At 38.5% G+C, this 115,343-nt stretch carries 109 protein-coding genes, 3 pseudogenes and 4 other annotated features (1 of these 116 running past the window's edge); of the genes and pseudogenes, 91 read left to right on the top strand and 21 right to left on the bottom strand.

Annotation, left to right across the window (positions count from 1 at the left end; translation table 11 throughout):
- Window positions 1–190: the 3' end of a dihydrolipoyl dehydrogenase family protein gene (locus tag FC89_RS11050; protein ID WP_057872600.1), read on the top strand. It extends 1,169 nt beyond the left edge of the window; the window shows 190 of its 1,359 coding nt (coding positions 1,170–1,359); its start codon lies beyond the left edge, outside the window; its stop codon occupies window positions 188–190.
- A 245-nt stretch (window positions 191–435) separates the two neighbouring features.
- Here the strand turns inward: FC89_RS11050 and FC89_RS11045 are convergent, their stop codons facing one another.
- Window positions 436–1,359 (bottom strand): DUF4767 domain-containing protein, encoded by a 924-nt coding sequence (locus FC89_RS11045; protein ID WP_057872599.1) that lies wholly within the window; start codon window positions 1,357–1,359, stop codon window positions 436–438.
- 435 nt (window positions 1,360–1,794) lie between these two features.
- On the opposite strand from FC89_RS11045, the gene FC89_RS11040 reads away from it, so the two are divergent.
- The 6 genes from FC89_RS11040 to FC89_RS11015 all read left to right on the top strand — a co-directional run bounded on the left by FC89_RS11040 (window position 1,795) and on the right by FC89_RS11015 (window position 10,086).
- A complete protein-coding gene (locus FC89_RS11040; RefSeq protein WP_057872598.1) occupies window positions 1,795–2,400 on the top strand; it encodes a hypothetical protein in 606 nt (201 codons plus the stop codon).
- Between the two features lie 155 nt (window positions 2,401–2,555).
- Window positions 2,556–5,642, top strand: coding sequence for a type I restriction endonuclease subunit R (locus FC89_RS11035; RefSeq protein ID WP_057872597.1), 3,087 nt, complete (start codon window positions 2,556–2,558; stop codon window positions 5,640–5,642).
- Between the two features lie 17 nt (window positions 5,643–5,659).
- Window positions 5,660–7,291 carry a type I restriction-modification system subunit M gene (locus tag FC89_RS11030; protein ID WP_057872596.1) on the top strand — a complete coding sequence of 544 codons (1,632 nt, stop codon included), beginning with the start codon at window positions 5,660–5,662 and terminating at the stop codon, window positions 7,289–7,291.
- A complete protein-coding gene (locus FC89_RS12810) occupies window positions 7,288–8,493 on the top strand; it encodes a restriction endonuclease subunit S (protein ID WP_083485484.1) in 1,206 nt (401 codons plus the stop codon). The genes FC89_RS11030 and FC89_RS12810 overlap by 4 nt, the downstream gene beginning before the upstream one ends.
- Before the next feature lie 83 nt (window positions 8,494–8,576).
- On the top strand, window positions 8,577–9,062 hold the full coding sequence (locus FC89_RS11020; protein WP_057872595.1) for a PASTA domain-containing protein: 486 nt from the start codon (window positions 8,577–8,579) through the stop codon (window positions 9,060–9,062).
- A 97-nt stretch (window positions 9,063–9,159) separates the two neighbouring features.
- Entirely contained in the window at window positions 9,160–10,086 is a 927-nt protein-coding gene (locus FC89_RS11015; RefSeq protein ID WP_057872594.1) for a site-specific integrase, read from the top strand.
- A gap of 45 nt (window positions 10,087–10,131) precedes the next feature.
- Here the strand turns inward: FC89_RS11015 and FC89_RS11010 are convergent.
- A pseudogene (locus tag FC89_RS11010) lies at window positions 10,132–10,659 on the bottom strand (restriction endonuclease subunit S); the annotation flags it as partial.
- Between the two features lie 637 nt (window positions 10,660–11,296).
- Between FC89_RS11010 and aroD the strand changes: the two are divergent.
- From aroD to FC89_RS10980, 6 genes are all read left to right on the top strand, one after another.
- Window positions 11,297–12,061 (top strand): type I 3-dehydroquinate dehydratase, encoded by a 765-nt coding sequence (gene aroD, locus FC89_RS11005; RefSeq protein WP_057872593.1) that lies wholly within the window; start codon window positions 11,297–11,299, stop codon window positions 12,059–12,061.
- Between the two features lie 407 nt (window positions 12,062–12,468).
- Window positions 12,469–14,484: a transketolase gene (tkt, locus tag FC89_RS11000; protein ID WP_157060719.1), complete on the top strand. Its 2,016-nt coding sequence runs from the start codon at window positions 12,469–12,471 to the stop codon at window positions 14,482–14,484.
- 16 nt (window positions 14,485–14,500) lie between these two features.
- On the top strand, window positions 14,501–15,376 hold the full coding sequence (gene aroE, locus FC89_RS10995; RefSeq protein ID WP_057872591.1) for a shikimate dehydrogenase: 876 nt from the start codon (window positions 14,501–14,503) through the stop codon (window positions 15,374–15,376).
- Window positions 15,373–16,356: a 3-deoxy-7-phosphoheptulonate synthase gene (aroF, locus tag FC89_RS10990; protein WP_057872590.1), complete on the top strand. Its 984-nt coding sequence runs from the start codon at window positions 15,373–15,375 to the stop codon at window positions 16,354–16,356. The genes aroE and aroF overlap by 4 nt, the downstream gene beginning before the upstream one ends.
- 16 nt (window positions 16,357–16,372) lie before the next feature.
- Window positions 16,373–17,461: a 3-dehydroquinate synthase gene (gene aroB / locus FC89_RS10985; RefSeq protein WP_057872589.1), complete on the top strand. Its 1,089-nt coding sequence runs from the start codon at window positions 16,373–16,375 to the stop codon at window positions 17,459–17,461.
- Between the two features lie 169 nt (window positions 17,462–17,630).
- Complete coding sequence (locus FC89_RS10980) at window positions 17,631–18,278, top strand: HAD family hydrolase (protein ID WP_201780769.1); 648 nt, start codon at window positions 17,631–17,633, stop codon at window positions 18,276–18,278.
- A 16-nt stretch (window positions 18,279–18,294) separates the two neighbouring features.
- On the opposite strand, the gene FC89_RS10975 is transcribed toward FC89_RS10980, so the two are convergent.
- Complete coding sequence (locus FC89_RS10975; protein ID WP_057872587.1) at window positions 18,295–19,143, bottom strand: DUF72 domain-containing protein; 849 nt, start codon at window positions 19,141–19,143, stop codon at window positions 18,295–18,297.
- A 241-nt stretch (window positions 19,144–19,384) separates the two neighbouring features.
- Here FC89_RS10975 and FC89_RS10970 point away from each other — a divergent pair, with 241 nt between their 5' ends.
- The 21 genes from FC89_RS10970 (at window position 19,385) to FC89_RS10875 (ending at window position 41,397) form a co-directional block, all read left to right on the top strand.
- Window positions 19,385–20,566 (top strand): MFS transporter, encoded by a 1,182-nt coding sequence (locus FC89_RS10970; RefSeq protein WP_057872586.1) that lies wholly within the window; start codon window positions 19,385–19,387, stop codon window positions 20,564–20,566.
- An 84-nt stretch (window positions 20,567–20,650) separates the two neighbouring features.
- Window positions 20,651–21,853 (top strand): NAD(P)/FAD-dependent oxidoreductase, encoded by a 1,203-nt coding sequence (locus FC89_RS10965; protein ID WP_057872585.1) that lies wholly within the window; start codon window positions 20,651–20,653, stop codon window positions 21,851–21,853.
- Between the two features lie 58 nt (window positions 21,854–21,911).
- Window positions 21,912–22,143: a binding site (T-box leader), on the top strand.
- Window positions 22,144–22,199: 56 nt separating this feature from the next.
- Window positions 22,200–23,330 carry a vitamin B12 independent methionine synthase gene (locus FC89_RS10960; RefSeq protein WP_057872584.1) on the top strand — a complete coding sequence of 377 codons (1,131 nt, stop codon included), beginning with the start codon at window positions 22,200–22,202 and terminating at the stop codon, window positions 23,328–23,330.
- Between the two features lie 208 nt (window positions 23,331–23,538).
- Entirely contained in the window at window positions 23,539–24,282 is a 744-nt protein-coding gene (gene pxpB / locus FC89_RS10955; RefSeq protein WP_057872583.1) for a 5-oxoprolinase subunit PxpB, read from the top strand.
- A gap of 1 nt (window position 24,283) precedes the next feature.
- A complete protein-coding gene (locus FC89_RS10950) occupies window positions 24,284–25,300 on the top strand; it encodes a 5-oxoprolinase subunit C family protein (RefSeq protein ID WP_235804418.1) in 1,017 nt (338 codons plus the stop codon).
- Window positions 25,301–25,315: 15 nt separating this feature from the next.
- Window positions 25,316–25,723, top strand: a complete 408-nt coding sequence (locus tag FC89_RS10945) for an acetyl-CoA carboxylase biotin carboxyl carrier protein (RefSeq protein WP_057872582.1) — start codon at window positions 25,316–25,318, stop codon at window positions 25,721–25,723.
- Window positions 25,724–25,733: 10 nt separating this feature from the next.
- On the top strand, window positions 25,734–27,074 hold the full coding sequence (locus FC89_RS10940) for an acetyl-CoA carboxylase biotin carboxylase subunit (RefSeq protein WP_057872655.1): 1,341 nt from the start codon (window positions 25,734–25,736) through the stop codon (window positions 27,072–27,074).
- Entirely contained in the window at window positions 27,074–27,865 is a 792-nt protein-coding gene (locus FC89_RS10935; protein WP_057872581.1) for a putative hydro-lyase, read from the top strand. The genes FC89_RS10940 and FC89_RS10935 overlap by 1 nt, the downstream gene beginning before the upstream one ends.
- Before the next feature lie 18 nt (window positions 27,866–27,883).
- The gene (locus FC89_RS10930; RefSeq protein ID WP_057872580.1) at window positions 27,884–28,630 is read left to right on the top strand and encodes a LamB/YcsF family protein; all 747 of its coding nucleotides are present in this window, start codon (window positions 27,884–27,886) and stop codon (window positions 28,628–28,630) included.
- A gap of 51 nt (window positions 28,631–28,681) precedes the next feature.
- Complete coding sequence (locus FC89_RS10925) at window positions 28,682–29,911, top strand: NRAMP family divalent metal transporter (protein ID WP_057872579.1); 1,230 nt, start codon at window positions 28,682–28,684, stop codon at window positions 29,909–29,911.
- Between the two features lie 165 nt (window positions 29,912–30,076).
- Window positions 30,077–30,223, top strand: coding sequence for a hypothetical protein (locus FC89_RS12625; protein ID WP_157060718.1), 147 nt, complete (start codon window positions 30,077–30,079; stop codon window positions 30,221–30,223).
- 460 nt (window positions 30,224–30,683) lie between these two features.
- The gene (locus FC89_RS10920) at window positions 30,684–31,694 is read left to right on the top strand and encodes an ABC transporter ATP-binding protein (RefSeq protein ID WP_057872578.1); all 1,011 of its coding nucleotides are present in this window, start codon (window positions 30,684–30,686) and stop codon (window positions 31,692–31,694) included.
- Window positions 31,691–32,662: an ABC transporter ATP-binding protein gene (locus tag FC89_RS10915; protein ID WP_057872577.1), complete on the top strand. Its 972-nt coding sequence runs from the start codon at window positions 31,691–31,693 to the stop codon at window positions 32,660–32,662. The genes FC89_RS10920 and FC89_RS10915 overlap by 4 nt, the downstream gene beginning before the upstream one ends.
- The gene (locus FC89_RS10910) at window positions 32,663–33,622 is read left to right on the top strand and encodes an ABC transporter permease (protein WP_057872576.1); all 960 of its coding nucleotides are present in this window, start codon (window positions 32,663–32,665) and stop codon (window positions 33,620–33,622) included.
- A 12-nt stretch (window positions 33,623–33,634) separates the two neighbouring features.
- The gene (locus tag FC89_RS10905; protein WP_083485480.1) at window positions 33,635–34,579 is read left to right on the top strand and encodes an ABC transporter permease; all 945 of its coding nucleotides are present in this window, start codon (window positions 33,635–33,637) and stop codon (window positions 34,577–34,579) included.
- Between the two features lie 93 nt (window positions 34,580–34,672).
- On the top strand, window positions 34,673–36,499 hold the full coding sequence (locus tag FC89_RS10900; RefSeq protein ID WP_057872574.1) for an oligopeptide ABC transporter substrate-binding protein: 1,827 nt from the start codon (window positions 34,673–34,675) through the stop codon (window positions 36,497–36,499).
- A gap of 263 nt (window positions 36,500–36,762) precedes the next feature.
- Window positions 36,763–37,698, top strand: coding sequence for a hypothetical protein (locus FC89_RS10895; protein WP_057872573.1), 936 nt, complete (start codon window positions 36,763–36,765; stop codon window positions 37,696–37,698).
- Between the two features lie 261 nt (window positions 37,699–37,959).
- Window positions 37,960–39,144 (top strand): betaine/proline/choline family ABC transporter ATP-binding protein, encoded by a 1,185-nt coding sequence (locus FC89_RS10890; RefSeq protein ID WP_057872572.1) that lies wholly within the window; start codon window positions 37,960–37,962, stop codon window positions 39,142–39,144.
- Window positions 39,141–39,794 carry an ABC transporter permease gene (locus FC89_RS10885; protein WP_057872571.1) on the top strand — a complete coding sequence of 218 codons (654 nt, stop codon included), beginning with the start codon at window positions 39,141–39,143 and terminating at the stop codon, window positions 39,792–39,794. Before FC89_RS10890 ends, FC89_RS10885 begins: the two co-directional genes overlap by 4 nt.
- Window positions 39,791–40,732, top strand: a complete 942-nt coding sequence (locus tag FC89_RS10880; RefSeq protein WP_057872570.1) for an osmoprotectant ABC transporter substrate-binding protein — start codon at window positions 39,791–39,793, stop codon at window positions 40,730–40,732. The genes FC89_RS10885 and FC89_RS10880 overlap by 4 nt, the downstream gene beginning before the upstream one ends.
- Window positions 40,732–41,397: an ABC transporter permease gene (locus tag FC89_RS10875; protein WP_057872569.1), complete on the top strand. Its 666-nt coding sequence runs from the start codon at window positions 40,732–40,734 to the stop codon at window positions 41,395–41,397. Before FC89_RS10880 ends, FC89_RS10875 begins: the two co-directional genes overlap by 1 nt.
- A 68-nt stretch (window positions 41,398–41,465) precedes the next feature.
- Here the strand turns inward: FC89_RS10875 and asnB are convergent, their stop codons facing one another.
- Window positions 41,466–43,352, bottom strand: a complete 1,887-nt coding sequence (gene asnB / locus FC89_RS10870) for an asparagine synthase (glutamine-hydrolyzing) (protein WP_057872568.1) — start codon at window positions 43,350–43,352, stop codon at window positions 41,466–41,468.
- A gap of 197 nt (window positions 43,353–43,549) precedes the next feature.
- Between asnB and FC89_RS10865 the strand changes: the two genes are divergently transcribed.
- The 5 genes from FC89_RS10865 (at window position 43,550) to FC89_RS10845 (ending at window position 50,624) form a co-directional block, all read left to right on the top strand.
- The gene (locus FC89_RS10865; protein WP_057872567.1) at window positions 43,550–46,291 is read left to right on the top strand and encodes an HAD-IC family P-type ATPase; all 2,742 of its coding nucleotides are present in this window, start codon (window positions 43,550–43,552) and stop codon (window positions 46,289–46,291) included.
- Window positions 46,292–46,398: 107 nt separating this feature from the next.
- Window positions 46,399–46,644: a binding site (T-box leader), on the top strand.
- 140 nt (window positions 46,645–46,784) lie between these two features.
- Complete coding sequence (locus tag FC89_RS10860; protein WP_057872566.1) at window positions 46,785–47,624, top strand: MetQ/NlpA family ABC transporter substrate-binding protein; 840 nt, start codon at window positions 46,785–46,787, stop codon at window positions 47,622–47,624.
- 30 nt (window positions 47,625–47,654) lie between these two features.
- Entirely contained in the window at window positions 47,655–48,743 is a 1,089-nt protein-coding gene (locus FC89_RS10855; RefSeq protein ID WP_057872565.1) for a methionine ABC transporter ATP-binding protein, read from the top strand.
- A complete protein-coding gene (locus FC89_RS10850; protein ID WP_057872564.1) occupies window positions 48,740–49,441 on the top strand; it encodes a methionine ABC transporter permease in 702 nt (233 codons plus the stop codon). The genes FC89_RS10855 and FC89_RS10850 overlap by 4 nt, the downstream gene beginning before the upstream one ends.
- Window positions 49,442–49,472: 31 nt before the next feature.
- Window positions 49,473–50,624 carry an ArgE/DapE family deacylase gene (locus tag FC89_RS10845; RefSeq protein WP_057872563.1) on the top strand — a complete coding sequence of 384 codons (1,152 nt, stop codon included), beginning with the start codon at window positions 49,473–49,475 and terminating at the stop codon, window positions 50,622–50,624.
- 54 nt (window positions 50,625–50,678) lie between these two features.
- Here the strand turns inward: FC89_RS10845 and msrB are convergent, their stop codons facing one another.
- Entirely contained in the window at window positions 50,679–51,107 is a 429-nt protein-coding gene (gene msrB, locus FC89_RS10840; RefSeq protein ID WP_057872562.1) for a peptide-methionine (R)-S-oxide reductase MsrB, read from the bottom strand.
- A gap of 107 nt (window positions 51,108–51,214) precedes the next feature.
- Here msrB and FC89_RS10835 point away from each other — a divergent pair, with 107 nt between their 5' ends.
- The 10 genes from FC89_RS10835 to trpA all read left to right on the top strand — a co-directional run bounded on the left by FC89_RS10835 (window position 51,215) and on the right by trpA (window position 62,265).
- On the top strand, window positions 51,215–52,093 hold the full coding sequence (locus FC89_RS10835) for a polyphosphate kinase 2 family protein (protein ID WP_057872561.1): 879 nt from the start codon (window positions 51,215–51,217) through the stop codon (window positions 52,091–52,093).
- Between the two features lie 69 nt (window positions 52,094–52,162).
- Window positions 52,163–52,425: a binding site (T-box leader), on the top strand.
- A gap of 55 nt (window positions 52,426–52,480) precedes the next feature.
- The gene (locus FC89_RS10825) at window positions 52,481–53,677 is read left to right on the top strand and encodes a trans-sulfuration enzyme family protein (protein ID WP_057872559.1); all 1,197 of its coding nucleotides are present in this window, start codon (window positions 52,481–52,483) and stop codon (window positions 53,675–53,677) included.
- 22 nt (window positions 53,678–53,699) lie between these two features.
- Window positions 53,700–54,998 carry an O-acetylhomoserine aminocarboxypropyltransferase/cysteine synthase family protein gene (locus FC89_RS10820; protein ID WP_057872558.1) on the top strand — a complete coding sequence of 433 codons (1,299 nt, stop codon included), beginning with the start codon at window positions 53,700–53,702 and terminating at the stop codon, window positions 54,996–54,998.
- 390 nt (window positions 54,999–55,388) lie between these two features.
- Window positions 55,389–56,867 (top strand): anthranilate synthase component I family protein, encoded by a 1,479-nt coding sequence (locus FC89_RS10815; protein WP_057872557.1) that lies wholly within the window; start codon window positions 55,389–55,391, stop codon window positions 56,865–56,867.
- Window positions 56,851–57,426 carry an anthranilate synthase component II gene (locus FC89_RS10810; RefSeq protein WP_057872556.1) on the top strand — a complete coding sequence of 192 codons (576 nt, stop codon included), beginning with the start codon at window positions 56,851–56,853 and terminating at the stop codon, window positions 57,424–57,426. Before FC89_RS10815 ends, FC89_RS10810 begins: the two co-directional genes overlap by 17 nt.
- A gap of 460 nt (window positions 57,427–57,886) precedes the next feature.
- Window positions 57,887–58,912: an anthranilate phosphoribosyltransferase gene (gene trpD / locus FC89_RS10805; protein WP_057872555.1), complete on the top strand. Its 1,026-nt coding sequence runs from the start codon at window positions 57,887–57,889 to the stop codon at window positions 58,910–58,912.
- On the top strand, window positions 58,909–59,724 hold the full coding sequence (gene trpC / locus FC89_RS10800) for an indole-3-glycerol phosphate synthase TrpC (RefSeq protein ID WP_057872554.1): 816 nt from the start codon (window positions 58,909–58,911) through the stop codon (window positions 59,722–59,724). The genes trpD and trpC overlap by 4 nt, the downstream gene beginning before the upstream one ends.
- Window positions 59,696–60,295, top strand: coding sequence for a phosphoribosylanthranilate isomerase (locus FC89_RS10795; RefSeq protein ID WP_057872553.1), 600 nt, complete (start codon window positions 59,696–59,698; stop codon window positions 60,293–60,295). Before trpC ends, FC89_RS10795 begins: the two co-directional genes overlap by 29 nt.
- On the top strand, window positions 60,267–61,481 hold the full coding sequence (gene trpB / locus FC89_RS10790; RefSeq protein WP_057872552.1) for a tryptophan synthase subunit beta: 1,215 nt from the start codon (window positions 60,267–60,269) through the stop codon (window positions 61,479–61,481). The genes FC89_RS10795 and trpB overlap by 29 nt, the downstream gene beginning before the upstream one ends.
- On the top strand, window positions 61,474–62,265 hold the full coding sequence (gene trpA, locus FC89_RS10785) for a tryptophan synthase subunit alpha (RefSeq protein WP_057872551.1): 792 nt from the start codon (window positions 61,474–61,476) through the stop codon (window positions 62,263–62,265). Before trpB ends, trpA begins: the two co-directional genes overlap by 8 nt.
- A 230-nt stretch (window positions 62,266–62,495) precedes the next feature.
- On the opposite strand, the gene FC89_RS10780 is transcribed toward trpA, so the two are convergent.
- On the bottom strand, window positions 62,496–62,879 hold the full coding sequence (locus FC89_RS10780) for a PaaI family thioesterase (protein WP_057872550.1): 384 nt from the start codon (window positions 62,877–62,879) through the stop codon (window positions 62,496–62,498).
- A 56-nt stretch (window positions 62,880–62,935) separates the two neighbouring features.
- Between FC89_RS10780 and menB the strand changes: the two genes are divergently transcribed.
- The 4 genes from menB (at window position 62,936) to FC89_RS10760 (ending at window position 65,857) form a co-directional block, all read left to right on the top strand.
- Entirely contained in the window at window positions 62,936–63,754 is an 819-nt protein-coding gene (gene menB / locus FC89_RS10775; RefSeq protein WP_057872549.1) for a 1,4-dihydroxy-2-naphthoyl-CoA synthase, read from the top strand.
- A gap of 34 nt (window positions 63,755–63,788) precedes the next feature.
- The gene (locus FC89_RS10770; protein WP_057872548.1) at window positions 63,789–65,246 is read left to right on the top strand and encodes an o-succinylbenzoate--CoA ligase; all 1,458 of its coding nucleotides are present in this window, start codon (window positions 63,789–63,791) and stop codon (window positions 65,244–65,246) included.
- Between the two features lie 166 nt (window positions 65,247–65,412).
- On the top strand, window positions 65,413–65,610 hold the full coding sequence (locus tag FC89_RS10765; protein ID WP_057872547.1) for a hypothetical protein: 198 nt from the start codon (window positions 65,413–65,415) through the stop codon (window positions 65,608–65,610).
- Between the two features lie 64 nt (window positions 65,611–65,674).
- A complete protein-coding gene (locus FC89_RS10760) occupies window positions 65,675–65,857 on the top strand; it encodes a hypothetical protein (RefSeq protein WP_057872546.1) in 183 nt (60 codons plus the stop codon).
- Window positions 65,858–65,938: 81 nt separating this feature from the next.
- Here FC89_RS10760 and FC89_RS10755 read toward each other — a convergent pair whose 3' ends face one another.
- A complete protein-coding gene (locus FC89_RS10755) occupies window positions 65,939–66,652 on the bottom strand; it encodes a beta/alpha barrel domain-containing protein (protein ID WP_057872545.1) in 714 nt (237 codons plus the stop codon).
- Window positions 66,653–67,252: 600 nt separating this feature from the next.
- Here FC89_RS10755 and FC89_RS10750 point away from each other — a divergent pair.
- The 4 genes from FC89_RS10750 (at window position 67,253) to FC89_RS10735 (ending at window position 71,139) form a co-directional block, all read left to right on the top strand.
- Window positions 67,253–68,707, top strand: a complete 1,455-nt coding sequence (locus FC89_RS10750; protein WP_057872544.1) for an amino acid ABC transporter substrate-binding protein/permease — start codon at window positions 67,253–67,255, stop codon at window positions 68,705–68,707.
- On the top strand, window positions 68,707–69,447 hold the full coding sequence (locus FC89_RS10745) for an amino acid ABC transporter ATP-binding protein (protein ID WP_057872543.1): 741 nt from the start codon (window positions 68,707–68,709) through the stop codon (window positions 69,445–69,447). The genes FC89_RS10750 and FC89_RS10745 overlap by 1 nt, the downstream gene beginning before the upstream one ends.
- A 71-nt stretch (window positions 69,448–69,518) precedes the next feature.
- Window positions 69,519–69,782, top strand: coding sequence for a hypothetical protein (locus FC89_RS10740; protein WP_057872654.1), 264 nt, complete (start codon window positions 69,519–69,521; stop codon window positions 69,780–69,782).
- 151 nt (window positions 69,783–69,933) lie between these two features.
- Window positions 69,934–71,139: an MFS transporter gene (locus tag FC89_RS10735; protein ID WP_057872542.1), complete on the top strand. Its 1,206-nt coding sequence runs from the start codon at window positions 69,934–69,936 to the stop codon at window positions 71,137–71,139.
- A gap of 1 nt (window position 71,140) precedes the next feature.
- Here the strand turns inward: FC89_RS10735 and FC89_RS10730 are convergent, their stop codons facing one another.
- Window positions 71,141–71,470, bottom strand: coding sequence for a hypothetical protein (locus FC89_RS10730; protein WP_057872541.1), 330 nt, complete (start codon window positions 71,468–71,470; stop codon window positions 71,141–71,143).
- Between the two features lie 107 nt (window positions 71,471–71,577).
- Here FC89_RS10730 and FC89_RS10725 point away from each other — a divergent pair, with 107 nt between their 5' ends.
- Window positions 71,578–72,255, top strand: a complete 678-nt coding sequence (locus FC89_RS10725; RefSeq protein ID WP_057872540.1) for a histidine phosphatase family protein — start codon at window positions 71,578–71,580, stop codon at window positions 72,253–72,255.
- Entirely contained in the window at window positions 72,252–73,256 is a 1,005-nt protein-coding gene (locus FC89_RS10720; protein ID WP_057872539.1) for a serine hydrolase domain-containing protein, read from the top strand. Before FC89_RS10725 ends, FC89_RS10720 begins: the two co-directional genes overlap by 4 nt.
- Before the next feature lie 49 nt (window positions 73,257–73,305).
- Here the strand turns inward: FC89_RS10720 and FC89_RS10715 are convergent, their stop codons facing one another.
- On the bottom strand, window positions 73,306–74,010 hold the full coding sequence (locus FC89_RS10715) for a type 1 glutamine amidotransferase (protein ID WP_057872538.1): 705 nt from the start codon (window positions 74,008–74,010) through the stop codon (window positions 73,306–73,308).
- A 1-nt stretch (window position 74,011) separates the two neighbouring features.
- Window positions 74,012–75,361 (bottom strand): Mur ligase family protein, encoded by a 1,350-nt coding sequence (locus tag FC89_RS10710; RefSeq protein WP_057872537.1) that lies wholly within the window; start codon window positions 75,359–75,361, stop codon window positions 74,012–74,014.
- Between the two features lie 191 nt (window positions 75,362–75,552).
- On the opposite strand from FC89_RS10710, the gene FC89_RS10705 reads away from it, so the two are divergent.
- The 25 genes from FC89_RS10705 (at window position 75,553) to sufB (ending at window position 97,044) form a co-directional block, all read left to right on the top strand.
- Window positions 75,553–76,137 (top strand): thymidine kinase, encoded by a 585-nt coding sequence (locus tag FC89_RS10705; protein WP_057872653.1) that lies wholly within the window; start codon window positions 75,553–75,555, stop codon window positions 76,135–76,137.
- Between the two features lie 33 nt (window positions 76,138–76,170).
- Complete coding sequence (prfA, locus tag FC89_RS10700; RefSeq protein ID WP_057872536.1) at window positions 76,171–77,253, top strand: peptide chain release factor 1; 1,083 nt, start codon at window positions 76,171–76,173, stop codon at window positions 77,251–77,253.
- The gene (gene prmC, locus FC89_RS10695; protein WP_057872535.1) at window positions 77,246–78,100 is read left to right on the top strand and encodes a peptide chain release factor N(5)-glutamine methyltransferase; all 855 of its coding nucleotides are present in this window, start codon (window positions 77,246–77,248) and stop codon (window positions 78,098–78,100) included. Before prfA ends, prmC begins: the two co-directional genes overlap by 8 nt.
- A gap of 5 nt (window positions 78,101–78,105) precedes the next feature.
- On the top strand, window positions 78,106–79,119 hold the full coding sequence (locus tag FC89_RS10690) for an L-threonylcarbamoyladenylate synthase (protein WP_057872534.1): 1,014 nt from the start codon (window positions 78,106–78,108) through the stop codon (window positions 79,117–79,119).
- A gap of 79 nt (window positions 79,120–79,198) precedes the next feature.
- Window positions 79,199–79,828: a uracil phosphoribosyltransferase gene (gene upp, locus FC89_RS10685; protein ID WP_057872533.1), complete on the top strand. Its 630-nt coding sequence runs from the start codon at window positions 79,199–79,201 to the stop codon at window positions 79,826–79,828.
- 369 nt (window positions 79,829–80,197) lie between these two features.
- The gene (gene atpB / locus FC89_RS10680; protein ID WP_057872532.1) at window positions 80,198–80,911 is read left to right on the top strand and encodes a F0F1 ATP synthase subunit A; all 714 of its coding nucleotides are present in this window, start codon (window positions 80,198–80,200) and stop codon (window positions 80,909–80,911) included.
- A gap of 18 nt (window positions 80,912–80,929) precedes the next feature.
- A complete protein-coding gene (gene atpE, locus FC89_RS10675) occupies window positions 80,930–81,151 on the top strand; it encodes a F0F1 ATP synthase subunit C (protein WP_057872531.1) in 222 nt (73 codons plus the stop codon).
- A gap of 48 nt (window positions 81,152–81,199) precedes the next feature.
- Entirely contained in the window at window positions 81,200–81,724 is a 525-nt protein-coding gene (gene atpF, locus FC89_RS10670; protein WP_057872530.1) for a F0F1 ATP synthase subunit B, read from the top strand.
- On the top strand, window positions 81,711–82,253 hold the full coding sequence (atpH, locus tag FC89_RS10665) for an ATP synthase F1 subunit delta (protein ID WP_057872529.1): 543 nt from the start codon (window positions 81,711–81,713) through the stop codon (window positions 82,251–82,253). Before atpF ends, atpH begins: the two co-directional genes overlap by 14 nt.
- Window positions 82,254–82,276: 23 nt before the next feature.
- Entirely contained in the window at window positions 82,277–83,788 is a 1,512-nt protein-coding gene (gene atpA, locus FC89_RS10660; protein ID WP_057872528.1) for a F0F1 ATP synthase subunit alpha, read from the top strand.
- A gap of 19 nt (window positions 83,789–83,807) precedes the next feature.
- A complete protein-coding gene (locus FC89_RS10655; RefSeq protein ID WP_057872527.1) occupies window positions 83,808–84,752 on the top strand; it encodes a F0F1 ATP synthase subunit gamma in 945 nt (314 codons plus the stop codon).
- A 22-nt stretch (window positions 84,753–84,774) separates the two neighbouring features.
- A complete protein-coding gene (atpD, locus tag FC89_RS10650) occupies window positions 84,775–86,187 on the top strand; it encodes a F0F1 ATP synthase subunit beta (RefSeq protein WP_057872526.1) in 1,413 nt (470 codons plus the stop codon).
- A 14-nt stretch (window positions 86,188–86,201) separates the two neighbouring features.
- Window positions 86,202–86,627 (top strand): F0F1 ATP synthase subunit epsilon, encoded by a 426-nt coding sequence (locus FC89_RS10645; RefSeq protein ID WP_057872525.1) that lies wholly within the window; start codon window positions 86,202–86,204, stop codon window positions 86,625–86,627.
- A gap of 157 nt (window positions 86,628–86,784) precedes the next feature.
- On the top strand, window positions 86,785–87,015 hold the full coding sequence (locus tag FC89_RS10640; RefSeq protein WP_057872524.1) for a DUF1146 family protein: 231 nt from the start codon (window positions 86,785–86,787) through the stop codon (window positions 87,013–87,015).
- 29 nt (window positions 87,016–87,044) lie between these two features.
- Window positions 87,045–88,349 carry a UDP-N-acetylglucosamine 1-carboxyvinyltransferase gene (gene murA / locus FC89_RS10635; RefSeq protein WP_057872523.1) on the top strand — a complete coding sequence of 435 codons (1,305 nt, stop codon included), beginning with the start codon at window positions 87,045–87,047 and terminating at the stop codon, window positions 88,347–88,349.
- Window positions 88,350–88,498: 149 nt separating this feature from the next.
- Window positions 88,499–89,500: a rod shape-determining protein gene (gene mreB / locus FC89_RS10630; protein ID WP_057872522.1), complete on the top strand. Its 1,002-nt coding sequence runs from the start codon at window positions 88,499–88,501 to the stop codon at window positions 89,498–89,500.
- Window positions 89,501–89,520: 20 nt separating this feature from the next.
- A complete protein-coding gene (gene yidD / locus FC89_RS10625; RefSeq protein WP_057872521.1) occupies window positions 89,521–89,775 on the top strand; it encodes a membrane protein insertion efficiency factor YidD in 255 nt (84 codons plus the stop codon).
- A 28-nt stretch (window positions 89,776–89,803) separates the two neighbouring features.
- On the top strand, window positions 89,804–90,028 hold the full coding sequence (locus FC89_RS10620) for a DUF2969 domain-containing protein (RefSeq protein ID WP_057872520.1): 225 nt from the start codon (window positions 89,804–89,806) through the stop codon (window positions 90,026–90,028).
- A gap of 36 nt (window positions 90,029–90,064) precedes the next feature.
- Window positions 90,065–91,264, top strand: a complete 1,200-nt coding sequence (locus FC89_RS10615; RefSeq protein ID WP_057872519.1) for an FtsW/RodA/SpoVE family cell cycle protein — start codon at window positions 90,065–90,067, stop codon at window positions 91,262–91,264.
- A 70-nt stretch (window positions 91,265–91,334) separates the two neighbouring features.
- Window positions 91,335–91,691, top strand: coding sequence for an arsenate reductase family protein (locus FC89_RS10610; protein WP_057872518.1), 357 nt, complete (start codon window positions 91,335–91,337; stop codon window positions 91,689–91,691).
- 152 nt (window positions 91,692–91,843) lie between these two features.
- Window positions 91,844–92,623: a Fe-S cluster assembly ATPase SufC gene (gene sufC, locus FC89_RS10605; protein ID WP_057872517.1), complete on the top strand. Its 780-nt coding sequence runs from the start codon at window positions 91,844–91,846 to the stop codon at window positions 92,621–92,623.
- 15 nt (window positions 92,624–92,638) lie between these two features.
- The gene (sufD, locus tag FC89_RS10600; protein ID WP_057872516.1) at window positions 92,639–93,931 is read left to right on the top strand and encodes a Fe-S cluster assembly protein SufD; all 1,293 of its coding nucleotides are present in this window, start codon (window positions 92,639–92,641) and stop codon (window positions 93,929–93,931) included.
- Complete coding sequence (locus tag FC89_RS10595; RefSeq protein WP_057872515.1) at window positions 93,912–95,150, top strand: cysteine desulfurase; 1,239 nt, start codon at window positions 93,912–93,914, stop codon at window positions 95,148–95,150. Before sufD ends, FC89_RS10595 begins: the two co-directional genes overlap by 20 nt.
- Window positions 95,137–95,613 carry a Fe-S cluster assembly sulfur transfer protein SufU gene (gene sufU / locus FC89_RS10590; protein ID WP_057872514.1) on the top strand — a complete coding sequence of 159 codons (477 nt, stop codon included), beginning with the start codon at window positions 95,137–95,139 and terminating at the stop codon, window positions 95,611–95,613. Before FC89_RS10595 ends, sufU begins: the two co-directional genes overlap by 14 nt.
- Window positions 95,614–95,631: 18 nt before the next feature.
- Entirely contained in the window at window positions 95,632–97,044 is a 1,413-nt protein-coding gene (gene sufB / locus FC89_RS10585) for a Fe-S cluster assembly protein SufB (RefSeq protein ID WP_057872513.1), read from the top strand.
- 106 nt (window positions 97,045–97,150) lie between these two features.
- On the opposite strand, the gene FC89_RS10580 is transcribed toward sufB, so the two are convergent.
- The 6 genes and pseudogenes from FC89_RS10580 to FC89_RS10565 form a co-directional block, all read right to left on the bottom strand.
- Window positions 97,151–98,047 carry a tyrosine-type recombinase/integrase gene (locus tag FC89_RS10580; protein ID WP_057872512.1) on the bottom strand — a complete coding sequence of 299 codons (897 nt, stop codon included), beginning with the start codon at window positions 98,045–98,047 and terminating at the stop codon, window positions 97,151–97,153.
- Window positions 98,048–98,298: 251 nt separating this feature from the next.
- The gene (locus tag FC89_RS10575; RefSeq protein ID WP_057872511.1) at window positions 98,299–98,670 is read right to left on the bottom strand and encodes a hypothetical protein; all 372 of its coding nucleotides are present in this window, start codon (window positions 98,668–98,670) and stop codon (window positions 98,299–98,301) included.
- Window positions 98,671–99,087: 417 nt separating this feature from the next.
- Entirely contained in the window at window positions 99,088–99,258 is a 171-nt protein-coding gene (locus FC89_RS12620; RefSeq protein WP_157060717.1) for a hypothetical protein, read from the bottom strand.
- 20 nt (window positions 99,259–99,278) lie between these two features.
- Window positions 99,279–100,175, bottom strand: coding sequence for a hypothetical protein (locus FC89_RS10570; protein WP_057872510.1), 897 nt, complete (start codon window positions 100,173–100,175; stop codon window positions 99,279–99,281).
- 139 nt (window positions 100,176–100,314) lie between these two features.
- Window positions 100,315–100,485 (bottom strand): annotated as a pseudogene (locus FC89_RS12445) (S24 family peptidase); the annotation flags it as partial.
- A gap of 63 nt (window positions 100,486–100,548) precedes the next feature.
- Entirely contained in the window at window positions 100,549–100,755 is a 207-nt protein-coding gene (locus FC89_RS10565; RefSeq protein ID WP_057872509.1) for a hypothetical protein, read from the bottom strand.
- Window positions 100,756–101,300: 545 nt separating this feature from the next.
- On the opposite strand from FC89_RS10565, the gene FC89_RS10560 reads away from it, so the two are divergent.
- Window positions 101,301–102,986: an aryl-sulfate sulfotransferase gene (locus FC89_RS10560; protein WP_057872508.1), complete on the top strand. Its 1,686-nt coding sequence runs from the start codon at window positions 101,301–101,303 to the stop codon at window positions 102,984–102,986.
- Between the two features lie 72 nt (window positions 102,987–103,058).
- Here FC89_RS10560 and FC89_RS10555 read toward each other — a convergent pair whose 3' ends face one another.
- Complete coding sequence (locus tag FC89_RS10555; RefSeq protein WP_057872507.1) at window positions 103,059–103,385, bottom strand: heavy metal-binding domain-containing protein; 327 nt, start codon at window positions 103,383–103,385, stop codon at window positions 103,059–103,061.
- Window positions 103,386–103,964: 579 nt separating this feature from the next.
- Between FC89_RS10555 and FC89_RS13045 the strand changes: the two are divergent.
- From FC89_RS13045 to FC89_RS10540, 3 genes and pseudogenes are all read left to right on the top strand, one after another.
- Window positions 103,965–104,117: pseudogene (locus tag FC89_RS13045) on the top strand (sunset domain-containing protein); the annotation flags it as partial.
- Complete coding sequence (locus tag FC89_RS10545; protein ID WP_057872505.1) at window positions 104,117–104,941, top strand: DNA/RNA non-specific endonuclease; 825 nt, start codon at window positions 104,117–104,119, stop codon at window positions 104,939–104,941. The pseudogene FC89_RS13045 and the gene FC89_RS10545, both read left to right, overlap by 1 nt.
- A 16-nt stretch (window positions 104,942–104,957) precedes the next feature.
- Window positions 104,958–105,488: an O-acetyl-ADP-ribose deacetylase gene (locus tag FC89_RS10540; RefSeq protein ID WP_057872504.1), complete on the top strand. Its 531-nt coding sequence runs from the start codon at window positions 104,958–104,960 to the stop codon at window positions 105,486–105,488.
- Window position 105,489: 1 nt separating this feature from the next.
- On the opposite strand, the gene FC89_RS10535 is transcribed toward FC89_RS10540, so the two are convergent.
- Complete coding sequence (locus tag FC89_RS10535; protein WP_057872503.1) at window positions 105,490–105,810, bottom strand: magnetosome magnetite crystal formation protein family; 321 nt, start codon at window positions 105,808–105,810, stop codon at window positions 105,490–105,492.
- A 145-nt stretch (window positions 105,811–105,955) separates the two neighbouring features.
- Here FC89_RS10535 and FC89_RS10530 point away from each other — a divergent pair, with 145 nt between their 5' ends.
- The gene (locus FC89_RS10530) at window positions 105,956–106,795 is read left to right on the top strand and encodes a phosphotransferase (RefSeq protein WP_057872502.1); all 840 of its coding nucleotides are present in this window, start codon (window positions 105,956–105,958) and stop codon (window positions 106,793–106,795) included.
- A gap of 311 nt (window positions 106,796–107,106) precedes the next feature.
- Here FC89_RS10530 and FC89_RS10525 read toward each other — a convergent pair whose 3' ends face one another.
- Genes FC89_RS10525 through FC89_RS10515 form a run of 3 tightly spaced genes read right to left on the bottom strand, consistent with a single transcriptional unit; the run spans window position 107,107 to window position 111,736 of the window.
- Window positions 107,107–108,060: a Ppx/GppA family phosphatase gene (locus FC89_RS10525; protein WP_057872501.1), complete on the bottom strand. Its 954-nt coding sequence runs from the start codon at window positions 108,058–108,060 to the stop codon at window positions 107,107–107,109.
- 5 nt (window positions 108,061–108,065) lie between these two features.
- On the bottom strand, window positions 108,066–110,228 hold the full coding sequence (locus tag FC89_RS10520) for an RNA degradosome polyphosphate kinase (protein ID WP_057872500.1): 2,163 nt from the start codon (window positions 110,226–110,228) through the stop codon (window positions 108,066–108,068).
- Complete coding sequence (locus tag FC89_RS10515) at window positions 110,225–111,736, bottom strand: hypothetical protein (protein WP_057872499.1); 1,512 nt, start codon at window positions 111,734–111,736, stop codon at window positions 110,225–110,227. The genes FC89_RS10520 and FC89_RS10515 overlap by 4 nt, the downstream gene beginning before the upstream one ends.
- Before the next feature lie 231 nt (window positions 111,737–111,967).
- Between FC89_RS10515 and FC89_RS10510 the strand changes: the two genes are divergently transcribed.
- Complete coding sequence (locus FC89_RS10510) at window positions 111,968–113,104, top strand: D-alanine--D-alanine ligase family protein (RefSeq protein ID WP_057872498.1); 1,137 nt, start codon at window positions 111,968–111,970, stop codon at window positions 113,102–113,104.
- Between the two features lie 250 nt (window positions 113,105–113,354).
- Window positions 113,355–113,560, top strand: a binding site (T-box leader).
- A 51-nt stretch (window positions 113,561–113,611) separates the two neighbouring features.
- The gene (gene serS / locus FC89_RS10505; RefSeq protein WP_057872497.1) at window positions 113,612–114,928 is read left to right on the top strand and encodes a serine--tRNA ligase; all 1,317 of its coding nucleotides are present in this window, start codon (window positions 113,612–113,614) and stop codon (window positions 114,926–114,928) included.
- The last annotated feature ends 415 nt before the right edge of the window (window positions 114,929–115,343 follow it).

Genomic DNA, 115,343 nt, shown 5'->3' with positions numbered 1-115,343 from the left:
TTTTGATCAGGATCATTACTTGGTTGGTGCAAGTGTTTATGGCGATGAAGCTCCAGAGTTGATTAACTTCTTAACGATGGTTATCAGCCAAAAGTTGACACAAGCCAAATTGAATCAGGCAGTTTTTGCTTTTCCTAGCCAAACAATCGGTTTATTGAGTATGTTGAGTCCATATTTGAAACAATTTTAAAAATTGAGAATTAATTGCTTTGCTGATACCTGCTTACGAGTGGGTATTTTTTTTGACTTAATAGGGAAGGTATATTTGAGTTAGAAATTTAAACACGCTTGGGCGAATTTTTAACTTCAATTTTATCGTATAAAAAAGGAGCAGATTTCTCTACTCCATAAAAATCTAATTTTTTTGGGAACATTATAATGTTACTGAGTATTCCTAAAAAACTTAAATTTTTAATGCATTCATAAACAGAATTTTTAATCTTCTTTTTGAGTTTTAGTCATCAAAGATAACTGATGATCGACAGTTTCCTTATGCTCCTCATAGTATTTTTCTACTTCTGAGAACGGTATCTGTTGAGAAGGCTTTCCAGCATAGGTTGTTATTTTAACCATATTACCCACTATATAGTATTTACTTGTTGAAGGGAGTACACCATCACCAAATTCACCGCCTGTAGAATCGGCGTAGTATTCCGCCGACACATCAGAACCATCTCCATTATTGTGCCATTCAACGAGTAATGTTGCTGCAACATGATCTGGGTCGAGTTTATTTGAAGAGGTTGTTGTTGAGTTCTTTTTAAAAGAAGTACCCTGATTATTAAAAATACTACTAAAGTTTTTGCTTACATCTGAATTTTTAGTTTCAGAAAAATGATACTTACCGTCTTCAGCTCCTTGATTTTGCATAGTAACTAATGCGACTGGTTGATTATTATGAATTGCGAAAAGATATAAATGAGCATTCATCGTTTCTTGATTTTCTGCATCTGAATACACGGCCACAACTTCATAATCCTTGTTACCTTTGCCGTTTTTTGAATACTCAATGGATACTGGAGTTCCATCTACAACTGTAGTATTTTTAGCTAACTCATTTGGATACCTAACCCCATAATAATTAACATTATTATCTGGTGTGTATTCTTTATAGATTTGGTTCATGCTTGGTCCCCATGCAGCAATGAACTGAGCTAATTGTCTATTTTTTTTGGTATTCCATAAAGTGTTTGCTGAAGGAGTAGTTTTACTTACAGAGCTTTTTGCTTTTTTGGAACTTTTCAATTGTTTTTTTATGCTAGTTGAACTCGATGAATTAGTATGATTATTTGAAGTAGTACATGCTGCAAGTACAAGTGAACTTAATAATATCCCCTCTAATACAAGTACCTTTTTCATAATATGTCTCCCCATTTTTGTAACGATGTTATCTGCTAAATTAGTAGATTTTTATATTCAAAAAAGTAAAACAAATATTTAGCCTCCATTATTATACAAAATAATATATAACTAATCAATAACAATAGAAGTACATTTTATGATAATTTTTGATGATGATTGTGAGACAATCATCTCTTTAGAGGGCATTAAATAGCATTGTACATGTGAATTTGAAATTTATTACATTTTTATATTTTATTTATATCTGAAAAAATATATAATGTAATGGAACTTAATATAGTGAAAAATTAATTTAATTAATCTCTTTTTATTAAAACGAGGTTCGTAAATTCAATGAAGGGAGCGTGATAGGCTAATAATGTTAGCTTAAATAGATATAATAGTTCATCAATACTGCCAAGAGTTACCTAATAGAAGTGTAGGAGAATAGAAATGTATAGAAGAATAGAAACACCATATAAAGTTAACCCTATAGGAGTATTAACCAAAAAAGATAATGTTTATGAGGATAAACAGGGCAATGTTTATACTTACAATGGGATTGAATATATTAAAATTGGATACAAACTAATGATACCAGATATTATGTTTAAAAATTTTGCCACGCTGGCTATAGCTTTAAGTTTATTGAATATTTTTGTTCCAAAAAGTAGTCACAATTCAGAGCAAGAAGATGAATTAAATTATCTACGTATTATGTTGCTGATTCTTTTTGCTATACTTACTTTTTATAGCATAGCTATAGGATGGATAGTTAATAAAGTAATATATCAATACAAAGAAAAAGTGGTAGATGCATTAATTAATAAAAAGTACCTTCGACTAATTGCTCCAAATGGTTGGTTTGTAATCGAAAATAAGGGTGCATTAAATTACTTAGTTTTGAGCACTCCATTTGCAATTATAATTTCATTAGCAAGTGCAGTTTTAGGCTTTGATGGGTTTGCAGAGTGGAATGCTTGTGCAGCAGTTGTTGATGCTGTTTGCTTTATATTTAACATAGTACTAAATTTATTATCCAAAGTTTGGAAATATTAAGTAGTAGTTCTTGGTTAGGTGTTCATAATTTTATTATTTTTGTAAACATTATTAGGTAGCAGGAAACAAACAACTTCTTTGATTAGGCTGGTTAACAAACGACCAGTCTTTTATAATGGACTTAGATAATTATTTTTTTGAATGGGGGATCGAAAATGGTAGTTGAAAAACGAGAATTGCCTTTTGAGAATAAGATGATTCAGTATTTAACCAGTATTGGCGGTTCAAAACAATGGCGCTATGTACCAGAAATTAAAACAACTGAGCAGTTATGGCATAACTTTAAACAAATATTAGAAGTTAATAATCAGGATCAACTACAACAAAAACAGTTATCATCAACCGAGTTTAATCAAGTAAAACAAGTAATTACTAATTTAGCAACACCTTATCAAGCTGGACAGTTTTTGTATGGTATGAATGGAAAATCACAGGTTGAGGTTGATCTTGACGATGGCCGGCATGTTTATTTAACGGTTTTTGATCAGGACAATATAGGGGCGGGAAATACTGTTTATCAGGTAGTTAATCAAATTGAACGTCCAGCAGTAGTTGCGGGCTTTCCCAATTGCCGGTTTGATACAACTTTACTGATTAATGGGTTGCCGATTATTCAAATTGAAGAAAAAGCAGATGGTCATGATGCTAAAGAAGCACTGAATCAAATGCACAAATACATAGTTCAACAACAATATAGCGGTATTTTTGCTACCTTGCAAATTTTAGTAGCTATTTTACCACATGATATTCGTTATATGGCTAACACCACTGCAGAATTATTTAATTTAGATTTTGCCTTCCATTGGCAACGAGAAAAAGATAATTTGCCGGTTTTTGATTGGCATGAATTTTGTGATCAAATGTTATCAATTCCCATGGCACACATGATGGCTACTAACTTTATGATTTTGGATGGTACAAAAAATCGCCAAATGTTAAAGGTAATGCGTTCTTATCAAGTTTATGCAACGCGGAAGGTATTAAATAAAATTCGTCAGCATACCTTTGGGATTGATTCGCAAGAATTAGGATACATTTGGCATACGACTGGTTCTGGAAAGACAATTAGTTCTTTTAAAACAGCTTGGTTAGCATCACGCCTACCCAATGTTGATAAAGTTGTTTTTTTGGTTGATCGGGTAGCTTTGACGGATCAGACGTTTTCTGAGTATCAGGCTTATGATCCAGATAGTGATGATAATAATCAAAATGGTGTAGTAACGGATACAGCTAATAAAGCTCGTTTATGGCAGCAATTGAAAATAAAATCGACTGGGATTATTGTGACTTCAACACAAAAAATGGATGGTTTAGCTCGTCAAGGACGCAAGTTGGATCGCCGGATTGTTTTTGTAGTTGACGAGGCACATCGTTCAACAGCGGGTGAAATGCTCCAGCGGATTAAAAAGGCTTTTCCAAATTCAGCTTGGGTCGGCTATACCGGCACACCGAGATTTGACCAAAAACAGGGACTGACAACACAACAGATTTTTGGTGATTTACTACATTCTTATACGATCAAAGCCGCAATTGCTGACAAAAATGTTTTAGGTTTTAAAGTTGATTTTGAAACAACCCTAGCCTCAAAAACATTAAAAGAAGCATATTTGCCGGAATATTTCAAACAACTTCATCCCCAATGGACAAATGAACAAATCCAAGTTCGAATCGAACATTTAAATCCAGACGACATGGATGATATGATTGAACCTAGTGTTTATGATTTTAATGAGGATCATATTCGCCTAGTGGTTAAAGATGTTTTGGCTAAATGGATCAGCCGTTCAAATAATTATCAATTCAATGCTTTATTTACCACGCATGTTGGCGGAGGTAAAGCATCAACTCCAATGGCAATTAAATATTATGATGAATTTTGCCGCCAAAATCGGAAATTAAAACGACCATTGAAAATTGCGGTAACATTTAGTCAGGCAACTAATAATGGTGACCAGCAATTAACAAATAATTTAGGACTGCATCGAGCGATTCAAGATTATAATCAACAATTTGGAACAAACTTTGATGATACTCAGGCTAAAGAGTATACAGCTGATGTAGTCGCTCGCTTAAATAAGACAATTGACGATGGAAATTATTTGGATTTAGTAATTGTTGTTGATCAATTATTGACTGGTTTTGATGCACCACAGCTTAATACTTTGTACGTTGATCGACTTTTGCAAGGCGCTAACTTGATTCAAGCCTATTCACGAACGAATCGAATCTTTGATTTACAGTCAAAACCATTTGGTCATATTGTGAATTATCGTTGGCCACAGCACAGTGAACAATTAATGAAGAAGGCTTTGGCAATTTATGCAAATCCGGATTCAGCGGATGTCCAACAAGAATTAAAGGGACTGGAGAGCACTGGGGTCTTAGCCAAGACTTATAAGGAATTAAAAGGAGAGTTAAAGCAAAAAGTAACGGAAATTAGTGATTTAACAACTGATTTTCAGGCAATTCCGCCAAGTGAGCATCAACAAGAACAGCTATACCAAGATCTTCAAAAGTACAATCACTTAATGGCACAATTGAAACAAGATGATCATTATGATGTTAAACATCCAGAAAAATTATTGCAAACGGTTGGATTAACGTCGGATCAAGAAGTTTTGCTGACAACAACATTTGCCAATCAATTGCGGAGGCAAGTGGCTGAGAGACATCATATTGAATTAAAAGATTTGACGCTCAAAATGGAACATGTTAAGGATATTCAAGTTGATTATGATTATTTGAATGAGTTATTGGCGCAGTTAGCTAATCAAGTTCATGAAAATGAAACAGCGGCTGCCAAGAAGACTCAAAAAGCTATTACATCGATTGCAGAACAGATTACTGATGACAGCTATCGGACAACCGTTCATAATTTCAGCCAAGCATTGCTGGATAACCAAGTTGAAATACCTGATTATCCGGTTAAGGGCAAGGATATTAATGAACTGATTACTAATCACCAGCAAAATGAATTACGAAGTCGAATTTTGGCTTTTAAGCGTCAGTGGGGGTTAATTGATATTCCTGATACGCAAAAAGTTAATCAACTAATTGAACAACATTCAGCAGGCGCCGATGATTTAAATCAAACTGGAGAATTAAATGATATAATTCGAGAAGCGCAAGAACTCTACGCGACCGACGCTGAGGACTTGAAAATCAAGCAATTGCCGAAATTAAAATATCGAACGCACTTACGGCGAGCGTTTAAAGAACTAGCTGATCACTTAAAAGAATAATGAAGGAGTTTTTAAACATGACAGAACAAAATAGCCAGGCTAAGGACATTTCCAGCAAACTTTGGGATATGGCAAATCAATTGCGCGGAAATATGGATGCTGGCGAATATCGAAATTACATCCTTGGATTTATGTTTTATCGTTATTTATCAGAACATCAAGAAACTTACTTAAAAAGCCAAGATTTGGTTGAATTGACAGCTAAGCAAACGATTAATGAAGCTTATCGACAAGAAGCTCAAGGTGATGAACTGCAAGATTATTTATTGGATATTTCCCAAAGCTTAGGTTATGCAATGTCGCCAGAGTATACTTGGGCGACAATTGTCAGCAAAGTTCAGGATAGTACCTTGGCTCCAAGTGATTTTCAAGCAATGTTTGATGACTTCGAAACAAATGCTAAATTAAACCCAAATGCGCGGCATGACTTTCAAGGAATTTTTACCGATGTTAATTTGAGTAATACTCGTTTAGGAACAACTACTGCTGCAAAGGCAAAAGCTTTAAGCAAGATTGTGGAGTTAGTTAACAGCTTTGACTATAACGATGAGCAAGGGCATGACATTTTAGGTGATGTTTATGAATATTTAATTGCTAAATTTGCTGGCAATTCAGGGAAAAAAGCTGGTGAATTTTATACGCCACATGAGGTTTCAATGGTTTTAGCTAAGTTGGTAACTTATCAAAATCAGTCAGATAAACACGCTTTCACTGTTTATGATCCGGCAATGGGTTCGGGTTCACTGCTTTTAACGGTCGGAAATGAGGTTCATGGTGGATACCAGCACGGGAAAGTTCAATTTTTTGGACAGGAACTAAACACTACTACCTATAACTTGGCGCGAATGAATTTGATGATGCATGGTGTTGATTATCAGAATATGACTTTAAGTAATGCTGATTCTTTGGAGCAAGATTGGCCAGATGGCTTGGATCAGCAAGGAATTGATCATCCGCGGCAGTTTGACGCAATTGTTGAAAATCCGCCTTATTCAGCTCATTGGGATAATCAAGACAGTAAATTAAAAGACCCGCGTTTTAAAGATTACAGCGGCTTAGCACCTAAAAGCAAAGCAGATTACTCGTTCTTGTTGCATGGCTTCTATCATTTAAATGAAACTGGTACAATGGCTATTATTTTACCGCATGGAGTATTGTTCCGAGGAGCAAAAGAAGCGAAAATTCGCCAAGCATTGTTAGAGAAAAACCAAATTGATGCAATTATCGGTATGCCAGCTGGGCTATTTTATTCAACTGGCATACCAACTGTTATTTTAGTGTTAAAGAAACAACGAGTAGCTAAGGATGTGCTGTTTATTGATGCCAGTAAAGAATTTGAAAAGGGGAAAAACCAAAATAAACTTCTACCAAGTAATATTGATAAGATTATTCGGACTTATCAGGAAAGAAAAGATGTTGACAAGTTTGCGCATGTTGCTAGCTTAGCTGAGATTCAAGAAAATGATTATAATCTGAATATTCCGCGATATGTTGATACTTTTGAACCGGAACCAGAGATTGATTTAAACCAAGTTAAAGCTGAATTAGCACAATTGGATCAAGAAATTGCACAAGCTAATGAAAAGTTCAAAGAAATGGCTAGTCAGTTGGTTGAAACGCATCCTGATAAACAGGGGGATAACAAATGAAGCAGCAAAAAATACGTTATCCGAAGTTAAGGTTCAAAGGATTTAGTGGCGAGTGGGGACAGCGGAAGTTTAAGAACTTGTATAAAAAGGTCGTTGAGAAAAATGATTTGTCTTTTGGAACAGAGCGAATAATTTCAGTAGCAAACATGTATTACAAGCCTAATGATTCGAAGTCAGATGAAAAATATATGGAAACGTATAACGTTTTTCGTGTAGGTGATATTGCCTTTGAAGGTCATAAAAGCAAGAATTTCTCTTATGGACGCTTCGTTGAAAATACAATTGGAGACGGAATTATTTCCCATGTTTTTGATGTTTTCAGGCCTATATCTGAGTATGATTTGAGTTACTGGAAATATTTTATTCACTATGAGGGTATTATGGGTCAAAAGCTGAGGATGTCTACCACAAAAGCAACTATGATGAATAATTTGGTCTCTAAGGATTTTTTAAAGCAATCTGTTTTAGTTCCTAACCTAGATGAACAAAAAAAAATCGGTATCTTCTTAAAACAACTCGACACCCTCATCACTCTTCATCAGCGTAAGTTGGATAATCTCAAAAAACTCAAGAAAAGCTATTTGCAAAAATTATTTCCGAAAAATGGTGAAAAGGTACCTAAATTAAGATTTCCAGGGTTTACTGATGCTTGGGAACAGCGTAAGTTAGGGGAAGAATTTAAGAAAGTTAATGAACGAAATGATGGCTCATTAGGAAGAGAAGATTGGATATCTGTTTCAAAAATGTATTTTCAAGATCCAGAGAAAGTACAGTCTAATAATATTGATACTCGTACTTATGTAATGAGGAAAGGGGATATTGCATTTGAGGGACACCATAATAAAAATTTTAAATTCGGTCGTTTTGTAGCCAATGATATTGGAACAGGGGTCGTTTCAGAATTGTTTCCGATTTATCGACATAAAAATGTTTATGATAATAGTTATTGGAAAAATGCAATACAAATTGAACGAATTATGGCACCTATTTTTGCGAAATCAATTACAACATCAGGAAATTCATCAAATAAGTTGAACTCAAAGCATTTTTTAAGACAAAAAATTTATATACCAAATGTAAAAGAACAACAGCAAATCGGTACCTTTTTTCAACAACTCGATAATCTCATCACTTTCCAGCAGCATAAGCTGGATAAACTAAAAGAACTAAAAAAAGCTTATTTACAAAAAATGTTTTGTTAATCCAGTACATTGACAAATAAATAGACATTACTTTAAAAATTTAGTATTATTTGGAAAGAAAAGTTTTTCAGGGGGTGTGTATTATGTCAAAAAAGAAAATATTGGGGAAATTAACTAAAACAGCTTTAGATGCTGTAGCACCTGATTTTGTAGATTCAACGGCAAATATTGTAAATCAACAACTCGAAAAACGAAAAGACTATATTAAAATACCTGATGTGATTTCATTACCGGTTGATGAGGCATCATCAATTTTGGAAAGTTACGGATTTAAATTCAGTAAAGCTTTATTGGATCCAGATATAAAATATGCTGACAAAAGATCTTTAACCGTATTAAAAATTTCGCCTAAAGTTGGCCGGTCTGTTGATCCAAAAACATTTGTCAAATTTTTTTATGCTGATGAAAATGTTATTACGCGAAGTAAAGAACTAAAAAATGCAGCCATTTCTCAGAAAAAGCTACAAAAAAAGGAACAGCAAGAGATTTTACACAATTTGGCTAATGGTACAATCAAACAAGCCAAGAAAATGATTAACAAATTCGATTTTCACAAACATAAAGAATAATAATTTTTTTAATCATCATATTTAAATTTATCTCATCTTCCTAAATAATTAATTTTATCAGCTAATAAGCTGAAAAATGTTAGGAGGATGTTTTTTTATGATTTCAAAAAAGTCAACACAACTTTTTTATCGTTATTATGCAGAATGGATTGGATTATATAAAATTAATGCAGTTCGCGAAGTCACATTAGACAAATATTACTTAACGCTTCACTGGTTAAGAGCACTCGCACCGACTCTAAAATTAAATCAACTAAATCGTCGTACTTATCAAAAATTAATTAATGACTACGCAATTGATCACGAGCGGCAGACAACGATTGATTTTCATCATCAAGTTAAAAGTGCAATTTTAGATGCTTTAGATGATGGTTTGATTGATACAAATCCTGCTCGTAAAGTAATTATTAAAGGGAGAAAACCTCGACCTAAAAAATTAAAGTATTTAAGTCAAGCACAACTGCAGCTTGTAATTAAAAATCTTAATTTAAAAACAAATTTGAACTGGGATTGGTTTATTTTATTGGTTGCTAAAACAGGAATCCGTTTTGCTGAAGGATTAGGTGTTACCCCAGAAGATTTCGATTTTGAAAAGGGTCAGTTGACGATTAATAAAACTTGGAATTATCGCCAAGCTAGTGGTGGCTTTCAACCAACTAAAAATACTTCTTCAGTCAGAAAAGTTAAACTTGATTTGAAATTAGCAAGTCAGTTCTCAAAACTAATTCAAAATCTTCCTTCAGGGAAACCAATATTTGTTAACGGTCGAGTTTTTAATTCAACTATCAATCATCGGCTGACCATACTATGTAAACAAGCGAAAGTTCCAGTAATAACGATTCATGGTTTACGTCACACTCATGCCTCGCTTTTGCTATTTGCGGGTGTTTCAATTGCAACTGTTGCTAAAAGATTAGGTCACTCAAGTATTACCACTACTCAAAAAACGTATTTGCACATTATCAACGAACTTGAATCACAAGATAACGATAAAATTATGCATGAAATGTCAGTTTTGATGTAAAAGAAAAGCACTCAAGTGAAATTTTCATTTGAGTGCTTTTACTGATTAAATAAACATTTGTTGCAAGTAAGCTTTTTTTAGTTCTTTGAGTTTGTCTAGCTTGCATTGCTGAAGGGTGATGAGATTGTCAAACTGTTGGAAGAAGATGCTGATTTTTTGTTGTTCATTAAAAGAAGGAAACCTAACTTTAACTGATTTGAGCGTTGAAAATTTTAAATTCCAAGTATCAGATGTTAATCCTTGCGAATTTCTTTTGAATGTTTGAATCATATCATAACGCTTAAAATCATAAGAAAAAAATTTAGAGTATACACCTTTTTTGGGAGTAATCACAGTATAAGCAGGACTAAGAATCCCATTATAAGGAGAGTAGCCACTTGCTCCTTGCCACATTCTCATTGAGTTATACGCAATATCTCCGACTTTAACTTCTTTATAATTTGATTTATCATTGCTTGAATTATCTTTCCTATTCAACTTGTTTGCTTTTACAACTCCAAAATTAATTGTAACAGAAATTAATTCACCTTCCTTATTTCTTTCTGAACGTTCGATAAAAGTATCGCCAACCTTACGCTGTTCCCAAGCAGCGTTCTTAGTTTTTTTCTTGTTAAATAGGGACTGAACTGAGTTATTTAAATACTCCTGACAAAATTAGTTAGTGATTCTAAATAAGCATGGCATACAAGTGATAAATGGTAAGATTCACCACTTTACCTTAAAAAAATCAAGAAGCTTTAATTTTTCTAAACAGATCAGCTGTTAAAAAAGTGAATAAAATTGTAAAATAAATTGGTTATATTTACAGGCTGTTTGTTCTTAATCAGAATGGATAGCCTGTTTGTAATCTAGTAAAAGACCGAAAAATAAGAATCTGCTATTGTATGAACTAAATTAGCTGGATACTGCTGATTAGAAGTTTTACTTTTGAATTAAAATAAGTCATAATCTAGATTAAATATATTTTATGATTCCGTAAATTTGTCAGGTGATTTTTACAAGCTGGTTCGATGTGTTGTAGGACAGCAACTGCTAAAACAATACTATCTGCACAAAATCAAAAAGACGAGGTTAACAGGTATGTTGATGATCTCAAATAACAGAATTTGAATGCCGAGTGAGAATTCAAAAGAACTTAAATCATTACTAGTATATTTTAAGTTCTTGGACTATCATATGAATAACCAAAAAATATTTTAAGGCGGTTTTTATGAAATCAGTAAAGATTGGCAATTTAACTTTAGGCAGCGGCAAACCCAAGATTGCGGTGTCATTGACTGGAAAAAATCAAAATGAAGTGTTGCAGCAAGCACAGCAAATTGCCGCAGTTCGACCGGATTTGGTTGAATGGCGACTGGATTATTTTCAAGATGTTTTAGAAATTACGACGGTCAGTCAATTGGCGGCTAAATTGCGCCAAATATTACCAACACCGCTGCTGCTGACATTTCGCACACAAGCTGAAGGCGGCGTGCGGCCTTTAAGTACAGCACAGTATTTTATTTTGTTGCGACAATTAATTGATCAGCAGCTTAGCGATGCAATTGATATTGAGGTTGCTCGTTCACGTCAAAATGTCATTGAAACTATTCAAGCAGCTCACCAGCAAAATTTGCCAGTTATTTTGAGTAATCATGATTTTCAAGCAACACCACCCGAAGCAAAATTAGTAGCTCGCTTGACGCTGATGAATGACTTGCAGGCTGATATTGCTAAAGTTGCTGTTATGCCGCACTCAGCGGCTGATGTGCTGACATTGTTAACAGCAACTCATATGGCAACTGAATGCTTGCCGCTGCCGTTGATTACCATGGCGATGGGAGATCTTGGCAAAATAACTCGTTTAAGTGGTGAGCTTTTTGGTTCAGTACTAACTTTTGGCAGTGTCGGGTCAGCATCAGCTCCTGGACAAATTCCGGCACAGACATTGCGCAGCTTATTAAACGAATTGCAATTGGATGCTCAGAATAAATAATTGCTTTAAAAAAATATTTTTTGAAAATGATTGACATTTAATAACTGACAAGTTAGAATCAACTTATTCAACATTAACGTTATCTTATATTTTGTTATCAATTTAAGGAGAATGCCATAATGAATTTGCAAAAATTAACTAATGATCGCCAACGATTTTATTATTACTGGTTTATCAAGTAGTGTCCGGATCACATTTGATGCGGGCATTACGTTCCCGCATCGGGTGTGACCAGTAATTTTTGTATGAAATTATGGAGTCGCATAGATGCAATCAGCACTGTGCGGCTTTTCTTATTTGATATTCGGCCATTAGGGGACGAGACAAAAAAGAAAAAGGCTTTTGCAGTGTTGGCTGCAAAAGTCTTTTTTTGTTGTTTGCAGTATTAGGAAATGGAGGAATCACTGATGAAGGTATTAAAAGCAGACCAATTAGCCATCAATAATTTACGCATGCTGAGTGCTGAAATGATTGAACGAGCCGGATCAGGTCATCCCGGCTTGCCGCTGGGAGCGGCTCCAATGATGTGGTGTCTTTGGAGTCGGCATTTGCGGGTCAATAGTCGTGATCCGCAATGGTTTAATCGCGATCGATTTGTTTTATCAGCGGGTCATGGATCAGCCTTGCTTTACAGTATGTTGCATTTAGCCGGATTTGATTTAACGATCGATGATTTAAAACACTTTCGTCAGTTTGGCAGTCGAACGCCCGGTCATCCAGAATATGGTGCTGTTCCGGGAGTTGAAGCTACGACTGGACCTTTAGGACAAGGATTGGGAATGGCGGTTGGGATGGCAGTTGCTGAACGTTTTTTAGCTGCCGAATATAACCAAGCCGGGAAACTAGTTGATCATTACACTTACGCATTAGTTGGTGATGGTGATTTGATGGAAGGCGTTTCGCATGAAGTAGCCAGCTTTGCTGGTAGGCAGCGTTTGAATAAGTTGATTGTTTTGTACGATTCTAACGATGTTTCACTTGATGGACCAACAGCGCGCTCCTTTACAACTAATGTGCGGCAGCGTTTTGCCAGTTATGGCTGGGATACGCATTTGGTTGCTGATGGTAATGATATAGCGGCGATCGATCAAGCTTTGTCGGCTGCTAAACAAACGGCAACGCCAACATTGATTGAAGTACGGACAACTATCGGATATGGCGCCCCAGCAGCCGGGACTAATCAAGTCCATGGACAACCATTAGGAGCGGACGGGCTAGCTGCTTTAAGGAAAAATTTGGCTTGGAGTGCTCCGCCATTTACCGTGTTACCAGAAGTTGCCCAAGCAGCTCAAAAAATGGTTAATATTCGTGGACAGCAGGCGGCTCAAAAATGGCAGCAGCAAGTCGCTGCATTAGCGAAAACTGATCCAACAGCCTTAGCTAAATTCAAGCAGTTGTTAGTGGGACGTTCTGAGTTACAGGTCACATTGCCACGCTACGACAACGGAGCTGAATCAGGCCGCGATACCAGTCATCAGGTCATTCAAAATTTGGCACAGCAAGATAATAATTTTGTGGGCGGCTCTGCTGATTTGGCAACCTCTAATCGAACAACGATTGAAGATAGCCCGTTGATGACACCAGAAGATCCAACTGGACGTAATATTGTTTTTGGAGTTCGCGAATTCGGTGAAGGAACTATTTTAAACGGGATGGCATTGCACGGTGGTTTACACGTTTTTGGTGCAACCTTCTTAGTTTTTTCAGATTACTTGCGTCCGGCGATTCGGTTGGCAGCACTGCAGAAGTTACCGGTAACCTTTGTTTTTACTCATGATTCCTTAGCAGTCGGAGAAGATGGTCCAACTCACCAACCAGTCGAACAGTTAATGAGCTTGCGGCAGATCCCGGGAGTTGAAGTTTTTCGACCAGCTGATCCGAATGAAGTTATGGCGGCTTGGAACCAAGCAATTAGTTCGATAGATCATCCGACGATTCTGATTTTAAGTCGGCAGCAACTGGAAGTTTTGCCGAATACAAAAGTTACCGCTGAACAAGGCGTTGATCATGGCGGCTATGTTATTTCACCACAGCAGGGACTGAAACCAGCCGGAATTCTTTTGGCGACCGGATCGGAGGTCAGCTTAGCTTTGCAAGTTCAGATGCGGTTGCAGCAGTTGGGACAAGATGTCAGTGTTGTTTCGTTGCCGTCTATGGAACGTTTTGCTCGTCAGTCTGCCAAGTACCAAGCTCAGGTGCTGCCGCCGCAAGTTCGTTGCCGGGTAGCGATTGAATTAGGCAGTCCGCAAGGCTGGGAAAAATATGTCGGCTTGGATGGAGAAGTTGTTGGGGTCGAAAGTTTTGGGATCAGTGGTTCGCTGCCAGAGCTGATGCAGGCGGCCGGCTTTACGGTCGATCGGATCGTTCAGGTTTATCAGCAAGCACGTGCTGCCAACAAACAATCATTGTCGGTAATTGGATAAAATGAGGTGATTCAAAATGAATGGTGAGACGCGGCTTTATGGCTTTTTAGCCCATCCTGCTCAGCATAGTTTGTCGCCATTGATGCATAATTTAAGTTTTCAGTTTAATCATTTAAATGCCTGTTACTTGGCATTTGATGTGCTGCCGGCTGATTTTGCGAACGCAGTCAACGGTTTAAGAGCCTTGAATTTTGGTGGTGCAAATTTATCATTGCCCTATAAACAGCAAGCGATTAAATATTTAGACGAACTAACACCGCGCGCTCAAAAAATTGCAGCAGTTAATACCATTAGAAATGATAATGGTCGTTTAATCGGTGACAGTACGGATGGTGCTGGATTATTTACTGATTTGCAGGAACAAAAAATATTATTGACAGCGCAGACGATTATGATTTTAGGCGCCGGTGGAGCTGGTCGGGCAATTATTGCCGCTGCCGCTGATTATCATATCAAACGAGTGTATGTCTGCAAACGGCCTAATCAAACATATACTAAAATTGCTGCTTGGCTGCATCAACTGGCTGCCCAAACGTCTACGGAATATTGCTTAGTAAATTATGCTGACACAGCTGCGTTACTGGCTGCTTTGCAAAAAAGTGCAATTGTGATCAATGCAACTGATCAGGGGATGGATGCTCAGCAGCTGCCATTGCCATTGGAAGTTTTACAACATTTAAAGCCGCAGCAATTTGTTTATGATCTGATCTATCATCCCTTAGTGACGCCTTTTCTAAAATATGCTCAGCAACGCGGCTGCAATTCTTGTAATGGCATTGGCATGTTATTGTGGCAGGGCGCATTAGCTTTTGAATTTTGGACAGGCAAAAAAATGCCAATCGAGATAGTTCGAAAAAATTTAGTAACCGAAATCAGGAGGAGAACAAAATGATTATTATTTTAAAAAACGATATTTCCCAAAATATTACTAAACTGCAAAAATTATTTGCTGGCAAAAAGCAGGTATTGGTTCAGCAAAATCGGGTAGCAGTGGTCGGAGCCGCCAAACAGGATTTACCAGCTGAAATTCAAGCAGCAGCTCAGATCATTGAAAATACACCGGCAGCCATTCAATCAAGTCGATTATTTCATCCCGAAGATATTGTTATCCGAACGCCACACACGGTAATTGACAATAATCATTTAATTATTATGGCCGGCCCGTGTTCGGTTGAAAGTCGGGAGCATATTTTAAAAATGGCAGCTGTTGCCAAACAAGGCGGGGCAACCGTTTTACGTGGTGGTGCTTTTAAACCGCGAACTTCACCGTATTCATTTCAAGGTTTGGGTGAAACAGGATTAAAATATTTGCGTGAAGCGGCTGATCTTAACGGGATGGATGTGGTTACGGAAGTCATGGATGATGAGCATGTGCCGTTGGTAGCCAAGTATACTGATATTTTCCAAATAGGGGCGCGTAATATGCAGAACTTTTCATTATTAAAAGCTGTCGGCAAAACTAAAATTCCGGTGGCATTAAAGCGTGGAATGTCAGCAACCATCGATGATTTGTTGAATGCGGCCGAATATATTGCTGCCGGTGGGAATCAACAGATTATGCTGATTGAACGCGGTATCCGGACATTTGATAATAAATATACGCGGAATACATTTGATGTTGCAGCTATTCCCGTTTTGCAGCAGCTGACTCCTTATCCGGTAATTGCTGATCCTAGTCACGCGGTGGGGCGTTGGGATTTGGTAACACCGATGGCAGCGGCGGGGGTCGCTGCTGGAGCTGCCGGTTTGATGGTTGAAATTCATGATGATCCAAAACGAGCTTTATCTGATGGACCGCAAGCACTCAAACCGGATACTTACTTGAAAATGACCCAACAGGCACAAGCAATTCGAACTTTAATGGCTGACTGAAAGTAGGCGTTTAAAAATGGAAAAAACAATTCCAGTTGTGACCAAGTCGCACAGTTATGAAATCAGAATTGTTACGCAGGGATTAGCTAATTTATTAGGTGAAATTCAACGAGTTTGGTCACCACGAAAAATTGCACTTATTACTGACGAAAATGTTGGCCCATTATATGCAGCTAAGGTACAGCAGCAGTTGTCAAAAGGCGGCTTTGCGGTTCAGTTGATAACGATTCCTGCCGGTGAAGCCAGTAAGTCATGGGAGTTTTTAGAAAAAATTATTCAACAGTTAGCGGCCGGGCATTTTAGTCGCCATGATGGGGTACTGGCATTAGGCGGTGGTGTCGTCGGTGATTTAGCCGGTTTGGCAGCTTCAATTTATTTACGCGGGATTGCTTTTATTCAGGTCCCGACATCTTTGCTGGCGCAAGTTGACAGTTCCGTTGGTGGGAAAACTGCAATTGATTTGCCAACTGGCAAAAACCTAGTGGGAACTTTTTATCAACCGGACCTAGTTTTAATTGATCCAGCTGTGTTAACCACTTTGAAAAGAAGATCTTTAGTAGAAGGTTATGGTGAAGTGGTCAAGTGTGCCGCCTTAGTTGGTGGTAATTTTTGGCAATTAACTGGTAACATTGAAAATTATCAAGCTATTAGGCAAGCGGCGGCTGAGTTGATCGAAGCCAGTGTTCGGTTTAAAGCCCAAGTGGTAGCAGCCGATGAAACCGAATCGCATCAGCGCCAGTTATTGAATTTCGGTCATACATTGGGTCATGCGGTTGAACAAGCGGCTGCCGGAAGGTTATTTCATGGAGAAGCGGTAGCGATTGGACTTTATCAATTGAGTCGATTGTTTGAACGCCGGCATTTAACCGCTGCTAAAACGACAGCTCAAATAGCAGTGCGCTTGAAAGCAGTCGGCTTGCCGCTTAGTGATCCGCAATTAGGAACACCAGCGTTTTATCAAGCCCTTCAACATGACAAGAAAATCAGTAACCAGCAGTTGACGCTGATTTATTTAAAACAAATTGGTCAACCAGATTTTTATCGTCGGCCATTAAATCAGATTATTACTTGGCTCCAGCAAGAATTACTAACGACAGGAAAATAATCAGCAATTAGTTATTTTAAAGCGAGATGGAAAAGTCTCTATATAATAGAAGAAACCGGCTAGAAATACGATTAAATTTTCTAGTCGGTTTCTTTGAGTTGGCATTGTTGCTTAAAATGTATAGAATGTATTTTAGATAAAGCTGAAAAACATTATGGAGAAAACGATGATTTATCAATATATTCTATTTGATTTAGATGGTACTTTGACCGATTCAAGTGAAGGAATTACCAAATCGGTTGCTTATGCACTGCAGCATTTTGCCATTCCAACTACTGATTTACAAACGCTGAATAAGTTTATTGGACCGCCATTAATTGATTCTTTTCAGCAATTTTATGGAATGGATCCAGCACAAGCCCAAGCAGCGGTAAATAAATATCGCGAACGATTCAGTCAGACAGGGATTTTTGAGAATCGTGTTTACCAAGGAGTTCCTGAATTGTTGTCTGCTTTAAAATCGCAGGGCAAGCAGCTGCTGGTAGCAACTTCTAAGCCGACTGTTTTTGCAGAACGGATTTTAGATCACTTTAATTTGCGGCAATATTTTGATTTTGTAGCCGGCAGCGGTCTTGATGGTACCCGACCCAACAAAACGGCGGTTATTCGCTATGCATTGGAACAGCAAAATATTGATTTATTACGCAAGACGATCATGGTCGGTGACCGCCAGTATGACATGGCAGCTGCCAATCAAGTGGGGATCGACTCGCTGGGTGTCTTATATGGTTTTGGTACGAAAACTGAACTGCAGGCAGCTGGTGCTAATTATCTTGCTGCCGATCCAGCAGCAGCTAAAAATTTTTTACAGCTGTGAAAGCAATTGAGCTATTTTAAAACAAGTCCAATTGTTCGGGTGATTGCGGATTCAAGCCGGTAAAATGCAATCCCAGCATTTTTTGTAACTGTTTAGCATTAGGGGCCGCATCACGAGCAGAATTATTATTAAAAATAACGCAAATTTCGTGGACTTGATCAGTGAAACTTTGCAACTGATTTTTAAAAGCAGCTAATTCTTGCGAGCTGTAACGATATAAAGTTCGTTGCTTGCGCCAATTTTTGCCCTTAGCCTGCCAGCCTAACTGGTTACGGCCATGCAGTCGCCAAAACATTAATTCAGGGGTGGTTATAGCTGGATAAAGTGGGATAGAAGTCGGCAGGCCGGTCGGTTCGTCAACAACCGCCAGGGTATAATGCTGCTGTCGACAAAAAGTGACTAGCGAAACAGCATTCTTGCCTTGGTACCAGCTGCGATGACGTAATTCTAAAGTCAGCGGTAAAGCTGGCAGCATTGATCGGAAAAATTTTAAATAGGCAACATTGCGGCTGGTAGCTTCAAAGAATGGCGGAAACTGACATAAAACGGTTTTTAGTTGCCCAGCTTGCTGCAAGGGAGCCAAGGCAGTCGCAAAAGCTTTGAAGCGGGCTGTTAATTTGTGGCCGCTCAAGGTTTCTCCCGGATGTCCGGTTAAAGCTTGATTAGCTTTGACGACGAATTGAAAATTGGTGGGAACTTGCTGCTGCCAGTTGGCAATTGTTTGTGGGCGCGGAATTCCATAGAAAAAAGTATCAATTTCAACTGTTGGAAAATGGGCGGCATATTCAGCTAACGTAACTGGTCGTGTTTGCTGGTTGATCAAAGCGGGATGCTCGCTCCAAGTCGTTAATCCCAAGGTAATCATTGACTAAGCTCCTTTCAATTAATGATTTTACCATCATTCGTTAGTTATCGACTAAAAAAGATTGTTAACGCAAGTAAAATATGTTAACTTTAGATTAATTTTAATTTAAAAAGAGCGGAGTGAGAAAGATGCAGGCTTGGATCACACTGCAGCATACGATCATAGAGATCGCTGCACTTCAGTAAAATACCAAAAAATTTGCCCAGCCATTACAATGACTGGCTTTACTGGAGTGTAATAAATGAAAATTGAATATCAAAAAAATGTTGCTTGCAGTTACTGGTACAGTTTCTTTGCTTTCTTTGGGATTAACAGTTTATGGGTGATTTATTTACAGCAGCAAGGTTTATCTTTAGTTGAGATCGGTCTTTGTGAAAGTATCTTTCATGTAGCCAGCTTTTTGTTTGAATTACCCAGCGGTGTTTTAGCGGATCGTTTTTCTTATAAATCAGTTTTAATAGCTGGTCGAATTATGGCGATTGCCGCGGCTGTTACTATGCTGATTGGAGGAAGTTTTTGGGTGTATGCTGGTGGATTTGTTTTGAATGCTTTTTCTTATAATCTGCAATCAGGTACGCTGGAAGCTTTGATTTACGACTCACTTTTGGAACAGCGCCAAGAGAAGCATTATCCCAAAGCTGCTGCTCACTTGAACATGATCTTTGAATTCGCTGATACGGGCGGAGTAGTATTAGCAGGTTTATTTGTCCATTGGCACTTTGAATTGACCTATGTAATTGAAATTTTGATTAGTTGTTTAGCGCTGTTTTCAATTTTGCTGGTTAAAGAACCCCGACTGGTTTCTGGTGCACAGACTGAGGAAACTTCTGCTGCTTCAACTAAGGAAATTTTGTTGGCTGCTTGGAAATTGCTGCAGCACCAACCGCAATTGCGTAATCTGATGATCTTTCAAGCCGGCTTTGATGCAGTCTGTACCAGTTATTATTTTTATTTTCAGTCTTTAATGGAGAATAAAAATTTTACTAGTTGGTTGATTTCAGCTTTATTGATCCTGGCAGCGGCGATCAATATCTTTGCCATGCATTTTGCGCCGCACCTAAAAGCGAAGCTGCCAGTTTCGACTTTTACTGGTTGGCTGGCGGTTAGTTTGCTGATCCTGCTGACTTGTTGGTTTAACCAATTAGTTATTTTATTGGGAATTTTTCTGCTGGTCCAGGCTTTGGGTTCAATTAGCGAACCAATCTTTAGCAGTTATTACAATGAAGCCGTCCCATCTGAACAGCGGGCAACTTTGCTGAGTGTTGCCAGCGTCTTTTTTTCAATTGGTATGATCGTAATTTTTCCTTTCTTAGGTTGGTTGATTGAAAAATCAAATTTTGCTATCGCTTTTGGCAGTTTAGGCTTAGTGTTATTGGTATTGCTTGGCAGTATTTCAATTCATAGTCGCTTTTTCGCTAACTAAAATCAAGCAAATTTTTTTAAATTTATTATCAGTTAACTTATAATAAGAAGCGTACTTTTAATTTTAAGAAGGCAGGTAATCTAAATGACAGCAATTCAGCATTTTAAATATTTGTTGGTCGGCGGCGGAATGGCAGCTGATCAGGCAGCAGCTGGAATTCGAGCTGTTGATGCACAAGGCTCAATTGGGATTTTGTCAGCTGACGTTGACGGACCTTATGCGCGGCCAGCGTTGAGCAAGAAACTTTGGGTTGATGAAAACTTCCATGATGAGGATATTGATTTTAAAACTGCAGAAAAACAGCAAGCACAACTTTTTTTACGAACCGTTGTGACCCAGATCGATCCCGCAGCTCATCAAGTTAAAACGTCTACTGGTCAAGCTTTCAGCTATGATAAACTCTTGTTGGCGACGGGCGCAAAAGCGCGTACTTTAGCTGGAACAGCCAGTCAGCGAGTGGTAGCATTGCGTTCCAAAGCTGATTATTTGAAGATTCGGGCATTCAGCGGCCAGCAGCAAACAGTAATTGTTGTTGGGGATGGTTTTATTGGCAGTGAAATCGCAGCCGGATTAGCACAATCGAACACGCAGGTTATTTATGTGATTGCCGGCTCACAATTATTTGAACGTAAACTTCCAACAGCCTTATGTCAGGAACTGGAACAAAAATATACGGCTGCCGGAGTAAAATTTTATTATCAAGAAAAAGCAGCTACTTATCAGCTTAAAGGCGAACAGGTCGAATTAACCTTAGAAGATGGAACTAGACTATTAGGCGATGGGCTGGTCTTAGGATTAGGTGCTGAAATTGATTATCAGTTGGCCAAACAGGCTGGATTGCATTTAGATAAAAATGGTGTAGTAGTCGATCAATATTTGCAGACTTCTGCGGCGGATGTTTGGGCAGCTGGAGATATTATTTCTTATCCAGATGTTATTTTAGGGCAAACCAAATCCGAACATGTTAAACACGCAATTCAATCAGGCTATATAGCAGGGAAAAACATGGCTGGACAAGCAGCAGCTTATACGTATACGCCGTATTTTTATAGTTGGGTCTTTGATATTTCTTGGGAAGCACTTGGAACCGTGGATACCAGCTTGCAGCTGTATCAAGAAAAATTAACGTCTGGTCAGCTGGTTTATTATTTTGACGATCAGGGTCAGCTGCAGGGAATCTTATCATGGAATGCAGCGGTTGACTTGGATCATTTACGCAATCTTTTCCGTCAGCATCCTGATTTGAAAACTTTGCAGCAGGTTTTACCATTAAAACCAATTAAATAAACGTATTTTCAGGTTGACTTTCGCTTGATCATGCCATATAAATATAATAACGATAATATTTCAAGCAATGCTGAAATGAGTAGATTTTTACTGTTGTTCAGAGAGCCGTTATTTGCTGAAAGACGGTCAGCAGTTATTTTTGAAGATGGTTTCAGCGCTGATAAATGCTGAATAATCAAGTATTTATGGTGACGTCCATTATCACGTCAAGTATCGATGATACTTATTGAGTGCAGCAATGTGAGTTGCTGTAAAATTATAGGTGGTAACGCGAAAATTTCGCCCTTGTTCTTGGATAGCAGGAACAAGGGCTTTTTATTTTGGCAAATTGAAGGGAGAAATAATAATGACAGCACAGAATCAAACTAAGGTCGGTCCATTCCGATATGATATCGTTGGCAGTTTTTTACGGACGCCAGCTTTGAAAGCAGCTTTGGCTAAGCAGCGCTCGGGAGAGCTTTCAGCAAGCGAATTTTTGCAGGTACGCCAGGCGGAGATAAAAAAATTAGTTGCTGCTGAAGTCGAACATGGCTTAGCTGATGTAACTGATGGTGAATTCAGCCGCAGCTGGTGGCACCTAGATTTCTTGTGGGGCTTAAACGGAGTAGAGCATTATGATTATCAAAAGAGCTATAAATTCAAGGGTGCTAAAACACGAACTGATAATGCTGAATTAAATGGTCGCGTGGCTTACAATCCTGACCATCCATTTTTTGCAGCTTTCAAATATCTTAAATCAGTTACTCCGGCAGGAATTGTTCCCAAGCAGACAATTCCTTCACCAACAATGCTGTTTCGCGATAATCGGTCTGACAATTGGCCGAAGTTTTATCAGCAGCGGACGGATTATTTGCATGATTTAGCGCAGGCATATCATTTAACGATTCAGCATTTCTATGATTTGGGAGCACGTTATGTCCAGATCGATGATACAACTTGGGCTTTTTTGATCAGCAAGTTAAATGAGACCAAAGATTCACCTGCAGAACAGAAAAAGTATGTAACACTTGCTCAAGAAGCAGTTTCAGTAATTAATGAAATGCTGACTGGACTGCCAGCTGACTTGACGGTGACAACTCATATTTGTCGCGGCAACTTTCGCTCGACCTTTTTATTTGCCGGTGGCTATCAGGCAGTTGCCAAGTATTTAGCCCAACTAAATTATGACGGCTTTTTCTTAGAGTATGATAATGAACGTTCTGGCGATTTTGCACCTTTAAAAACAATTTTTAATAATCGCCTAGAAAAACGGATCATCTTAGGATTGATTACTTCTAAAGCTGGGAAATTGGAAGATCCGGCTGAAATCAGCGAACGATTGCATGAAGCCAGCAAGTTTGTTCCATTGGCAAACTTGGGGCTTTCAACGCAATGCGGCTTTGCTTCAACTGAAGAAGGCAACTTGTTGACCGAAGAACAGGAATGGGCAAAAATCGAATTAGTAAAGAAAATAGCGCAACAAGTTTGGCACAATTAATTTAACTATGATGTCAGATTGCTTTCTAAAATTAAGTAAATTCTAAAAAAAAGATGCTTTTGTAAGAAAAAGCATCTTTTTTTCGTCAAAATAATGTTTTGAAATTGAATTAGTATACAAACTTAAGAAAAAGTTTATCATTTAAATAAGCGTTTGATTAGAAAAAGAAGAAAAACTTTATAATAAAAGGGAAAGCGGAGGTTTAAAAATGAAATTTAAAATTGTTCCGATCGGTGAACAAGCCTTGAATATTGTTTTTCCTGAAAAAATTGACGTCCGAGAAAATCAATTGATTCATAATTTAGCGGCCAGTTTAAAACAGCAATCACATTTGGGAATTGTTGATTTAATTCCGGCTTATCATACGTTGACTGTTAATTTTGATGTTGGTCTGACTGATTTTGAACAACTGAGCCGGCAGCTGGAAACCTTCATTCAAGCCGAAAAAACTACCGAAATAACTGCGGCATCACAGCGGGTTGTTGAAATTCCTGTTTGTTACGGCGGCCAATATGGACCTGATTTAACAGCTGTAGCAAAATTTGCTGAATTAACTCCGCAACAAGTGATTGCGTTGCACTGTCAGCAACCCTATTATGTTTATTTCCTAGGTTTCTTGCCAGGATTTGCCTATGCCGGTTTTGTGCCCGACAAAATTGCCATGCCCCGACTGCAGCAGCCGCGTTTAAAATTGGCAGCTGGTAGTGTCGGTATTGCTGGTAAGCAAACAGGGATGTATCCGGTAGCATCTCCTGGAGGTTGGCAGATCATTGGGCAGACGCCACTTAAGTTGTATGATCCAACAAATCCACTGCCGCCTTACCATGCTGGTGATTGGTTGCAATTCAAGGCAATTACAGCGGCCGATTTTGATCAGATTCAGCAAGCGTCGATTGCTGGAAAATATCAAGTGAAAACCTACCGTTTATCTGAAACAAAGGGGGCAAATTGATTTGCAAACAGCAATCGAAATTTTAAAACCAGGCTTGGCATCTACTATTCAAGATGCTGGTCGCTGGGGTTATCAGGCTTTTGGGGTTCCGGTTTCGGGGGCTGTTGACGATTTTTCACTGCAATTGGCCAACTTATTAGTGGGTAATTCTCCTGAGAAAGCCGGAATTGAGTTTATGCTGCTGGGACCAGCAATTAAGTTTCACTGTCCGACTTTTATTGCAGTCACTGGTGGCAGCTGTCAACCAGCTTTAAATCAAAAACAAATTGAACTGAATCGAGCTTATCAAGTCACTGCCGGCGATGTTTTGACTTTTAAGCCAATGAAACAAGGTCGGTTTGGTTATTTGGCAGTTGCCGGTGGAGTCAAGACTCCAGCAATCCTAGCTAGTCGTTCAACTACTAGCCGGTTGCAGCTCGGCGGGTTAAAGGGAAAATTATTGGCAGACGGTGATTTTTTACCATTGCAACCGACCTATCAGTTAGCTAGTTTACAGTGGCGGCACTGCGATTTGCCAGTTCAAACTCCAACCAAAGAATTACAGTTGCGTTTTATTAAGGGACCACAGTGGGCCAGCTTTTCAACAGCAGCCCAAGAAATGTTTTGTCAGCAGCAATTCCAAATTTCAACGCAAGCTGACCGGATGGGGTATCGGCTTTCCGGTTCCAAGCTGCCAATTCCTGCTAATAGTATGTTGTCAGAAGGAACGGTAACCGGTAATGTTCAAATTACTCGCAGTGGGCAACCGATCGTTTTATTAGCCGATCGTCAAACTGCTGGTGGTTATCCAGTGATTGGAACGATTTGTGCCGTTGATCTGCCATTGTTAGTTCAGGCTGGCATGAAACAACGACTGCGTTTTCAAGAAATTTCAGTTGCGGATGCTACCAAATTATTGCGTCAACGAATTCAGTTCTTACAACAATTGGCAGCAACTTTTCAGCGGCAGCGATATCAATTGCCGATTGGACCGCAACAAATCGCTGGGCAGCGGATTGCCCAGTTATTTGAAGCTTAAGGGGGTGGCAGTTTAATGGAAATTGATAAATTAAAAACACTGGTTCAGTTATTTAATGAAGCCGGTTTGAGTAAGTTGGAAATTAAAAGCAAGAATGAACAGATTACTTTAGAAAAAAAGGTCAAAACATCAGTTGCATCATCACCGTTAAAAACAGCAACGGTGCCGGCTGCGGTGGTTGAAGATCAAACAGTGGTCAAAGCTCCGTTTATCGGAACTTTTTATACCGCACCTGATCCCAAAGCTGCTCCATTTGTTAAAGTTGGTGATCAAGTCACTGTCGGTCAGCAATTGGGGATTATTGAAGCAATGAAAATGATGAATGAAATTAAGTCACCAATAACAGGAAAGGTAATTAAAGTACAAGCTGTTAATGGAGTGGCGGTTGAATATGATCAGCCGTTATTTACGATTCAAAAGTGAGGCGGATTTGATGAAAAAAGTATTGATTGCCAATCGGGGTGAAATTGCTGTTCGGATTATCCGTGCTTGCCGGGAACTTGGAATTGCAACAGTTGCAGTTTATTCAACTGCTGACCGTCGCGCGTTACATGTGCAATTAGCCGATCAGGCAGTGTGTATTGGTCCGGCGGCGGCCGCTGCCAGTTATTTAAATCAAACAGCTTTATTAACCGCGGCAAAGCTGACAGGAGCGGATGCAATTCATCCAGGCTATGGTTTCTTATCCGAAAATGCTGACTTTGCACGCAAATGTCAGCAAGCGGGTTTGACTTTTGTGGGACCAAGCGCTGACGTGATCGATTTAATGGGTGAAAAAGCTGCCGCTCGGGAAACGATGATCAAAGCTGAAGTACCGGTTATTCCCGGCAGTCAAGCCGAGTTTACAACGGCGGCAGCTGGTCTGCAGGCAGCTCAAAAAATTGGTTTTCCAGTTATGCTGAAAGCTAGTGCTGGTGGCGGTGGCAAAGGCATGCGGGTAATTGACCAAGCTGCTCAATTTAAGCATGAATTTGCTTTAGCCCAAAATGAAGCACTTAATGCATTTGGCAGCAAACAAATGTACTTGGAAAAATATTTAGCTCATCCGCGGCATATCGAAGTGCAAATTTTGGCCGATCAAGCTGGAAATGTTTGGGCAGTTGGTGAACGTGATTGTACGATTCAGCAGCATCATCAGAAAGTTATCGAAGAAGCTCCAGCAGTTTGCTTGTCTACGACTACACGAGAAAAATTATTGGCAACAGCTGTCACAGCAGCTAAGAGTCTGCATTATACGAGTGCCGGTACAATGGAATTCTTAGTGGCGGATGCCGAACATTTTTATTTTATGGAAATGAATACACGGATCCAGGTCGAACATCCCATTACCGAATTGACTAGCGGCATTGATTTAGTTAAGTGGCAATTAAAAATTGCTGCCGGAGAAAAATTGCCGGCAAAAGAATCGCTGCCAACGGCTAAATTTGCTTTAGAATGTCGAATCAATGCGCAAACGGCAGGGGTTATCAAGGGATTGCATTTGCCCGGCGGTTTGGGAATTCGGGTTGATACGGCAATTTATCAAGGATATCTAGTACCACCGAACTATGATTCAATGATTGCTAAAATAATTGCTTACGGAATAGATCGAAACACAGTAATTCAGCGAATGATAATGGCTCTGGATGAAACAGTTATCAGCGGCGTTAGAACCAATATTGATTTTTTGCTGCAACTATTGGCAGAACCAGATTACCGACAATTACGAACCGATATTAATTGGCTTGATAATTTGGCAACGCCACCGGCAACTGAAAAGGAGGGGAAGATCTAATGGAAAATCTGAACAAACTATCACCGGTAGAATTGCGTCATTTAATCAGAACCGGAAAGTTTAGTGGACAAACGAGTGGCTTGGCGGCTGGATTTACTCAGGCAAATTTGGTGATTTTGCCGCGAAGTCTGGCCTATGATTTTTTGTTATTTGCGCAGCGCAATCCGAAACCATGTCCAATTTTGGAAGTTAGTGATGCCGGCAGCCGAAACCTGCGGCAATTTGCTCAAGATGTGGATTTAGCTAATGATTTTCCTAAATATCGAATCTATCGTGATGGGAAATTGACAGAAGAAGTTACAAGTGTTGAAAAATATTGGCGAGATGATTTGGTCAGTTTTATTATCGGCTGCAGTTTCTCATTTGAGGCGGAATTGATAGCTGCCGGAATTGAAGTTCGTCAGATAACGTTGGGATTAAATGTTCCCATGTACAATACCAATATTGAATTGACTCCGGCCGGTAAATTTCGTGGAACAATGGTTGTCAGCATGCGACCGATTCCTACAGAACAGGTGGTTAAAGCAGTTAAGGTAACAGCTGCTATGCCTAAAGTCCATGGAGCACCAATTCAAATTGGCCAGCCGGCAAAAATCGGAATTAAAGATTTAGCGCATCCAGATTATGGGGACGCGGTACCGATAAAACCCGGTGAGGTACCGGTCTTTTGGCCTTGCGGAGTTACTCCGCAAAATGTCATTATGCAAGTTAAGCCACCATTTGTAATTACGCATTCTCCGGGGCATATGCTGATTACTGATATTAAAAATACCAGCCTAAAATATGATTAAGAAATGGGAGGTTCTAGTGTGAAAATTGATTTAAATAGTGATTTAGGTGAAAGTTTTGGCCGCTATCATTTAGGTAACGACACACAGGTCATTCAATTAGTAACATCGGTTAACGTGGCTTGTGGTTTTCATGCCGGTGATCCGGATGTGATGGCCCAAACAGTTGCAGTTGCTGAAAAAGCTGGGGTCAAAATTGGAGCACATCCCGGATTTCCAGATTTGCAAGGCTTTGGTCGGCGGCAAATGAAGCTGACCCCTGCTGAAGTTAAGCACTTGGTAACTTATCAAATTGGAGCCTTACAAGCATTTACGAGCGATCATCGCTTGCATCATGTTAAACCACACGGTGCTCTTTATAATTTAGCCGCCAATGATTATCAGTTAGCGGTAGCTATTTGTCAGGGAATTCAGCAGGTTGACCCGGAATTGCCGCTCTATGGATTGGCTGGCAGTGAATTGATCAAAGCTGCCAAAGCGGTTGGCTTGCCGGCTGCGCAAGAGGTTTTCGGTGATCGAAATTATTTACCCGACGGTCGTTTGGTTCCCCGCAGTCAGCCTAATGCTGTTATTACCGATCCAGCGGTAATTGCTGCACGCGTTTTGCAAATGCTGCAGACGCATACGGTAACTGCTATTGATGGTTCTCAGGTGGAGTTGCAGCCGGATACGGTCTGTGTACATGGTGATAATCAACAGGCGCTGGCAATTGTCGCACGTTTGCGGGAAACCTTGGTGCAAGCAGAAGTAAAATTGCAGTCGTTTTAAAACTGCGAAGGAGAATGACTTAATTTTTTTAAATAAGAGAGGAATTTGTATATGACCAATAAACCAAGTAAAAATGATTTGCCTAAAATTGATCAAGCGAGCCGTTCTCCATGGAGCATCGCAATGGGGGCAGCCTTTTTAATGGCAATGGCTGCTGTTGGGCCGGGATTTTTAACGCAAACAGCAACTTTTACGGGTCAAATGGGTGCCAACTTTGGTTTTGCTATTTTAATTTGTATTATTTTTGATGTTATTGTTCAAATGAATATTTGGCGGATAATTGTTGTTAGTGGTCAAAAAGCCCAAACTTTGGCTAATGAGATTTTCCCCGGATTAGGGTATGTACTATCATTTTTAGTCGCAGTCGGGGGGTTGTTTTTCAATATCGGCAATGTTGGCGGAGCTGGATTAGGTTTGAATGTACTGTTTGGCATTTCACCAGAAAATGGGGCAGTGATTGCCGGATTACTGGCAATTATCGTTTTTGTGGTTAAGAATGCTTTGACGGTTATGGACCGAACAGTTCAGGTATTGGCAGTCGTTAAAGTTGCCATTTTAATTTACATTATTGTTGTAATGGCAGTTCCATATCAGCAAGCCGTTCAACATACTTTTTTGCCGACTAAAGTTGACTTTTATTCAATTGTAACGATTGTCGGAGGAACAGTCGGCGGTTATATTTCATTTTCTGGTGGGCATCGTTTGCTGGAAGGCGGATTGACCGGCAAGAAAAATATCAAGTATGTTAATGCCGGAGCTTTAACTGGGATTGGAGTTGCTTCCGTTATTAGAGTTATGCTGTTCTTAGCCGGCTTGGCAGTAGTTGTGACGGGGACTAAATTGGATCCAACTAATCCGGCGGCTTCGATTTTTAAATATGCGGCCGGAAATTTCGGTTATAAGTTTTTCGGTATATTGTTATTTGCCGCCGGAATGACTTCAGTTTTAGGATCAACATTTACTTCTACTTCATTTTTGGATTATGCAGTTGGGAAAAACAAGAATTTTTATCAGAATTATCACAAAATTTTGGTGATTGGTTTTATTGTAATTTCGACAGTAGTCTTTTATTTAATCGGTTCACCAGCTAAAGTTTTGGTTTTTGTCGGTGCTGCCAATGGATTTATATTGCCAATTTCTTTAGCAATATTATTGTTAGCCAGTCGCAATCATAAATTGATGGGGGATTACCATCATCCAAAATGGTTGACATATACTGGTTGGCTGGTAGTTATTTTTATGGCATATGCCAGCATTGAAACTCTCTTAGGTTTATTTTAAAAACACTCAAACTTTGTAAAACAATTTGGCAGCTGGCTGCTGAATTGTTTTTTTTAGTTTTCAACTGAAAATTCATATTAAAACAAACTGTTTTTATGTATACCTAAAATTAATTTTAAACACAGCTAAAATGAATTATAATATGTAACGGAAGGATGTGAGCTGATGAAGATTGATCCAGAAAAATTTGCTTTAGCGGTTGTTATGTCTGATACGAATGAAAAGTCTTTAGATGTGAAACTCAATTTGTACCGTTATGCCTATGATAAAGCAGTTGAGTTGGAAAAAGAGTGTGCAAGCAAAGCTAAATAATCAGACAGCTACATAAACTGTGTATGATAATTTGGTTAAGGATAGTTAGTCGTTGGAAATTAATTTGATAAAGTGCTCAATAATTAACAGACTATCAACTGGTAATTATCGAACGCTTTATTTTTTTGTTATGATTTTTGAATGAAATTGCATAATGAGTACTAAAAATTGAATTAATTAATTAATGAAATTATGCTTAAGATAAGCATTAAAAAATGATAATTTTCAGCTGGCAATTCTTAGCATAAAATTAAGAATTTAGAATGTTTTATTTTAGAAGATTTTATGCATTTATTTCTTCAAAAATAAACTTTTGTCTAGTAAAGTATGCCAAATAGCCTGTCCAAGTTAATAAATGAAATTAATCCATAAAATATGTGGTTTGCAATTTGTTTTTTAAGAGGTATAATAAATCTCAATAAATTTTAATCTTTGTAGTCAGTTGGGGATGAATAAACTAATGTCTGATCAAACATTACTAAATATAAAAAATCTAAGTACATCTTTTAAAATCGAGGGAGAATTTTATGAAGCAATTTCACAAATTAATTTGCAAGTTAAACGTGATCAAATTTTAGCGATTGTTGGAGAATCGGGTTGTGGCAAAAGTACGTTAGCGACAACTGTCATGGGACTGCATGATCCAGCGATTACTAAAAGCACTGGACAGGTTGTTTTTGAAGGGCAGGACCTTTTAAAAATGAATGAAGTTCAGTACAACAAAATTCGCGGAGCCAAGATCGGCATGATCTTTCAGGATCCATTGTCGGCACTTAATCCTTTGAAGAAAATTAAAGATCAAATTACCGAAGTGATGGATTACCATACACAGTTAACAGAAAAGCAAAAAAGTGAACGGGCTTTAGAATTGCTGCAAGATGTGGGAATTGATAATCCCCAACGGACAGCGCGCCAGTTTCCGCATGAGTTATCAGGTGGAATGCGGCAACGGGTAATTATCGCGATTGCAATTGCTTGCAAACCGGATTTGTTAATTGCCGATGAACCAACAACTGCTCTGGACGTAACAATTCAAGCGCAAATTCTTGATTTGATTAGAAAAATTCAACAAGAAAATCATAGCGGAGTAATTTTAATTACCCATGATTTAGGGGTAGTTGCACAAACGGCTGATGAAGTTGCTGTAATGTACGCTGGCCAGATTGTAGAGCAGGGAACAGTTCAGCAGATTTTTGAAAACCCCCTTCACCCTTACACCCGTTCTTTATTGCGTTCAGTGCCACAAGCAGATAGTGAAAACGATGAGCTTTATGTAATTGCCGGCAACGTTCCTTCGCTGCAGCAGATGCCAAAAGATGGTGATCGGTTTGCTCCAAGAATTCCTTGGGTCCCAAGTAGCGCACATGAAAAACACCCAACAATGCATCAATTGTCTGCTGGGCATCAGGTTCGCTGTACCTGTTATCAAAACTTTAATTTTCCAGTTGCACCAAAGGGGGTTAGGCAATGAGTTTAATTGAGGTTAAGGATTTGCAGGTTCACTTTCCGATTCGAAGCGGCTTCTGGAATCGAATTACTGATCAAGTTAAAGCTGTTGATGGAGTTTCCTTTAAAATTAATGCTGGCGAAACGTTTGGCTTAGTTGGTGAATCGGGCTCAGGGAAAACGACAACTGGGCGAGCGGTTGTTGGTTTAGAAAAAGCAACCGGTGGACAAATTTTATATCAAGGTGAAAATATTGCACTAAATAAACCTAAAGAACGACTTAATTATAATCAAAACGTCCAAATGATTTTCCAGGACTCTTTATCAAGTTTAAATCCACGGAAACGAATTGAAACAATTATCGCTGAGCCACTACGTAATTTTCAAAAGCTCGATAGTGAAACTGAGAAAATTCGTGTTTTGCAGCTGCTGGATATTGTTGGATTAGGTCCTGATGCTTTATATAAATATCCACATCAGTTTTCCGGCGGTCAACGGCAGCGAATTGGAATCGCTCGGGCGGTGGCCACTAATCCCAAATTGATAATTGCTGATGAACCGGTTTCTGCTTTAGATCTTTCGGTTCAAGCTCAGGTGCTAAATTTCTTAAAGAAGATTCAGCGTGAGTTTGGGGTTTCTTATCTTTTTATATCACACGATTTAGGAGTTGTCCGGCATATGTGCGATCGCTTAGCAATTATGAATCATGGACGTTTAGTTGAAGTTGGTTCACGTGATGATATCTATAATCATCCGTTACATATTTATACTCAGCGTTTGTTAGAAGCAATTCCACAAGTTGATGTTCGCCACCGGCAGGAACGTCAACAAGAACGATTGCGAATTGAAAAAATTTATCAAGAACAAAAGAACGATTATTATGATCAAGCCGGTATGGCCTATCCACTAGTGCAAGTTTCCCAGACGCATTTCGTTGCTTTGCCACCGCAAGCGGCAAGTAAACGGAAATTAACAGCACAGGGGGTGGACTAAATGTGGAAAGTTATCTTACGCCGAGTTTTAATTATGATTCCTGAAATTATTCTTTTAAGTATTTTAGTGTTTTTATTAGCTAAAATGATGCCGGGAGATCCATTTACCGGTTCAATTAACCCACGAGCCGGTACCGCTGAGATTCATCATTTAATGAGAATTAATGGGTTGTATGATCCATGGTATCAACAATATTGGAATTGGATAGTGCATTTATTTCATGGAAATTTAGGTCAAAGCTATCAGTATCATGAATCAGTTGCAAACCTGATCGGTCAACGAGCAGAAAATACTTTGTGGCTGTCGTTGTTTACGATGGTTCTTACCTATTTAATAGCTTTACCAATGGGGATGTATGCTGGTCGGCATGAAGGCAAACTGCCAGATACGATCATTCGAATTTATACTTATGTAACTTATTGCATTCCCTTTTTTGTAATTTTGGTAGTAGGGTTATGGATCTTTGGCTATGTTCTGAATTGGTTTCCGACAACTGGGTCCATTTCAGCGACGGCCAGTGGCTTTAGCGGAACGATTTTGTCGCGCTTTTATCATATGTTGTTACCAGGTTTGTTAGGAGCCCTCTTTAGCACCGTGAATATTGTACAGTATCTGCGTTCAGAAGTAATTGATGCTAAAAGATCAGACTATGTTAAAACAGCGCGGGCCAAAGGTGTGCCGGAAAAAGCAATTTATCGTCATCATATTTTTCGCAATTCATTGTTGCCAATCGCAGCTTTTGGTGGATATTCGATCACGGGTTTGCTGAATGGTTCAATCTTTACGGAGAGTATTTTCTCCTATCCAGGGATGGGGCTATTATTTGTGAATTCGATTAGTTATCGTGATTACACAGTTATTACCGCTTTAGTTTTGCTGTTTGGGATTTTGAATTTATTAGGAACTTTATTATCTGATATTATTCTTGGAATTGTTGATCCAAGAATCCGGATTAAATAGGGGAGTGGTATGATGAAGAGTTTATCTGAGCAGACAATTGATCCGCAAGAATTAAAACGTTTAACGCAAGAAGCTGAGCGTCAAGCTACTCCTTCAGCCGGTAAAATTGTATGGAGTGAATTTAAAGCTGATCGTCCAGCATTGATCGCCTTGATTATCGTGGTTTGTTTTATTGTATTTGTAACAATTGCATCTTTTTTTATTAATGTTTCCCAAATGATGAATACTAATATTACCGCCTATTTAAATCGGCCATTGCAAGATGGTTACCTTTTAGGTGCTGATACTGGTGGTCGCTCAATTATGAAACAATTAATTGTTGGTTCACGCAATTCGATTGGAATTGCAATTGGCCTAACGTTAATTTCTTCAACTTGGGGTGTTGCATGGGGATTGATTTCAGGTTATTATGGCGGCTTTGTTGATTGGTGGATGCAGCGGATTTATGATTTTATGATGATGCTGCCAATGACAATGATGATTATTGTTTTAGTTACAATTATTCACAACTATAATGCGATCACATTAACCTTGATCTTTTCTTGTTTTTACTGGTTAGGGACTTCCCGCTTAATTCGTTCTCGAACTCTGGCAGAATCTAAAAAGGATTATGTGGCAGCATCAATTACTTCAGGTACAAATTCATGGAAAATTATTTTTCGTGAAATTATGCCCAACATTTCATCACTGATCGTAGTTGATACGACTTTATCCTTTGCTGAAAATATTGGAGTTGAAACAGGCTTATCATACTTGGGATTTGGCTTGCCACCTAAGACCCCGTCTTTGGGGACCTTGATTGCTAATGCTAATGATCCAAATAATATTACACAGTATTGGTGGACTTGGTTGCCAGCGGCTTTAGAAATTATTATTTTGTGCTTGGCAATTAGTTATATTGGTCAAGTTATTCGACGTTCAGCTGATGCTTCTCAACGGCAAGCAGTTGGTAAATAAAACAGTTAAATCATTAAGGAGATGGTGCCTGTTTTTACTAAACGAATGATAGCAATAATAATTAAATTATTTTAACTCAAGGGGGATCTTTATATGCAGGGTAGTAAAGCAAAGAAAATCGCGGTGACGGCTGCAGCAATGCTGGCTGCTGTGACCTTAGCCGCTTGTTCATCAAGCAGTTCTTCGTCCAGTTCAAGTACCAAGACAACACAGGTCAAATTAAAAACGGCCTATAACAATACCGGTAAAACTAATCAAACCGCAACTAAAAATGGTACTTTAAAAGTTGCTGAGCCAAATGATTCGCCGTTTGAAGGTATTTCTGATCCGGTGTTACAAGATAATCAAGAGGATTTAGATGTCTTTTCACCAAGTGGCGGCCAACCGGGGGCGTCTGATGCGTTATTTAACACTGATAAAAATTATAAAATTCTTAAAGGTGGTTTAGCTAATTTAAAACTTGATCGAAAAGCAAAAACGGCAACTATTACATTACGTAAAAATGCTAAGTGGTCAAATGGGATGCCAGTTACGGCTAAAGACATTGAATATCCTTATGAAGTAATTGCTAATCCACAAACCACTTCGCAACAGTATTCATCGGATTTTAACGCAATTGAAGGAATGGCTGCTTATCATAGTGGTAAAGCAAAGACGATTTCTGGTTTCTCATATCCAGATGGTCAATCGGGCCGTGTAGCGGTTATTCATTTCAGTCGGATGGCTCCAAGCATGCAATATGCCGGCAATACATTCCTTTGGAGCACTGTTGAACCATATGAATACATTAAGAATGTACCGATTTCCAAACTTGCTTCATCGGAGCAAGTTCGTAAGAAGCCAATCTTTACTGGTCCTTATAAGTTAGACAAAGTTGTTGAAGGTGAATCCACTTCCTGGTCACCGAATAAGTATTATTGGGGTAAAAAGCCGCAAATCAAACATATTGTTATTAATGTTGTTTCTTCCAGCAATATTGACAAAGCTATTCAGTCTAAGAAATATGATTTTATCATTCCCGGTGGGGTTATGCATGGAACCGATTATAAAGAGTTAAAGAACACTAAGGGATATCAAATTGTTGGTCAGCCAGCCTTATCGTATGGTTATTTTGGATTTAATGTTGGCCACTATGATACTAAAGCGCAAAAGAACGTTATGGATAAGAATAGTAAGATGGCTAACGTAAAATTACGTCAGGCCATGATGTATGCTTTGAACTTGGATCAATTAAACAAGAAATTTGGTAATGGGGTTACATGGCGAGCAAATACACTGATTCCGCCAATTTTTAGTAAGTATTACGATAAATCGGCCAAAGGTTATCCACTGAATATCAAGAAAGCTAACCGGTTGTTAGATGAAGCTGGTTATAAGAAGAAAGGCAAGTGGCGTGTTCAACCGAACGGCAAAAAGTTAACAATTTACTTTGGTGCAATGCAGGGAACGTCAACTCAAGAAGCTGAGTACCAAGACTACCTGCAGCAATGGCATAAAATTGGCTTGCATGTTGTCTTTGCAACTGGTAAGCCAATGGAAATGAATAGTTTCTATGACACTGTGCAAAAACCAAAACAGAGCAAAATTGATGTTTATGATGCTGCTTGGGGGTTATCATCTGAGCCAACGCCAACAGGTCTTTATGGGACAACAGCAACTTACAATATGGGGCATTTTGTTTCCAAAGAAAATACTAAATTAATGAACGAGATGAATGGCAGCAAGTCTTGGAATACTGCCTACCGGGTTAAGATTTTCAAACAATGGCAACAGTATATGAATAAACAGGCTGCTTATGCACCGGATAATTTCAGTTACAACTGGGAACCGGTTAATAAACGGGTTAAAGGTTTTGATGTTAGTCCGGCAAATAATGAGTTTTGGAGCAACTTATCACTTACTTCAAGTAATATGAAGTAATTAATGGTTATTCATCAACTTACAATTACTGTGATTAATTATCACTTACCAATGACCAAATCGAACCTGATTTAGTTATCGTTATAAAGAGTCGTAATTTTACCGATTACGGCTCTTTTTTTGTTTTATCTAATTGACTAGTTTATAATTAAGAAAATTTTTTATTAACTACTTGTATAACATAAGAAAATCTTTCCTTTTTTATGAGTAGTTGGCCGTGTTATGATTGAAACATGCTAAAAATTAAGAAATGAGGTCAAATTTTGAAACAGAAAAAATTATTTGAAATTAAAGAATTAACTGTTTTATTGAAAAAACATAAAAAACAGTTATTGACTGCCGGTGGTTTTGTGACGGGACTGGTAATTATTTTTGCCGGTCTATCTTTATTAACCGGGATGTTATTTAGAAGCGGCTTGACAACTCTTGCTTCAGCCATGACATTGTTGGTTTATGGGAATGCTGGAACAACTTTGTGGGGTGGTTTACTAAAAATTATTGCTGGCTTGGGACTGACTTTTTTGCTGGAAGTTTTAGCGTATTATTTCTTGGTAGTGATTCAGTTTCAGTTGCAAGATGTTATAGCTGAAAAAGCAACAACAATTAGTTTCAATGGTATTTGGCAGCAATTTCGCTTCTTAAATAAAAATCAATTGTTACGATTATTCTTATATAATGGGTTGTTTTTATTTTTCTGGCAATTACCACTGTTAGTTTTAGAATATTTTTTGGGCAGTAATCAAATTATTTTGGATGCAATTTTACTGATTTGGTTGTTGGTAATGATTTGGAAGAACTTGCAATACTCGCAGTCCTTGTTCTTATACCGTGAACGGCAACCAGCTTTTCTGGGACAGTCACAGCGCCATGCACTAACTGCTAGTCGACGTTTCTTTGCTCAAAAAAAGGCTGGATTATGGGAATTGTTTATTGTTTTAGCAATTCCAGCCATTGTCTGGGCTATTATCTGGATAATCGTTACGTATTATGGTTTTTATTTCTGGGAACCGATTATGATTTATGGCGGACCAATAGTTGGAATCGTTGGCGGTTGTTTTTACTTGCCGGTTGTGCTGGCGATGCTGGCGGACTTTTATGAACGAAATCGGACAGCGGCGTTATTGCAGCAGGTTTTTAAAGATCTTTTTGTACCGGTAGCCAGACTGACAGGACAATTACCATTAAAAGTTAAAAAATAAGCGATCAGTGCGGCAGCATAAAGTACTAATTCAAAAATAATTAAAAATTGAGACTTACAATAAAAATAGAATTTATTGTAAGCTTTTTTTATGCTCAAAATAGGGTAATTAAGCTAATTTAAAGGGTGATTTTGAGTAAAATTAAGTTCAAAAAAAACGTTTAAAGCAGATTGTTGGAAAAAAATTAAATTTTATGTTAAATTTAATCATACGTTTTTTATTATTAAATTGATATATAAAACCTATGGAGGAGGATATTTAATGGAAAAAACGACGCCGATGGTCGAGTTTAAAGATATTGCCAAAATTTATCATAACAATACCGCCGTCGAAAAAGTTAATTTAAAAGTTAATCACGGTGACTTTGTTTGTCTGATTGGAACTTCAGGCTCAGGTAAAACAACTACCATGCGAATGATCAACCGGATGTTGGAACCGACATCCGGTGAAGTTTTTTTAAACGGGAAAAATATTAAGGAATTTGATCCGGTTAAGTTACGGCGAAAAATCGGTTATGTAATTCAAAATATCGGATTGATTCCACATATGACAATTTATGAAAATATTACCCTAGTACCTAAATTGTTGAAGTGGCCGGAAGAAAAAAAGCGCGAACAGGCCAAAAAATTAATTCGGTTAGTTGAATTGCCAACAGATTTTCTTGACCGGTATCCGGGAGAGTTATCTGGTGGTCAGCAGCAAAGAATTGGTGTTATTCGAGCCTTGGCTGCCGAGCAAGATATTATTTTAATGGATGAACCGTTTGGCGCACTTGATCCGATCACGCGTGAAAGTCTGCAGGATCTGGTGAAAGATTTGCAGGAAAAGCTTGGCAAAACGGTTGTTTTTGTGACTCATGATATGGATGAAGCTCTTAAACTGGCTACTAAGGTAGTTGTTATGGATCATGGAAATATCATTCAACAAGCATCACCGACTGAGCTTTTAAATCATCCAGCTAATGATTTTGTTAAAAAGCTGATTGGAGAAGAACGTTTGATTCAAGCGCGGGCCGATATTACAACTGCCCAGCAGATCATGCTTAAAGACCCGGTTTCAATTACTTTAGGTCAACCGCTAAAAAGTGCGGTCAGTTTAATGCGTAAACGGCGGGTTGATACGCTGCTGGTAACAGATGATGATGGTTATTTAAAAGGGTACCTTGATCTAGCTGACTTGAATAAATACAATCGAGTAACCAGTGTGTCAGACATTATGATTACTAGATTATTTAAGATTTACACTGATACCTTAATTCGAAATAGTGCTGAGCGTATTTTAAAACAAGGCTTGCGTTACGTTCCGGTAATTGATCATCAAGGAAAACTGTGCGGAATTGTTACGCGTTCGTCACTTGTGGATATGGTCTATGACATTATATGGGGAGGCAGTGAAGCCGAAAAAGATGAATCAGCTGACAGCACTCAAGGTGGTGAAGTACAGTGATCGCTTTTTTAAATCAATATGGTTGGCAACTGCTGCAAAAAACTTGGGAGCAGTTGTACATTTCAGCTATTTCATTGTTTTTAGGGATGGTGGTTGCTGTTCCTTTAGGAATTTTTCTAACCCGAACGCCGCGAACAGCTAAAATCGTGATTGGAATAGCTGGCATGCTACAGACGATTCCATCGCTGGCGTTGCTGGCTTTAATGATTCCTATTTTGGGAATTGGAAAAGTTCCTTCCATTGTTGCATTGTTTATCTACTCATTGTTACCGATCTTACGAAATACGTACCTAGGAATGGAAAGCGTTGATCCGGTATTGAAAGACAGTGCTAAAGGAATGGGAATGACTAGTTTTCAATCAATTACTCAAGTGGAGGTACCGCTGGCGATCCCAGTAATTATGGCGGGAATCCGTTTATCCGCCGTTTATGTTATTTCATGGGCTACGCTGGCTGCTTTTATCGGTGGCGGTGGATTAGGTGACTTTATTTTTGATGGTTTGAACCTATTTCAACCCGACCTGATTATTGGGGGTACCATTCCAGTAACGATTATGGCGGTTTTAGCAGATTATCTTTTAGGTTTATTAGAGAAGAAACTAACACCGTTGCAACAAGATTCCCGAGATTCCGAGGAGGCGGACAAATGAGATTGAGGTCTTTATTAAAACGCCAAGTCACTTATTTCGTATTGTTATTAGGGATTTTATTTCTTGGTGGTTGTGGTTTGCCAGGTGTAGGTGGTACATCTAATTCGCAAACGATCCGAATTGCATCTCAAAGTTCAACTGAATCACAAATTGTAGCTAATATTATTGCTGAATTAATTCAACATGAATTGGGATACCATACAACTTTGGTAAACAATCTTGGTTCATCAACTGTTGCTCATCAGGCAATGCTGCGCGGTGATGCTGATATCTCAGCAACCCGCTACACCGGAACCGATTTGACTGGAATTTTGCAAATGGATAATGTTAAGAATGCCAAAAAAGCATCAGCGATTGTTAAAAAGCAATTTAAACAACGCTTTAACCAAACTTGGTTTCCGTCTTACGGCTTTGCGGATACCTATGCTTTTATGACTACGAAACAGTTTGCTGCTAAATATAATTTGCGGAAGGTTTCGGATTTGCGGCAAGTTGCGGGCCAATTAAATGCCGGTGTCGATTCTTCTTGGATGCAGCGCAAAGGTGACGGCTACCCAGATTTTGCTAAAGATTATGGTTTTGAATTTAAACGAGTTTCACCAATGCAAATCGGTTTGGTTTATGATGCAGTCGAAGCTAATCGAATGCAGGTAGTTTTGGGATATTCAACAGATGGTCGAATTAGAAGTTACGGCCTGCAGTTGCTGCGGGATGATAAGCACTTTTTCCCACCATATAACTGTTCAATGGTCGTTAATGACTCATTGTTGAAAAAATATCCTAAACTTGCACCGGTATTGCATCGCTTAGATGGAAAAATCAATTTGCGAACGATGCAAGATTTGAATTATCAAGCTGACAATGACTTGATGGAACCTTCTGTGGTAGCTCATCAATTTTTGGTCAAGCATAATTATTTTCGAGGGGGTAAAAACTAATGGCTAAATTAAATTTGTGGCAGCAGTTTTGGTTTTACTTGGGAGAAAATGGTAATTATGTGTTGGCACAATTTATCCGACATTTTTTAATTTCGATTTACGGCGTTTTATTTGCGGCGATTATTGGGATCCCCTTAGGAATTTTAATTGCTCGTCATCGAAAACTGAGTGGTTTTATCATCAGTTTGGCTAACGTTATCCAAACAGTTCCTTCTTTAGCGTTATTGTCGATGATTATGCTGGTTCTAGGTTTAGGGGTCAATACTGTTATTGCAACGGTCTTTTTGTATTCATTGTTGCCGATCATCAAAAACACCTATGCTGGGATGCAAGGAATTGACCGAACGATTCTTGATTCTGGAAAAGGAATGGGAATGACTCGTTTTCAAGTTTTGTATTTGATTGAACTTCCGATGTCGTTGTCGGTTATTATGGGTGGAATTCGCAATGCATTGGTAATTGCTATTGGAATCACAGCAATTGGTTCTTTTGTTGGAGCAGGTGGATTAGGTGATATCATTGTACGTGGAACCAATGCCACTAATGGTGGAGCCATTATTTTAGCTGGAGCTTTACCAACTGCATTGATGGCGATTATTTCTGATTTTATTTTAGGGATACTACAGAAAGTCTTAACACCACGAGAAGCTTCAATTAACAAATAAAATTGTTAAACAGAATAAAAATAATGGACCAAACAATCAATTGTGAATGATTGTCTGGTCCATTTATTTTAATTAATTAATTGCCAACTTGCAGCTGAATCAGGTAATTCGGTTTGTTCTACATAAATTTTGTGCCACATCATAAAGTTCAAAATAGTCCAAAGCTTGCGAGAATTGTTGAATTTCTTTAGACGATGATCTTCTAAAAGTTTAAGGCAGTAGTTCTTGTCTAAATATTGGTCAGTTGCCGACTCGATAATGATTTTTTTAGCCCAATCGTACATTTCATCACGCAACCAGAATTTAATTGGTACTGGGAAGCCCAGTTTTTGCCGATACAAGACGTGATCCGGTACGATACCTTTGGCCGCTTCACGTAAAATGTATTTAGTAGTCTTATGGCAAATACACAAATCTGCTGGGATTTCACGCGCAACTGCGAAAACTTCTTTATCCAAGAAAGGCGTCCGTAACTCAAGACTGTGAGCCATGGTTGTTCGATCAGCATTATGCAGCAAGTCACCGCAAAGCCAAGTATGAATATCGATAAACTGCATCAGACTGATTGGATTATAATTGTGACCTACTTGGTAAAGATCGTGAGTCAAGGCTGACAACGGATGATCGGTATTGTAATTTTTGATCAGCTGCTGTTTTTCAGCTTCATTAAAAATAAAAGCATTGCCGACATAACGTTTCTCTAGCGGCGTTGTTCCGCGTAATAGATAACTGCGACCTTTGAGACCTTCCGGCAAAATTAATGCCAATTTATGCAACAGCGGATTAATTAATGTTGTATGCTTAAACGGTCGTAATGAAATCGGTTCGTGATATTTACGATAACCGCCGAATAATTCATCGGCACCTTCACCAGTCAAGGCTACTTTAACGTGTTTTCGCGCTTCTTTAGCCAAGAAATATTGCGGGACAGCTGCCGGATCAGCTAAAGGATCATCCATTGCCCAAACAAAATGTGGGAAAGCTGCCATAAATTCTTCTGGTGTAATTACAGAACTATAATTTTCAACATTTAGCTTTTCAGCAGTTTCTTGGGCAACATCTAGTTCACTGTAACCTTTACGCTGAAAGCCAACGGAAATTGTTTTGATATGCGGATTAAATTTTTTGGCTAAAGCCACAATGATCGATGAATCAATTCCGCCGGATAAAAATGAGCCGACAGGAACATCTGCTCGCATATGCTTAGCAACGGAATCTTCCAAAACATTCTGAATTTTTTTGACGTATTCAGTAGTTGAGCGTTGTACAGGTGCAAAAGTCCGTTGATAATATTGTTTGATCACCGGCTTTTGATCAATTTTTTTAATCAGATAATGACCAGCTTCCAAGACATGAATTTCTTTGGTCAAAGTCTCCGGTTCCGGAACATATTGGAAAGTAAAGTAATCTTGCAAAGCGTTATGATCAAAATCATGTTCCTTGATAATTTTGTAAATTGCTTTGCTCTCAGATGCATAATAAAAACTGCGTTCAAAAGCAGCGTAGTAAAAAGGTTTAATGCCGAAAGGATCACGCGCGGCAAACAGCGTTTTTTCTTGACTGTCCCAAATCACAAAACTGAACATTCCTCGTAAATAGTTAACGCATTTTTCTCCATATTTAGCATAAGCAGCTAAAATTACTTCAGAATCAGATTGGGTCTTAAAAGTAAAACCTTCTTTTTTTAAATCTTCTCTTAATTCAAGATAGTTATAAATTTCTCCATTGAAAGTCAGCCAGTAGCGTTCATCTGCATATGATAATGGTTGGTGACCACTGTCCAAATCAATAATACTTAATCGTCTAAATCCCATAGCGATATGGTCATCCTTGAAATAACCTTCATCATCCGGCCCCCGATGGACGATCATTCGATTCATTTGACTGGCAACCCAATCTTTATTCCGCAGGTCTCTTTGGCTGGCATCAGTCAAGTACCCTACAAAACCACACATAATATTCTCCCCTTTTTTTATTCCCCTATCAGATACTATATTACTATAGAAAAAAATTCAATATATATGAAAAAAATTAAGGAACTTTTAGCGGTTTCAGCTAAAAAAATAATTTTAATTGAGCCTAAAAAATTTTTCATTGCGAGTAAAGTAGTGTAAAATAGAAATAAACAAACTTACTTATTGGAGGAATTTACATGAGAGAATTTGAAGAATCTAACCAGACAACTGTTGAAAATGACGATAATGCTGACGATAGTAGCGCCCCCAGTCGGCCGCTGTGGCAACTGAATGCTTTTCAATTGGCACAGCATTTTCAAACAGATTTAACTGCGGGACTAACATCAAAAGCAGCTCATAAGCGGTTGCTGCAAAATGGACCGAATGAATTGACAACTGTTAAGGAAAAGTGGATTCATCGCTTTTTCAAGCAATTCAACAATACTATCAGTTACGTTTTGACAGCAACTGCTTTGATTTCATTACTGTTGCGTCATTATCCGGATGCAATTGTTATCGGTACGGTAATTATTGCAAATGCCTTGATCGGCTTTTTCCAAGAATTATCCGCTGATGGAGCACTTGATAAATTAAAAGCTTTGTTGGTTTCACACACTTCAGTAATCAGGGACGGAAAGAAAATAACAATTGCTGCTCGTGAACTGGTTGTCGGAGATTTGGTTCAATTAGAAGCAGGGGATCGAATTCCGGCTGATCTACGTTTGCTGGCAGCTGATAACTTAACGACCCAAGAGTCGATTTTGACGGGTGAAGCTGCGGCGGTTGTTAAAACCGAGGAGCCATTGCCGGCTGATTTACCATTGGCTGAGCGAACGAATATGGCTTTTGCCGGAACAGCTGTTACAACAGGTTCTGGAACAGGTTTGGTTATAGCTGCTGGTCAGCAAACGGAACTTGGAAAAATTCAGCAGGCAGTGTCGCAAACGAAAACTAAGCCGACGCCATTGATGCAGAATTTGAATCGCTTAGGTTGGCAGTTATCGTTGGCAATTGTTATTTTAGCCGTTTTAATGTTTATTATCGGTGCAGTACTGAAGATTTACAGTTTGCCCGTGTTACTGATTGCGGTTGTGACGATGGTGGTTGGTTCTATGCCGGAAGGAATGCCGGCAAGTGTTTCAGTTGTTTTGGCAATGGGAACACGACAATTGGCTCATAAAAAAGCAATCGTCAAAAGTTTACCAGCAGTGGAAACTTTAGGGGCGGTTGATATTGTTAATACAGATAAAACTGGTACATTAACTAAAAATGAAATGGCTGTAACGGATATTATAACAACAGCTGGAGCTTTTGCTGTAAGTGAAAGTAATTATGGACAGCAGGCTCACTTATTTAAAAAGCACCAAGAAATTGATTGGCAAGATGAACCCACGATTGCACCGATTTTAAAGGTTGCCGGTTTGACCAGTGATGCGGCTTTTAACTTAAAAAATGATCAATGGCAGTTAACTGGTGAACCGACGGATGGTGCTTTAACGGCGTTATATCATAGCTTTACTGGAAAACAGCCCGAACTCAATGAAGTTGATTCCCTGCCATTTGATTCAAGTATTCGTTATTCAGCTCGACTGGTCGATCTTGATCAGCATCGATATCTGTTGGTTAAAGGAGCTCCGCAAACGCTGTTTAAATTGATTCAGCAATTTAAACCAGCATTTGTAAGTGATCATTGGGCCAAAGAAGTTTTGCATTTAGCCAAACAAGGAAAACGAGTTGTGGCCTTGGCTGCTCAGCCGGTTGCAGCAACGGTTAAGGAAATTGATCAAGCAGTAATTGGGCAGCAGCTGCAGTTGTTAGGGCTGGTGGGAATTATCGATCCACCACGTACCGAAGCAGCCGCAGCCGTTAAACAGCTGCATTATGCTGGAGTCAAGGTTAAAATGATCACCGGCGATGACCCTAATACTGCGGCTACAATTGCTCGAAAACTAGGATTAGCTGATGATATTCAAGTGATAACCGGTCCGGAAATGGCACAAATGACCGATGAACAGTTTGCTAAACAAGTTGATCGATATACAGTTTTTGCACGGACAACCCCGCAAGATAAACACCGAATTGTTGCTGCTCAACAAAAACAGGGGCATATCGTGGCAATGACCGGTGATGGTGTTAATGATGCACCAGCACTAAAGCAGGCTGACATTGGAGTAGCCATGGGAATTAAAGGAACGGATGTTGCTAAAGAAGCAGCTGACATGGTGCTGGCTGATGATAATTTTGCAACAATTCAAACAGCAGTCCGAGAAGGAAGACACGTTTTTGATAATATTCGCAAGTCGATCCGCTTTTTATTACCGACAAGTTTCGCAGAAGGTTTGATTGTGGTTTTGAGTATTTTACTTGATCAGCAGCTGCCATTGTATCCGACTCAATTGCTTTGGATCAATATGGTTTCAGCATTGACGATTCAATTTGCGTTTATTTTTGAACCGATCGAGAAAGGGATTATGGCTCGCGGTCCGCGGCAAATTGGCCAAGGAATACTGAACAAATCTGATATTGCAGAAATTGCATATGTATCGCTGCTGATTGCTGGCTTGGGTATTGGAGCGTATGATTTACTGGTTGGATTTGGTGTACCGGCATTAGTCGGCAGTACCATGACACTGAATATTATTATTTTCGGCAAAATCTTTTACTTGTTTAATTTGCGAACAAGGCAATTGGTTTTCTCAAGATCTTTCTTTAAAAATAAAATGGCCTTTGTAATCATTGGCGTTTTGCTGTTGCTGCAGCTCGTGATTATTTATCTGCCATTTATGCAGGATGTCTTTTACACGACCGATCCTGGCTTATTATGGGGTTGGGGTGTTCCATTGATTGCCGGGATAATTGTTTTGATAGTTACTGAAATCAATAAAATGTTTAAGTTGTATTTTACCAGGCAAAAATTGCAAAAACAGCACTTTGAATAACCATTAAAAAGCAATTCAAATGGATTTTAAAATTTAAGAAAGAAAATTTTTTGCTTGACAAAAATAAAAAAACAATTAGAATAAATCACATAGAACTTTTGATCGAAGAAAACATGTTGAAGAGTAGAGTACAGAATTTAATTTTCTTAGAGAGCTTTCGGTTGGTGCAAGAAAGTGAAAATTAGTTTTGGAAGATGGACTCGGAGTGGCAACGGTGAATTTTTAGCTGTTGACGTGGTTGCGGACGTTATGATCGCAGAATTATTCCTGATTTATATGAATTTGGAGTAGTTCACCGAGGCAGTTTTGCAGCTGCAAATTAAGGTGGTACCACGGTTAGACCCGTCCTTTTATTAGGACGGGTCTTTTTTATACATTTATGATCAAAAGAAAATTCTGATTTGGGGGTTGATTTAATGAGAGAAAAGCGAATGTACGGTTATAAATGGTTTAAGCAAATTAAAATTAACAACTAAAATGGGAGTGGATAAAAATGAAAAAGAAAAATATTATTATTTGGGCGATCGTAGTTGTAGTTGTGATAATAGCAGGTTATTTTAGCTTTGGTGGTCACAAAGCGGCACAGAACAAGACGGTTACTATCGGTATTATGTCAGGTGAAAAACAAGAAGATGCAATTTGGAAGAGCGTTGCCGCAACTGCCAAAGATAAATATAACATTACTTTGAAATTCAAGAAGTTTACCGATTATTCGCAGCCTAACAAAGCATTGGCTGAAGGTGATGTTGATTTAAATTCATTTCAGCATTATGCTTTCTTAAATGCTTGGAATAAGGCTAATCATTCTAAATTAGTTCCAATTGGCAAAACTTTCATTACACCAATTCGCTTGTACTCAAACAAAGTTAAAAATGTTAAAGATATTGCTGACGGTTCAACAATTGCGGTTCCTAACGATGCAACTAATGAATCACGGGCACTCTTCTTATTGAAAAACGCCGGTTTAATTACTTTGAAAAAAGATACTGATTTGGCAACCGTTAAATCAATCGATAAGAACCCTAAACATTTGCAGATCAAAGAATTAGATGCCAGCCAAACAGCACGTTCGTTATCTGATGTTGCCGCTGCTGTAATCAATACCAACTATGCACAAGCAGCAAAGCTCAACTACAAGTCAGCTATTTATGTTGAACCGGTTAACAAGGATTCTCAACAGTGGATCAATATTATTGTAGCCAAGAACAAAGATAAGAACAAAAAAGAGTATAAAGAAGTTGTGAAAGCTTACCAAACGGCTAAAACAAAGAAAGAAATCCAGAAAGAATATGGAACAGCTGAAATTCCAGCTTGGAATATTAAATTAAAATAGACGATAATTAGCAGAAATATGAGGTGCGCTATGACAAAAGAGATTATTAAGCTTGATAATATCAGTGTTACTTTTGAACAAAAGAAAAAAAAGATCAAGGCTGTTCAAGATATAACATTGCATGTTAATCAAGGTGATATTTATGGAGTTGTCGGATATTCGGGAGCTGGTAAATCAACATTGGTCCGGGTAATCAATTTATTGCAATTACCAAGTGCCGGTCGCGTTGAAGTCAGCGGTGATGTTTTGTATGAGAAAAGTGCTCAATCCCAACAGATAGTCAGTACCAAGAAATTACGGGAAAAGCGCCGTAAAATCGGGATGATTTTTCAGCATTTTAATCTGCTTAATGAACAAACGGTTATCCGAAACGTTGCTTTTGCACTGAAACATAGCGGACTTAAAGAAAAAGAAATTGAAGCTAAAGCACAGCGACTGTTGGATCTAGTTGGCTTGGGCAGTCGTAAGAACGCTTATCCAACCCAGCTTTCCGGTGGCCAGCAGCAGCGGGTGGCAATCGCACGGGCATTAGCTAATGATCCAGAGATTTTGATTTCTGATGAAGGAACCTCTGCTCTTGATCCCAAAAATACTGCCCAAATCTTAGATTTACTGAAAGATTTAAATGAAAAGTTCGGCTTAACAGTGGTTTTGATTACACATGAAATGGATGCTGTTAAACGAATTGCCAATAAAGTGGCAGTAATGGATAATGGACGAATCATCGAACAAGGTGATCTACTGCAGATTTTTACTAATGCCAAAAAGCAATTGACACGCGAGTTTATCGGTGGTGGATCGGCTAAAGCAATTGCAACTTTGCGCGATTTCCAATTAGCCAAGCTAAAAAGTGATGAGCGAATGGTGCAGCTGACCTACATTGGTAATTCGGTTAGTGAACCGTTATTGGTTAAGTTATACAGAGACTTTGATGTTGAAGCGAATATTATCTATAGTAATATCGAAGTTTTACGCGGTACCCCGGTCGGAACACTATTTGTGATTATTAAAGGAACTCCAGCCGGTCAGCAGCAGGCGATTGATTATTTGAAAGCACAAAAAGTTATTATTACACAAATAGCAGGACAGAAACCGACAGAAGGGAGCAGGGAAAAATGAGTGAATTATTTGCAAAATATTTTCCGAATGTCGTTTATCAGGGTTGGACAGGTGATGGCGGCTGGCTGCCGGCTATTGGGCAAACGCTGTATATGACTTTTTGGTCCGCAATATTTGGCGGTATTTTGGGGCTGATTTTTGGGATCGGACTAGTACTGACTGATGAAGATGGAATTTCACCTAATCGAAATCTATTCAGTTTTTTTGATAAAGTCGTCTCCTTGTTTCGGGCAATTCCATTTATTATTTTACTGGCATTTATTGCACCGCTCACTAATTTAATTGTTGGTACGCAAATTGGAACCACTGCCGCTTTAGTTCCGTTGTCACTTGGAGTATTTCCATTTTATGCTCGGCAGGTTCAAGTTGCGCTTAAAAGTGTTGATCACGGAATTATTGAAGCAGCCCAGTCAGTTGGAGCAACTTTTAGTGATTTAGTTTTTGATGTTTATTTGAAAGAAGCCCGTGCAGAATTGATTCGGGTAACTACGGTAACTTTGATCAGTTTGATTGGTTTAACAGCGATGGCAGGAGCAATTGGTGCGGGTGGTCTAGGAAATATGGCAATTGCTTATGGCTATAATCGTTTTGCCAACGATACCACGCTGGTAGCTACGTTGTTAGTGCTGATTTTAGTTTTGTTGGTACAATTAATTGGTGATCTGTTAGCAAAAGTTTTCAATCATAAAAATGCTTAATTGAAGCTGATGGCTCAAGGAAGATGATAATTTGGAAAAACAAGAAAAAATTAAGGTATTAACTGATTTGATTGCAATTAATTCGGTAAATGGCAATGAGGTTGAGGTTGCAGAATATTTGGCAGCTTTTTTGGCAAAATACGGAATTACTGCAAAAATCGACCGCTTTGGCGACAAACGAGCAGATTTAATAGCTGAATTCGGCGAAAAAAAGACGAAACAGGTTTTTTGTTTGACTGGTCATCAAGATACAGTAGCAGTTGGTGATCAAGCAAAATGGCATTCCTCACCATTTCAAGCAAAAATTGACGGTGATCGACTTTATGGACGCGGCAGTGCGGATATGAAAAGCGGTTTGGCAGCAGAAGTGATTGCTTTGGCTGAATTGGCAGAACAGGGTGTCAAAATTCCAGGAACATTGAAATTTGTAGCGACCGCTGGCGAAGAATTTGGAACGCCGGGAGCCTATCGTTTGGCTGATCAGGGAGTGTTTGATGATGTTCAAGCGATGATTGTCGGTGAACCGACTGATGGGCAAATTGTTTATGCTCACGCGGGGACAATTAATTATCAAATCAAGAGTTATGGTCAAGCAGTTCATAGCTCAACTCCTGAAGCTGGCATCAATGCAATTAATGGTTTGGCAGCTTATATTGCTGCTGAACCGCATCTTTTTGAGCAAGATCCGGGCGATTTAGCTTTAGGAAAGGTCAAACATAGTATTACTATGATTAAGGGCGGCTCGCAAATCAATATTATTCCTGACCAAGCAGAACTATCTGGAAATATTCGACCTACTCCAGCTTTTACAAATGAAAAAATAATTGCTGCTATTAAAAATCAGCTGGCAATTATTAATCAGCAAACTAAATTTAAACTGGAATTTTCATTATTACACAATTTTTATCCCGTAAAAACTGATCCACAAGATGAGTTTGTACAGCAAGTTGCGGCAATTTCTGCCAGTCATTTTCCTCGGCAGGCAATTGAATTGAAAACAATTAATGGAGCAACTGATGCAAGTGTCTTCACTCAGCGTAATCCTAAAATCAAAACAGTTGTTTTAGGACCGGCAGCTTGGAAACATGCTCATCAGATTGATGAGTACACGACCATTAGCAGCTTTTTAGCAATTTGTGATATCTATCAGGAAGTAGTGCAGACTTATTTTGAACAAGCATAAAAAAACTGGCGGCAGTTTGGAAAATGATTTTTTCTAAGTTGTCAGCCAGCTTTTTTATTTTTTAAATAACTTGGTGTAAGCGCCATAACCAGCAGTGGTTAATTGATCTAATGGAATAAATTTTAAAGCAGCTGAATTGATGCAATAACGTAAACCACCGCTGGACACAGGACCATCATTAAACACATGACCCAAATGTGAGTCAGCTTGGGGACTGCGGACTTCGATTCGCTGCATCCCCCAAGAGTGATCATGGTGTTCTTGCAGTTTGGTCAATGGTTTGGTAAATGCCGGCCAACCACAGCCAGAGTCGTACTTATCCAGCGATGAAAATAATGGCTCACCACTGATCACATCAACATAAATTCCGGGTTGATCAAAGTTGTCATATTTACCAGAAAAAGGTTTTTCAGTAGTAGCATGTTGAGTTACTTCATAGGCTAAAGGATCGATTTTGCTTTTAAGTTGTGAATTATCAGTCAAATTACTATCCTCCTCTTAACTAAGTGGTATGATTAATATAGCTATAAAGCGTTTTAAAAACAAGCTTTTTGCTTTTTTCATTAAGAATTCAACTGGGAGGCTCGAAAATGACTTCAGCAGAAAAATATTGTTACAGTGGGAAAAAAGAATTAAAACTTGATAGAACAGCAACAGCGATTAAAAACAGTCCGGTTAAGGAAGAAATCAAACAACAATTAGCTAAAAATATAAAAAAATTAGCTGATTTGCAAGGAATGCTCTATGCTCAAAATCGCTATGGAGTACTGCTGGTTTTTCAAGCAATGGATGCGGCAGGTAAGGATAGCATGATCCGGCATGTAATGAGTGGAATCAACCCGCAAGGCTGCGAAGTTACCAGTTTTAAACAACCGAGTTCGCTTGAATTGGATCATGATTATTTATGGCGGATTCATCAGCACGTGCCGGCTAAGGGTAATATTGGAATCTTTAATCGCTCTTATTATGAAGATGTTTTAGTCAGTCGGGTGCATCCAGAATTGATTTTAAATTCGCATTTAGCTGGCATTACCAGTTTGGATCAGGTTAATGAACAATTTTTTGCCAAAAGATTCGAGGATATTACTTATTTTGAAAAGTATTTGGCACGTAATGGAATTTTAGTATTGAAATTCTTTTTGCATATGTCAAAAGAAGAACAGCGGTTGCGTTTTTTGCGCCGGATTGAGCTTCCCAGTCATAATTGGAAATTTTCGGAAGCAGATATTAAGGAACGTAAATATTGGGATGATTACCAACGAGCTTATGAAGCTGCAATTGCTAAAACGGCTACTAAAGAAAATCCGTGGTATCTTATTCCTTCCGATGATAAGTGGTATTCACGAATGTGCGTTTCCGACATTATCGTTGAGCGGATGAAGCAATTGCCGTTACATTACCCAGAAATGCCAGATGGAAAACAGGCCGAGCTTGAACAAGCACTAAGTATTTTAAAAAAAGAAAAATAAATTATAAAAATGAAAAAAACAGTTGACTTTTATTAGCTTTTGGCTGATAATTCATTAGTAAATAATTAAAAAACAGCAAGAAGAGTAAATGGAAAAATTGTTTTAAGCGAGTCGTTGGTTGATGAAAAACGATAACAATTGACTGTTGAAGATGGTCTTGTTGAGAAGTTCTATTGCTGAGTTGTGCTGAATAATAAGGCAATAGCGGGAACTCCCGTTAGCGAGTCGAAGTATCTTCTGGAGATAAATAAGAATGTACTTTTGAAGGAATAGTTTGTGAGAACTATTTAAATTAAGGTGGTAACGCGAAAAGCAGTCTTTTCGTCCTTAGCTGAAAAGCGAGGACAAAGGGACTGCTTTTTTTATTTAGGGGAGGATTGATTCAAAATGACAGCTTTTAATACACAGTTGGTTCATGGACAAACAATTAATGATAACCAAACAGGAGCAGTCAATGTTCCGATTTATAATTCTTCGACGTATCAATATCAGTCAATCAAGCAGCCGGTTCACTGGGACTATGCCCGCTCAGGTAATCCAACGCGGGAGTTTTTAGAAAAGCAAATTGCACAATTAGAAAAGGGTGTTCGCGGTTTTGCTTTTGCTTCAGGCATGGCGGCTATTCATGCGGTTTTAGCAATCTTTAAACCAGGCGATCATCTAATCGTTGGTGATCAAATTTATGGTGGAACCTATCGCTTATTAAATCAATATTTTAAAGAACGGCAATTGACTTTCACTGCAGTTGATTCGCGTGATTTAACGGCGGTGGCAGCTGCTATTAGACCCAATACCAAAGCTATTTATTTTGAACCATTCACTAATCCCCTGCTGCAGGTAACTAGTGTCAAAAAAATTGCCCAGCTTGCTCATGCACATCATTTGCTGACAATTGTTGATAATACTTTTTTAACACCGTATTTACAACAACCATTATGTTTAGGCGCTGATCTAGTTGTCCATTCAGCTACGAAATACTTGAGTGGCCATTCGGATGTGATTGCCGGCTTAGTTGTTGCTAAGACAACTGAATTAGCTGAAAAAATTTATTTTATCCAAAATGCACTGGGCGGTGTTTTATCCCCGCAAGATGCTAACTTGGTTCGGCGTGGAATTCAAACTTTAGCTTTAAGAATGGATCGTCAGCAAGCTAATACGGCTCAATTAATTAATTTTTTGCAGCAACAACCAGAGGTAACCAAAATTCATTATCCGGTCATACCGGGAACATCTGATTATGAAATTGCAGCGGCAGAGTGTCATGGTTGCGGTGGTGTTTTTTCGTTTGAATTAGCTCCGGAAATTGATGCTTGTCGTTTTGTGGATCACCTGAAACTATTTAAATTGGCGGTTAGTCTGGGAGCTGTTGAAAGCTTGGCCGAATTGCCTTACGAAATGAGTCATGCAGAATTGCCACCAGCAGAACGGTTGGCAGCTGGAATTTCACCGCAATTGATTCGTTTAGCAGTGGGAATTGAAGATGCAACCGACTTAAAAGCTGATTTGCAACAGGCCTTGGCAGCTGTACAGCCACAAAAGCAGCCGCAAATACAAAGACAAACACAGAAAATATTAATCAAATAAAGTACTTAGGAGAGTGAAAATTTTGGCAGATTGTAAGTTTAATACGAAAAGAATTCATGCAGGTTATCGTCCGGAAGAACATCATTACGCATCTTCAGTACCGATTTATCAAACGGCAGCTTTTGGGTTGACGAATACGACAGTAGCAAATCAGATTGTGACTGGTCAACTGCCGGGGCGTTTTGATTATTCGCGTGATGGGAATCCAACTGTTCAAGTGTTGGAAGACCGGATTGCTGATCTTGAAGGCGGGATTGGAGCAGCAGCTGTTGCATCAGGAATGTCAGCTATTTCTTTTACGATTTTAAATGTTGCTGACGGTGGTGGTCGAATTATTGCCCCAATCAATATTTATGGTTCAACCTTGGATGAATTTCGTAATTTCTTTCCGACGTACGGAATTAATTTTGATTTGGTTGATAATATTAACGATCTAAAACAAGTTGAGCAATTGATTAAACCAGATACGAAAGCAATTTATGTTGAAAGTGTAGCTAATCCGAGTACAGAGATTGCTGATCTTGAAGTCTTAGCTCAAATTGCACATGCAGCTGGAATTCCCTTAATCGTTGATAATACATTTCCAACGCCTTATTTACTGCGGCCGTTCGAATATGGTGCTGATATTGTTATTTATTCTTCAACGAAGGGAATTAATGGACATGGTAACACGCTTTCAGGACTGATCGTTGATCATGGAAAATTTGATTGGACAAATGGACGTTTTCCACAATTTACAAGTGAGGAATTTATTTTGGGCGATGAACAGCGAAAAGTGACTGCCAGTTTCAGCAGCAAATTTGGGTCAGCAGCCTTTATTAAACGAATTCGGATGAAGTATATCCGATTGTTGGGATCAGTTTTGGGACCGATTGATGCTTATTTTGTTTTGTTAGGTTTAGAAACAATTGCTGAACGGTTGGATAAGCAAGTTGCCAGCACTGAAAAAATTGCTCAATTTTTAGTTAAAAATCCACATGTCAAACAGGTTTTTTACAGCGGGTTAGACCCTCACGATCGCTTAGTGAAGAAATATTTGCCGCAAGGAGTTGGCTCAATTTTATCATTTGAATTGGCTGGTAATGAAGAAAACGTTGCTAAATTGATTGATCAAACCCAAATATTTAGTTACTTACCAAACATTGGGGATGCTAAATCATTGATTGTGAATCCAGCCCGGACGACTCATCGCGAAGTACCGGCTGAGTTTCGTCAGCGGACAGGCCTGAATCCGCAGTTGATCCGCTTATCGATTGGATTGGAAGATGTTGACGATTTGATCAGTGATTTAAATCAGGCACTAGCAGGGGCATTTAAGTAACCAGCGCTATTTATTTTATAATTAGGGTTGACAGAAATTTAAGCGTGAGGTAAGCTAATAACAATTTAATATCCGTCCATACAAACCGTTGAAGTGGAGATCAAGATAATTATGCTCATCCAGAGAGCCGGCGTAGCTGAGAGCCCGGCTGAACACAGATTATTAAATGGACCACTGAGGGTGCGGTCAACGCAGTAAACAACTGCTAGTACTCCGTAACGCTAGATACGCGTCAGTTATCAGGGATGTGTTGGCATCCTGGAAAGAGTGTGGTTTTTGAAGTAGCTTTTTATAGAGGCTTATTTAATTACCGAAACAAGGTGGTACCGCGGAAAAATCCGTCCTTAACAATTTTTTGTTATGGACGGATTTTTTTTGAGGAGGGATAAAATGTTTCCAGCGATTACAGATTTGAAGAAATATGTCCACGATTATCAATTTTTGCCGGTCAGTCTGGCAATGCCATTGAAGCCAACGGAAATTACTAAATTACTTACGTACTTTGATCGGCAAGAAAATTTTTTGTATTTGGCTGGTGGCAGTCACTCATTAGGAAATTACAGTTATTTTGTAATTGAACCAACTGCTGACTTAAAATTGCTGAATGGCAATTTAACAGTAACAAAGCAGCAAAAAAGTATAACGCAAGCAGTTGAACCTCATCGTTATTTGACGAATCTGCTCCGGCATTATCATCAACCGCTGATTGCCGGAATGCCGCCTTTTTCTGGGGGCTTGATTGGTTATTTTTCATATGAATATACTAAGTATTTTCAACAGCATTTGCAGTTTCAGCAACAAAATCCTGCCGACTTGCAAGATTTTGGCTTGTTTTTATGTTTGAAGCTGGTTGCTTTTGATCATGACCATGATCGTTTATTATTGATCGAGAATATCGCGACAGCAGATTTGACTCAGAATTATCAAGCAGCAGCTGGGCATTTGGAAAAATTGCGTGAGCGTTTGACAGTAATTTTAAAACGACCTAGCAAATTACCCGAACTAACTTTAACGCAAGAATTTTCGCTGCGGTTTTCGGTTGCCGAATTTGCAGCTAAAGTTCAACAGGCAAAGAAACATATTGTGCAAGGTGATATTTTTCAACTGATCATGTCAAATCCGCAATTTGGTCGATTGGAAGGCAGTTTGCTTCCATTACTGCTGCAATTAGTTCAAGATGAGCCGGCTGCCTATCATTTTCTTATGCATCAAGGGAACTTTAATGCAGTTGCAGCATCACCAGAAACTTTAGTAACTAAAGATAAGGGCTGCCTAGCAAGCTATCCCTTAGCAGGAACGCGAAAATTAACAGGAGATAAGTTAAAAGATCAGCAGCGAATTGCTGAGTTATTAAGCAGTAAAAAGGAATTAGCCGAACACAATATGCTGGTTGATTTAGGTCGTAATGATCTTGGACAGGTTAGTCGGTTCGGTTCCGTAAAAGTAACTAAGCACGCGTATTTGGAAAAATTTGAAACGGTTGTCCATTTAGCTTCGACTATTAAAAGCAAAACAGCAGTTGATAAAGATCTAATGGATATCTTAGAAGCAGTATTTCCGGCCGGAACTTTATCAGGAGCTCCTAAATTACGGGCAATGCAATTGATCGATCAGTTGGAACAGTTGAAAAGAGGCTTATACGGCGGAACTTTTGGTTTCTTAAGCTTTTCCGGTCAAATGGATTTGGCAATTGGGATTCGTTTGTTACACAAGACCGGCGACATAGCTTGTTTGCATACGGGAGCCGGAATTGTGGCAGATAGTTATGCCGAAGATGAATATCAAGAATGTTTAAATAAAGCACGCTCGGTTAAACAGGCACTACAGCGTGTACTAGAACGGGAGCGAGTAAATGGAATTATTAATTGATAATTATGATAGCTTTACTTATAATCTTTATCAACAAATTGGTCAATTTACAACTGAAGTTACTGTAAAGAAAAATGATGAACTGACTTGTCAGCAAATAGCTGCTTTACGGCCGCAGCATATTATTATTTCTCCTGGGCCAGGAACGCCAGCTGATGCCGGCATTTGTTTGGAGCTGGTTCGGCGATTTGCCGGTAAAATCCCGATTCTAGGAGTATGTATGGGATTAGAGGTAATCGCCGCGGCTTTTAAAGCAGATATAGTGGCTGCCCAGCAGTTGATGCATGGCAAAACAGATACGATTTCACTATGCTGTCATGATCGTTTGCTGCAGGGGGTGGCTCAGCATTTTACGGCTGCTCGCTATCATTCGCTGGTGGCGACCGCAACTAGTTTACCAAAGAATTTTAGAATTACCGGTTTTTCCAGTGATAATGAAGTTATGTCATTTTCGGATGAGTCGCAACGATTATATGCAGTTCAATATCATCCTGAATCAATAATGACGGATTCAACTGCGGGAAATCAGATCATTAGTAATTTTTTGAGAATTTCTTAATTATATATTGACAATTACTTAATCGTGAGTTAATCTAGTTTTAACTTAATATTCGTCCATACAAACCGTTGAAGTGGAGATCAAGATAATTATGCTCATTCAGAGAGCCGGCGTAGCTGAGAGTCCGGCTGAACACAGATTATTAAATGGACCACTGAGGGTGCGGCCAACGCAGCAATTGCTGTTAGTACTCCGCAACGCTAGGTACGCGTCAGTTATCAGGGATGTGTTGGCATCCTGGAAAAGAGTGTGGTTTTTGAAGTAGCTTTTTATAAAGGCTTATTTAAATACCAAAACAAGGTGGCACCGCGGAAGAATCCGTCCTTAACAATTTTTAGTTATGGACGGATTCTTTTTTTGAGGAGGAAAAACCAATGGTGAGATTTCGATGGCAGTATCAGGAAACGTTTTTTGTTAAAACCATGAGAAAACCGAGTTTTGATATTAGGAGGACGAAAAAATGATTAAAGAAGCAATTAAACAAACAGTAGCTGGTAAAAATTTAAGTTATGAAATGACAGCGGCAGCAATCAATGAAATTATGTCGGGGCAAACATCAGATATTCAAATTGCCGCTTTCTTGACAGCTTTAGCAACTAAAGGCGAAACAATTGACGAGATAGCCGGTGCGGCAGCTGCCATGCGGGCACAAGCATTGCCTTTTAAAACTGAAGACAGACCAACTTTAGAAATTGTTGGTACTGGTGGGGATCAGGCACACACATTTAACATTTCAACAACAAGTGCTTTTATTGCCGCGGCTGCAGGAATTCCGGTGACTAAGCATGGAAATCGTGCAGCATCTTCTTTAAGTGGAGCGGCAGATGTTTTAGAAGCTTTGGGAGCAAACATTAATACTTCCCCACAAAATTCAGCTAAAACGCTAGATGAAATTGGTATTTGTTTCTTATTTGCTCAGGAATATCATCAGGCAATGCGCTATGTGGCCCCTGCAAGAAAAGAATTAGCTTTTCGAACACTTTTTAATATTTTGGGTCCCTTAGCTAATCCAGCCGGAGCTTCGATGCAGCTATTAGGAGTATCGGATGAGCGTTTGTTGGAACAGCTGCCGGATGTTTTACAAAAACTAGGTGTGACTGCTGGCATGGTTGTTCATGGTACCGATGGGCTGGATGAGATTACCTTAACAGGTCCGACCAAAGTAGCGGCATTTCGAGACGGACAGGTGCAAAAATTTGAAATTACACCGGAACAGTTTGGTTTAAAACGCTGTCGACCAGAAGATCTAGTTGGCGGAACACCAACTGAAAACGCAACAATTACCCGGGAAATCTTAGCTGGTAAAAAAGGTCCTAAGCGAGATGTTGTGTTAATGAATGCGGCTGCGGCCGTGCAGATTGCTAAACCACAGCTAACTTTAGCAGCAGCGTTTAAACAGGCGGTTGATGTTTTGGACAGTGGCCAAGCACAAGCAAAATTAAATGAATTTGTTGCTGACACGAATCGTGGTGCAGATGTCGCATGATTTTAACTGAATTGGTAAAATCGACCCAGCAAAAAATGCAGCAGCGCCAAGTTCAAATGCCATTAAAACAGTTACAAAATATTTGTGAACAGCTGCCAGTAACAACTGGTAAAGCAAACTTTATTCACAGTTTAACAGCATCGCCATTGGCCGTAATTGCAGAAATCAAGCAAGCATCGCCTTCAAAGGGTGTGATTGTTAAACAATTGCCTTATCGTAAAATTGCGGCTGAATATCAGGCAGCCGGAGTAGCGGCTATTTCAATTTTAACTGAGGAAGATCATTTTAAAGGCAAACTCGCTTACTTGACAGATGTAGCTCAGCAAGTTTCAGTTCCGCTTTTGCGCAAAGATTTTACAATTGATCCTTATTTGATTTATGAGGCTAAAGCTGCTGGGGCTTCAATTATATTGTTAATTGCTGCGATTCTTGACGATCAGCAGCTGCAATCGTATTTGGACTTGGCAGCCAGTTTAGGCTTAGCGGCAATCGTTGAAGTTCATAATGAAGCCGAAGTAAAACGAGTATTGGCAACTTCTGCAGAAATTATTGGGATCAATAATCGGAATTTAACTAATTTTCACGTTGATTTGGCAACAACTTGTCGTTTGAGCCCCTTGATTCCGTCCAATCGATTGGTAATTGCTGAAAGTGGAATTCACCAGCCAGCGGATGTCGCTTTTCTAGAAAAAAATGCGCGCATCAATGGGATTTTAGTAGGTGAATATTTAATGCGGGCCAATAATAAAGTGCAGACAATTAAGGAGTTGAGACAAATAGCAGATGACGAAAATCAAGATTTGCGGAATTAAAGATCAGGCGGTAATTCCAACTTTGAACCAATACTTACCAGATTATGTTGGTTTTGTTTTTGCTAAAAGTCCACGGCAGATAAAGTTACCACAAGCGGTGGCTTTGCGGCGGCAGTTGAAACCGGAGATTAAAACAGTTGCAGTAGTAACTGCCTATGATTTTTCATTAATTACTGCTCTAGTTAAGCAGGAAGTCATTCAGGCTGTGCAACTGCACTGTTCAATCAATGCTCAGCAGCTTAAACAATTGCAACAACTTGGTTTGCAGGTTTTTCAAGTCGTTAAGTCAACTTGGCCGCGTTTAGCGGCAGCTGATTATTGGATGTATGATGCGGTGCAGCCTGGTTCAGGAAAATTAGCCGATTGGCAGCAGATTGATCACCAGCAGCATCCATTGATTTTAGCAGGTGGGTTAAATTCAACGAATGTTGCTCAGGCAATTAAGCAGGTTCAGCCGCAAATTGTTGACGTAAGTTCCGGTGTTGAGACTAATGGCAATAAAGATCGTAACAAAATTATTGATTTTATAAGGAGTGTTAGAAATGCTGACCAAAAAAAATATTGTAACTAAAAATAAACCCGGTCGCTTTGGAGAATTTGGGGGCCAATATATTCCAGAAACTTTAATGCATGAAGTTACTAAACTGGCAGCTGCTTATGAACATTATCGGCAAGATCCGAAATTTCAAGCAGAACTTAAAGACTTACTGGATAATTATGCTAATCGACCATCATTATTGTATCATGCAAAAAAAATGTCAGCTGATTTAGGCGGAGCGCAGATTTATTTTAAACGCGAAGATTTAAATCATACGGGTTCACACAAGATAAATAATGTTTTAGGACAAGTGTTGCTGGCTAAAAAAATGGGCAAGACGCGCGTTATTGCTGAAACCGGTGCTGGCCAGCATGGAGTGGCAACCGCAACGGTAGCTGCTTTAATGGGGATGGAATGTGAAATCTTTATGGGTGAAGTTGATACTAAGCGCCAGGCATTGAATGTTTATCGGATGGAGCTGCTGGGAGCAAAGGTTCACTCGATTACAACTGGCACCGGAACGCTGAAAGATGCAGTTAACGCGGCAATGCAGGAATGGAGCCGGCGAACAGCTGATACCCATTATGTAATTGGATCAGTGATGGGACCGGCACCGTTTCCGGCAATGGTAGCTGATTTTCAGTCAGTGATCAGCCAAGAAATCAAACAGCAATTATTAGCTGAAACTGGAAAATTACCGGATGCAGTTGTAGCTTGTGTTGGCGGCGGCAGCAATGCAATGGGAGCATTTTATCATTTTATTTCCGAGCCGACTGTCAGATTGATTGGATGTGAAGCAGCTGGCAAAGGTGTCAACACTAAGCAGCACGCTGCTACAGTTGAACGTGGAAGTACTGGTATTTTTCACGGAATGAAGTCACTTTTTCTGCAAAATGATGATGGTCAAATTGATCAGGTATATTCAATTTCAGCTGGCTTGGATTACCCAGGAATCGGTCCGCAGCATGCGGATTTGGCGGCAACTAAACGGGCTGAATATGTCGGAATTACTGATGATGAAGCTGTGTCGGCCTTTGAATATATTGCTCGTGAAGAAGGAATTATAGCTGCTATTGAAAGTTGTCACGCAGTAGCTTATGTCCGCAAATTAGCGCCGACGATGCGACCAGATCAAATCATTGTTTGCAATTTGTCAGGTCGCGGTGATAAAGATGTTGCGGCAATTGCACGTTATCGGGGGAAGAAAATCTATGACTAAAATTAAACCAGAAGAAATGTTAACTAATGCTTTTTCAAATGATCATAAGGCGTTGATCGGTTTTGTAACAGCTGGAGATCCCAGTTTTGAAAAATCAGTGTCTGAAATTTTGACTTTAGCTCAAGCGGGAACTGATATTATTGAAATTGGAATTCCTTTTAGTGATCCGGTAGCAGACGGGCCCGTTATCCAAGCTGCTGATCTGCGAGCGTTTGCTGCTGGAATGACAACTGAGCGGGTGTTTGATTTGGTGGCCGCTGTACGACAAAAAAGTCAGGTTCCACTGGCATTGTTGGTATATTTGAATAATGTATTTAAATATGGGTATGAAAGATTCTTTAAACGTTGTGAAGAACTGCAGATCGGCGGCTTAATTATTCCAGATCTGCCAGCTGAAGAACGTCCGGAGGTTTTGCCTTTTGCCCAAAAGTATGGTTGTGCCTTGATTCCATTAGTTGCACCAACATCCGGCCAGCGAATTCCTAAGGTCGTAGCCGGAGCCAGCGGATTTGTTTATGCTGTTTCTTCAATGGGCGTTACCGGCACGCGTCAGCAAATTCAAACTAATTTAAAACAAATGATTGCCGAGATTCGACAAGCAACCGATTTACCGATTGCGGTTGGTTTTGGTATCCATACTCCGGCACAAGCAGCCGAGATTGCAACCGTTGCTGATGGAGTGATCGTTGGCTCGGCAATTGTTAAATTGATCGCTGAGAATGATTCAGCAGTTTCAGCTAAACTGGATGATTATGTTCAACAGCTAAAAACCGCAATCAATTAAAGATATTTTTTATAATGCAAATATCAATAGAGGGATGAATTTCAGAAAATGAAATTCATCTTTTTTGCTGTCAACATGAGTAAACTTATTCTACCTATATAGAAATAAGCAGGTAAAAGTACAGCAGACCTAGTACTTAAAATCAAATTTAAGCTGCTGGAGACTTTATTGGTGAAATCAAGTGAAAGTGTTAAAATTACTTAGTGGACAATATTTTTGAATTATGCATTTTACAGTGGCTTTGGTGGTCGCGGCTGCAAACAAGTAGTTACGGTACTAACACTGGTAGGATCTTGAGTACCGGCTGCAAAGGTTTTGACTTCCCAAGTCTGCAAGTGACGCCCCAGGTGCAGTGGGTGCGCGTGGGCAACTATTTTACCACTTGAAAGCGCACGCAGGTGATGTGTGTTCAAGTCAACACCAACGGCTATTTGATTAGCAGCAGCCAGCTTATTAGCAGCTAGGCTAGCTGCTGTTTCAGCTAAAACAGCATTGATACCACCATGAACGATACCATGTGGCTGGAGCAGTTTAGCAGTAATTTTTACTGAAATAATAGTTTCTTTGATGGTGATTTGTTCAACTGTAATTCCGAGATCTTCAAGCAGGTTCATAATGTTGCCTCCTGAGTTTACTTTTAAAATCTATTTTAGCAGAAAGGATTGATAATATGAGCCGCAAATGGCAGAAAGTTAAAGATTACCAAGAGATATTGTTTGAAAGAACCGGTAAGATCGCTAAATTGACAATTAATCGTCCTGAAAAAAGAAATGCATTTACACCGTTGACAATTATGGAGCTGATCGATGCTTTTAATTTATGTCGCGATGACAGTACCATTGGAGTAATTATTTTGACTGGTGCTGGTGATTTGGCATTTAGTTCCGGTGGAGATCAGGGAGTTCGGGGAAATGGCGGTTATGTCGGTAAAGATCAGATTCCACGGCTGAATGTTTTGGATCTGCAGCATTTGATTCGAATTATTCCCAAACCGGTTATTGCTATGGTTAAAGGCTGGTCTGTCGGCGGTGGCAATGTTTTGCAGTTGGTATGTGATCTGACAATTGCAGCAGACAATGCCAAGTTTGGTCAAACCGGTCCTAAAGTCGGCAGTTTTGATGCTGGCTACGGTTCAGGTTATCTGGCACGGGTAATTGGGCATAAACGTGCTAAGGAAGTCTGGTTTTTGAACCACTGGTATACAGCTCAAGAGGCTTATGAAATGAATTGGATCAACAAAGTAGTGCCATTGGCAGATGTTGAAACGGAAACTTTAAACTGGTGTGATGAATTATTAACTAAATCACCGACCGCTTTACGCTTTATTAAGGCGGCAATGAACGCTGATACTGATGGTTTGGCTGGCTTACAGCAATTCGCAGGGGATGCGACAATGCTGTATTACACAACTGATGAAGCTAAAGAAGGGCGGGATGCGTTTAATCAGAAACGCAAACCCGATTTTGATCAGTTCCCTAAATTCCCGTGAGCCCGCAATTGATTAAAGTATTGGAGTGTGTAAGTTGCAGAATTGGTTATTAAAACAAGCACAAATAAATCCCGATAAAACAGCATTGATCTTTGCCAAGCAGCGTTGGACTTTTCAACAATTAGCCGCGGAAGTTTTACAAACAGCTGGACAAATTGTAAATGTTGCTGGCAAACTTCCAGAGCAAACACGGGTAGCAGTGCTGCTTAAGAATAATGCTGCTGGGTATCGGGTGATCTTGGCATTGCAGCAATTAGGCTGGGTGCCGCTTTTGTTGAATTGGCGCTTAAGCAATGCTGAGTTGGAACGCCAAATTAGTGCTGGTCAGCCACAAGCATTGATCGTAGACGACAGCTTGGACAGCTTGGCAGATCAGTTGCAGCTGACTACGACGCTATCACCGATTTTTGTGAGCAGGCTGGCTGCAGAAAAGGGAGTTTCAATTAAACCAATAGCTGACTTTTCAGCTGATAAAGTAGCGTCGATTATGTATACTTCTGGAACGACCGGTAAACCTCATGGAGTAAAGCAAACTTTTCAAAATCATTTTTATTCAGCAGTTGGTTCAGCTTTCAATTTGGGCTTGGATCCAGCCGAGCTTTGGTTATGTGCCTTGCCGATTTTTCATATCAGTGGATTATCAATTATGATGCGAAGCTTGATTTACGGGATGGGTGTACTTTTGGTACCGCATTTTTCAGCTAAAACAACAACACAGCTTTTGCAAAAATATCCGGTAACGTTAATGTCGGTTGTACCGCAGATGCTGCAGCAATTATTAGCAATTTATCCAGCAAATGGTTACCAACGCAGTTTTCGGGGTTTCTTGTTAGGCGGCGGACCGATTGCTGCCGCAACTTTAGCAACTTGTCAGCAAAAAGGATTGCCAGTTGTTCAATCCTATGGAATGACTGAAACTTGCTCGCAGGTTATTGCTTTGAATTTTACTGATGCAACACAGCATTTAGGTTCAGTTGGCAAACCGCTTTTCCCGATGCAGGTCAGGCTGGCCGAACAGCCAATTGGTGAGATCCAGTTAAAGGGACCTAATTTGGCAGTTGGATATCTGGATGACACAGCTGGTTTTCTTGCCAAAATGACTGCAGACGGCTGGTTTAGAACTGGTGATCTGGGTCGTTATGATCAAGCAGGTTTTTTGTATATTTGTGGACGTCAGGACGAAATGCTGATCTCAGGTGGAGAAAATGTTTTCCCACAAGAAATTGAAAATGTTTATCAACAATTTTCTGCAATTAAAGAGATTGCTGTTATTGGAATTACTGATCGCAAGTGGGGCCAAGTGCCATGCGCTTTTTATGTTAGTCAGGAGTCTTTAACGCCACAACAACTGATTGATTTTGGACGACAACGACTGGCTCACTATAAAGTTCCCCAAAAATTTATTCAGTTAGCTGAATTACCGCGAACAGCTAGTCATAAAATCAGTCGCGTGAAGCTGCGTGAACTTTACTTGCGGAATTATAGTGACTGATCAGCTAATATCTCATAAGCAGTTATATTAGTTTATTTGTGATTATTAACAAAATCTAAAATAATAATATTTTTTCTTACAAATTCGATCATTTTCCTGTTTCATCAAATATTGATGGTATAATTTAATTAACGTAAAGTTTTAAATTAGGCAGGAGGGATGTTTCATGACATTGATTGAATTTGAATTAGTTGATGGCAAACGGTTGTACCAGGAATTTGATGCAAGTTTTACCGAGATTTTTCGGCAGTTAAATCGGTTGATGATCAGTAATGGTTCGGTGATGGTCAATGGACATCTAGTTGCTGCTGGTCAGATTAAAAGCTTGCGTCCGGTTTCCAATTCAGATAAACAACCTTGCTAGAAGAGGTATTGCTGTTTTAATTTACTGGGCAAGGGTTAAATTTAATGGTTGGGAGAATGAATTAATGCTAACACTGATGATCATTTTTATGATTTGGATCTGTTGGAAAATTTTTAAGGGTGTTTTCGGCTTTTTGTTGCCGCTTATTTTGATTATTATTGGGTTGAAACTTTTCTTTGGTTTATGGTGGTTGTGGCTGTTGTTGTTTTTATTAATTGGCGGCAATCGTTATTTCCAAGGAACTTAATTAGTTGAATTAAAATTGAAGATAGCTATAACAATGGCCGGTAAGATTAGCTTAAGTCTAATTTTACCGACCGTTTTTTAGTTATTGTTCATGGTTGTTCTGCTGCCGATAGAGTTCCATTTTCTTTTGGAAAGTAGCTTCTGTTACACCGTAAGCAGTAAAGGTAATTGCATTAGCACCAGCATCAATGGTTTGCTGGATTTGTTCAGTGGTTTTGCCACCGGAAGCAATGATTGGAAAATTCGGAGCATAATCTTGAATTTCTTCACGCACCCATTTAACCAATTTAGCAGTATCTTTGCCACCGGCAATATTGAATGCTTTAACACCGGCGTTGATTCTTTCATGCAGATCGACACTTTGATTGACAACGGTATAGATAATAGGGACATCAACTACTTTACCGACACCGGTAATGGTATCAATTGTTGTCGGTGCATTTAAGACTACTGCTTGAGCACCACTTTCTTCAGCAAAGAAACCAATTGTTGCTGAGCGTAACCCTTTAGTTAAGCCGCCACCGATTCCAGCCAGAATTGGCACATTAGAAACTGTTGAGATTGCCTCCAAGATTTTAGTGTTTGGTGTCCAAGGGTAAACGGCTAAAACGGCATCTGCATTGCAATTAGCAATTACAGCAACGTCCATGGTATAAATAATACTTTTGATACGTTTGCCGTATAAGTTGATTCCGGAAGCGTTGCGAATAACCGCTGGAGCTGAGACAATATCACCCCGCAACTTCGATGTTAAGCTAGGAACATCTTTGCGGCTATTAAGGTTAATATTTGCCATGTTGTATTTCTCCTTTTTATTTATTGTGTAAATTACTCGGCTAAATGATGATACTGTTGATTGATATGATATTAAATTTTTTGAGCAGATCGTCAGCCGTGTATGTATATATGGCGTTAACTACTTCAAAGAAGTGGTTTTTAATCACATAGAAAATAGATTTCTTAATGAATCAAATTTGAAAGCAAAACATTTTTGGAGAAGGATTTGAAGTTAGCTTCAATAAGCTTGATCATTAGTTCGGCTAAAGATAATAAGCTGACAACATGAATGATGATTATTTTTTCTGGATACATTATACCACTAACGATCGGTAACCATAGCTGACCAGTAAGTCTTGCTAGGGCAAAAAATTATTTCCTTCCAATCTTAAAAAGATACAAATAAAACAACTAAAAGTCAATTGTTTTGCTGTCATTATAATTTAATTGATTATCATTGAATAAGAATCTTGTTTTAGAAAAGAAAGTCAATCGCGTTTAAATCTTTGAAAAAAAACTATTTTGGGTTATTAAAGCACTATCAAAACGTCATTTGACATATTAATGACATTTTTATGATATACTTTTAACATTATAGTAAGAAGTGGGAGAAGATATCATGAAAAAAAGATTTGCATTTTTTTGTCTGACAGTAATTGCTGCCGTGGCATTCTTTTTTAGCGGACAAGCACCAGTTCATGCTGAAAAAACTTATACAATTGGAACCGATGTAACCTTTCCACCATTTGTTTATGCTAACTCCAATAATAAGTATGTTGGAATTGATATGGAATTGATTCGTTCGATCGCTAAAGAGGAAGGTTTTAAAATCAAAATCAAACCGTTGGGATTTAATGCGGCAGTTCAATCGGTTAGTTCAGGTCAAACCGATGGGGTAATTGCAGGGATGACAATTACTGATGAACGTAAACAAACTTTTGATTTTTCAAATCCTTATTATGAATCAGGAATTGTTATGGCAGTTTCTCCCAAAAGTGGGATCAAAGGTTTACAGGATTTGAAAGGCAAGAAAGTAGCCGTTAAAACAGGAACGCAGGGTGCAACCTACGCTAACTCAATTAAAAAGAAATATGGTTTTAAAGTGGTAACCTTTGATGATTCAGATAATGTTTATAATGATGTAAAAACTGGCAATTCGGCTGCCTGCTTTGATGACAGTGCCGTTTTAAATTATGGTGTTAAAACTGGATTAGGTTTAAAGGTCGTTACTAAGCCAACCGATATTGGTCAATATGGTTTTGCGGTTAAAAAAGGCCAGAATCAAGAATTGTTGAAGATGTTTAATAAAGGGTTGGCGAAACTGAAAAAGAATGGCAAGTATAACCAGATTATTAAAAAATATACTGGCGCTGCGGCTACTTCTTCAACCAAAAAGTCTAATAACAAAAAAGATGCAGAAAGCAATACTTTTATCGGTTTGATTAAACAAAATCGACAGGCAATCGGATCTGGGATTTTAGAAACACTTAAACTGACAGTGTTATCAATTATTTTTGCTACGATTTTTGGAGTTTTGATTGGTCTTTTAGGAGTTATTCCAAACAAATTTGCGCAAGGTGTATCAACAGTTATAATCTATATCTTCCGTGGCTTGCCGCTGCTGGTTTTGGCACTCTTTATTTATAATGGGATTCCAAGTCTAACCGGTTCAAAGATTCCGGCTTTTGTTGCTGGTATTATTACTTTGACGTTGAATGAAGGAGCTTATACGGCTGCCTTTGTCAAGGGGGGTATTGAAGCTGTCGACTCTGGTCAAATGGAAGCTGCCCGCAGTTTAGGTTTGCCATTTCGTAAGGCAATGAGTAAAATTGTTTTGCCGCAAGGAATAAAAATTATGGTTCCTTCATTTATCAATCAGTTTATTATCACATTGAAGGATACATCGATTTTATCAATTATCGGGATTTTGGAATTGACACAAACTGGTAAAATTATTATTGCCAGAAACTTGCAGGGCTTTAAGGTGTGGACGATTGTTGCAGTAATCTATCTGCTGTTGATCACAATCTTGACACTATTATCAAAATGGGTAGAACGGAGGATCAATGACTAATGACAGATTTAAAAGTCGATGTTAAGAACTTAGTAAAAAATTTCGGTGATAATCATGTTTTAAAGGGAATTAATTTTGAGGTGGCTAACAATGAAGTGGTAGTTTTAATCGGGCCGTCAGGTTCTGGTAAAAGTACTTTACTGCGTTGCTTAAATCGTTTGGAAGATCCGACTTCCGGTAAAATTGTAATTGATGGTAAGGATATCAGTGATTCTAAAACTAATATTGACCAAGCTCGTGAAAATATCGGAATGGTTTTTCAGCATTTTAATTTATTTAATAATTTAACAGTTGAACAAAATATTGCTTTAGCTCCAACCGAACTGGGCAAAGCATCAAAAGAAGAGGCGGCTGATCAGGCCAAAAAATTACTTGAGACAGTCGGTCTGGTTGACAAGTACGATGCAATGCCACGCTCATTATCCGGTGGACAGAAGCAGCGGGTGGCAATCGCACGTGCACTTGCGATGAAACCTGATATAATGTTATTTGACGAACCCACCTCAGCGCTTGACCCTGAAATGGTCGGTGATGTTTTAGCAGTTATGAAAAAATTGGCCAAAGAAGGCATGACCATGGTAGTGGTTACGCATGAGATGGGATTTGCCAAAGAGGTAGCTGATCGGGTAGTTTTCATGGCTGATGGCAAGGTTGTTGAAGAAGGAAAACCAACGGATGTTTTTGAACACCCGCAAAATGATCGTACGAAGGCTTTCTTGGAAAAGGTAATCAATGTCTAAGCTTTGAAAGCTGTTCATCTAGCTGCTGGTTTAATAGTTTATTGAGTTTGCTAGATGGAGAGGTGATGTACTTGTTTAAAGTAGTACTGGTAATGCATGATGGTGAAAATGAGTATTATCGGATGAACAAAGTGTATTTTGAGAGCATGCCAGTTGCCGGACAATATATTTATAATTCCGACGGTTTAGCTTATCAAGTAGAAGAAGTGGCTGAATTTGCTGGGTATGTCAGCAGTAAAGGGGCAACAACTATTCTAGTCGTTCATCCAGTTAATAAGAATGAACCAGTCAGCAAACTTTACGGCTTAAATATCGAACGGGATCTTGATGATTAGGATCGATTTGAAATACTAATTTAAATGAAAAGCGCAGCGAATCGTTGCGCTTTTTCTGTGGTTAAGATTAATTGTTTTTATTGTACAAAGATAGACCGCTTAATTTGATAATGATATGATTAAGTTGATTACTTACGAGGAGAAAAAATTCATGACAAAAACATCCATCCGGCATAAGCAATGGCGTCGCAGTTTTATCAGCCTATGGATCGGCTGTTTTATTACAGCTTTAGGCTATTCGATGACAATGCCGTTTATTTCACTATATATTGATACCCTTGGACACTTTAGCAATTGGCAATTAAACTTTTATTCAGGAATTGCCTTTTCAATTACGTATTTATCACAAGCAATTGTTTCTCCATTTTGGGGGAAATTAGCTGATCTGCGCGGTCGTAAACTGATGTGTTTACGTGCTTCGGGAGTAATGGCGTGCACGATTTTCTTAGTGGGTGCTGCTCAAAATGTTGCAACAGTAATTATTTTAAGATTACTTCAAGGAGCCTTTTCAGGTTACATTAATAATGCTACTGCATTAATGGCTGGTGAAACACCTCATCAGCACAGCGGCCAAGTAATGGGAAATCTAATGACCGCAAATGTTACCGGAACTTTGTTGGGACCGTTATTTGGCGGTTACTTGGCGGGCATTTTAGGTTATCGGATGCCATTTTTTATTACCGGAATTTTAATGGGCGTGACCTTCTTGTTAACGGCTTTTATGGTTAAAGAACACTTTACGCCAATTCCAGTTCAAAAAATGAAACCAATCAGGCAAATCTTTAGTCAATTGGCCAATCGGAATTTCATTTTAGTAATGTTTTTGACTACTTTATTAGTGCAATCATCATTGATGTCAATTTCACCGATTATTAGTTTATTTGTTCGGCAATTGATGCATGGTCAAGGCAATATTTCATTAGTCAGCGGGATCGTTGCAGCTATGCCGGGCTTTGGAACCTTATTAGTTGCTTCGCGTGTTGGGCATTTAATGGATCAAGTCGGGCCGCAGAAAATATTGCTTTTTGGCTTAGTAATTAGTACGCTGGTGTTTATCCCGATGTACTTCGTAACAACTACCTTACAATTAGGAATTTTACGTTTTCTGCTCGGGTTAGCCAGTGCTGCTATGTTACCAGCAGTTCAAACAGTTTTAACCGTTGATGTCCCGCAGGAGGCTTTTGGTCGGATCTTCAGTTATAACCAATCATCGCAGGCAATTGGCGGAGTAGCCGGACCATTATTAGGTTCTTTAGTTTCAAGCGTCTTCAGTTACCAAGCTGTTTTTTTGTTCACAGCAGGTCTGTTGATTATTAATTTACTGATGCTGATTTTAACTAATAAAAAAACAGCATAGTTTACTCAAATGAAAGCTCAATAAAAAAACAGTTAGCTGGGGTTATAAATGAACTAGTGACCCAGACTTCATGGTAATGTGGTGTTTTCATTTTGGTAAAGGCTTGATAATAATCTAATAATTCACCATGTTTAGCAACAAAGCTATCTGTTAAACGGTTCACCATTAAATGATTTTTAGGAAAGTAGATATCAGCATAAGAAACTTTAATTGCTTGATCGATTTTTAAGCGAACAATATTATTTTCAACAGTAGGCATCTTTTGAGCTTGCTGCGGATGGCGATGCAAATATGAAAGTAAATTAAAAATCGAATCGGAGTTACTAGCCATGTTAATCAAATCCTCTTTGTTATTTTTATCATAATTGTACCAGCAATTTTGTTATAATTGAACTATCTTAGAATTAAGTATTAATTATTTAATAAGTTGGTGATAAAATGACAGTTCATTTTTATTTAGTTAGACATGGACAAACTCAGTTGAATCGTTGGCATCGATTGCAAGGAATTACAGATTCACCATTGACTAATAAGGGTCAAAGATCAGCGCGTAAATTGGGGCAGCAATTACAGCATGTTAGGTTTGCGGCTGCTTATACCAGTGATCTGGATCGAACTTTAAAAACAGCTAAATTAATTTTACAAGAAAATATTCAACCGCAAATACCAATTTTTCAGGAGCCACGATTGCGGGAATTAAGTTTTGGTGAATACGAAGAAGGTAAAAATCGCCAAGTTCTACCACATTTTTTACAGCAATTAGGACCGTTGAATATTTGGAAAGCAATGTACCATCATCATCATGCGATGGAGCTGACAAATTTATTTCATACAATTGATCAAACTTCACAGATTGAAGATGCACAGCAATTAAGTCAGCGAATTAATTATTTTATGGAGGATTTGGGTGAAAGGTATGCTTCACGACCGACAGAAAGTAATGTCTTAATTGTAGCCCATGCCTTGATCTTATCAGTGTTTATTGAAAGCTTAAATGGAAAAGTGCCACGCCTTTTGATTAAAAATGCTCATGTTTATCGAGTTGACTATGATAATTCGCAGTTTAAACTTTTGGCAATTCCAACTAGCAAACTTAAAGAAGGCAAAAAAGATTGAATCCATTTACGACGAAATTAATTCATCGATTAACCGAAGATCAGGTTGTACCAGGCGTTTCCTATGCAATGAAACAGCGCGATAAATGGCAGCAGGAAGTATTTGGCTATAGTCAGCTGGTGCCAGTGAAAAAGCGATTAAAACCAGGGCAACTATATGATTTAGCGTCATTGACTAAAGTAATTGGGACAACGACGATGATATTACATTTAGTATCAACTGGTAAACTCAGTTTTGAAGATCCAGTTAAAAAATTTTTACCGCAATTTTATGATTGGCGAGTAACGATCAGAGAATTATTGACGCATACTGCGGCTATTACAGGCTACATTTTACATCGAAATCAATTGTCGGCAAGTCAGTTAACGCAAGCATTGTTTACCTTGCATACGGGTGATTGGCTGGGAAAACGGGTCGAATATTCAGATATCGGCTTGATCTTTTTGGGAGAAATCATTGAAACATTTTATCAAAAGCCGGTCCAGCAAGTGATTAGTGAGCATGTATTACAGCCGCTGCAGCTGAAAAGCAGCACTTTTCAGCCAGTTGCAAAAGCCTGTGTTCCAACTTGTTATTCAGCTGAAAAGGGCTTGTTGCAAGGAATTGTGCATGATCCCAAAGCACAAATTCTCCAAGAACATTGCGGTTCAGCGGGCTTGTTTGCTCCATTAAGTGACTTAATGCGTTTTGCAGATTGGCTATTGGCGGATGAATTGCAACCCAAATTATTTTCAGCTGAATTACGCCAATGTTTATTTGCCGATCAGACACCCTCACATGATTTGGGACGTTCATTTGGCTGGGATTTACGTTATGATTCTGTTGGACGGGCTTGCATCTATCATACAGGTTATACTGGAACCTTTATGCTGCTAGACTTAGCAACTAAGCAGGCTTTGATTGTCTTAACGAATCGAATCCATCCCAATGAAAAAAATGATTTATTTTTGAAGCGTCGTGATCAAATCATTACTGCTTATTTGAAAGAAAAAGATCAATAAAAAACAGCGGTCACTGACCGCTGTTTTTACTTAGTATAAGCTAGAAATCTTAATACGTAGGCGAGATTTCTAAGTTTTCGGCCTGATTTAAATCGGCATCTGGATAACGACGTTTTAATGCTATCAACAATAAACGTTTAGCCAATTCGCCATTGCGGGCAAGAATTGGACCATGAAAGTATGAACAGTAGACATTTTTATAAATGGCTCCTTCAGTACCATCTTGCCCGTTGTTGCCATGACCGCTGAGAACTTTGCCCAAAGCTTTTTCATTTTTTCCAAGATAAGTTAAACCATTATGATTTTCAAACCCATGATATTTTTGTCCAGTCTCTTGGTTTTGGATTTCAATATCACCAATAAAGCGGTGGTTGACCTGACTTTTAGTATAATGTGGTAGGGCGCTGATTCCGGCAATCTTTTCGCCTTTAGCACCAATATAATATTCACCTAGCAGTTGGTAACCACCGCAAATGGCCAACATTGGTCCACCAGCTTCGATGAATTTGGTCAATTCAGTTTTTTTATGTTGAATATTATGTGAAACGATCAATTGTTCATAATCTTGTCCGCCGCCAAAAAAAGCTAGATCAAAGTCAGCGGCTTGAAAATCATCATCAAGGCTGATAACTTTGGTAATTAGCTCAACATTCATCTGTTTAGCATAATATTGCAAAACTAAAATATTGCCGATATCACCGTAAGTGTTTAAGAGATCACCATATAAATGAGCAACACGTAATTGATACTTCATCTCATTCCATCCCTTCCTTAAGGTAGCCTTGTTCAGCCATTAATTTTCGCAGTTGCAGCATGGCAGTGTAAGTTGCTAAAACATAAATGTGTTTGGTTGGAACTTGTTTTAGACTTTCAAGAACTGCCGGTAGCGATGCAATTTTTTTAAAATCAGTTTGCTCAGCACCAGCTACTTTTAAGCGAAAAGCAATGTCTTTCCAACGTTCACCACCAGCCAATACCATTGGAATTCGTTCGAATGGCAGCTGCTCAAACCGCCCATCCCAAATCCAACTGGTATCAATACCGTCAGCGTAATTAGCATTTAACAAAACGGCTAGTGAAAATGGTTGCTGGTCAGTTTTGATCATTTGCAAAACTTGATCAAGTCCAACTGGATTTTTGACGAGAATTAAAGTTAATTCTTTATTTTCCAGATTAATAACTTCTTGCCGACCAAAAACTTTTTGATCGTTGGCGTTTAAAGCAGTTGCAATTTCTTCAGCTGGAACATCAAAGAAACATCCAACACTATAAGCGGCTAATGCATTGTAAATATTATAAGTTCCACCAATATGCAAGGTCAGCGGTTGATTATCAATTTTTATAGTTGAGCTGACTGGAGTTTGTTCGGTTAATTCAGTAACAATATGCTGCAATTGCGGCCGAGAAAACCCACAGTTGGGACAATAATATTTTCCCAAATTGCTGTAGGTTAATTGGTGATAATGTAAAATGTGTTGACAATTAGGACATAATAAACCATCAGTATTCGGAGCTGCTTGTAATTCTTGATCATTTCCAAGATCAAATCCATAATAAATTGTCGGATTGGGCAAATCCTTACTATTAAAGATTGGTGCATCTCCATTGGCAATAATTGTCGCCTTGGGTTCTAAACGAATTCCATTTAATATTTTGTCATAAGTTGTATAAATTTCACCATAACGGTCCATTTGATCACGAAAAATATTTGTTAAAACAAAAACTTTCGGATGTAAATAGCGTGTTACCAATTCGACATTTGCTTCATCAGTTTCCAAAATTGCTAATTGTTTGCCACTAGCGGTTTTTTTGGCTGTTAAGAATGCCGTAACAATTCCTTGCTTCATATTTGAACCGCTTGGATTGGTTAAAACATTCTGATAAGTTGTTTGCAAAACTTTTACTGTCAAGGCAGTTGTTAGTGTTTTTCCGTTGGTTCCAGTAATTAAGACTGTTTCGTAGTTAGCTCCCAGAGTCTCTAGGACATCGGGATCAAAAGCTAAAGTGATTTTCCCGGGTAAAGAGGTTCCCCCATGCAGAAAATGATGTAAAAACCAGTGTGAACTTTTCCCAACGGTAATTGCTGCCGTACTTCTTAATGACATGACTGTGTTCCTCCATTCAAAAATGGGTCGTGCTTGTTTAGTACTAGTTTGTATCATATCATAAAATACTGCTAGCAGATGTTTTTTTAGTCTTAAGAAATGGACTTTTGTGCAGAATTTTCCTGCTTAGTGAATTTTCACAGCAAATCATATATACTTAATAGGAAAGTCTAAATTTGGAGTTGTTAGTTGTGGCACAATTATTTTTCCGTTATGGAGCAATGAATAGCGGCAAGAGCATTGAGATTCTTAAAGTTGCACATAATTATGAAGAACAGCAAAAAAAAGTCATGTTGTTGACGAGTGCAGTTGATAATCGTGAGAAAATTGGCGAAATTGCAAGCCGAATCGGTTTAAAACGACAGGCACAGCCGATTTTCGAGCAAACGAATATTTTTGAAATGGCAGCTCAAAGTTCGCAAAAATTAGCTTGTATTTTAGTTGATGAAGCCCAATTTTTAAAAAAACAGCACGTGATTGAGTTGGCACGAATCGTTGATGAATTGAAAATACCCGTGATGACCTTTGGCTTAAAGAATGATTTTCGTAATGAACTATTTGAAGGATCGAAATATTTGCTGCTCTATGCTGACAAGATCGAGGAGATGAAGACGATTTGCTGGTTTTGCAACAAAAAAGCAATCATGAATTTGCGAATCGACAATGGACGGCCGGTTTATAGCGGTGAACAGATAAAAATTGGTGGTAATGAAAGTTACTATCCGGTTTGTCGGCGTCACTATTTGCACCCGGTTTTGAAAGAAACAAGAAATTAGAACTAGGATTTATTTTAATGGAGGAAAGCTGGAATGAATGATTTATTTAAACGACTGCAAACATTGGAGGATCGGTATGAAGAGTTAGGGGAGCTGCTTTCTGATCCGGAAATTATTGCCGATACAGCCAAGTTTACCAAGCTATCAAAAGAAATGGCTGATTTACGGGAAACCGTCGAAAAATATCGTGAATACAAGAAAACAGTCCAAACGATTAAAGACGATGAAGAAATGCTAAATGACAAGCTTGATGATGAAATGGCACAAATGGTTAAAGATGAGTTAGCCCAAGCCAAAGATAAACGTGATCAGCTTGAAGAAAAAATTAAGGTTTTATTGTTGCCTAAAGATCCTAATGATGACAAAAATATTATCATGGAGATTCGTGGAGCTGCTGGCGGTGACGAGGCTAGTTTGTTTGCAGCTGATCTGTTTGAAATGTATTCTAAGTATGCTGAAAAACAGGGATGGACGATTCAAGTTATTGATAAAAATGTAACTGAAGTTGGCGGTTTTAAAGAAATCGCATTGGTGATCAACGGTAAAAGTGTGTATTCCAAACTAAAATACGAAAGCGGTGCTCATCGTGTTCAGCGGGTACCAGTAACGGAATCTGCTGGTCGGGTGCATACTTCAACAGCAACAGTAGTAGTTATGCCTGAAGAAGAAGACGTAGAAATTGATTTGGATCCGAAAGATATTCGCGTTGATGTCTACCGTTCTTCCGGTGCCGGTGGCCAGCATATCAATAAAACTTCATCAGCTGTTCGAATGACACATTTACCAACAGGAATTGTAGTTGCGATGCAGGATCAACGCTCACAACAGCAAAACCGCGAAAAAGCGATGAAAATTCTTAAGGCACGTGTCTATGACTATTATTCTTCACAAGAACAACAGGCTTATGATGCTAACCGTAAATCGGCTGTGGGTACCGGAGATCGTTCTGAACGTATCCGGACTTACAATTATCCGCAAAATCGGGTAACAGATCATCGAATTGGATTAACTCTCAACAAGCTGGATCGAATTATGAATGGTAATTTGGAAGAAGTAATTGATGCATTAATTCTATTTGATCAAACTAAAAAATTGGAGCAGCTGCAAGATGATTAAGCAGCAGCTGACTTATTTTCAAGCACAGCAGTATTTTCAAAAATTAGTCAGCAGTCGCGGTGGCGAGCCGCCGGCAGTAACTGAATTATTACTGGGGATAACCGGCTGGACACCAATTGAATTATTGCGGCAACAGCGTGAATTATTGCCATTGTCTCAGCAACAACAATTAGAAGGGATGATTCAACGTTATTTGACCGGTTGGCCGGTACAGTATCTTTTGGGTCATGCTGCTTTTTTTGGACACGATTTTTTGGTTGATCCGACTGTTTTAATTCCGCGTCCGGAAACCGAGGAATTAGTTGAATGGGTTCTAGCTGATTTTTCACAACAAACGATGTTAAAGGTTGCTGATATCGGGACCGGCAGCGGTGCAATCGGTATTTCGCTTAAATTAGAGCGGCCAAATTGGCAGCTGCTGCTAACTGATTTGTCTCCGGCAGCTTTGCAAACAGCGCAAAAAAATGCTGATCGATTGCAGGCAAAAATTTCTGCGGTTAGTGGTGATTTATTAGCGCCGTTAACCGGCAAATATGATGTGATAGTTTCAAATCCACCATATATTGCCGCTGATGAACGGTCTTTAATGGATCGCAGTGTTTTAGAACACGAGCCGGCAGTAGCATTGTTTGCTGCCGAAAATGGGTTACAGATCTACCGTCGGCTGGCTGAACAATTAGCTGATAAATTAACAGCAACCGGCAGCTTGTATTTGGAAATCGGTTTTCGGCAAGCAGCAGCAGTTAAAAAAATATTTCAATCGCGCTTTCCGATGGCTCAAGTCAGCAGCAAAAAAGATATTGCTGGCAAAGATCGAATGGTACGCGTGCGTTTTACGGGGAGGTAAGATTCTTGTTAATTACTAAAATTTATCAGCCTAGTGAGCTGAAAACAGCTGCTTCGGAATTACAAAAGGGTGAGTTGATTGCTTTCCCGACAGAAACAGTTTACGGCTTAGGTGCTGATGCAACGAACCAGCAGGCAGTTAAACGGGTTTATCTGGCTAAAGGACGACCATCGGATAATCCGTTGATAGTGACAGTTGCTTCGCTGGAAATGGTTCAGCAATACGTGGCAGAAATCAGTTCAGCAGCAAAAAAGCTGATTGACGAATTCTGGCCAGGCCCACTGACTTTGATTTTTAAAATTAAACCTGGTTCACTATCAAAAGCGGTAACTGGCGGTTTAGAAACGGCAGCTTTTCGGATGCCGGCAAATGAAATCACGCGTAAGTTGATTGAATTAACCGGAGTTCCATTGGTTGGACCATCGGCTAATTCATCAGGCAAACCGAGTCCGACAACAGCACAGCACGTTTTTCATGATTTGGAAGGACGAATCGCTGGAATCGTTGATGATGGTCCAACACAAGTCGGAGTTGAGTCAACGATTATTGATATGTCAACTGACCAGCCGGCTGTTTTGCGTCCCGGGGCAGTCACAGTTGTCCAACTTGAAGCTGTCTTGCAGCAGCCGGTAAGCTCAGAGGTACATCAGGTTGGGGCTAAGGAGATACCTAAAGCACCAGGTATGAAATACAAGCACTATGCTCCAGATGCTCAGGTTTTAATGGTGCGGGCTGATCAATGGCCAGCAGCGTTGGCTTGGGCTGCTAAGCAATCGGAAAAAATCGGAGTCATGGCACCGACTGAAATTTTGCAGCAAAAATTACCGCAGCAGTGTTTGCCGTTTGATTTGGGCAATGATGTTGTTTCCGCTAGTCAGCGCTTGTTTGCCGGATTGCGCAATTTTGATGATCGGCAGAAAGTCAATTGGATTTTAGCAGCTGCTTATCCGGAAACCGGGCTGGGTTTGGCATACATGAACCGTTTGAAAAAATCTTCAGGTAATCAATTTTTCAAGTAACAAAATTGTTGGGTTTTAAGTCTGGTCAACTGGCAAATTATTCGCTAAAATATACAAGGATAATAAAGGAGTGGCTAAATTGGGAAAATTTAAAGTTTTAGATCATCCATTGATTCAGCACAAGTTGTCAATTATTCGGGATAAGAATTGCGGTACTCGAGAATTTCGTGAAGTTGTCAATGAAATTGCGGAGTTAATGGCATATGAGGTTTCACGGGATATGCCATTAGAAGATTGTGTAATCGAAACACCAATTGCTAAAGCAAAAATGAAGCATTTGGCAGGCAAAAAGGTTGTAATTGTACCAATTTTGCGGGCTGGTTTAGGAATGGTTGATGGTATCTTAGAATTGATTCCAGCAGCTAAGGTCGGTCATGTCGGTATGTACCGTGACGAAAAAACACTTAAACCAGTCGAGTATTTTGTTAAAATGCCGGATAACTTAGCAAGTCGAGAAATTTTTATTGTTGATCCAATGCTGGCGACTGGCGGTTCGGCAATTATGGCAGTTGATGCTTTAAAGAAACGTGGGGCAGTCAGCATTAAATTTGTCTGTTTAGTTGCAGCTCCTGAAGGGGTTAAAGCTTTGCGCGAAAAGCACCCGGATATTGATATTTTTGCGGCTGCTTTGGACGATCACTTGAATGAGAACGGCTATATTGTCCCTGGATTAGGCGATGCTGGTGACCGATTATTTGGAACCAAGTAACATTCTGGCTAGCTTAGCCAAGAAAAAGCAAGTTTGAGCATAAACACTGAATAAGACTGAGCAAATATTGATTTTGTTGCAGTTTTATTTTTTTTTGCAAACGAGTTAGTCACTTTTCATGTGATTTGCGAATTATTGCACAAATTCATGAAAAAGTGTCGAAAATAAACGCCTCTTTTAATTGGTTTTCTGAAAGATAAGCTGACAAATTGCCATAGAAAACGCTTTTTGACTTTTAAAAACGTTTTGTGTTTTTTGTAAAATGGTGGTATCATTCTCATTGTATTCAGAGATATAATCTTTGGAACTTGTTGTAATTTTCTTTATGTCGCTGGGCGATGCATCTGGAGTGAAAAGAGGTGAAACTTAGTGAACGAAGGAGCTAATGTTCAGACTTTTTTTGGTATTCCTTTCAATATCGGAAATGATGTCCCAGGATTAATTGCTGCGGCCATTGTTTTCTTTTTAATGTTTTTTCTATCAAGAAGAATTGAAATGAAACCAACCGGAAAGCAGAACGTGATTGAGTGGATCATCGATTTTACCAATAGCATAATCAAAAGTACGATGCCGGGTCGAGACGGCCAAAAATTTGGATTATTAATTTTTACGCTGTTTTCTTTTATTTTTGTATCAAACCAACTTGGCTTGATGCTGCAGATCACGGTAAACAATGTCACCTATGTTAAAAGCCCAACTGCGAATGTAATGACGACCATGACATTGGCATTTATGGTTTTACTATTGGCTCATTTTCTAGGAGTTAAAAAATTTGGCTTCAGAGGGTATTTTAAAAATACTTATTTGAGTCCGATTCCTTTTCTGTTACCGATCAGCGTACTAGAGGAATTTACAAATTTTTTGACACTAGCTCTTCGTCTGTATGGGAATATCTATTCCGGCGAAGTTCTGCTGAAATTAATTTATAAATTCAGCAAGGTTTATGGAATTGCTTCATTTGTTCCGGCAGTGCCACTTGAAATTATCTGGCAAGGCTTCTCGGTCTTTATTGGAAGTATCCAAGCCTACGTATTTGTCACATTGACAATGGTTTATATTTCTCAAAAAGTTGAAAAAGAGTAATTAAGGAGGATTTTTATTATGACTTCATTAGCTTTGATTGGTGCAGGTTTAGCTGCAGCCGGTGCGGCAATTGGTGGTGCGATTGGTGATGGCTTGGTTATCGCTAAAATGCTTGAAGGCATGGCACGTCAGCCAGAATTAGAAGGTAAATTAAGAACTAACATGTTTATCGGTGTAGGTTTGGTTGAAGCGGTGCCGATTATTGCCATCGTTATCTCATTCCTCTTGCTTGCCAAGTAGTAACCTTTCGATGTTATTACGATTTGACAAAATAGGAGGTGTCAATCAATGAGCGCAGAATTTTTATTAGGTGCTGCCAGTGGTATTTACTGGGGTGACACGATTTTCTATTTGGTATTATTTTTAGTTTTGGTTGCTTTGATTAAGCACTTTGCTTGGGGTCCAATTACTTCAATGATGGAGAAACGGGCTGAAAAGATTGCTTCAGACATTGATAATGCTGAAGAGTCACGGGCAAAAGCTGAGAAACTTGAAAGCCAGCGTCAAGCAGCTTTGAAGGATTCTCATGTTGAAGCTTCACAAATTATTGATCGTGCTAAAACAAACGGTGAACAGCAAAAATCAAAAATTATTGATGGTGCTCATCAGGAAGTAACAGCACTTAAAGAAAATGCTAAACAAGATATCGCTCGCGAGCGTCAGGATGCACTGGAAAGTGTTAAAGATGATGTTGCTGAGTTGTCTTTGTCAATTGCTTCGAAGGTCATTGTTAAGAATCTTAAGCTGGAAGATCAAAAGGCTTTGATTGATTCTTATATTGAAGGGTTGGGGAAGCAAAATGAAGTTAAATAAAGCAACCGTTGTCCGTCGTTACGGACAAGCTTTGTTTGGCTTAGCTGAAGAACAGCAGCAGCGAACGAAGCTTTTAGCAGAATTAACAGAGTTAAAAACTTTGCTGACAGATAATCCTGATTTGATTAGTTTTTTACTAAGCAAACAGATTGGCTATCAAGAAAAGAAATCTGTTTTGGATATTATAATTAAAGCAGCTTCGCCATTGACAGCTAACTTGTTGCAAATGTTGTTTGATTATAATCGAATTGAGGATCTCAGCGCCATCATTGACGAATATATTCGTTTAAATGATAAGTATGAAAAAACCGTTCATGCGAAGGTAACGACAGCAATTGCACTGGATGATGCTCAAAAGGAGAAATTAGCAGCTTCGTTTGCAAGAGTTGTTGGAGCAAAGAAAGTAATTTTAGAAGATCAAGTCGATCCGGATGTAATTGGTGGGGTCGTTTTGAAATCTAATAATTACATTTTTGATGGTTCATTACGGTTTAAGCTTGCGAAAATTAAGCGGCTGCTATTGAAATAATTTGGTAAAGAGGTGAAACTTCTATGAGCATTAAGGCTGAGGAAATCAGTGCTCTAATTAAACAGCAGTTAGCAAATTATCAAGACGAACTCAAAGTTGACGAAGTCGGAACTGTTACTTATGTTGGTGATGGTATCGCTCGGGCAAATGGGTTAGATAATGTCTTGGCAAGTGAGCTGCTAGAATTTGAAGATGGAACTTACGGGATGGCTCAAAACTTGGAAGTTGACGATGTTGGTATCGTTGTTCTAGGTGATTTCAAAGGTATCCGTGAAGGTGACAGTGTTAAACGTACCGGCCGGATTATGGAAGTTCCTGTAGGTGATCAATTAATCGGTCGGGTTGTTAACCCATTGGGTCAGCCGATTGACGGACTGGGAGATATTAAAACTTCAAAAACACGTCCGGTAGAGAAAAAGGCCCCAGGTGTTATGCAGCGTCAGTCAGTTAAAGAACCGCTGCAAACTGGTATCAAAGCGATTGATGCTCTGGTTCCAATTGGTCGTGGTCAGCGTGAATTAATCATTGGTGACCGTAAGACTGGTAAAACTTCATTAGCAATTGATACGATCATTAATCAAAAACATGAAGATATGATTTGTATTTATGTTGCAATTGGTCAGAAGGAATCAACTGTTCGCAGTCAGGTTGAAACATTACGTCGTTATGGTGCAATGGATTATACGATCGTTATTTCAGCTGGTCCTTCTTCACCAGCTCCGTTGCTTTGGCTGGCACCATATGCTGGCGCTGCAATGGGCGAAGAGTTTATGTATAATGGCAAGCATGTGTTGATCGTTTATGATGATCTATCAAAACAAGCAGATGCTTACCGTGAACTTTCTTTGATCCTTCGTCGTCCGCCTGGTCGTGAAGCTTATCCTGGCGATGTTTTCTATTTACATTCTCGTTTATTAGAAAGAGCTGCCAAGTTAAGCGATAAATTAGGTGGCGGTTCGATGACCGCTTTACCGTTTATTGAAACTAAAGCCGGCGATGTTTCGGCATATATCCCGACAAACGTTATTTCTATCACTGATGGACAGATATTCTTGGATAGTGATAATTTCTATTCTGGTGTTCGTCCAGCGATTGATGCTGGGACATCTGTTTCTCGTGTTGGTGGTGCTGCACAGATTAGTGCAATGAAGAAAGTTGCTGGTACTTTGCGTGTTGACTTGGCTTCATTCCGTGAGTTGGAATCATTTGCACAATTTGGATCTGATTTGGATGCTGCAACGCAGGCTAAATTGAATCGTGGTCGACGGACAGTTGAAGTCTTGAAACAGCCACTGCATGAGCCATTAGCTGTTGAAAAACAAGTCTTGATTCTGTATGCATTGACACATGGTTTCATTGATAATGTTCCGATTGATGATGTAATTCGTTATCAAAATGAATTATTTGAGTTCTTTGATAATAATCATTCAGATTTGCTGAAAGCTATTAAAGACACTGGTAAATTGCCGGATACTGATAAATTGGATAGTGCCCTAAAAGATTTTGCTGCTGCTTTTCAAGCAACCGCAAAATAAGAAAGGGTGGTGAATACTAATGGGAGCTTCATTACAAGAAGTTAAACGGCGAATCAGTTCAACTAAGAAAACAGAACAAATTACTGGAGCAATGCAGATGGTATCAACCGCAAAGTTGAGCCAGATTCAAAAGCATACTACCAGTTATCAAGTTTATTCTGATAAGATTCGTAGTGTGATTACACACTTAGCCCAATCACATCTACTCGATGGTCAGTCAGCTACTTCAGCTGCATCTACTGATGGTAAGCCTAAAGAGGTTACTGGATTAGATATGCTGGTTAAGCGGCCAGTTAAACATTTTGGTGTGATGGTGATCACGTCTGATCGTGGTTTAGTTGGCAGTTATAATAGTAATGTTATTAAACAGACACTGGATTTAATTGCTAAGGGAAACCACACGGTCGAAGACACAGTCATTGTTGCAATTGGTGGAACTGGAGCAGAGTTCTTTAAAAAGCGGGGCTTTAAAGTAGTATTTGAACAACGCGGAATTGCTGATATTCCACGTTTTCAAAATATTCGTAGTTTAGTCAAAGAAATTGTGTCGATGTATGGCGAAGGATTATATGATGAACTTTATGTTTGCTATAACCATTTTGTTAATTCACTGACTTCAGAATTTCGGGCTGAATCAATGCTGCCAATTTCAGCTTTGAATTTAGGTCATGATGATCTAAAGAAAGATCAGGCTGAAGGACCCCATGCAGAGTATGATATGGAACCTTCTAGTGAGGCAATTTTAGAGGTTGTCTTACCACAGTATGCTGAGAGTTTGATTTATGGAGCAATTTTAGATGCTAAAACATCTGAACATGCTTCAAGTTCAACTGCGATGAAATCAGCTACTGATAACGCTAAAGATATTATTTCTTCTTTGCAGCTGCAGTTTAATCGAGCACGCCAGAGTGCAATTACAACTGAAATTACAGAAATTACAGGTGCTCAAGCAGCTCTTGAATGAGATGATGGGAGGAATTAGATAGATGAGTACAGGAAAGGTTGTTCAAGTCATCGGACCTGTCGTTGATGTACAATTTCCTCTTAGCGAATCGTTGCCAGAAATTAACAATGCGTTGCGTGTTAAACGCACCGATGGCTCTGAATTAGTCATCGAAGTGTCACTTGAACTTGGTGATGGTATGATGCGGACTGTTGCGATGGATTCTACTGATGGAGTTCAACGTGGTGCAGACGTTATTGATACTGGATCGTCAATCACAGTGCCAGTTGGTAAAGAAACGCTAGGAAGAGTATTCAACGTTTTAGGCAATCCGATTGATGGCGGGAAAGAATTTGATGACAAAGCTCATCGCAACCCGATCCATCGGAGTGTTCCACCTTACGATCAATTAAATACAAAGATCGAAATTCTTGAAACTGGAATCAAAGTTATTGATTTACTAGCTCCTTATATTAAGGGTGGTAAAATTGGTTTGTTCGGTGGTGCCGGTGTTGGTAAAACCGTTTTGATTCAGGAATTGATTCACAATATCGCCCAAGAACATAATGGTATTTCTGTTTTTACCGGTGTTGGTGAACGTACCCGTGAAGGTAACGATCTTTACTTTGAAATGAAAGAGTCTGGGGTTTTGGAGAAAACCGCCATGGTGTTCGGTCAGATGAACGAGCCGCCTGGTGCCCGGATGCGTGTTGCTTTGACCGGATTAACTATTGCGGAATATTTCCGTGATGTTGAAGGTCAGGATGTGCTGTTGTTTATTGATAATATTTTCCGCTTTACCCAGGCTGGATCTGAAGTATCAGCTTTGTTAGGCCGAATTCCATCAGCCGTTGGTTATCAGCCAACGTTAGCTACTGAAATGGGTCAATTGCAAGAGCGAATTACTTCTACTAAAAAAGGATCAGTTACCTCTATTCAGGCGGTTTATGTCCCGGCTGATGATTATACTGACCCTGCTCCAGCAACAACTTTTGCCCATTTGGATGCTACTACCAACTTGGAAAGAAGTTTGACGCAGCAAGGTATTTATCCGGCTGTGGATCCTTTAGCTTCAACTTCTAGTGCGCTTTCACCTGAAATTGTTGGTGAAGAACATTATGAAGTTGCAACTGAGGTCCAGCATGTTTTGCAGCGTTACCGCGAATTGCAAGATATTATCTCAATTTTAGGTATGGATGAATTATCTGACGATGAAAAAATTATTGTTTCCCGTGCACGGCGCATTCAATTCTTCTTATCACAGAACTTCCACGTTGCTGAACAGTTTACAGGTGTTCCGGGATCATATGTTCCGGTAAAAGAAACTGTGAAGGGCTTTAAGGAAATTTTGGATGGTAAATATGATGATTTGCCGGAAGATGCTTTCCGTTCAGTTGGTCGGATTGAAGAGGTTGTTGAAAAAGCTAAGAAAATGAATGCTAATATTGCTAAATAAGGGGGCAGAGGCAAATGGCTGATCAAAATTTGTTGACCGTCAACGTTGTTACCCCCGATGGCAGTGTTTTTGAAAAACAATCCCCGATGGTTGTCTTTAAAACAACTATCGGTGAATTGGGTGTCTTGCCGAATCATATTCCTTTCCTAGCATCCTTGGCAATCGATGAAATTCGCGTCAAGAAAAACGGATCAGAAGATCAATTTGATGAAATTGCTGTTAGTGGTGGTTTTGTTGAATTTTCTGATAATTTAGCTACAGTTGTAGCTAATAGTGCTGAATGCAAAGAAGATATTGATTCTGAGCGAGCTGCCAGAGCTAGAAAGCGGGCAGAAGAACGATTAGAAAAAGCTAAGCAAACGCACGATGCGGATCAGATGAAGCGTGCCGAGATTTCTTTACGACGGGCTATCAATCGGTTGAATGTGGCTAAGCACTAATTGTTAATTATCTTTTCGAACTGTGCGAATTATTTCGCACAGTTTTTTTTTAGCAAAAAATTAATTAATCATTAAAAGATTACAACTTTATTACATTTTTAAGGACGATTGCTTTTTTTTATGCTATTATGTAAACGAAACTTTGGGAGGATAAAAGATGAAACTTTATGGAATAACTGCTCTACTGAATTTAATCAGCAATTTTGTTTTTATTTTCATTGTCTTTGTTTCGCTTCAATCATTGCGATTGGATCGATATATCGCTCCCGCAAAACAACGAAGTTTCAAATGGTTGTTGATTTTTATAGCTGTTGCTATTGGATATGGCTGTAGCTCATTTTTCTTGGATTTTATTGATAATGTTCGAAATCTTTCGTATTTAGTTTAAATATCATATCAGCATGTGGAGGAGTTCTTTTGGAAAAAATAATTATTCATGGCGGAGCTCGTTTAGCCGGCTCTGTTAAAATTGAAGGTGCTAAAAACGCGGTGTTACCGATTTTGGCGGCCAGTTTATTAGCTAGTGAAGGACAGTTGCAGCTTGATAATGTACCAATTCTGTCTGATGTTCATATGATGAACAATTTGCTACGATTTTTAAATGTTAAAGTGAACTTAGATGAACAGAAAAAAACCGCTGTCTTGGATGCTAGTCATGATTTATCTTATGAAGCACCTTTCAAATATGTTTCCAAAATGCGGGCCTCAATTGTTGTTTTTGGTCCGTTATTAGCTCGCTTGAAACATGCTAAAGTGGCAATGCCTGGTGGCTGTGCCATTGGTTTGCGGCCGATTGATTTGCATTTGAAGGGATTAACCGCAATGGGAGCTGATATTCAGCAGCATGATGGTTATATTGAAGCAACGACAAGTGGATTAAAAGGAGCTAATATTTACCTAGATTTTCCTAGTGTTGGAGCAACGCAAAATATTATGATGGCTGCTACTTTGGCACAAGGAACGACCATAATTGAAAATGTGGCTCGTGAACCGGAAATTGTTGATCTGGCTAATGTTCTCAATCAAATGGGGGCTAAAGTTTCTGGTGCTGGTACCGAACGCATTAAAATTGTTGGAGTTGAACAGTTACATGGAACTAAACATACCGTTATTCAGGATCGAATTGAAGCTGGAACATTTATGACGGCTGCTGCAGCAACTCAAGGAGACATTTTAATCGAAAATGCGATTGTTGAACATAATCGACCTTTAATTTCAAAATTAGAAGAAATGGGAGTTACGGTTAATGAAAGTGCAGCTGGTGTTCGCGTAATTGGACCGGAAAAATTAAAACCAATTACGGTTAAAACCATGCCTTATCCGGGATTTCCAACTGATATGCAACCTCAAATCGCAATCTTACAATTGTTGGCCGATGGGCAAAGTACACTAACGGAAACAGTTTTTGAGAATCGCTTTATGTATCTTGATGAATTGCGGCGAATGAATGCTGACTTCAAAGTTGAAGGTAACACAGCTCTGTTATTTGGACCGGCTAAATTACAAGGAGCACAAGTAGCTGCAACTGATTTGCGAGCAGCAGCAGCTCTAATTTTGGCAGGATTAGCAGCTGATGGCTACACGGAAGTTACGCAATTAAAATATTTAGATCGTGGTTACTATGAATTTCATCAAAAATTAGCGGCTTTAGGTGCTGATATCAAACGAATTAATGTTGATAGTGAACAAACGGTTGTTATGCCAAATGAAATTAATAATTAAGCGGTTAAATTTGCTTTTTCGTTAAACTTACCAACTAGCCATATAGGTACGACAGTATTTATGCTATAATAAAATTTGATTTTGCAGATTTTATTATTTAAATTTAATTTCATACTGCATGTACATAATATTTTTAAAGGAGAAGTGTTATGGCTAAGGATATCGGAATCGATTTAGGAACAGCCAACGTCTTAATCAATGTTAAGGGTAAGGGAATCGTTTTAAATGAGCCTTCCGTGGTAGCAATTGATATTTCAAACGGACGTGTGTTAGCCGTCGGTTCAGAAGCTTATAAGATGGTGGGAAGAACACCAAGTAATATACGGGCAATTCGTCCTTTGAAAGACGGAGTAATTGCTGATTTTGATATGACGGAACAAATGCTTTCATATTTTATAAAGAAATTAAATGTTAAGGGATTTATGTCGAAACCCAATATTTTGATTTGCTGTCCAACAAATACGACGTCAATTGAGCGAAAAGCAATTCGGCAAGCAGCTGAAAAGTCCGGCGGCGGAAATGTTTATCTAGAAGAAGAACCAAAAGTTGCAGCTATCGGAGCTGGATTGGATATTTTTCAACCGCGTGGCAGCATGGTGATCGATATTGGCGGTGGAACTAGTGATATTGCAGTGATTTCACTGGGGGATATTGTTGTCAGCCGTTCATTACGAATTGCTGGTGATCAACTAAATGTTGATATTATGACTTATGTACGTAAAATTCATAGTTTACAGATCGGTGAACATACTGCGGAAAAAGCGAAAATCGAAATTGGAACGGTTTTACCGGATCATCGCAGCAAAGAAATGGAAATTCGCGGTCGTGATGTGGTTAATGGATTGCCACGGACAATTACATTGTCTTCAAATCAGATTGAAAAAGCTTTACATGATACTATGTTATCTGTAATTGATGCGGCTAAAGAAGTTTTGGAACAGACACCACCTGAACTAGCCGCCGATATTATTGATCGGGGAGTTATTTTGACTGGTGGCGGTGCTTTGCTGGATGGTACAGACCAGCTGTTTGCTAATCATTTGAAAGTTCCAGTAACGGTTGCAGAAACACCGCTGGATGACGTTGCAATGGGGACGGGTTATTTGTTGGAACATATTGAAAAAAGTCAAAGCAAGAAAACAAAGAAATAAACAGCTCGGGGAGGATTCACTTGAAACGAATTTTGTTATTATTGATTCGTGGCTATCAAAAGGGGATTTCTCCTTTTTTTCCGCCCAGTTGTCGTTACTACCCAACTTGTTCGCATTATACCTTTACCGCAATTGAACGTTTTGGTGCCTTAAAGGGAAGTTTGATGGGGGTGGCACGACTGCTTAGGTGTCATCCTTTTGTCAAGGGCGGGTATGACCCGGTGCCAGATCATTTTTCTGTACGTCGTAATACCGTAAAAGATGATCATAAATAGAAATTAATATGTAAATCGGAGGACCAAAGTGTCAAAAAAAGAAAAAAATATTGAAGTTGTTGAAGAAGAAAAAAGTTTAAATGGCCAAACAATTTTGGAACTAAAAATCGCTGAAAAAATTTTAGGACAAATAATTCCTGATGGTCAGCGCTTTCAAGCGGTTTTTCCAGATAAATCAATCTTTCGGACAGTTTCTCAAAAAGAGGCTGTTAACTTGTTGCTGCGAAATTATCACTTGCACCGCTTAGATTAGATTTCGGTTTAGTTTTGGTGGAGAGGAGAGACGTTTTTGACGGAAAAAAGAACTCGAAGCGAAGAAAACGAAGATGCACGGATTGATTATGGAATTATTTTTTCAGTATTGGTTTTGGCAGTGATCGGAATGGGTTCGATTTTTGTTGCAGCGGGCCATGATACTAGTACAACTAGTGTCAGCCGTGCTTTATTGATGCAATTTATTTGGTATGCAATCGGAATTGGTGCTGTTGTGATACTGATGCAATTTGATGCTGAACAATTATGGAAGCTGGCTCCAATTGCTTATGGAGTCGGCATCACCTTGATGCTGTCATTGCTTGTTTTTTATAGTCGATCGTACTATGTGTCAACAGGAGCTAAAAGTTGGTTTGCAATTGGAAGCTTAACTTTTCAACCGTCTGAAGTTATGAAACCGGCATTCATCATGATGCTGGCGCGGGTAATTTCGCGACATAATAATGAATATGTTGAGCACACCGTTACAACCGATTGGCACTTGTTGGGCAAAATGTTTTTGTGGACACTGCCAATTGCAATCCTCTTAAAATTGCAAAATGACTTTGGAACGATGTTGGTTTTTATTGCTATTCTTGGTGGAATGATTTTAGTTTCTGGAATTACTTGGAAAATAATCCTGCCGGTTGCAGGAACATTTTTAGTATTAGGGACAGCGGCGATTCTCTTGGTAATTTATGGACGCGGCATTTTAGCTGATATTGGTTTTAAAGTTTATCAGTTTCAGCGAATTGAAGCTTGGCTTAATCCGTCAGCTAATACTTCATCCAGCAGTTACCAGCTATGGCAGAGCATGAAAGCAATCGGTTCAGCGGGAATTTTTGGTAAAGGCTTCAATGTTTCCAATGTATATGTTCCTGTTAGAGAATCTGATATGATTTTTTCTGTCATTGGTGAAAATTTTGGTTTTATTGGTGGCTGTGTTTTAATCTTTTTGTATTTGTTATTGATTTTCCAAATGATTCAAGTTACTTTTGATACCAAAAATGAATTTTACGCGTATCTTTCAACTGGTGTTATTATGATGATTTTGTTTCATGTTTTTGAAAACATCGGCATGAGTATTGGATTGTTACCATTGACAGGTATTCCGTTGCCTTTTATCAGTCAGGGTGGTTCAGCCTTGATTGGAAATATGATTGGGATTGGTTTAATTATGTCGATGCGTTATCATAACAAGAGCTATATGTTCAGTACAAGTAAGGAATTTCATTGATTTTTGAAGACTTAATCTACTGAATTTTAATTAATAGCGACTATAATGGTGGTTGAAAGGATGATGATAAGTGAAAACTTTTTATTGTTATAACCGTTGTTCAACTTGTGCTAAGGCCCGTAAATGGCTGCAGGCAAATCAAGTCGAGTTTAATGAAATTGATATCGTTAAAACTCCCCCAACTGCTGATCAGTTACTGCAACTGATTGAGTTAAAGCAGCATCCGCTTAAATATTTTTTTAATACTAGCGGGATCAAATATCGTGAATTGCATTTAAAAGATAAAATTGATCAGCTGGATGCTAAAGCAGCCAGTGAATTGTTGGCCAGCGATGGCAAGCTGATTAAGCGTCCCTTGATGATTGAAGGCGACCATTTTACTTGTGGTTTTAAACCAGATATTTATCAAAGTGAATGGCAGGCATAGTTTTATTTATTTTTTAAAGATAATTCTTCTAAAAATAATTGATTAATACTGATAGATTAGGGAAGCAACTCAATTTGAGTTGCTTTTTCTAATTGAAAATGATTCGCAATTAAGCTAGAATTAAAGAGTAATTTAAATTGGAGGAATTTACCATGTCAACACTTGAAGTTAAGAATCTACATGTAACGATTGAAGGTAAAAAAATTCTCAAAGGTGTTAACCTAGTTATGCATACTGGTGAGATCCATGCCATTATGGGTCCTAATGGGACTGGTAAATCAACTTTATCAGAAACGATTATGGGTAATCCAGCATATAAAGTAACTCAGGGAGAAATTTTTTTAGACGGTAAAGATATTTTAAAAATGCCAGTTGATGAACGTGCGCGTGCTGGGCTATTTTTGGCGATGCAGTATCCAGCAGAAATTCCTGGTATAACAAATGCGGAATTTATTCGGGGTGCGATTAATGCGCGACGGCCGCAAGATGATCAACTGCCAATCCGCCAATTCTTAAAAGATTTGGATCAAGCAATGGAAGTACTTGATATGACTGAAGAGATGGCTGAACGCCATTTGAATGAAGGTTTTTCCGGCGGTGAAAAGAAACGCAATGAAATTTTGCAGTTAATGATGATCAAACCCAAATTCGCGATCTTGGATGAAATTGATTCCGGTTTGGATATCGATGCTTTAAAAGTCGTTTCACGCGGTGTTAATCAGATGCGGGGACCAGAATTCGGCTCACTGATTATTACTCACTATCAGCGCTTATTAAATTATATTGTGCCAGATGTGGTTCATGTGATGATGGATGGAAGAATTGTCAAGCAAGGCGGGCCTGAACTGGCAAAGAAACTGGAAGACGAAGGTTATGCTGGTTTGCGTGATGAACTGGGATTGGACATTAAATTAGTTGATGAAGACGCGTAGAAGGGATGTGAGAAAATGACAATTGATCTGCAAAAATATCCCGCAATTGCTGCCTACGCGGCTCAGACAAATGAACCGGCTTGGTTTTCGGAACTGCGCGTTAAAGCTTTGCAAGCAGCTGCTGATCTGGAATTGCCGACCTTTGGCAAAATTCGTTATCAGCGGTGGCCCGTTCAAATAAAGCGTCCACTAGCTTATCAAGCTTCTGATCCACAGCTGTTAAGTGATGTAAAATTACAATCAGCTAAACATATCATTATTCAGTTAGGGCAAACAACGGTTAGGCAGCAGGGACTAACTGAATTGGCAGCTCAAGGCGTGATTGTCTGTGACTGGCAAACAGCCCTTAAAGAACATCCTGAATTAATTAAAAAGTACTTTATGCAAAAAGCCATTAAATACGATCAAGATCTATTGACGGCACAACATGTTGCCGGAGTAACAAGTGGTTTATTGGTTTATGTACCTAAAAATACAGTTTTGAATGAACCAATTACAAGCTACTTTATTCAAGATGCTACGCAAAAACAGGATTGCGTTCATCATGTTATTTTGTTGGCTGATGAAAATAGCGAAGTTTCCTATTTGGAAAATCTGACAACTATTGGTGATCAACCAACGACTGCCAGTATAGTTGTTGAGGTGATTGCTAAAGCCGGCAGTCATGTGAAATTTGCCAGCGTTGATCGTTTAGGTGCTAAAACTACGACATATCTTAATCGACGTGGTCATTTGGATGATGATGCTAAGATTGACTGGTCAATGGGAATGATGAATGATGGCAATATTGTTGGTGATTTTGATTCAGATTTAATTGGTTCCGGTTCGCATGCCGAAGTTAAAGTAATTGCTATCTCAACTGGGCGGCAAGTTCAAGGAATTGATACCCGAGTAACTAACTATGGCAAGCATACAATTGGTCATATCTTACAGCATGGTGTCATTTTGTCGCGTTCTAGCTTGATTTTTAACGGAATTGGTCACATTATCAAGGGTGCTAAAGGCGCTAATGCCCAGCAGGAAAGCCGAATCTTGATGTTATCTAAAAAAGCTAAGGGTGATGCCAATCCGGTTTTATTGATTGATGATAACGATGTTCAAGCGGGGCATGCAGCCAGTATTGGCCGTGTCAATGCAGAGCAGTTGTATTATTTGATGAGTCGGGGATTGCCGCAAAAGATTGCTGAACGTTTAGTAATTCGTGGCTTTTTAGGACCAGTTTTAGAGGTGATTCCATCTGATTCTATTCGAGAACAATTAAGAGATACCATTGAAAGGAAGCTTGTTAATGGTCAAAGAGATGAGTAACTACCGTGCTGATTTTCCCATTTTACAGCAAAAGGTTAATGATGAACCACTGGTTTATTTAGACAACGCAGCCACCGCTCAAAAGCCTAAGGCGGTCGTTGAAGCACTTGAATATTATTATTATCATGATAATGCTAATGTTCATCGCGGAGTGCATACACTGGCTGAACGAGCAACTGAGCAGTTTGAGGCGGTTAGACAAAAAGTAGCTAATTTTATCAATGCCCCCAGCAGCCAAGAAATTGTTTATACTAAAGGCACCACTGAAGCTTTGAATTGGGTAGCTGCCAGTTATGGTGCAACGCATGTTAAAGCTGGTGATGAGATCGTAATTTCTTATATGGAACATCACAGTAATTTGGTACCATGGCAGCAATTAGCCCAAAAAACAGGTGCTGTTTTGAAGTATATCGATTTCACAGCAACAGGTGAGCTGGATTTAAACAGTGCTGAACAACAAATTACTGATAAAACTGCTATCGTTGCTTTAACACAGGCATCAAATGTTTTAGGTGTAATTAATCCAATCAAACAAGTTGCCGCACTTGCCCATCAGCATGGTGCCATAATGGTTGTTGATGGAGCGCAGTCAACACCACACATAAAAGTTGATGTTCAAGCTTTGGATGCTGACTTTTATGCATTTTCCGGTCACAAATTAATGGCTCCAACTGGAATTGGAATCTTATGGGGAAAAAGTGAGTTATTGGCAGATATGCCACCGCTGGAATTTGGTGGTGAAATGATTGACTGGGTGCAGCTGCAAAAAACAACTTTCAAAGCGGCTCCTTGGAAATTTGAAGGTGGTACACAAAATATCGCCGGAGTGATCGGACTGGGTGCAGCAATCGATTATCTTTCAGCAATTGGGATGGATCGAATTGCCGCACACGAACGGCAGCTGGTTGATTATTTATTACCGGCTTTATTGGAAATACCAGGAGTAACTGTTTATGGACCACATGATCCAGCTAAACACACAGGGGTAATTTCCTTTAATCTGGATAACTTACATCCACATGACGTAGCAACTGCTCTTGATATGGAAGGTGTAGCAGTCCGTGCCGGCCACCATTGCGCACAGCCGCTGATGGAGCACTTAAAAGTTGCAGCAACGGTCAGAGCAAGTTTATACTTATACAATAACCTTGAGGATGCGCAACGTTTAGTGAAAGCTCTCAAAGCAACAAAGGAGTTCTTTAATCATGGCACTGTCTAAATTAGATAATTTATATCGCCAAGTCGTATTAGACCATGCGATGCACCCGCATCATCATGGTTCATTAAAGCGGGCTGACCATCAAATGGAGATTCGCAATCCAACGTGTGGGGATGTGCTGAATGTTGAGGTTGCTTTAAAAGATGGCAAAGTCAGTGAAATTGCTTTTTCAGGATCCGGTTGCACGATCAGTCAGGCTTCAGCCAGCATGATGACTGATGAAGTTATTGGCAAAACACCTGCCCAAATCAGTCAAATGGTTGAAACTTTTTCTGAAATGGTGATCGGCAATCCACCGGCAGACTATGAAAAACTATTAGGAGATGCAGCGATTTTAGAAGGTGTAGCCAAGTTTCCTGCCCGAATTAAGTGTGCGACGCTGGCTTGGAAAGCAGTTTATCAAGCAGTTGGAAATGAAAATGGCGAAGCTTCAGCAGGAATTATGCGGCATGAGCAGTTATAGAAGAAAGGGGCAACTTTAATGGCAGATACAACAAAAGCAAGTATGCTTGGATTAGGCGGCGAGTATAAATACGGTTTTAAAGATGATATTCAACCGATTTTAACAACAGGTGAGGGCCTATCCGAAGATACCGTTCGGCAAATTTCTGCAGCTAAAAACGAACCGGATTGGATGCTTGATTTCCGCTTAAAAGCTTTTGCATGCTATCGAAAAATGGCAATGCCGGATTTTGGGCCAGATCTATCAGCGATTGATTTGGAACATATCAACTATTTCCGTCGTGACAGCCAGCATGTTGCCCGAAAGTGGGAAGATGTTCCTAGTGAAATTAAAAACACATTCGATCGTTTAGGGGTACCGGAAGCAGAAAGAAAATATTTAGCCGGTTCATCAGCACAGTATGAATCAGAAGTTGTTTATCATAATATGCGTGAAGACTTTGAAAAACAAGGAATTGTTTTCATGGATACTGATTCAGCCGTTCAGGAATATCCTGAATTAGTTCGTCAGTATTTTGGAAAGCTGATTCCACCATCAGATAACAAATTTGCAGCACTTAATTCAGCTGTTTGGTCCGGGGGAACATTTATTTATGTTCCCAAAGGAGTACAAACTAAGGTACCAATTCAAAGTTATTTTAGGATCAATGCTGGTAACAGTGGTCAATTTGAACGAACTTTGATTATTGTAGATGAGGGCGGCAGTGTTAATTACGTTGAGGGATGTACTGCACCCAATTATTCAGAAGATAGTTTGCACGCCGCGGTAGTTGAAGTTAACGTTTTAAAGGATGCTTACTGTCGATATACGACGATTCAGAACTGGTCGAATAATGTTTACAGTTTGGAAACTAAAAGGGCTCAGGCGCTGGAAAATGGTACAATGGAATGGGTTGATGGCAACTTGGGCTCCAAAGTTACAATGAAGTATCCAAGTGTCTATCTAAATGGTCAAGGAGCGCATGGAACAATGCTTTCAATTGCGTTTGCTGGCAAGAATATTGATTCGGATACTGGTGCACGGATGATTCATAATGCTAAAAATACGTCTAGTTCAATTGTTTCTAAATCACTTTGCAAGGATGGCGGCAAGGCAGATTATCGCGGAAAAGTTCGTTTTGGACCGAAGAGCGACGGATCTAAGTCACATGTTGAATGTGATACAATTATTCTAGATGAGCAAAGTTCAAGTGATACCATTCCGGTGAACCAAGTTAAAAATGGTGATGTTTCAATGGAACATGAGGCTAAAGTTTCAAAGATTTCGGAAGAACAGTTGTACTATCTAATGAGTCGTGGAATTCCGGAAGATAAAGCTACCGAAATGATTATTATGGGATTTGTTGAACCATTTACTAAAGAATTACCAATGGAATATGCGGTTGAATTGAATCGACTGATTGAATTTCAGATGGAGGGTTCTGTTGGTTAAAGCTGATTGGATAGCTGTAAGTGCTGATATAAAGGCGTTTATGGCTATTTATTTTGCCAAAAATCAAAATTTGACGACAAATTTGACGACAAACTTATGATTTCTGCTATTTTTCCATGAAGTCTGCAAACTTTTCAGCAGTATCGTGCTTAGCCTTTTTAGTAACGTGAGTATAAATGTCTAGAGTAGTTTTCGAATTAGAATGGCCAAGTCTATCCTGAACTTGTTTAATTGTTGCACCGGCTTCAAATAAAAGCGAAGCGTGTGTATGCCTGAAACCATGAATAGTGATTTTCCTTTGCTTCGGATAGTGCTTATAGATCCAGCGTAGCCAGTCGTTAGCGCGAGAAGGGGCCAGCAATTTATTTGTTTTATCTTGAGTGAAGACATACTGATCATTGTTAAGTGTGTTGATGCCGATTTTTATGAAGCGATGTTGCTGATCAGAACGCCACGCTTGCAATATTTTAGATGTTTTCAAATCTATATCCAATGTTGAGACTGATGTTTTTGTCTTTGGTTTGGGTAATATGATTTTTCTCATTGGATTAGAGTCGATCAATTCAAGAGTGATTGCATAATCAATAATTTGCGCAGCTAAATTTTTTATTCTTCGATAGCTTTCATAACGTGCATGCCAATAATTGACACATTTTTGGCAAAATGTAACATTTATTTTGATGTTTTTAAATTTAGGTTCAATGTAATTTTGGTAAACAAGTAATGTATCGGTAACTGTTGAACGCTTTACCGTGTTTTTATAAGATTCAAACCATAAATTAAAGAGTTCTTGAAAAGTTTTAATACCATGGCTGTTCTTGTTGAGTTTTCCTTGATCAAATTTAATTTGTAATTCACTTGCGGAGTTTTTAGCTTCGGCTCTTGTTTTGAATCCCTGTCTTTTGGTCTCATATTTTTTACCAGTTACAGGATCATATCCAAGAAAAATACGAAAACCATAAAGGGTTTCGCCCTTTTTGTTCTTATAGCTGTTAATTTTCATTTGAAATTCCTCCAGTGTGTTCAAGCCGAAAAGTACGCAAAACTATCTAATACTCCAATTATTTTAAAAGGTAACCATACGTTTTTGTGTATTTTTAGTCTAAAATATGCACGTATGTTCGATTTAACTGTTAAATAAAAGCCCCGAAGTGGGGCGTATGTTAGTTGCTGTTTCTTTGAGCCATAATTCTGTTTTGACCGGTCATTATATGTATTCTCCACCAAAGGCGGAGAATACATATAAATAAGTGCTTAATTTATTGTTTTTTTGGCTTTCTTATTTTTAATAAGATGCCAAACAAAGAAAACAACACCTATAATGAAAGCAAGCCAACTCCAGGTTTTAAGACCTGAATACATGCCAACCTTAGAAAAACCGATAATCCAAGCGATTAAAAGAAGAACAAGATTAGCGACATCACCGCCAAGACCTTTTTTAGATTTTGTAGCTAGATAAATAATTCCAGCAGCCAAATAAAGAATAGCGACGAAAAGGGCTGCTGAACTACTGATATGATGGCCATTTACTATGGCAATTCCAACACCAACAATCGCTGATTCAAAGACTATAAAAACAGACAAAATAATCATTAGAATTCCCACAACTAATTTAGTTGTTTTCATACTAAATCCCCCTCGAAAAAACTATTATATTCCAAGCTTTTAATGTCATCAGGATTTGGACAAACTCAAAGTTGAGTGGACATTACAAGTTAAGTAGCTGCTTTTTCTTGGCTTCAAATTACTCTTTGGTGATCGTGCCATCATCAAGTAGCTTCTTATATTTAGCTATTTCATCGGTTGGATCAAGAAGGGGGTGTTTCTGCTTTGCTACTTTTGAGTTTTTCCATTGTTGCACAGCAACTTGGTAAACCGTTTCCCCATTTTGAACAACTTCTTTTTTAATTGCTCAGAGTATGACTGCATTAGGATCTTTTAAAGCCTTGAGCTTCGTTCCCAAGATTCCAACAGTTTGATTTGTAGCTAATTCCATGTTAGTTATAAATTGAATATAGCCATTTGCCCAAACAGTAGGTTTTTTTACTCAATAACTTTAATATCTTTAAAATAAATTGTTTTATCGCCTTTGATGCCTTGTCCAAAAAAACCAGTAATGGATTTGCGAGAAATAACAACACGGTCGCTAAAAACATAGACTATTCCGCAGGTGCCTTTAACTTTTGCTAATACCTCATCATCATTACTTATCATTTCATTTCCACCAGTAATAATTATTTCTTTTCTAATAAAAGTTTAGCCTTATTCAAACGATTTTTAAACTGCTGTTTGCTACGGAATGACCAATTCATTTTTTCTTTATTTAAGGCTTTTTCGATTATATTAATTTCGCTTTGATAATCTTTCAATTTTCGATAATTGATTGCTAGGCGCCAATAAAGTTCTTCATCATCGTCAAATGGTGTTTTCAAAAGGGGCAAAAGTACCTCATTTGATTTTTTAGGATTCCCTTTTTTAGAAATGTTCTCACCATTTAGCCATATTGGGGTTAGCTTCTCTCGCAGTTCTTCTTCTTTTTGAAATTTTTCATTTCTTTTTGCAATATCATCAAGTCCAACGCTGCGAAGAAGCTCATTTTGCTGTTTGCAATCATTTTTTGTCAAATGCTGTTTAGGGCTTATTTCACTTTCCAGATTTTCTATTTGGGGCGCTAATCTGTCATTTAGCCATGTAATGTTTTCGCTCTTGAAGCCACCTTTAAGTTGATTTATCAGCAAAAGCGATTCTTCATAGTATTTTAGTTTTGTTTTAGGGAGCTTTGCTCTAGTTACTTTTTTATCAAGCTTTTTTACAACGTTCAACATGAATCCATTCTCATATCCATGGTTGGAAGCTTCGTCTACAATTTCTTGCACTTCTTCGGCGTCACTGTCTTGAATTTTATTTGAAATTTTCATCCATTTAACAGCTTCAGTTCCTTCTTTTATGAGAAAAGACCTTCGCTCAAGAAAAGTTTGAGGATTAGATGTGCTGCCAATTAAGTCTAATGACTCACTCACGTGTTTGATATGCTGAGGAAGCATGAAATCAGCTTCTTGTTGAAGCTTTAATTGCCTTTTAGCTTCAATTTTTTCTTCTTTTTTCCTTTTAAAATAGTCAAAAATACCCAAACTTATTCCCCCAATTAGATGTTCAATTCCTCTCCGCCTTGAAACAAAATCATTTTACCAAGTATTCTGAAATCTTGCTTTCCAGTTTTAGGAAATATTATTGGCTGGTATGCTGGATCATAAGAATCCAGAGAAAAAGTTACAGCAAGTGAAGTTTCCTGTATCTTTTAATTGCAGCATCCTGTCCATCTATCAAAACCGCTACTACATCGCCGTTTTCGATACACGCATCTTTGGCAAAAACAGCAATGCTGTTTGGCGGAATTACTCTGCTCATTGAATCTCCATTAATTTTCAATGCGAACAAATTCTTCTTGCCGTACTTTTGTCCAGACTTATTTTTTGTGCTCGCAGTTTGACCAGTGCTTTTTCCTTAATCTAAAGCTTCATATGCAAGCTTAATTTCTTCCTTAACTTCTTCCAAATTATTGTTCTTGTAATCGATTGGGTCAATTTGATCATCATCTGGGAAAAATACCCAACTGTCGTCAATCAGTTTTAACGTACCTTCTAAATTCTCATTTCTTAAAACTCTGATTTCAGTTTTCTCAGCATCAACCTCTGCAAATTTTATTTTCATTTTGATTTCCTCCTCTCTATCTTACAAGTATATGATAGCGCAAACATAAAGATACGTCGGCAAAAATGTACTAATTTTTTATTTTTTTGTGTCATATACGCGCACTTTCATGCAAACTAAAGTTCTACTTGTAGTTTGCTTGCAAAATATAGTGTATAAAAATAGCCACTTAAGTTGCGAGAGTGAACTTGGGGTTTAGCTTTTTAGTAACATGAGTATAAACATCTAAGCCTGATTTAAACCTATTAGAAAAATAGCCAGCTTATTATTAGGGTTTCGATTCTTAAAAAGTTAGTAAAGTTATTGCATTCTTTTTAAAAGTAAACTAAAATATCAGTTGCAATATATATTGCATAGACAATTAGCTTTGCCATTTTGGTGAAGCTTTTTTATTTTTATTGGGTAATTTATTAAATTTAAGTATTGAAAATCTTTAGAAATTTTTAAAATTAGTATAAAATTCACTATTTCTTCTAAAATTAACAACAATTTTTCCTTTTTTTATTGTTATTCTGTAATTTAATCAATTATCGAATAATAAGGGTGTGTGGTTATTGAAAATCAGCAAAGTTGTCACCGGAATTGTTTTATTAGGTGTGGTTTTGACTGGCAGTTTTTTTTATTCGAACAATAGCCACCAAAAAACAGCTAAAAAAGATTTCAAATTACTGAGTACTTCGCAAATTAAGAAGAATATTGGCAGCAGGTTGGTTGACACACGCCAAAAGAACCAGGGAAAATTAACTAAGAAATATCGAACGACAGTTAAAGCTAATAAATTTACTTTGGATGAACCTTATGTCAAATTAAATCCATATCAGACTTCACCATTAAGTGCATTAATAATTTTCAAAACAAAATCTGCTGCCAAAGTGTCTTATACCATCGAAGGGAAGACGGCAAATACTTCAATTTCTAATCAAGTGAATGGAAAGTATTCCAAGGAACATCAAGTACCATTAGTAGGTCTGTATGCTGAATATAATAATCGAATTACACTTAAAGCAACCTATCGAAACGGAATTACTGACATTAAACATTTGACAATTAAGACTGGTCAGCTGCCTGAGTATGTAAGTAAAGCTAAAGTAGTAGTTTCCAAAAAAGATACTGATCAGATGGAATTGGGGAAAAACAAGTTGACTGTATTTAATCGGACGACAAAAGAACCGTTTGCGGTCGATAGCAATGGAGAGGTTCGCTGGTATTCAACACTTTATTCCCAACACATGCTAAAAAAGTGGACAAAAGGTCATTTAATGATGCTGACTAAGTCAAATCAGTCAGATGAAACTTATAATGATTTAATTGAAACTGATTTACTTGGTCGGATTTATAAAGAGTTTAAATTCTCTGCCAAAACCGGCTCGACTGATGCGATTAAATCAGAAGTTCAGTATACAACATTAATTCATCATGATTTAACGCGTCTGCCGAATGGAAATATTTTAGCGACCGTTTCAGACGGAAGTAAATATTATAAAGAAGATACTTTGGCTGAAATTTCTTATAAGACCGGAAAAGTAGTTAAGGTAATTGACTTTAAACGAATTTTGCCGAAATCAATGTGGAAATCGTTTGCGCGTGGCGATGATGGAAAAATGGACTGGTTTCATCAAAACTCAGTTGATTATGATAAAAAGGACCACAGTATTTTAATATCCAGCCGTAATCAAGATCTAATTATGAAATTAGATTATCGGACAAATAAAATTAAGTGGATTTATAGTGGAAAGAAACGCCAAAGTTGGCCGCCGAAGTATCGTAAATATTTGTTGAAAAGAGCTAAGAAAACCACTATTACTGGCGGACAACATGGCTTGTATCTGTTAAACCAAGAAAAAGGAATTGAAAATATTATTTTATATAATAATAATATTTCTGTAACTAATGGCAATCAGAAAACATCGGGTAAATATTCTGAAGGGATTATTTATAAAATTAATGATAAGCAAAAGACAATTACCCAAAGTTGGTCGTATGGTAAAAATTTAGGCAAGCAGAACTACACTGCCGTAATCGGTTTTGCTCAAAAATTGGAAAATGGCAATGTTTTATTGGATTTCGGATATAAAAATGGTGGCAAGGAAAGTAATATTATCGAGGTTAACTCAAAAGGTCAGCAAGTATGGAATGCAACCGTAAAAAATGCATCAATTAAAGCCTACGTTTATCGAGCTTATCGGTTGGATTTTTATTCGCCAAATTATTCTTTCAATGTTAATCAGTAAAATAATAAAAAAACTGCAGTCGTAATTGCAAGAATGATTACAACTGCAGTTTTTTAATGGCTGCGAAACTAACTATGCTGAAAGATATTTAACTGCTGTACCATAGGCAGCAACTGATTGCATATCTTGACCAATCGAACCTGAATCAAAGCGCATCATTACTACCGCATCAGCGCCTATTTTAGCAGCATTTCGTCGTAAGCGTTCAACAGCAACTTGTCGTGATTCTTCCAACATTTTGGTATAGTCTTTGATTTCACCACCGACAATGTTTTTTAAACCAGCGCCAATATTGCGGAAGACATTTTTAGACTGAGTAGTAATCCCAAAAACTTCACCTAAGACTTCATATTTTTTGCCGGGGATATTTTCAGTTGTGACAATTAACACACTTTTCATTTTGTTCACTCCCTTAGTTGATACAGTTGTAGCTCTACTAAAAAAATTCTTAATCAGCTAAATACTTTTAATTTTTACGGCTATTAACGTTTTTTCATTCTTAAATTCTTACATAATATAGCATAACATGCATGTTATAATATGCCTAGAAATTAGGCAAAATGACTTATATAGCAAGGGGAGGCTATGTAAAATCCGCTATTAAATACAATTAATATTTATTGAAGTCGAAGTTTACTTAAGTAGAAAGAAGTAATTAATGTGAAAAAGCTAATTAGATTAACTGTTTTGGCAGGGGCTATCATTTCTCTGGGTGTTTGCTCACAGCAAGTCACAGCAACAACGACTGGAAAAAGCGATTTAACACAGCAAGAAAATAGTCTGATTAAAACATCAAGTTCATTAAAAGAAAAGTTGCATGTTAAGCAATATCAAGCTTCATCTTTGAAAAAAGCTTGGAATTCACAAACAACAGTTGCCCACAGCTCGAATTCAAGCCAAGCGGCCAGTTCAGCAGTTAACAGTAGCTCGGCAACTGCGACAACAACAACTGAAAGTTCCAGTTCAACTGCCAAAGTAACAGTTGGTCAAGGCAAAATTATTGGTAATCGCGATTCGCATATTTATCATGTTCCTGGCCAAGCTGGGTATAAAATGAATGCAGCTAATGCGGTTTATTTTGCTACTGAGGCACAAGCGCAAGCTGCTGGTTATCGAAAGGCATTGAGATAATGAAAAAAATAATCCAAATAATTACCACAATCTGGGTAGCATTTTTGATTTTTAGTTGTCCTGTAGTAACTAAAAGTTCAGCCTCAACAGTTGAACAGCAAAAAGTTACCAAATTAAAGCGACAGATAAAGAAAACTAAACAGCAAATTACTGTTCAAAATCGGCGAATTAAACATTGGCGGCATAAACTAGCAACACTGAATACGGTAAATTCTAACGACCAAACAGCAACTACAAGCAGCTCGCTTCAGCAACTAGCTGCTTTGAATTATACTGGTAAAAATGAAATTACCGTAAATAACAATAATCCTAATTTTTCTGCCGCTGATCTAAGTACAGCCAAAGGTGCTTGGCAAACCTACAGTAATTTAGATCAATTAAATCGAGCCGGTAGTGCTAATGCATTGTTGAATAAGTCGTTGATGCCAACTGCCAAACGAACTGAATTAACTTGGGATCCAACGGGTTGGCATAATAAAAAACTTAGTTCTGGCTGGTTATATAATCGAAGTCATTTGCTTGGCTATCAACTGACTGGACAAAACAATAATCCTAAGAATTTGATTACTGGAACACGTGAGTTAAATGCTCCCGAAATGCTGGCCCACGAAGATGATATTGCCTATTATTTGAAACAGCATCCCGCTGGCTATGTTCGTTATCGAGTAACACCGGTTTTTCGGGGAAATGAATTATTAGCGCGCGGGGTTCAAATGGAAGCACAGTCGATTGGCAGTAATGCAATTCATTTTAATGTCTATATTTTCAATGTTCAAAATGGGGTAACTTTAAATTATCAAGATGGGACTAGTCAGATTAATTAGAAAGGAGATAGTTTTAATGCCATTTTTTTCACAGCAATTGGAGTTGCGACAAGGGGATATCACTAAGTTGGCTTGTGATGTGATTGTGAATGCAGCTAATTCTTCTTTAATGGGTGGAGGCGGAGTTGATGGTGCGATTCATCAAGCAGCCGGTCCACAATTAGCAGTTGCTTGTCGTCAACTACACGGCTGCCGAACTGGCGAAGCCAAAATCACCCCTGGTTTTGATTTGCCAGCCAAATACATTATTCACACGGTTGGTCCGCGTTATCGTGATAATAAAAAAACAGCCGCGCAGCTGCTAGCGGCTTGTTATCGTAATAGTCTGGATTTGGCTGCACAATATCAAGCTCGTCAAATTGCTTTTCCTGCAATTGCAACGGGAATTTATGGATATCCGTTGGCTGAAGCAATTCCAATCGCAGTTTTAACAATTCAAAAATGGCTTAATCAGCATAAAAACAAGCAATTACAAGTTATTTTTTGCTGCTATGATCATTTAACTTATCAAAATTACCAAACGTATTTAGAAAAGTTTGTGAAGTAGTTTAATTAACTAATAATTTAATTCCTTTATAAAGGTTATAAATAAAGATAACCAAGCTAGTTAATAAAATTAAGCCTAAAATAATAATCATGCCAGCTCCAAAATATTGCAGATGGCTGGTGAATAAACCACCGATGCCTAAGAAAATAATTGCTGCGATCCATAGTAGTAAAGGAATTAAGTGCAGCCAAAGTGCAACGGCAGCATGGTGGCGGATGAATGGTTCATCTCGACAAACGATCCAGATAATCAGAGGAAAAATAAATGGGGCAAATAAAATCGACAAATAAGCAAGAGCACTTAATATTTGCTTTTTAGACATAGGATAACTCCTTTTCAATTTTTATTGATTTTACCTTTTTAATGTAATTAACGCAATCTTTAAATTTAATTGATAAGGAATTGTTGCTAAGATATCGATGTTTAAAGTACAATTAAATTAGACCGTAGAACGGAGATGGCAAAACATGTTAATCGATTTTTTGAATGATTATTATCAGGCAGACCTTAAAAAAATTCACGATGTTGCAGGAAATCAACATTTAGTTGGCAACAGTAAAGTTTTTCATGGAGCTTTATTTGTTAAGATTTTTAAAGAAAAAGATATGTTTTATGCGGAACAGCATGTTAATCAGGTATATGCACCAGATGTTTATTTAGATAGTGTTATATTTGAAGATAATTATGTCGTTACTTTGCGCAATCGGCACTTAAAAGAGTTTGATAGTGCAGAAATTAATGAACGATCAGCGTTTGAGTTTGGGAAACTGCTGGGAGATTTTCACAAGCGATTAGCTGAGAAAGTGTCGGTTGTTGATGATACTTCACCGTTATCATCACAATTAAAAAAGCAGGTTGAACGTCTGAAAGGAACAGTTTATGCTCAATCAGCAGCTGATAGTTTAGCTTTATTGGCGGCTGATCTTGAAGCAGCTGATAATGAATTTGAGCAACTGCCTAAAGTAGTTTTACATGGAGATTTCAGTATACGTAATATTATGCATTACCATGATCGATTGATTCTGATTGATTTTGAACGCTCGCATATGGGAGTCAGTTACCAAGATTTTATCAAATTCTTTTATAATGAAATCAAGGCACCACGGCTCCGGCAGAAATTTCTTGATGGTTATGAAACAGAACACGATTTTGAAATACCAAGTCATGCTTTGCAGCGGTGTTTATTATTGCAATGCGCACTGGATATTTGTGAGTATCATCTGACTCATCCTAAAAAGAAATATGGTACAATGGCGCAACAGATGCTGGGAACTATTAAAAATAACGATGCAGTTTTGACTTTATAGTTAGAAACTAGCTGAATAAGATTAATTCAAAAAATCGATTGTTTATCAAAAGCAAAGAGCGAGAAACGTTGATCTTTGAATAACTGGCAAGATATGTAAAACCTAACTAGTGCGCTTGTTGAATTAAGGACAGTCAAATTAAATTTTAGGACACTATTGATAGTAAGAGCAATTTTTTATTAGTTTTTCAATTAATTATTTCACTGATTTAGATATTAAGAGAGTTTCGACTTAATTATAATTTAAAATAAAACAGGATTACGGCAAAATAAATATTTTGTCATAACCCTGTTTTTATTTGCTAGTTAAGTTTATTTGGTTATTTCAGCCTTAATCGGCAATTGCATTTTTGTTAAATAATTGAAAAGTGCCCCATCTCGCAAACCACAATTTGAGAATAAAATTTTAGGAACATGTAAAACGCGTAATAGTAGCGTTAACGGAATTAATCCACCGACAATTACATCAGCCCGTTCTTTAGCCAATCCTGGAATGTCACCACGACCAATTCGATCCAGACTGGTTAATTCAGCAAAAATATCGACTGCTTGAGCAGCTTTTAGTTGATAGCCATGAAGACTTGGAAGTTCTGTTTTAAATTGTTGGCGCCGAGCAATTTTGGCTAATGTTCGATTGCTGCCCCCTAAGACAACTAAGTTTGATTTGTGAGCCTCTAGAATCCAATCAATATCGGTCAGTAATTGTTCGATTTCTGTCATTGCATAGAATAAATTAGCTGGTTTGATTTGATCGTTTAAACCAAATTTTTGCGAGATAGTTACCGAGCCAAAGGGCAGGCTAATTAAGTTTTTGATTTTTTGATTCTTAACATAAATTAATTCAGTGCTGGCACCACCAGTATCCATGATCAAACATTTTTTCCCGATCTTTAAAGTTTGGCTGACACCTAGATAATCTAAATATGCCTCATAATCGCCTGAGATAACAGTAAAATCCAAACCAATTTTATCTTTTACTTCTTTTAAAAACTGAGCTTGATTTTTTGCTTGCCTAACAGCGGCGGTTGCTAGAGCTGTTAATTGCAAATTTGGCAGCTGACTATAAATCTTTTTAAATTCATTAAGAGCCTTAAGCGTTCGTTTGATTGGTTCCGGTTGAAGAATTTTTTCCGTTCCCATATTTTCTGAAAGTCGTACCATTTCCTTAAGTTGATGAGTAACAGTATAACTGCCATCGGGATTGATTTGTGAAATTTTCATGCGGATCGAATTTGATCCCAGATCGATTATGGCAAAATTTAGCATATGTTCTATTCCTCCTGTGAATCATTTGTGGGTTTTAGGGAGCTTTCATGATGCATCATTGGCTGAAAAGCAACTGCCTGCTGTTTGACTTGCCGCCGATGTTCTAGTAATAAGTGATTTTTTTTCATGGCTTCAGCAACAAAAAATTCTTGAACGTTGAGCGGAGTTAATCCGCGGCGATCAATTGGTTCAAAACGATCGCCATGCAGGACACGGGTTTTGACATTATCTTGCCACATTAAATTAAAAATTGAAATAATTTTGTTTTTGATATTGTCCTGTAAAGCAGGGAAAAGTAATTCTACCCGGCGATCAAGGTTGCGCGTCATCATATCGGCACTGGCTAGATAAACATCTTGACTGCCTTGGTTGTAGAAGTAATAAATCCGACTGTGTTCCAAAAAACGACCAACAATTGAATGAACTTCAATATTTTTACTAATTCCCGGGATATCGGTCTTTAAGCAGCAAATGCCGCGAACGATCAGCTTGATTTTAACACCATTTGCTGATGCTTCGTATAATTTGGCAATTATTTGCTGATCAGATAAGGAATTCATTTTCATCCGAATTTCAGCTGCTTGACCGTTTTTGGCATGATCAATTTCATCATCAATTTTGCGATTAATGAACTCACGAATCTTATTGGGAGAAATGTGAAGTTTGTGAAAATATGGTGGCTTAGCGTAACCGGACAGCATATTAAAGATATTAGAAGCATCAATTCCCATATCCAAATTAGTAGTTAAAATTCCCATATCAGTATAAAAATTAGCTGTTACATCGTTATAATTGCCGGTTCCAAGATGCATATAGCGGCGAATGCCATCTTCATCGCGGCGAATAACGAGGGCCATCTTACAATGGGTTTTCAAACCGACTAAACCGTAAATAACGTGACAGCCCATTTTTTCCAATTGTTTAGCCCACCGGACATTGTTTTCTTCATCGAATCGGGCTTTGACTTCTACCAAGACGGTAACTTGTTTGCCATGTTGAGCAGCTAAGCCCAAGTACTTGATAATTGGTGAATTACCAGAAACGCGGTATAAAGTCATTTTGATGGCTAAAACGTTAGCATCCAGAGCAGCTTGTTCAATAAAACGAACGACCGAGCTGAAAGAATCATAGGGATGCTGCATTAAAAAATCTTGTTGCCGGATAGCCGCAAAAATATTAGCCCCCTCACTCAGTTTGGGTTCGATAAATGGACGGAACGGTTGGTAGCGAAGATCGTCATGACCGGTAACTTTACCAGAAAGCTTTTTTAAGAAAGTTAAATCGATTGGCCCGTTAATTCGATAAACGGCACTTTTGTCGACCTTTAATGTTTGAATCAATCGCTTGCTGAGCTGTTTGCTCATATCACTTTCAATTTCAAGCCGCATCACATTGCCATGTTCTCTTTTTTTCAATTGTTTTTGGACTTCACGCAGCAAATCTGAAGTATCTTCTTCGGCGACATCGAGATCCATATCACGAATTACACGATAAGTAGCAGCTTCACTGACCTGATAGCCAGTAAATAAGCTGTCTAAGAATTCTTTGATAATTTCCTCAATTAAAACAAAAGTATTAGTTGCGTGCGGTAATTTGATTAAGCGACCAAAAATTTCAGGAATCCGGACAGTTGCAAATTGCTTATTTTTTTCGTTATTTGTTTCTTGAATTCTAATAGCCAAGTTAAGTGAATTATTGCTAATAAAAGGGAAAGGTCGTGACGAATCATCTGCTAAAGGAGTTAAAACTGGGTAAAGATCATCGTTAAAATATCTTTGCAAAAAACGATATTGAGCTTCATCAGCTTGCCGAGGAGTAATAATTTTAATATCGTTTTTTTCTAGTTGCGGCAGCAGCGAGCGGTTATAAGTATTATAGCGCTTAATCACCATTTCTTGTTCTAAAGCGTTGATAGCATCGATCTGCTGTTTAGGAGTCATCCCGGAAGCATCGGTCGTTTTGATGCCGACCGAATACATTTTATTGAGCGAAGCAACCCGTACCATAAAGAATTCATCAACATTGCTTTGAGTAATTCCCAAAAAGTTAACTCGTTCTAACAATGGATTTTCCGGATCGCGTGCTTCTTCAAGGACGCGTCCATTAAAATCAAGCCAGCTGAGTTCCCGGTTTTTAAAATAAGCATGTTTATTAAAATTTGATTTCATTGTAGTCTCCTCCGTTGTTTCAAGATCGGCTGAATGCCGAAGACTTCCGTGAAAAGTGCTGCTTTATTTTTAAATGACCATTTTTCTAAAGCAATATTTTGGGTTGCATAAGCATAAATAATCAATTGGTCAGTTTGCAGCGATACTGAAATTTTTTGAATTTTTTCTTCACGTGAATCATCAAGCGCGTCGGCCAAACGCAATATGGCTGCTAATTTGGCGACTTTCATTTGAACAGCGGGTTCCAACCGTTGAAAATGCGGTTCATCTGCTTCAGGAGCTTCACTGCTATGATAACGTGAAATTTCGGCGATCAATTGATTTTCTTCATCAGACAGCCCAATTAATTTGTTAGCTTCTAAAATATAGGCAGAATGACGATAATGTCCGTGCTGACTAATGTAATTTCCAATATCATCAACCGTCGCGGTAATTTGCAATAAAAGTCGTTCACGTTTTCCCAGATGATGCAATCTCTTTAATTGATCAAATAAATGCAGTGCCAGACTAGTAACCACTTGTCGATGCGAATGGCTGGTTAAATAACGGTTGGCCATGTTTTCTGCCGAAGTCAAAATGATATTGCTGAGATCTTGTTTAATCAAATGCATTTTTTGAGCTTGTTCAATTGCTAAACCGTCGGAAACTGTAATATTGCTTAAAACAAGCTGCTTAACATTAAGCAAACGAACAATTTTTTCAATTAAAATAAAATTGGGAATCAAACGCTCGACAATATGTTCATCAATATCAAAATAACTGATTAGAAATTGTTCAGAAGAATGGATAACCATTTTGAATAGCTTATTAAAATGATCCAGCGATAAAAGTGCGGTATCTTGACCAGCCGAAATTAATTTTTGATTTAAAGCACGAGCATCTTGTAAAATCAGATGAGGTGCTACCTGACCACTGGGTGTCAAAATATGCCGCAAATTTTCCAACTTGCTGCCAATATAATCATCAACAACTTCAACCGGAGCACTAGGGCTAAGATCAATGATATCGGAAAGATCATCTAAATGTTCAGATCCAAGATCGATATCCCAAGTTGAAACAAACTTATGGTGCTGAAATCTTGATAAGGAAACCCGTTCAGATCCCAAACTTAGTAAAAAGGTTTGTTCTGAGGTGATTTCTTTAAAATTATCCAGATGGTTAATGATCCCGATAGCTTTGTAATAGGTAAGCTGACTGATATTCAACCAGTGAACGCGAATTCCCGTCCGCACAAAAATCTGTTCATCCAGATAGCGCGCACTGACATCATCCAAAGCTTGCTGGTTTCCCCACAAACGATAATTTTTAACGCCATAATCTTTTAATAATTGTTGGAAACCTTTTAGTTTATTAGCGACTAATTCAATATTTTTGGGATAATGTTCATCAGTGACTTGAAAATATATGGCTGTTGAACTTTCGATTAGTTTTAGAGTTTTCAGATCAATGATCGATAATTTAATTTGCCGCGGAGTAAGATAAATTACTCCAAAGAGTTTATTTGCCATATTTTCACCTCAATCTTGAATTTTCTATTTTAATTTTAACATGCTAAAAGGTATTGGCGGCAAATAAACTGAAAAAATGAAATTAAAGTTTTTTTAACTGACAAACAACTGTAAAACATGATATGATGCAATCAGGCAAAATTACTATAATTTAGCTGCATTAAGCAATTTATTATAGTATAATAAAACAAACCGTATAATAAGATATTTTCGATAGGAATGAGCGATACAATGGGAAAAAAGAAATTACACATTGCTTTATTTTTTGGCGGTAACTCTTCGGAGCATGACGTTTCTAAAAGATCAGCACGCAATGTTTATGATGGTCTTGATAAAAACAAGTATGAGGTTTCAGTCTTCATGTTTGCGAAAAATGGTTATCTGTTAGGAAACAAAGACTCGATGCGCATCTTCAATGGTGAGGATGAGGACCAAGTTTTGGCGGAAATTATGCCGAAAGTGGATTTCTCAAATCCGTTGGCAAATATTCAGAATATTTCTGAAGTAAAGGATATTGATGTCTTTTACCCAGTGATCCATGGAAATATGGGCGAAGATGGGACAGTCCAAGGATTGTTCCGATTACTCAATAAGCCGTGGATCGGCAGTGGGGTAGCTTCATCTGGAGTTTCTTTTGATAAGGATTTGACGAAACAATTGTTAACTCTTCACGGAGTTCGTAACACGAAATATGTTGTAGTGACACCTGAAAACCGGGCTGATTTTTCATATGAAAAATGCAGTCAAAAATTAGGTCAAGTACTATTCATTAAACCGGCACGTCAAGGATCATCAGTCGGAATTTATAAAGTAAAAAATGCTGCTGAATTTGAGCGGGCATTGGATGATGCCTTTAATTATGATTATAAAGTCATGGTTGAAGAAGCAATCCAGAATCCACGAGAAGTTGAATGTTCAGTCTTGGGAAATCGGCAACCAAAAGCTTCCAAACTTGGAGCAATTGAAATTCCAACCGGTGATGAATTTTACGATTATAACAACAAATTTGTTGACGCGTCTGGAGTCGTTTTTGATTTGCCAGTTGACTTGCCTAAAGACTTGGCTGCAGAAATTACCCAAATGTCACTGGATGCTTTTCGTATCTTGGATAATCGCGGATTAGCGCGGATGGACTTTTTAGTTGATGAAAATAATGTGCCATATTTTGGTGAAGTAAATACTTTACCAGGCTTTACTAATATTTCACTTTATCCGCAGTTGTGGAAAGTTTCTGGTATTAATTATAGTGATTTGTTGGATCAATTAATTCAATTAGCAATAGACGAGTTTAATGATAATGCTAAATTGCATTATGATTTTGTTGAATTAGGTCAAGAAAAATTACCAGATTCTTTGCAGAAAGATTAGTGAGCAGCAACTTTGAGTTAAGCACCTTAGTTTTATAAAAGTTAAGCGAAACTGGACAAAATTTTTATTTTGTGGCAGTTTCGTTTTTTATATCGAAAAATATAAATTGATAATTGAAAAAATTAATAGATGCTGACATGAACTGATAAATCGCAGGCCTAGCAGGTTTATTGACAAGCTTTTTTGTATTTATTAATCAAACTTTATTGACATGATGCATAAATTCAATTATAGTTTGATTGTAAATTAATAATCAATGTTGAAACAGATAGTAAATCGGTGGAGTTATTTAGAGAGTCATGTTAGCTGAAAAGTGACTAATGAAACTGATTGAATCCGCTGCGGAGTTCTTCTGATGAATCTAAGTCAGAACGGGTTATCGTTAACTAAAAGAGTGCTGTAGTCCGGACTACAGTTAACTTGGGTGGTACCATGTTTGCAAATGACATCCCATAGCTTGCATTAGCAGGTTATGGGATTTTTATTTTTTTAAGGAGTGGAAAATTAATGTTAAATCCAAAATATGTTCGAGAACATCAAGATTTGGTTCGAGAGAAGTTAGCTAATCGTGGAGTAAAAGGTGAAGAAGTTGACCAATATATTGATTTGGATCAAAAAAGAAGAACCCAAATTAAACAAGTTGAAGATTTAAAAAATCAAAAAAATCAAATAACTGATCAAATTCGCCAAAAAACAACTACCAACGAGCAACGACAGAAATTGATTACGGAAGTTAAGGGATTAAATCAGCAAATCAAAAAATTAGAAAAGATTGTAGCTGAATTGGAAGAAAAATTCCGTTACATAGCCATCCGCTTGCCTAACTTGCCAGATGATAGTATTCCAGTTGGTCCAAATGAAGATAGTAACGTTGAAATCAGAAAATGGGGGACGATTCCGACCTTTGATTTTGAGCCCCAAGCTCACTGGGATTTAGGCGATGATCTGCAGATGCTGGATTTTGATCGAGCTGCCAAAATTTCAGGTGCCCGGTTTGTTTTTTATAAAAATGCAGGTGCTCGTTTAGAGCGGGCCGTATATAACTTTATGCTGGATTTGCATACTAAAGAACAGGGATATCAAGAAGTTCTACCGCCTTATTTAGTAACTGGCAATACCATGTTTGGTACAGGACAATTTCCTAAGTTCAAAGAAGATGTTTACACCGTTGAAGCGACTGGTATGACATTGATTCCGACAGCGGAAGTTCCACTGACTAATTACTATTCTCAAGAAATTTTAGATGAAAAGCAGTTACCAGTCTATCTGACAGCTTTAACACCTTGTTTCCGTTCAGAAGCAGGGAGTGCCGGTCGAGATACCCGCGGTTTAATTCGGATGCATCAATTCAACAAAGTTGAGATGGTAAAATATGTTAAGCCAGAAAATTCATATCAAGAGTTGGAGAAACTGACACTTGATGCTCAGGAAGTTTTGAAACGTTTAGGTCTGGCTCATCACGTAATTGTCCTTTCAACGGGAGATACTGGTTTTTCATCGGCTAAGACTTATGATGTTGAAGTTTGGATGCCTTATCAGCATACGTATCGGGAAATAAGTTCATGTTCAAATTGCTTGGATTTCCAAGCACGGCGAGCAATGATCCGTTATCGCAAAGCCGATGGAACAGTAGCTTATGTTCATACCTTGAATGGATCAGGTTTGGCAGTTGGCCGAACAGTTGCTGCTATTATGGAAAATTATCAACAAGCTGATGGTTCAATTAAGATTCCTGAAGCTTTGGTTCCATATATGGATGGTGTTAAAGTAATTACTCGTAATGATCAATTAGCGGCTGCGACAAAAGCTCATCATTTGAAGTAAGGTTGCTTTTATTAATTTTCAGAGCGTTACTATTAAACCTATTATATCAACGTTTACAACTGTTTTTTCGGTGCCAGTTGGTGACAATCCTAAACCTGACAGCGAATCTAATAGTTTTAAAATATCGATATCTTTCTGGTGCTCTTTTTCTGTTATTAATTCAAATAGTACGTTATTTCAGTTATCGCTTAAAAAATAGTGATCCCCAAAGGTTAGACTTTTCGTCTAACTTTGGTTCTTCTGCAAGTGGTACTGATAAATAAATTATTTAATTTGTAATTGAAATTGGCATACCTTGCATGTTTAAGCTATCCATTCTTCAGAATGGATAGCTTTTTTAATTATTGTCTTTAGACCTAGTTGAGCTCGCGTGCGTGCGAAACAAAAAACCACCTGCTTTGCGGGTGGAAAAACA

Origin of the sequence: Liquorilactobacillus ghanensis DSM 18630 (genome assembly GCF_001435235.1) — a bacterium.
Classification (GTDB): domain Bacteria; phylum Bacillota; class Bacilli; order Lactobacillales; family Lactobacillaceae; genus Liquorilactobacillus; species Liquorilactobacillus ghanensis.
The sequence above is the reverse complement of the archived record's forward strand: the minus strand, read 5'-3'. Positions and strand labels throughout refer to the sequence as shown.

Excerpts from the sequence above, each read along its gene's own strand:
- FC89_RS11045 (WP_057872599.1), bottom strand. The coding sequence starts at position 1,359 with ATGAAAAAGGTACTTGTATTAGAGGGGATATTATTAAGTTCACTTGTA.
- FC89_RS11040 (WP_057872598.1), top strand. The coding sequence starts at position 1,795 with ATGTATAGAAGAATAGAAACACCATATAAAGTTAACCCTATAGGAGTA.
- FC89_RS11035 (WP_057872597.1), top strand. The coding sequence starts at position 2,556 with ATGGTAGTTGAAAAACGAGAATTGCCTTTTGAGAATAAGATGATTCAG.
- FC89_RS11030 (WP_057872596.1), top strand. The coding sequence starts at position 5,660 with ATGACAGAACAAAATAGCCAGGCTAAGGACATTTCCAGCAAACTTTGG.
- FC89_RS12810 (WP_083485484.1), top strand. The coding sequence starts at position 7,288 with ATGAAGCAGCAAAAAATACGTTATCCGAAGTTAAGGTTCAAAGGATTT.
- FC89_RS11020 (WP_057872595.1), top strand. The coding sequence starts at position 8,577 with ATGTCAAAAAAGAAAATATTGGGGAAATTAACTAAAACAGCTTTAGAT.
- FC89_RS11015 (WP_057872594.1), top strand. The coding sequence starts at position 9,160 with ATGATTTCAAAAAAGTCAACACAACTTTTTTATCGTTATTATGCAGAA.
- aroD (WP_057872593.1), top strand. The coding sequence starts at position 11,297 with ATGAAATCAGTAAAGATTGGCAATTTAACTTTAGGCAGCGGCAAACCC.
- tkt (WP_157060719.1), top strand. The coding sequence starts at position 12,469 with ATGAAGGTATTAAAAGCAGACCAATTAGCCATCAATAATTTACGCATG.
- aroE (WP_057872591.1), top strand. The coding sequence starts at position 14,501 with ATGAATGGTGAGACGCGGCTTTATGGCTTTTTAGCCCATCCTGCTCAG.
- aroF (WP_057872590.1), top strand. The coding sequence starts at position 15,373 with ATGATTATTATTTTAAAAAACGATATTTCCCAAAATATTACTAAACTG.
- aroB (WP_057872589.1), top strand. The coding sequence starts at position 16,373 with ATGGAAAAAACAATTCCAGTTGTGACCAAGTCGCACAGTTATGAAATC.
- FC89_RS10975 (WP_057872587.1), bottom strand. The coding sequence starts at position 19,143 with ATGATTACCTTGGGATTAACGACTTGGAGCGAGCATCCCGCTTTGATC.
- FC89_RS10970 (WP_057872586.1), top strand. The coding sequence starts at position 19,385 with ATGAAAATTGAATATCAAAAAAATGTTGCTTGCAGTTACTGGTACAGT.
- FC89_RS10965 (WP_057872585.1), top strand. The coding sequence starts at position 20,651 with ATGACAGCAATTCAGCATTTTAAATATTTGTTGGTCGGCGGCGGAATG.
- FC89_RS10960 (WP_057872584.1), top strand. The coding sequence starts at position 22,200 with ATGACAGCACAGAATCAAACTAAGGTCGGTCCATTCCGATATGATATC.
- pxpB (WP_057872583.1), top strand. The coding sequence starts at position 23,539 with ATGAAATTTAAAATTGTTCCGATCGGTGAACAAGCCTTGAATATTGTT.
- FC89_RS10945 (WP_057872582.1), top strand. The coding sequence starts at position 25,316 with ATGGAAATTGATAAATTAAAAACACTGGTTCAGTTATTTAATGAAGCC.
- FC89_RS10940 (WP_057872655.1), top strand. The coding sequence starts at position 25,734 with ATGAAAAAAGTATTGATTGCCAATCGGGGTGAAATTGCTGTTCGGATT.
- FC89_RS10935 (WP_057872581.1), top strand. The coding sequence starts at position 27,074 with ATGGAAAATCTGAACAAACTATCACCGGTAGAATTGCGTCATTTAATC.
- FC89_RS10925 (WP_057872579.1), top strand. The coding sequence starts at position 28,682 with ATGACCAATAAACCAAGTAAAAATGATTTGCCTAAAATTGATCAAGCG.
- FC89_RS12625 (WP_157060718.1), top strand. The coding sequence starts at position 30,077 with ATGAAGATTGATCCAGAAAAATTTGCTTTAGCGGTTGTTATGTCTGAT.
- FC89_RS10920 (WP_057872578.1), top strand. The coding sequence starts at position 30,684 with ATGTCTGATCAAACATTACTAAATATAAAAAATCTAAGTACATCTTTT.
- FC89_RS10915 (WP_057872577.1), top strand. The coding sequence starts at position 31,691 with ATGAGTTTAATTGAGGTTAAGGATTTGCAGGTTCACTTTCCGATTCGA.
- FC89_RS10910 (WP_057872576.1), top strand. The coding sequence starts at position 32,663 with ATGTGGAAAGTTATCTTACGCCGAGTTTTAATTATGATTCCTGAAATT.
- FC89_RS10905 (WP_083485480.1), top strand. The coding sequence starts at position 33,635 with ATGAAGAGTTTATCTGAGCAGACAATTGATCCGCAAGAATTAAAACGT.
- FC89_RS10900 (WP_057872574.1), top strand. The coding sequence starts at position 34,673 with ATGCAGGGTAGTAAAGCAAAGAAAATCGCGGTGACGGCTGCAGCAATG.
- FC89_RS10890 (WP_057872572.1), top strand. The coding sequence starts at position 37,960 with ATGGAAAAAACGACGCCGATGGTCGAGTTTAAAGATATTGCCAAAATT.
- FC89_RS10880 (WP_057872570.1), top strand. The coding sequence starts at position 39,791 with ATGAGATTGAGGTCTTTATTAAAACGCCAAGTCACTTATTTCGTATTG.
- FC89_RS10875 (WP_057872569.1), top strand. The coding sequence starts at position 40,732 with ATGGCTAAATTAAATTTGTGGCAGCAGTTTTGGTTTTACTTGGGAGAA.
- asnB (WP_057872568.1), bottom strand. The coding sequence starts at position 43,352 with ATGTGTGGTTTTGTAGGGTACTTGACTGATGCCAGCCAAAGAGACCTG.
- FC89_RS10865 (WP_057872567.1), top strand. The coding sequence starts at position 43,550 with ATGAGAGAATTTGAAGAATCTAACCAGACAACTGTTGAAAATGACGAT.
- FC89_RS10860 (WP_057872566.1), top strand. The coding sequence starts at position 46,785 with ATGAAAAAGAAAAATATTATTATTTGGGCGATCGTAGTTGTAGTTGTG.
- FC89_RS10855 (WP_057872565.1), top strand. The coding sequence starts at position 47,655 with ATGACAAAAGAGATTATTAAGCTTGATAATATCAGTGTTACTTTTGAA.
- FC89_RS10850 (WP_057872564.1), top strand. The coding sequence starts at position 48,740 with ATGAGTGAATTATTTGCAAAATATTTTCCGAATGTCGTTTATCAGGGT.
- FC89_RS10835 (WP_057872561.1), top strand. The coding sequence starts at position 51,215 with ATGACTTCAGCAGAAAAATATTGTTACAGTGGGAAAAAAGAATTAAAA.
- FC89_RS10825 (WP_057872559.1), top strand. The coding sequence starts at position 52,481 with ATGACAGCTTTTAATACACAGTTGGTTCATGGACAAACAATTAATGAT.
- FC89_RS10815 (WP_057872557.1), top strand. The coding sequence starts at position 55,389 with ATGTTTCCAGCGATTACAGATTTGAAGAAATATGTCCACGATTATCAA.
- FC89_RS10810 (WP_057872556.1), top strand. The coding sequence starts at position 56,851 with ATGGAATTATTAATTGATAATTATGATAGCTTTACTTATAATCTTTAT.
- trpD (WP_057872555.1), top strand. The coding sequence starts at position 57,887 with ATGATTAAAGAAGCAATTAAACAAACAGTAGCTGGTAAAAATTTAAGT.
- trpC (WP_057872554.1), top strand. The coding sequence starts at position 58,909 with ATGATTTTAACTGAATTGGTAAAATCGACCCAGCAAAAAATGCAGCAG.
- FC89_RS10795 (WP_057872553.1), top strand. The coding sequence starts at position 59,696 with ATGACGAAAATCAAGATTTGCGGAATTAAAGATCAGGCGGTAATTCCA.
- trpB (WP_057872552.1), top strand. The coding sequence starts at position 60,267 with ATGCTGACCAAAAAAAATATTGTAACTAAAAATAAACCCGGTCGCTTT.
- trpA (WP_057872551.1), top strand. The coding sequence starts at position 61,474 with ATGACTAAAATTAAACCAGAAGAAATGTTAACTAATGCTTTTTCAAAT.
- FC89_RS10780 (WP_057872550.1), bottom strand. The coding sequence starts at position 62,879 with ATGAACCTGCTTGAAGATCTCGGAATTACAGTTGAACAAATCACCATC.
- menB (WP_057872549.1), top strand. The coding sequence starts at position 62,936 with ATGAGCCGCAAATGGCAGAAAGTTAAAGATTACCAAGAGATATTGTTT.
- FC89_RS10765 (WP_057872547.1), top strand. The coding sequence starts at position 65,413 with ATGACATTGATTGAATTTGAATTAGTTGATGGCAAACGGTTGTACCAG.
- FC89_RS10760 (WP_057872546.1), top strand. The coding sequence starts at position 65,675 with ATGCTAACACTGATGATCATTTTTATGATTTGGATCTGTTGGAAAATT.
- FC89_RS10755 (WP_057872545.1), bottom strand. The coding sequence starts at position 66,652 with ATGGCAAATATTAACCTTAATAGCCGCAAAGATGTTCCTAGCTTAACA.
- FC89_RS10750 (WP_057872544.1), top strand. The coding sequence starts at position 67,253 with ATGAAAAAAAGATTTGCATTTTTTTGTCTGACAGTAATTGCTGCCGTG.
- FC89_RS10745 (WP_057872543.1), top strand. The coding sequence starts at position 68,707 with ATGACAGATTTAAAAGTCGATGTTAAGAACTTAGTAAAAAATTTCGGT.
- FC89_RS10735 (WP_057872542.1), top strand. The coding sequence starts at position 69,934 with ATGACAAAAACATCCATCCGGCATAAGCAATGGCGTCGCAGTTTTATC.
- FC89_RS10730 (WP_057872541.1), bottom strand. The coding sequence starts at position 71,470 with ATGGCTAGTAACTCCGATTCGATTTTTAATTTACTTTCATATTTGCAT.
- FC89_RS10725 (WP_057872540.1), top strand. The coding sequence starts at position 71,578 with ATGACAGTTCATTTTTATTTAGTTAGACATGGACAAACTCAGTTGAAT.
- FC89_RS10715 (WP_057872538.1), bottom strand. The coding sequence starts at position 74,010 with ATGAAGTATCAATTACGTGTTGCTCATTTATATGGTGATCTCTTAAAC.
- FC89_RS10710 (WP_057872537.1), bottom strand. The coding sequence starts at position 75,361 with ATGTCATTAAGAAGTACGGCAGCAATTACCGTTGGGAAAAGTTCACAC.
- prfA (WP_057872536.1), top strand. The coding sequence starts at position 76,171 with ATGAATGATTTATTTAAACGACTGCAAACATTGGAGGATCGGTATGAA.
- prmC (WP_057872535.1), top strand. The coding sequence starts at position 77,246 with ATGATTAAGCAGCAGCTGACTTATTTTCAAGCACAGCAGTATTTTCAA.
- atpE (WP_057872531.1), top strand. The coding sequence starts at position 80,930 with ATGACTTCATTAGCTTTGATTGGTGCAGGTTTAGCTGCAGCCGGTGCG.
- atpF (WP_057872530.1), top strand. The coding sequence starts at position 81,200 with ATGAGCGCAGAATTTTTATTAGGTGCTGCCAGTGGTATTTACTGGGGT.
- atpH (WP_057872529.1), top strand. The coding sequence starts at position 81,711 with ATGAAGTTAAATAAAGCAACCGTTGTCCGTCGTTACGGACAAGCTTTG.
- atpA (WP_057872528.1), top strand. The coding sequence starts at position 82,277 with ATGAGCATTAAGGCTGAGGAAATCAGTGCTCTAATTAAACAGCAGTTA.
- FC89_RS10655 (WP_057872527.1), top strand. The coding sequence starts at position 83,808 with ATGGGAGCTTCATTACAAGAAGTTAAACGGCGAATCAGTTCAACTAAG.
- atpD (WP_057872526.1), top strand. The coding sequence starts at position 84,775 with ATGAGTACAGGAAAGGTTGTTCAAGTCATCGGACCTGTCGTTGATGTA.
- FC89_RS10645 (WP_057872525.1), top strand. The coding sequence starts at position 86,202 with ATGGCTGATCAAAATTTGTTGACCGTCAACGTTGTTACCCCCGATGGC.
- FC89_RS10640 (WP_057872524.1), top strand. The coding sequence starts at position 86,785 with ATGAAACTTTATGGAATAACTGCTCTACTGAATTTAATCAGCAATTTT.
- mreB (WP_057872522.1), top strand. The coding sequence starts at position 88,499 with ATGGCTAAGGATATCGGAATCGATTTAGGAACAGCCAACGTCTTAATC.
- sufC (WP_057872517.1), top strand. The coding sequence starts at position 91,844 with ATGTCAACACTTGAAGTTAAGAATCTACATGTAACGATTGAAGGTAAA.
- sufD (WP_057872516.1), top strand. The coding sequence starts at position 92,639 with ATGACAATTGATCTGCAAAAATATCCCGCAATTGCTGCCTACGCGGCT.
- FC89_RS10595 (WP_057872515.1), top strand. The coding sequence starts at position 93,912 with ATGGTCAAAGAGATGAGTAACTACCGTGCTGATTTTCCCATTTTACAG.
- sufU (WP_057872514.1), top strand. The coding sequence starts at position 95,137 with ATGGCACTGTCTAAATTAGATAATTTATATCGCCAAGTCGTATTAGAC.
- sufB (WP_057872513.1), top strand. The coding sequence starts at position 95,632 with ATGGCAGATACAACAAAAGCAAGTATGCTTGGATTAGGCGGCGAGTAT.
- FC89_RS10580 (WP_057872512.1), bottom strand. The coding sequence starts at position 98,047 with ATGAAAATTAACAGCTATAAGAACAAAAAGGGCGAAACCCTTTATGGT.
- FC89_RS10575 (WP_057872511.1), bottom strand. The coding sequence starts at position 98,670 with ATGAAAACAACTAAATTAGTTGTGGGAATTCTAATGATTATTTTGTCT.
- FC89_RS12620 (WP_157060717.1), bottom strand. The coding sequence starts at position 99,258 with ATGATAAGTAATGATGATGAGGTATTAGCAAAAGTTAAAGGCACCTGC.
- FC89_RS10565 (WP_057872509.1), bottom strand. The coding sequence starts at position 100,755 with ATGAAAATAAAATTTGCAGAGGTTGATGCTGAGAAAACTGAAATCAGA.
- FC89_RS10555 (WP_057872507.1), bottom strand. The coding sequence starts at position 103,385 with ATGAAAAGTGTGTTAATTGTCACAACTGAAAATATCCCCGGCAAAAAA.
- FC89_RS10545 (WP_057872505.1), top strand. The coding sequence starts at position 104,117 with ATGAAAAAAATAATCCAAATAATTACCACAATCTGGGTAGCATTTTTG.
- FC89_RS10540 (WP_057872504.1), top strand. The coding sequence starts at position 104,958 with ATGCCATTTTTTTCACAGCAATTGGAGTTGCGACAAGGGGATATCACT.
- FC89_RS10535 (WP_057872503.1), bottom strand. The coding sequence starts at position 105,810 with ATGTCTAAAAAGCAAATATTAAGTGCTCTTGCTTATTTGTCGATTTTA.
- FC89_RS10530 (WP_057872502.1), top strand. The coding sequence starts at position 105,956 with ATGTTAATCGATTTTTTGAATGATTATTATCAGGCAGACCTTAAAAAA.
- FC89_RS10525 (WP_057872501.1), bottom strand. The coding sequence starts at position 108,060 with ATGCTAAATTTTGCCATAATCGATCTGGGATCAAATTCGATCCGCATG.
- FC89_RS10520 (WP_057872500.1), bottom strand. The coding sequence starts at position 110,228 with ATGAAATCAAATTTTAATAAACATGCTTATTTTAAAAACCGGGAACTC.
- FC89_RS10515 (WP_057872499.1), bottom strand. The coding sequence starts at position 111,736 with ATGGCAAATAAACTCTTTGGAGTAATTTATCTTACTCCGCGGCAAATT.
- FC89_RS10510 (WP_057872498.1), top strand. The coding sequence starts at position 111,968 with ATGGGAAAAAAGAAATTACACATTGCTTTATTTTTTGGCGGTAACTCT.
- serS (WP_057872497.1), top strand. The coding sequence starts at position 113,612 with ATGTTAAATCCAAAATATGTTCGAGAACATCAAGATTTGGTTCGAGAG.